This window comes from Faecalibacterium sp. Marseille-Q4137, from assembly GCF_017377535.1.
Taxonomy (GTDB): Bacteria; Bacillota; Clostridia; order Oscillospirales; family Ruminococcaceae; genus Faecalibacterium; species Faecalibacterium duncaniae.
The window spans coordinates 1-82591 of the sequence record NZ_JAFREK010000011.1; the positions used below are offsets into that span (position 1 = coordinate 1).

Annotated in this window: 72 protein-coding genes and 1 tRNA gene; 49 read left to right on the top strand and 24 right to left on the bottom strand. The window is 53.2% G+C overall.

The features are described from left to right. Positions 1 to 9 precede the first annotated feature (9 nt). From J3353_RS16575 to J3353_RS06245, 16 genes are all read left to right on the top strand, one after another. Entirely contained in the window at positions 10 to 246 is a 237-nt protein-coding gene (locus J3353_RS16575; protein ID WP_015536580.1) for an SHOCT domain-containing protein, read from the top strand. 65 nt (positions 247 to 311) lie between these two features. After that, positions 312 to 2111: a recombinase family protein gene (locus J3353_RS06175; protein WP_207684418.1), complete on the top strand. Its 1800-nt coding sequence runs from the start codon at positions 312 to 314 to the stop codon at positions 2109 to 2111. Next, positions 2092 to 2361, top strand: coding sequence for a 23S rRNA methyltransferase (locus J3353_RS06180; RefSeq protein ID WP_370569167.1), 270 nt, complete (start codon positions 2092 to 2094; stop codon positions 2359 to 2361). The genes J3353_RS06175 and J3353_RS06180 overlap by 20 nt, the downstream gene beginning before the upstream one ends. A 17-nt stretch (positions 2362 to 2378) precedes the next feature. Then, entirely contained in the window at positions 2379 to 3281 is a 903-nt protein-coding gene (locus J3353_RS06185; RefSeq protein WP_207684419.1) for a LysR family transcriptional regulator, read from the top strand. Positions 3282 to 3560: 279 nt separating this feature from the next. Beyond that, positions 3561 to 4364 carry an alpha/beta hydrolase gene (locus J3353_RS06190; RefSeq protein WP_370569168.1) on the top strand — a complete coding sequence of 268 codons (804 nt, stop codon included), beginning with the start codon at positions 3561 to 3563 and terminating at the stop codon, positions 4362 to 4364. Between the two features lie 22 nt (positions 4365 to 4386). Beyond that, a complete protein-coding gene (locus tag J3353_RS06195) occupies positions 4387 to 5544 on the top strand; it encodes an iron-containing alcohol dehydrogenase (RefSeq protein WP_207684421.1) in 1158 nt (385 codons plus the stop codon). Positions 5545 to 5576: 32 nt separating this feature from the next. Further along, on the top strand, positions 5577 to 6254 hold the full coding sequence (locus tag J3353_RS06200; protein WP_207684422.1) for a flavodoxin: 678 nt from the start codon (positions 5577 to 5579) through the stop codon (positions 6252 to 6254). Between the two features lie 26 nt (positions 6255 to 6280). Then, complete coding sequence (locus J3353_RS06205; protein ID WP_242700876.1) at positions 6281 to 7378, top strand: alpha/beta hydrolase; 1098 nt, start codon at positions 6281 to 6283, stop codon at positions 7376 to 7378. Positions 7379 to 7390: 12 nt separating this feature from the next. Further along, a complete protein-coding gene (locus J3353_RS06210) occupies positions 7391 to 8011 on the top strand; it encodes a flavodoxin family protein (protein ID WP_177530038.1) in 621 nt (206 codons plus the stop codon). A 13-nt stretch (positions 8012 to 8024) separates the two neighbouring features. Next, positions 8025 to 8774 (top strand): carboxymuconolactone decarboxylase family protein, encoded by a 750-nt coding sequence (locus J3353_RS06215; protein WP_207684424.1) that lies wholly within the window; start codon positions 8025 to 8027, stop codon positions 8772 to 8774. Positions 8775 to 8788: 14 nt separating this feature from the next. Next, positions 8789 to 9328, top strand: coding sequence for a flavodoxin family protein (locus tag J3353_RS06220; protein ID WP_207684425.1), 540 nt, complete (start codon positions 8789 to 8791; stop codon positions 9326 to 9328). Between the two features lie 12 nt (positions 9329 to 9340). Further along, complete coding sequence (locus J3353_RS06225; protein WP_177530035.1) at positions 9341 to 9790, top strand: flavodoxin family protein; 450 nt, start codon at positions 9341 to 9343, stop codon at positions 9788 to 9790. A 1-nt stretch (position 9791) separates the two neighbouring features. Then, entirely contained in the window at positions 9792 to 10793 is a 1002-nt protein-coding gene (locus J3353_RS06230) for an aldo/keto reductase (RefSeq protein WP_207684426.1), read from the top strand. A gap of 22 nt (positions 10794 to 10815) precedes the next feature. Beyond that, a complete protein-coding gene (locus tag J3353_RS06235; protein WP_207684427.1) occupies positions 10816 to 11661 on the top strand; it encodes an aldo/keto reductase in 846 nt (281 codons plus the stop codon). A 71-nt stretch (positions 11662 to 11732) separates the two neighbouring features. Next, the gene (locus J3353_RS06240; RefSeq protein ID WP_370569170.1) at positions 11733 to 12539 is read left to right on the top strand and encodes a prolyl oligopeptidase family serine peptidase; all 807 of its coding nucleotides are present in this window, start codon (positions 11733 to 11735) and stop codon (positions 12537 to 12539) included. A gap of 4 nt (positions 12540 to 12543) precedes the next feature. Further along, the gene (locus J3353_RS06245) at positions 12544 to 13221 is read left to right on the top strand and encodes a DUF4405 domain-containing protein (protein ID WP_207684428.1); all 678 of its coding nucleotides are present in this window, start codon (positions 12544 to 12546) and stop codon (positions 13219 to 13221) included. 429 nt (positions 13222 to 13650) lie between these two features. On the opposite strand, the gene J3353_RS06250 is transcribed toward J3353_RS06245, so the two are convergent. Then, on the bottom strand, positions 13651 to 14493 hold the full coding sequence (locus J3353_RS06250; RefSeq protein ID WP_207684429.1) for a helix-turn-helix domain-containing protein: 843 nt from the start codon (positions 14491 to 14493) through the stop codon (positions 13651 to 13653). 314 nt (positions 14494 to 14807) lie between these two features. Between J3353_RS06250 and J3353_RS06255 the strand changes: the two genes are divergently transcribed. The 12 genes from J3353_RS06255 (at position 14808) to J3353_RS06310 (ending at position 27944) form a co-directional block, all read left to right on the top strand. Next, the gene (locus tag J3353_RS06255) at positions 14808 to 15428 is read left to right on the top strand and encodes a CHC2 zinc finger domain-containing protein (protein ID WP_207684430.1); all 621 of its coding nucleotides are present in this window, start codon (positions 14808 to 14810) and stop codon (positions 15426 to 15428) included. Beyond that, complete coding sequence (locus J3353_RS06260) at positions 15400 to 16773, top strand: phage/plasmid primase, P4 family (RefSeq protein ID WP_207684431.1); 1374 nt, start codon at positions 15400 to 15402, stop codon at positions 16771 to 16773. The genes J3353_RS06255 and J3353_RS06260 overlap by 29 nt, the downstream gene beginning before the upstream one ends. A gap of 395 nt (positions 16774 to 17168) precedes the next feature. Further along, entirely contained in the window at positions 17169 to 17387 is a 219-nt protein-coding gene (locus J3353_RS06265; RefSeq protein WP_207684432.1) for an LLM class flavin-dependent oxidoreductase, read from the top strand. Continuing rightward, positions 17384 to 18340 (top strand): MobV family relaxase, encoded by a 957-nt coding sequence (gene mobV, locus J3353_RS06270; RefSeq protein ID WP_207684433.1) that lies wholly within the window; start codon positions 17384 to 17386, stop codon positions 18338 to 18340. The genes J3353_RS06265 and mobV overlap by 4 nt, the downstream gene beginning before the upstream one ends. Before the next feature lie 9 nt (positions 18341 to 18349). Next, positions 18350 to 18559, top strand: a complete 210-nt coding sequence (locus J3353_RS06275; RefSeq protein WP_207684434.1) for a hypothetical protein — start codon at positions 18350 to 18352, stop codon at positions 18557 to 18559. Positions 18560 to 18586: 27 nt separating this feature from the next. Beyond that, positions 18587 to 20359: a recombinase family protein gene (locus tag J3353_RS06280; RefSeq protein ID WP_207684435.1), complete on the top strand. Its 1773-nt coding sequence runs from the start codon at positions 18587 to 18589 to the stop codon at positions 20357 to 20359. Between the two features lie 211 nt (positions 20360 to 20570). After that, positions 20571 to 21263, top strand: a complete 693-nt coding sequence (locus tag J3353_RS06285; RefSeq protein ID WP_207684436.1) for a response regulator transcription factor — start codon at positions 20571 to 20573, stop codon at positions 21261 to 21263. Then, positions 21260 to 22291, top strand: coding sequence for a sensor histidine kinase KdpD (locus J3353_RS06290; RefSeq protein ID WP_173794037.1), 1032 nt, complete (start codon positions 21260 to 21262; stop codon positions 22289 to 22291). Before J3353_RS06285 ends, J3353_RS06290 begins: the two co-directional genes overlap by 4 nt. 165 nt (positions 22292 to 22456) lie before the next feature. Then, the gene (locus tag J3353_RS06295) at positions 22457 to 24490 is read left to right on the top strand and encodes an ABC transporter permease (protein ID WP_207684437.1); all 2034 of its coding nucleotides are present in this window, start codon (positions 22457 to 22459) and stop codon (positions 24488 to 24490) included. A gap of 129 nt (positions 24491 to 24619) precedes the next feature. Further along, complete coding sequence (locus J3353_RS06300) at positions 24620 to 24880, top strand: hypothetical protein (protein ID WP_005927561.1); 261 nt, start codon at positions 24620 to 24622, stop codon at positions 24878 to 24880. 5 nt (positions 24881 to 24885) lie between these two features. After that, positions 24886 to 25551, top strand: a complete 666-nt coding sequence (locus J3353_RS06305) for an ABC transporter ATP-binding protein (RefSeq protein WP_005927557.1) — start codon at positions 24886 to 24888, stop codon at positions 25549 to 25551. A gap of 14 nt (positions 25552 to 25565) precedes the next feature. Continuing rightward, positions 25566 to 27944, top strand: a complete 2379-nt coding sequence (locus J3353_RS06310) for an FtsX-like permease family protein (protein ID WP_207684438.1) — start codon at positions 25566 to 25568, stop codon at positions 27942 to 27944. Positions 27945 to 28168: 224 nt separating this feature from the next. On the opposite strand, the gene J3353_RS06315 is transcribed toward J3353_RS06310, so the two are convergent. Further along, on the bottom strand, positions 28169 to 29209 hold the full coding sequence (locus tag J3353_RS06315; RefSeq protein ID WP_207684439.1) for a DUF6076 domain-containing protein: 1041 nt from the start codon (positions 29207 to 29209) through the stop codon (positions 28169 to 28171). Between the two features lie 302 nt (positions 29210 to 29511). Here J3353_RS06315 and J3353_RS06320 point away from each other — a divergent pair, with 302 nt between their 5' ends. The 20 genes from J3353_RS06320 (at position 29512) to J3353_RS06415 (ending at position 55862) form a co-directional block, all read left to right on the top strand. Then, a complete protein-coding gene (locus J3353_RS06320) occupies positions 29512 to 29736 on the top strand; it encodes a helix-turn-helix domain-containing protein (protein ID WP_005362423.1) in 225 nt (74 codons plus the stop codon). A gap of 147 nt (positions 29737 to 29883) precedes the next feature. After that, positions 29884 to 30087 (top strand): hypothetical protein, encoded by a 204-nt coding sequence (locus J3353_RS06325; protein WP_004614949.1) that lies wholly within the window; start codon positions 29884 to 29886, stop codon positions 30085 to 30087. 284 nt (positions 30088 to 30371) lie between these two features. Further along, the gene (locus J3353_RS06330) at positions 30372 to 30689 is read left to right on the top strand and encodes a DUF3847 domain-containing protein (protein ID WP_019162597.1); all 318 of its coding nucleotides are present in this window, start codon (positions 30372 to 30374) and stop codon (positions 30687 to 30689) included. A gap of 2 nt (positions 30690 to 30691) precedes the next feature. After that, positions 30692 to 32164, top strand: coding sequence for a MobQ family relaxase (gene mobQ, locus J3353_RS06335; RefSeq protein WP_074104019.1), 1473 nt, complete (start codon positions 30692 to 30694; stop codon positions 32162 to 32164). A gap of 47 nt (positions 32165 to 32211) precedes the next feature. Next, positions 32212 to 32952, top strand: a complete 741-nt coding sequence (locus J3353_RS06340) for a CHC2 zinc finger domain-containing protein (RefSeq protein WP_014079457.1) — start codon at positions 32212 to 32214, stop codon at positions 32950 to 32952. Then, positions 32837 to 34177: a virulence-associated E family protein gene (locus J3353_RS06345; protein ID WP_009321442.1), complete on the top strand. Its 1341-nt coding sequence runs from the start codon at positions 32837 to 32839 to the stop codon at positions 34175 to 34177. The genes J3353_RS06340 and J3353_RS06345 overlap by 116 nt, the downstream gene beginning before the upstream one ends. A 270-nt stretch (positions 34178 to 34447) precedes the next feature. Beyond that, entirely contained in the window at positions 34448 to 34633 is a 186-nt protein-coding gene (locus J3353_RS06350) for a hypothetical protein (protein WP_004849804.1), read from the top strand. Positions 34634 to 34740: 107 nt separating this feature from the next. Beyond that, positions 34741 to 36363, top strand: a complete 1623-nt coding sequence (locus J3353_RS06355; protein ID WP_008791695.1) for a recombinase family protein — start codon at positions 34741 to 34743, stop codon at positions 36361 to 36363. Between the two features lie 336 nt (positions 36364 to 36699). Further along, positions 36700 to 37731 carry a DUF2971 domain-containing protein gene (locus J3353_RS06360; RefSeq protein WP_207684440.1) on the top strand — a complete coding sequence of 344 codons (1032 nt, stop codon included), beginning with the start codon at positions 36700 to 36702 and terminating at the stop codon, positions 37729 to 37731. A 175-nt stretch (positions 37732 to 37906) separates the two neighbouring features. Next, on the top strand, positions 37907 to 38509 hold the full coding sequence (locus J3353_RS06365) for a recombinase family protein (RefSeq protein WP_118552036.1): 603 nt from the start codon (positions 37907 to 37909) through the stop codon (positions 38507 to 38509). A 211-nt stretch (positions 38510 to 38720) separates the two neighbouring features. Next, complete coding sequence (locus tag J3353_RS06370; protein WP_207684441.1) at positions 38721 to 42221, top strand: helicase-related protein; 3501 nt, start codon at positions 38721 to 38723, stop codon at positions 42219 to 42221. A 7-nt stretch (positions 42222 to 42228) separates the two neighbouring features. Then, entirely contained in the window at positions 42229 to 42756 is a 528-nt protein-coding gene (locus tag J3353_RS06375) for a hypothetical protein (RefSeq protein ID WP_207684442.1), read from the top strand. A gap of 351 nt (positions 42757 to 43107) precedes the next feature. Further along, positions 43108 to 45879, top strand: coding sequence for a DUF1156 domain-containing protein (locus J3353_RS06380; protein ID WP_207684443.1), 2772 nt, complete (start codon positions 43108 to 43110; stop codon positions 45877 to 45879). A gap of 24 nt (positions 45880 to 45903) precedes the next feature. Further along, positions 45904 to 49293, top strand: coding sequence for a DUF499 domain-containing protein (locus J3353_RS06385; RefSeq protein WP_207684444.1), 3390 nt, complete (start codon positions 45904 to 45906; stop codon positions 49291 to 49293). A gap of 906 nt (positions 49294 to 50199) precedes the next feature. Next, on the top strand, positions 50200 to 51222 hold the full coding sequence (locus J3353_RS06390) for a hypothetical protein (protein ID WP_207684445.1): 1023 nt from the start codon (positions 50200 to 50202) through the stop codon (positions 51220 to 51222). Positions 51223 to 51241: 19 nt separating this feature from the next. Beyond that, positions 51242 to 51970: a replication initiator protein A gene (locus J3353_RS06395; RefSeq protein ID WP_207684446.1), complete on the top strand. Its 729-nt coding sequence runs from the start codon at positions 51242 to 51244 to the stop codon at positions 51968 to 51970. Next, a complete protein-coding gene (locus J3353_RS06400; RefSeq protein WP_156073992.1) occupies positions 51967 to 52803 on the top strand; it encodes an ATP-binding protein in 837 nt (278 codons plus the stop codon). Before J3353_RS06395 ends, J3353_RS06400 begins: the two co-directional genes overlap by 4 nt. Before the next feature lie 68 nt (positions 52804 to 52871). After that, a complete protein-coding gene (locus J3353_RS06405; protein WP_207684447.1) occupies positions 52872 to 53072 on the top strand; it encodes a hypothetical protein in 201 nt (66 codons plus the stop codon). Between the two features lie 85 nt (positions 53073 to 53157). Then, a complete protein-coding gene (rhuM, locus tag J3353_RS06410) occupies positions 53158 to 54159 on the top strand; it encodes a virulence RhuM family protein (RefSeq protein ID WP_207684448.1) in 1002 nt (333 codons plus the stop codon). A 20-nt stretch (positions 54160 to 54179) separates the two neighbouring features. Further along, complete coding sequence (locus tag J3353_RS06415; RefSeq protein WP_207684449.1) at positions 54180 to 55862, top strand: recombinase family protein; 1683 nt, start codon at positions 54180 to 54182, stop codon at positions 55860 to 55862. A 148-nt stretch (positions 55863 to 56010) separates the two neighbouring features. On the opposite strand, the gene J3353_RS06420 is transcribed toward J3353_RS06415, so the two are convergent. The 19 genes from J3353_RS06420 to J3353_RS06510 all read right to left on the bottom strand — a co-directional run bounded on the left by J3353_RS06420 (position 56011) and on the right by J3353_RS06510 (position 77361). Beyond that, positions 56011 to 56084, bottom strand: a tRNA-Ala gene (locus J3353_RS06420). A gap of 72 nt (positions 56085 to 56156) precedes the next feature. Continuing rightward, the gene (locus J3353_RS06425; RefSeq protein ID WP_207684450.1) at positions 56157 to 57392 is read right to left on the bottom strand and encodes a U32 family peptidase; all 1236 of its coding nucleotides are present in this window, start codon (positions 57390 to 57392) and stop codon (positions 56157 to 56159) included. 143 nt (positions 57393 to 57535) lie between these two features. Then, complete coding sequence (gene mltG / locus J3353_RS06430; RefSeq protein ID WP_207684451.1) at positions 57536 to 58672, bottom strand: endolytic transglycosylase MltG; 1137 nt, start codon at positions 58670 to 58672, stop codon at positions 57536 to 57538. A gap of 13 nt (positions 58673 to 58685) precedes the next feature. Further along, positions 58686 to 59498 (bottom strand): hypothetical protein, encoded by an 813-nt coding sequence (locus J3353_RS06435; protein ID WP_097773776.1) that lies wholly within the window; start codon positions 59496 to 59498, stop codon positions 58686 to 58688. 23 nt (positions 59499 to 59521) lie between these two features. Next, positions 59522 to 60190 carry a deoxynucleoside kinase gene (locus J3353_RS06440; protein ID WP_117504260.1) on the bottom strand — a complete coding sequence of 223 codons (669 nt, stop codon included), beginning with the start codon at positions 60188 to 60190 and terminating at the stop codon, positions 59522 to 59524. Continuing rightward, positions 60187 to 60966 (bottom strand): FAD-dependent thymidylate synthase, encoded by a 780-nt coding sequence (gene thyX / locus J3353_RS06445; RefSeq protein ID WP_005936154.1) that lies wholly within the window; start codon positions 60964 to 60966, stop codon positions 60187 to 60189. The genes J3353_RS06440 and thyX overlap by 4 nt, the downstream gene beginning before the upstream one ends. Positions 60967 to 60973: 7 nt before the next feature. Next, positions 60974 to 63622: an ATP-dependent helicase gene (locus J3353_RS06450; protein ID WP_154277186.1), complete on the bottom strand. Its 2649-nt coding sequence runs from the start codon at positions 63620 to 63622 to the stop codon at positions 60974 to 60976. 122 nt (positions 63623 to 63744) lie between these two features. Continuing rightward, positions 63745 to 64953 carry a sodium ion-translocating decarboxylase subunit beta gene (locus J3353_RS06455; RefSeq protein WP_097771766.1) on the bottom strand — a complete coding sequence of 403 codons (1209 nt, stop codon included), beginning with the start codon at positions 64951 to 64953 and terminating at the stop codon, positions 63745 to 63747. A gap of 15 nt (positions 64954 to 64968) precedes the next feature. Further along, a complete protein-coding gene (locus J3353_RS06460; RefSeq protein ID WP_097771767.1) occupies positions 64969 to 65325 on the bottom strand; it encodes an OadG family transporter subunit in 357 nt (118 codons plus the stop codon). Between the two features lie 165 nt (positions 65326 to 65490). Further along, the gene (locus J3353_RS06465) at positions 65491 to 66516 is read right to left on the bottom strand and encodes a rod shape-determining protein (RefSeq protein WP_005936170.1); all 1026 of its coding nucleotides are present in this window, start codon (positions 66514 to 66516) and stop codon (positions 65491 to 65493) included. Positions 66517 to 66702: 186 nt separating this feature from the next. After that, positions 66703 to 68916: an ATP-dependent RecD-like DNA helicase gene (locus J3353_RS06470; protein ID WP_097773770.1), complete on the bottom strand. Its 2214-nt coding sequence runs from the start codon at positions 68914 to 68916 to the stop codon at positions 66703 to 66705. Positions 68917 to 69113: 197 nt separating this feature from the next. Then, the gene (locus tag J3353_RS06475) at positions 69114 to 70469 is read right to left on the bottom strand and encodes an MATE family efflux transporter (protein WP_097773769.1); all 1356 of its coding nucleotides are present in this window, start codon (positions 70467 to 70469) and stop codon (positions 69114 to 69116) included. A gap of 151 nt (positions 70470 to 70620) precedes the next feature. After that, complete coding sequence (locus tag J3353_RS06480; RefSeq protein WP_207684452.1) at positions 70621 to 70761, bottom strand: hypothetical protein; 141 nt, start codon at positions 70759 to 70761, stop codon at positions 70621 to 70623. 85 nt (positions 70762 to 70846) lie between these two features. Further along, complete coding sequence (locus tag J3353_RS06485) at positions 70847 to 71629, bottom strand: amino acid ABC transporter ATP-binding protein (protein WP_242700877.1); 783 nt, start codon at positions 71627 to 71629, stop codon at positions 70847 to 70849. Positions 71630 to 71644: 15 nt separating this feature from the next. Further along, positions 71645 to 72283 carry an amino acid ABC transporter permease gene (locus tag J3353_RS06490; protein ID WP_005936193.1) on the bottom strand — a complete coding sequence of 213 codons (639 nt, stop codon included), beginning with the start codon at positions 72281 to 72283 and terminating at the stop codon, positions 71645 to 71647. A 175-nt stretch (positions 72284 to 72458) separates the two neighbouring features. Further along, positions 72459 to 73301 (bottom strand): transporter substrate-binding domain-containing protein, encoded by an 843-nt coding sequence (locus tag J3353_RS06495; protein ID WP_207684453.1) that lies wholly within the window; start codon positions 73299 to 73301, stop codon positions 72459 to 72461. 305 nt (positions 73302 to 73606) lie between these two features. After that, a complete protein-coding gene (locus tag J3353_RS06500) occupies positions 73607 to 74623 on the bottom strand; it encodes a hypothetical protein (protein ID WP_207684454.1) in 1017 nt (338 codons plus the stop codon). Positions 74624 to 74825: 202 nt separating this feature from the next. Further along, on the bottom strand, positions 74826 to 76355 hold the full coding sequence (gene cls, locus J3353_RS06505) for a cardiolipin synthase (RefSeq protein ID WP_207684455.1): 1530 nt from the start codon (positions 76353 to 76355) through the stop codon (positions 74826 to 74828). Positions 76356 to 76521: 166 nt separating this feature from the next. Beyond that, complete coding sequence (locus tag J3353_RS06510; protein WP_242700878.1) at positions 76522 to 77361, bottom strand: DegV family protein; 840 nt, start codon at positions 77359 to 77361, stop codon at positions 76522 to 76524. Between the two features lie 162 nt (positions 77362 to 77523). Between J3353_RS06510 and J3353_RS06515 the strand changes: the two genes are divergently transcribed. Beyond that, a complete protein-coding gene (locus J3353_RS06515; protein WP_098922126.1) occupies positions 77524 to 78072 on the top strand; it encodes a DUF1836 domain-containing protein in 549 nt (182 codons plus the stop codon). A gap of 61 nt (positions 78073 to 78133) precedes the next feature. On the opposite strand, the gene J3353_RS06520 is transcribed toward J3353_RS06515, so the two are convergent. The 3 genes from J3353_RS06520 to J3353_RS06530 form a co-directional block, all read right to left on the bottom strand. Further along, on the bottom strand, positions 78134 to 78922 hold the full coding sequence (locus tag J3353_RS06520) for an MBL fold metallo-hydrolase (protein ID WP_156060938.1): 789 nt from the start codon (positions 78920 to 78922) through the stop codon (positions 78134 to 78136). A gap of 94 nt (positions 78923 to 79016) precedes the next feature. After that, entirely contained in the window at positions 79017 to 80300 is a 1284-nt protein-coding gene (locus J3353_RS06525) for a UDP-N-acetylglucosamine 1-carboxyvinyltransferase (RefSeq protein ID WP_097773760.1), read from the bottom strand. A 238-nt stretch (positions 80301 to 80538) separates the two neighbouring features. Continuing rightward, positions 80539 to 82545 (bottom strand): fructose-1,6-bisphosphatase, encoded by a 2007-nt coding sequence (locus J3353_RS06530; protein WP_207684460.1) that lies wholly within the window; start codon positions 82543 to 82545, stop codon positions 80539 to 80541. Positions 82546 to 82591: the final 46 nt, after the last annotated feature.

Consider the following 82591-nt stretch of genomic DNA (forward strand, 5'->3'; position numbering starts at 1 on the left):
TAGGGCTGCATGAGGAATGCAGGGGTGAGATTCCCGTGGGTTGCTGCCAGCAGCCGTCCGTTGGCTCATTTTTTATTTTGTGAAAGGGGGATATTTTTGAAAGAACAAAATTTGATACGTTATAGCATTCAGCTTGCTTTTTTGAAGCAGCTGTTAGAAAGAAAGCTCATAACCGATAGAGAGTATTCCCTTATCAAGCAGCGCTTAATGAAAGATTATCGTGTGGTTTCCGAACTATCCTCTTGATTTTGTGTTGCATTGGCGTTATGATTAACGCAATGAAAGGAACACATTTAACAAGGAGGTCAAGCATGAAAGATGTTGAAGTCATTAAAGCGCGAAACACGCTCTCTCCACGAGCGCGCACAAACTTTGAAAAAAGGCTGCGCGTAGCCGCCTATTGTCGTGTCAGCACCGATACCGAAGATCAGCTGAACAGCTACAAGTCGCAGGTCGAATACTATACCGAACTTATAAAAAGTAAGCCGGAATGGTCTTTGGCAGGCATCTATGCTGATGAAGCTATCACAGGTACGCAGGTGAAAAAGCGCGAGGATTTCCAGCGGTTAATCAACGACTGTATGAACGGTGACGTGGACATGGTGATTACCAAATCCATTTCGCGGTTTGCACGAAACACGCTTGACACTCTGAAATATGTTCGGATGCTCAAAGATAAAGGTGTGGCTGTGTTTTTTGAAGAAGAAAACATCAACACCCTTACTATGGACGGCGAACTGCTCCTTGTGATTTTAAGTTCTGTTGCACAGCAGGAAGTCGAAAATATTTCTGCGAATGTCAAAAAGGGCTTGAAGATGAAAATGCAGCGCGGTGAGCTGGTCGGTTTTCAGGGCTGTTTAGGCTATGACTACAATCCAGAGGACAAAACCCTCACCGTCAACGAAGAAGAAGCGGCTGTTGTCCGTTACATTTTTCAGCGATACACGGAGGGTGCCGGTGGTTCGGTTATTGCCAAAGAACTTGAAAACTTAGGTTATAAAACCAAACGCGGCAGTCCCAAATGGGCGGACAGTACCGTAATCGGCATTATCAAAAACGAAAAATACAAAGGCGACATTTTGTTAGGAAAGACATTCACCGTTGACCCTATTTCAAAACGGCGTCTGTACAACTTCGGCGAGGAAGATCAATTTTATATTCGTGAGCACCACGAGCCCATTATTTCGGAAGAAGTCTTTGAAGCCGCCCAAGAAATTTTGCGGCGGCGTGCAAAGCCCCGCAGCCTTAATGTAGACGGCAAACGTGAAAAGTTCAGCCGGAAATACGCTTTTAGCTGCATGATAGAATGTGGTTTCTGTGGTGGCACCCTGACAAGGAGGAGTTGGCATAGCAGTTCACAGTATAATAAAGCTATCTGGCAATGTGTTGTTTCCACCAAAAAAGGAAAAAAGTTCTGCCCGGAGAGCAAGGGCGTTGACGAAAGAACGATTGAGCGGGCTTTTGTAGAATCTTATCGCCTCTTGTGCCAGAATAACAAGGATGTTCTGGACGAGTTTATGAAACGGACAGAAGAAACTCTTTCTGAAAGCAACGCGGGCAAGCGTCTTGCGAAAGCCGAAAGAGATATTCACGCTCTGGAAGTCAAGAAAAACAAGCTGGTTGATATGCGTCTTGAAGATACCATCGACAAGGAGACCTACGACCGAAAGTATTTGGACCTGTCCAGCCAGATTGAGCAGTTGCAGAAAGAGTGTGAAAGCCTGCAAGATGCAGCCGAAACCGAATCTACAATGCGCAAGCGTGTTGCCACGTTTCGGCAGACCCTTGAACAGAACGAGGTTCTGGACACTTTTGACCGACGTATTTTTGAAAGTATAGTTGAAAAAGTAATCGTAGGCGGTTATGATAGTAATGGGAACAAAGACCCCTACATGATTGTCTTTGTTTACAAGACCGGGTTCAAAAACAGTGTGGACGGCAAGAATTTCAAGCCGCTTCGCAAGAATAGCAAGGAGAACCACTCCCCTGCTGTTTTGTGTTCCCATGCTTCTAACGAGGCTGAATCCATGTGTTCCGATTCCAGCGACGACACACGTCGAGACGGTTTGTCTCTTAGTTCTGAGAAATCCTGTGACACATATCAATATTGATGTGGATGTGGAAGAAATGGTGCAGGATAAAAGAGGAATGGCAACCTATTGGCAAATCAAGGAGTATGTTCTGGAACACAGCGGATTGAAGGTTAGTAGTCTTTATATCGCGCAGGTAAAGCAGAAACACGGCATTATTGAGCGGGAGAATTACAACAAGCCCAAGTCTGACGATGCCAGGCAGCCACAATGCCCACTGGAAAAGGAAAGAGCCATTACGGAGGCATTGAAACATTTTGGAATGCTATAAAATAAAGGAGGTGCTTCATGTATAACCCACAGCTTGAAACTTTTCTGCGCGTGGCGGATGCAGGCAGTTTCAACAAAGCCGCCGAAGAAAGCTACATCACGCCCACGGCTGTCATCAAGCAAATCAATCTTTTAGAAGAATCCCTCGGCGTGAAGCTCTTCGACCGTAGCCACCGGGGGCTGCAACTCACAAAAGCTGGGCGTTCTATGTACCAGGATGCAAAATATATCATCCAGTATTGCCGGGACTCCGTGACTCGGGCAAAAAACGCCATGCAGGAGGATGAGAATATCATCCGCATCGGCTCGTCCCCCATGACGCCCGCACAGCTTTTGATGGATCTCTGGTCGAGAGTGCAAGCATTGCACCCCGATATTAAATTCCAGATCGTGCCCTTTGAGAACACGCCGGAAAATGCGCGGGAAATTCTTGCCAATCTCGGCAAAAACATTGATATTGTAGGCGGTATTTTTGATGAGACCATGCTGCACCTGCGGGGCTGTGCCGGGTTGGAGCTGACGCGGGGGCGCTTCTGCTGTGCAGTCTCCATCCACCACCGGCTGGCGGACAAAGACAAGCTGCAAGTTTCTGACCTCTATGGGGAGAATCTGCTGCTGATGCACCGCGGCTGGAGCCACTATGTCGATCAGCTTCGGGACGATCTGTGGCAGCACCACCCGCAAATTCACATTGTGGATTTTGATTTTTACAGCATGGACGTGTTCAACCGCTGCGAGAACACCAACGATGTGCTGCTGGCGATTCCCGGCTGGGCGAATGTCCATCCGCTTCTAAAGGTCATTCCTGTCGAATGGGAACACAACATCCCCTACGGCATCCTCCATTCCCCGGAGCCGACGCCTACGGTACGGCGGTTTCTGGATGCGGCGAAGGCCGTCAGAAAAGAACTGTACGGCTGATTATAACCCAAAGGTATATGCTGATGAACAAAGCGAGACTTCTCTTGAAGTCTCGCTTTGTTTATACTATAGGCAGAAGTTCAGGAAAAGGCAGATGATGATATGAAGCTTGGATGTTTCTCTGCGCTGCTGTTTTGTACGGCGCTTCTGCTGAGCGGTTGCGGCGCTCGTGAACCGCAGGAACCTACGGAAACCACTCTACCCCAAACAGCAGCATTTACAAGGGAAAGCAAAATCAAAGATGTGAAGAATGCTCCAATATTCGGTTCTTACGGACGGTTGCTGTTCCCTGTAGAGGATGCCTATTACAGCGGCGACACTCTGGAAGAACTTCAACTGACCTACTACAGCCATATTGATCCAGACGAAACGGTGGAGATCGTGAACACCCTGCGAGAGCGGGCAGCGGACGGACAAACCATCTTCTATGACATCTACACCGACGAGGAAAAGGCGGCTGACCCTGCCAAAGAAGATACAGGATTGTTTTTCTTCAAGGGAATCCCCGGCGAGAAGTTCGCCATCTGCAATGCAGGCGGTGCCTTTGCCTATGTGGGGGCCATGCAGGACAGCTTCCCTCATGCGCTGGAGCTTTCCAAAAAGGGCTACAACGCCTTCGCTCTCATTTATCGCCCCGGCGCACAGACCGCCTGCGAGGACTTGGCAAGAGCCATCCGCTTCATCTTTGACCATGCGGACGAACTGGAAGTGGAAACCGATTGCTACTCCCTATGGGGCGGCTCGGCAGGAGCGCGAATGGCGGCGTGGCTTGGGTCTTACGGTGCAGAAGCCTTTGGCGGCGGCGATCTGCCCCGTCCCGGTGCGGTCATCATGCAGTACACGGGACTGAGCGAGTATTTCGAAAGCGATCCGCCCACCTATGCCTGTGTCGGTGACAGGGACGGCATCGCCAACTGGCGGGTCATGCAGGCGCGACTCGAAGCCATGCAGCAGGCCGGGATCGATACGGAGTTTCATGTGTATTCCGGTCTGGGTCACGGCTTTGGACTTGGGACTGGAACCAGCGCCGAAGGCTGGATCAATGATGCCGTTTCCTTTTGGGAACAGCAAATGAAGAAATAACATTCAGAAAGGATGCGTTTTTATGAACAACTTTATTTTTGAAAACAAGACCAAGGTGTATTTCGGCAAGGGCGGTGTCAAGGAGTATCTTGGCTGTCTGCTGGGGAACTACGGCGAAACCGTCATGCTGGCCTACGGCGGCGGCTCCATCAAGCGCAATGGCGTGTATGATGAGATCATGGACATTCTGAACGCCGCCGGCAAGCGTGTCGTGGAGTTCGACCGCATCATGCCCAATCCCACCTATGCCAAGGCGCAGGAGGGCGCAAAGCTGGCGCGGGAAAATCATGTGGACCTCATCCTCGCCGTGGGCGGCGGCAGCGTGTCCGATTGCTGCAAGGTCATCTCCGCGCAGGCCAAACTGGACGAGGACATTTGGGAACTGGAGAACACCAAGCACACATTCCCAACGGAGTTTATCCCCCTCGGCACCATCGTCACGGTGTTCGGTACCGGCAGCGAGATGAATAACGGTGCCGTCATCACCCACGAGGAAAAGAAAATCAAGGGCGCTCTTTGGGGCGCACAGGCGGATTTTGCCTTCCTCGACCCCAGCTATACCCTGTCCGTTCCCATGAAGCAGATCATCTCCGGTGCCTTTGATACCCTGAGTCACGCCATGGAGACCTACTTTGGAAAGCCGGATGAAAACAATCTTTCCGATGACATCAGCGAAGCCGTCATGCGTAGCGTCATTCGCAACACCCGCGTGCTGCTGACCGACCCGGAGAATTACGATGCCCGCAGTGAGCTGGCGTGGGCGTCCGCGATGGCAGAGAACGGCGTTCTGAAGATCGGAAAAGTCACGGACTTCCAGTGCCATATGCTGGAGCACCAGTTGGGCGCGTACACCAACTGCAACCACGGTGCAGGTCTGGCGGTGATCCACCCCGTTCTGTACCGCCATATCTACAAGTCCGGCGCGGCGCGGTTTGCACGGTTTGCGCAGAATGTCTGGGGTGTCGCACCCAAGGGCAGCATTGAGGAGACGGCTGCTGCCGGTATCGACGCACTGGCTGCGTTCATCAAGGAAATTGGTCTGTCGACCAGCTTTGCAGAGCTGGGTATCCCCGATGACACCGATTTTCGCGCCATCGCGGATTCCACCGTTCTCACCCCCGGCTGCTGCAAAAAGTTGACCCACGATGAAATATATGACATTCTCTGCGAATGTAAATAAAACTAAAATTGAATTGAAAGGATGATTTTATCATGAAAAAACTGACTGCACTACTGCTGAGCGTCGTGCTCGTACTTAGCCTTGCCGCCTGCGGCTCTGTCAACAAGCCTGCATCTTCCACCACGCAGCCCGAAACCTCTGCGCCGACCGAACAGCCCGCCACGGAACCGTCCGAAAGCTCCTCGACCGCTCCCGCAGAATCCGAGCCGGCGACCCAGCCCGAGACCGGCAAGACACTGGTGGTCTACTACTCCGCTTCCGGTAACACCGAGCGGGTGGCCAAGGATATTGCAGAGGCCGCCGGTGCCAACCTCTTTGAGATTGTTCCCACCGAAGTCTACACCAGCGAGGACCTGAACTGGACGGACCCCGACAGCCGCGTCAGCCGTGAACATGACGACGAGTCCCTGCGGGATGTGCCCCTGACCACCACGGATGTTCCCGATTGGGATTCCTATGACACTGTGTTCATCGGTTATCCCATCTGGTGGGGTATTGCAGCGTGGCCCGTGGACACCTTTGTAAAAAACAATGATTTCACCGGCAAGACCGTCATCCCCTTTGCCACTTCTTCCTCATCCGGCATGGGTCAGAGCGGCAGTTTGCTGGCCGACATGGCCGGTACCGGCGAGTGGCAGGAAGGCCAGCGGTTCTCCTCCGGCGTTTCCAGTGATGATGTGCAGTCCTGGGTCAATGGACTGGGTCTGTAATGCGTAGGAACAGAGTTTTCGCCGCAATGCTTGCAGTTCTCATGGTCGTGTCGCTGACCGCCTGTGGCCGGGAGTCCGTCGGGACTCCCGGCGGTGAGCTGGAAAACGGCGTTGCGGCTATTGAGGATGCTATGACAACGAAACCAAACGAAAGCAGTTCTGCTTCCACCACCCCCATCGATGATCTGCGCGACGGATCTTCGACGGACACCGTAGCCACGCCGGACGATTTTCCTGATGCATATAACTACGGCAGCGGCAAGATTTCCGATTATTCCCGCACAGCCATGCTGCAAAAGATGCCGGAACCGGCAGGTAATAACACCGTGCTGAACACGGCAGCAGACCCTGCAAACATTCAAGTGCTCTATCTCTGGGAGGAAGGCAATGTCCCCGCCAGGACGAAATTTACGCAGGATATGACCGGATATTTCGATGACTGGAACTTCCGCCCCTATGTCACCGCTATCCCCGTCCGGGATGGCGTGAAGCCAAAAGGCGCGGTGGTGCTGATGGCGGGCGGCGCTTATCAGTTTCGGGGCAACTACACCGATTCGCTGCCCACCGCCGCAGCACTGCGAGAGCTGGGCTTTCAGACCTTCATCGTAGACTACCGCCTGTCTCCCTATACGCAGGAGGAAGGTGCGCTGGATGTGGCGAGAGCCGTCCGTTTTGTCCGCAAAAATGAGGAGATCTATGGTATTGACCCAGATGATATTGCCGTCATGGGCTTTTCGGCGGGCGGCATTCAGGCTGGTGAATTTCTGATGCACTATGACGAATATGTGACCGGCACGGCGCTGGACAGCACCTATGTGCCGGACGAGCTGGACGCCGTTCTCGCCTATGCCTCCGCCGCAGGCATGATCTATTCCTTCTATGGCCGCCTCAGCGTGGGAAATATGGATGCAAGCTGGTTGACCGAGGGCGATTTGCCGCCGACCTTCTATGTCTACGGCACCGAGGACCCTTTCTATCGTCAGTTCCAGCAGCAATATGATGTGATCTCTGGAATGGGCATTTCCACCGGGCGCATCGTGCTGAACGGCTGGCCTCACGGCTTCGGCTCCGATGGTGGTTGGGTTAAGGACTACGCCGCATGGCTGGAAACAATTTTCGCATAAGGAGTGATTTCGATGAAAGCACTGTTAGTAAACGGTAGTCCCCATCCAAGGGGCTGCACATATACCGCCCTGACCGAACTGAAAAACACCCTAGAGGCCGAGGACATCGAAGTGGAGCTGCTCCATGTGGGCAACAAGGACATTCGCGGTTGTATTGCCTGCCGCAAATGTGCTCAGACAGGCAAATGCGTGTTTGACGATGTGGTCAATGAAGTTGCACCAAAACTGGCAGAGGCGGACGCCTTTGTCATCGGCTGCCCGGTATACTTTGCCTCCCCCGCAGGCGGAGCCATCTCCTTCATGGACCGATTGTTTTTCAGCACCCTCGGCATCGACAAGACCATGAAGGTGGGGGCGGCGGTAGTCACCTGCCGCCGGGGCGGCAACACCGCCACCTTCGATGTGTTGAACAAGTATTTTACCATGACCGGGATGCCGGTAGCCTCCAGCCAGTACTGGAACATGGTCTACGGCGGCTCGGCCGAAGAAGTAGCGCAGGATGCTGAGGGCTTGCAGACCATGCGGACACTGGGGCGCAACATGGCGTTTATGATGAAGTCCTTTCAGTTGGGTAAGGAGCAGATCGGCTTGCCTCAGAAGGAACCACTGATTTTCACAAACTTTCACAGATAAGGGGTGTTGCTTTATGAGAAAAATTACAGCAGGCAGAGATGTGCTTGGTGAATTTGCGCCGAAGTTCGCACAGCTCAATGATGATGTTCTTTTCGGTGAGGTTTGGAGCCGGGAAAGCGAGCTTTCTGCACGCGACCGTTCCCTCATCACCGTGACAGCACTGATGGCGCAGGGGCTGACGGATACCTCCTTCGGTCATCATCTGGCAATGGCAAAAGAAAACGGTATCACCCGCAGCGAAATTGCGGAGATCCTGACACACGCCGCATTTTATGCGGGTTGGCCGAAGGCATGGGCAGCATTCCGCATGGCAAAGGACATCTGGGCAGACGAGGAAAGCACCGACGAAAAGCAGCGTCATCAAAACAGTATGATATTTCCCATCGGAGCGCCCAATGACGGTTTCGCACAGTATTTCAGCGGGCAGAGCTATCTTGCGCCGATTTCCACGGCACAGGTCAAAATATTCAATGTAACCTTTGAACCCGGCTGCCGTAACAACTGGCACATCCACGAGGCGGACAAAGGCGGCGGACAGATCCTTATCTGCGTGGCTGGGCGCGGTTACTATCAGGAATGGGGCAAAGAGCCGCAGGAGCTGCACCCCGGCGATGTGATCAACATTATGCCCGGTGTAAAGCACTGGCACGGCGCTGCGCCGGACAGCTGGTTTTCCCATCTGGCTGTGGAAGTACCTGGAGAAAACTGCCGCAGTCAGTGGTGTGAGCCGGTCAGTGAAGAAGAATATCGAAAACTGAAATGAGGAGACAGGTTACCATGAGCAAGAAAGTTTTGATCCTGTCCGGAAGTCCCCGCAAAGGCGGCAACTCGGACATTCTGTGTGACGAATTCGCACGGGGCGCACAGGAAGCGGGTAACGAGGTGGAAAAGATCCGTGTGGCAAGCAAGAAGATCCACCCCTGTTCCGCCTGCTACTACTGCCGTGACCACGGCGGAGCCTGCGTTTACAAGGATGACATGGCCGAAGTCCTGCAAAAGATGATCGATTCCGATGTGCTGGTGCTGGCCAGTCCGGTCTATTTCTACTCCATCGACGCCCAACTCAAAGCGGTCATTGACCGCACGGTTGCCCGCTGGCTGGAGGTCAAGAACAAGGAGTTTTACTACATCGTCACGATGGCAGACGAAGCCCATTCGTCCGCTGACACCACGCTGGCTTGCTTCCGAGGCTATGCCGACTGCGTGGAGAGTGCAGTAGAAAAGGGTGTTATCATCGGCAGTGGCGTCTATGAGCCGGGCAAGGTGAAAAATACCCTCGCTATGAAGCAGGCCTATGAAATGGGAAAGAATGTGTAAAGGAGCATTGCTATGAGCATTTTATTTATCAACGGCAGTCCCAACAAGAACGGCAACACCGCCGCGCTGGCAGCGGAGCTGCTGAAAGGCAAAGAATATGAAACCCTGAATCTGACTGACTACACCATCGGCGCTTACGGCCAGAACCTTCCCGGTGACGGACTGGATGCTGTTATCAACGCCATGAAGCAGGCGGATACCATCGTCATCGGCTCTCCTGTCTACTGGCACAATATCTGCGGCAGCGTCCGCAATGTGCTGGACCGGTTCTATGGTAAGGTGGAAAACGGTTCGCTGTCCGGCCGCAGGCTGTACTTTGTATTTCAGGGCGCTGCCCCTGAAAAATGGATGCTGGAGGCGGGCGAGTACACCATGAAGCGCTTCGCCGCGCTCTACGGCATGGCCTATGGCGGCATGGTGACCAACAAAGCCGAGGCTGTCCAGCTAAACAAGGAAGTGTAAAATGCAGTACCGTACTTTGGGGAGTGATTTGACCGTTTCCGCTGTTGGCCTTGGATGTATGGGCATGAGTCACGCCTATGGTGCACCGGCCGACAAAAAGGAAATGACGGAGCTGCTGGCACAGGCAGTGGATCTGGGCTATACCTTCTTTGATACTGCGGAGGTCTATGGTACACCGGAGCACCCACATGACAATGAGGAACTGGTGGGGGCGGCGCTGAAGCCCTATCGGGACAAAATCGTGCTTGCCACCAAGTTTGGCATTCACTTTGACATGAGCAGCACCGCCACCAATAAGCCGCTGGTACCGGATTCCCGTCCGGAGGTCATCCGTGCATCGGTGGAAGCGTCTCTGAAACGGCTGGGCACCGACCACATTGACCTGTATTACCAGCACCGGCTGGACCCGAAGATCCCCATTGAGGAAGTGGCGGGCGTAATGGCCGACCTCATCCGCGAGGGCAAGATCACCCACTGGGGGCTGTCCGAAGCCACGGAGGACACCATCCGCCGCGCCCATGCGGTCTGCCCGGTGACAGCCATCCAGAACCGCTATTCTATGATGGCACGTTGGCATGAAGATCTGTTTCCTGTGTTGGAAGAACTGCACATCGGCTATGTGGCGTTCTCGCCGCTGGCTAACGGTTTCCTCTCCGGCAAGTATGATAAGAGCTCACGGTTTGACGCCGGGACAGACTACCGCAGCGTCATGCCTCAGTTCCAGCCGGAGAATATTGACCGCAACCACGATCTTCTTACTTTGCTTCAAAAGCTGGCAGGGCAGAACAATGCCACGCCAGCACAAATCTCACTGGCATGGATGCTGTGCAAGAAGCCGTACCTCGTACCTATTCCCGGCACACGCCGGTTGAGCCGCCTGCTTGAAAACGCCGGCGCGGCAGATGTTATGCTGTCCGCCGAAGAAGTCAGCGTCATCGACGAGGCGCTGAACGACATGGAGATGTCAGAGGTGTTCGGCGGCAGCAAAATCGTAAGCAAATAATTTTTAGAAAGGATGTTGTTTTATGGAATATGCAAATCTCAATAACGGCGTGAAAATGCCCATGGCCGGTATCGGCACATTTCTTCTGACCCCGGACGAAGCGGAGGCCTCCTGCGTCAGCGCTTTGCAGAACGGCTATCGCCTGATCGACACGGCAAACGCCTATGTGAATGAAAAGGCCGTTGGCCGCGCCATGAAGAAGTCCGGCTTGCAGCGGGAGGAGATTTTCCTCGAAACGAAGCTGTGGCCCAGCTTCTATGAGCAACCGGACACAGTGTACAAGACTCTTGCCCGTTTGGATACTCCCTACATCGACCTGCTGCTGATCCACCAGCCCGCAGGCAACTATGTGGCGGGCTACCGCCAGATGGAAAAGGCGTACAAGGAGGGCAAGGTGCGTGCCATTGGCCTGTCCAACTTCAACAAGGAACAGATCGAGGAAATCCTCTCTATCTGCGAAGTGAAGCCCGCTGTCTTGCAGACAGAGCTGCACCCCTACCATCAGGAGCCGGAGCTGAAAGCCTTTCTGAAGGAGAACGGCATTGTGCCGCAGGCGTGGTATCCGCTGGGCCACGGCGACAAGGCACTGCTTCAGGAGCCGCTGTTTGCTCAGCTTGGCAAGAAGTACGGTAAGTCCGCGCCTCAGATCATTCTCCGCTGGCACATCCAGAGCGGCAACATCGTCATCCCCGGATCCAAGAACCCCGACCATATCAAGTCCAACTTTGACCTGTTCGACTTTGCTCTGACAGAGGACGAAATGGCGCAGGTCGCTGCCCTCAACAAGAACGTGCGCTACTACACCAGCACCCCGGAAATGCTCAAAAAGTACGCGGAAATGGTTCCGCCGGTGGACGAGCAGAAGTGAATCGATTTTTTTCGCTTTCGGTGACTCTTGTGTTGATACTGACTCTCGCGGGGTGCGGAGCCGGTACAGCAGTGCCGACCCAGCCGGAGACAACGCCTGCACCGAGTGCCGAACTGACGGAAGAACCGTTGGAAAGCACAGCATCGGCTGTCACATCGGAGCCGGTTCAGACTGGCCTGTTTGCAGAGCAAATCTTCTCCGGCGCGGACGGTGACATCCATTACAGCTATTATTTGCCAGACAGTTACGATGGCAGCCGCAAGTTTCCGATGATGGTCGTTATGCCAGGCTATAACATGATGTGGTTCGGTGAAGATTCTTCCGGCAGCAATCTGAATTGGAGTGGCTTTACCGCATGGACAAGGCTGGACACCGAGATGGTCGTGGTTTCTGCACAGCTCACTGACTGGGGTGAAAAATCCGCCCGGCAGGCCATTGAACTAACGGAATACTTTATCAATCGTTTTGCCGTGGATACCAGCCGGGTCTATGCCGCCGGGTATTCCGCAGGCGGCGAGACCATGTCCCGTGCGGTAGCCATGCGGCCCGACCTGTACGCCGCCTATCTCCACGGCGCTTCTCAGTGGGATGGCAGCTATGCACCCATTGCGGAGAATAGCGTGGCGATTTATATCTACATGGCCGACGGTGACGAGTATTACGGCAGCGCCAAGGCCCGCTCGGCTTACGAAAATCTCCACGATGCCTATGAAAATGCCGGTTGGAGCGATGCCGACATCGACCAGGTTCTTCGTATTGAAACGCCCAATAATTCCTTCTTCAACGAAAAGGGCATTTATAACTACCACGGTGGAGCTAATGTGGTCTTTGATGAACCAGACAATTTGAACTGGGTGATCTCTCACAGCAAAGGATGAGGACATGAAACCAACTCTCAAAATAAAAATCGCCGTAGATGCGGCCATGTCGGTGTCCATGCTGCTTCTGATGGCCTACGGTCTTGTGGGCGAGGCAGCCCACGAGTGGATCGGTATGGGAATGTTCGCTCTGTTCGTGGCACACCATATACTCAACCGAAAGTGGCTGTTGGCAGTCGGAAAGGGCAAATACACGCCCATCCGCATGGTTCAGACGGCGTTGGTCGGAATCATCTTTCTTTCTATGTCCGGTTCAATGATTAGCGGCGTTGTGCTGTCCCGTTATGTATTTGCGTTTTTTCCAAAGCACGGCGGCTATGAGCTTGCACAGCAGGTGCATATCCTCTGCGCCTACTGGGGCTTCGTCTGTATGAGCCTGCATCTGGGATTTCACTGGAGCATGATGCTGGCGATGGCGCGCAAGCACTTGCAGCCCTCGCCTTTGCGGACGTGGAGCCTGCGACTGATCGGCTGGCTCTGGGCAGTATATGGCGCGTTCGCTTTCCGACGCAGAGGCGTTAGTTTGTATCTGCTGCTCAGAAGCCACTTCATATTCTACGATTATACCGAGCCGGTGCTCATCTTTCTGATCGACTATCTCTCCGTAATGGTGATGTTCGTGCTGATTGGATATCTTATATCAATGCTGTTGAAAAGGCTGCCCACTTTTTATTTACATTGAGTGTGATAAAACGCTGCAATTTTCGCCCAATTATATGGCGAAGATTGCAGCGTTTTTTTATTTTCAAGCTGTTGCTTTTGCAGTTTGCATATGCGCCTGCGAAGAAAATGAGGGATTTCAAAGGGAACATCCCTTTGACGCTGGGTTTCCAATAGGGGTGCGAGCATCCCTGTTGGCACACGATTTTCCGCAGGAAAGTCTAGTGTGTTATACCTTTGCTTCCGGCTGACGCGGGAAAGGGGTTGACGGCGTACTCAGCAATGGGGCAGAGTGTGGCGGCAAACGCTTTTTCGCGGCAGTAGGACAGGCGGGTTTTGTGACGTGAGTTGCGGCACAAATGCAGGATTTTTGAGAAACAAAATCCGCCTGTCCGGAAAAGGAAGCAGAGGTATATAAAAGCCTTCGTCCCACCACAGCGCTGCCTTTGTTTCAGCGTTTCTTCCGCTTTCCCTTGCCGTGGGTCATGGTCGTTTTCCCACGCTGGCTGATGGGAGTTTTCAGGTGCTTGGACAGCTTTAGTACCTCGATCAAGTTGACAAATTGTTCCATTGTGATGGCATCGTAATCAATCCCCAATATGGAAAGCAATGCTTTCGCTTTCTTTTCCTCGGAGCTTCCCTCAAAGTTCATCGCATCCTGTAACTGATCCTGCATAGTTGCTGCAAGGGAGATTTCATCCGCCGTCATGGTGTCGGGGCGGTGTTCACTCCGAATGTCACGAAGGATACCTTTCAGATCATCCGCAATCAGGCTTCCGAAATATTCATCTTCCCGAATCTGCGCCACTTCTAATGTCCGCAGATGCAGGTCATTTTCTTCGCCGCCATTTTTCATCAATGCCATCTGCCGGACAGCTTCCAGCACGGCATTCATATCGTTGACCCGCATATCCGCGATCCGGTCAACGTAAATCTCAGCGTCCAGCATGAACCGCTGGAAATCCTTGTGGCAGATCAGCTCCGACAGCAGCCGGTGGTTGAACTTGCCTGTTCTTAATACATCAATCGAAGCATCACCCAAATGCAGCTCATGCAGAGCTGTGTTTGGGTGATTTTTTGTTTCCGTCCGCCCCATCAGATAGTCGCAGGAAACACCGTAATAGTCAGCCAGCACCAAAATGCTGTACGGGCTGATGTCCTTGCCGTTATCCGATTCATATTTGCCGAGTGCGGATTTTGAGATACCCACCTCGGCGGCAAGCTGCTCCAACGTCAGCTTTCGCTCTACTCGTAAATCTTTCAACCGCTCTCCGATTGTCAGCTTGACTTGCATACAGCAGTCTCCTTTTCCATTTTTCTGTATTATATCATGCTTTTCCGTTTTTGTCTCAAAGCGTGGAAAAATCCTACTTTCATCCGACTTTTCCTACCTCTTGGATATACGGGAAAGAGCCTGTTTTCTTACTAAAATTTAGACGTAAACCACGCAGCACCTTGAAAATTTCATGATCGTCCGATGAGGATATGCTTCCGGAGAAGTATCGCATTCCGCGTACCAAGGAAGAGGCAACGCCGGGGTAAGGACTCGGGCAGGAACGGCATCGGGTAGAACGGCGAAGTTCAATTATTTTACAGGAGGAAACAGGTATGGGTTTATTTACACAAATCAAGATGGCAGTTTCCGTGAAAGAGGCTGCCGAATACTACGGATTGGGAGTAAATCGTGGCAACATGGTCTGCTGTCCCTTCCACAATGACCGTACACCCAGTATGAAGCTGAATGAGGATTACTTCTATTGCTTCGGGTGCGGGGCAACTGGTGACGTGATCGACCTTGTGGCAAAGCTGTTCAATCTGAGCAACTATGACGCAGCGAAAAAGCTGGCGTATGACTTTGGGATTGACCCGGACAAGCCCCCGGCTGCGGCAGCGCTGCGGAAACCGAAATATCCGCTGGCAAAGGCGTTCCAGAATGAGACGCTGCATTGTCAGCGGATATTGTGCGATTATCTGCATCTTTTGGCGCATTGGAAGGTGCAATACGCGCCCAAAACGCCGGATGATACTCTTGATGACCACTTTGTGGAAGCCTGCCAGATGCTCGATTATATCGAGGATCTGACAGATATTTTAACCTTTGCGGAGTTGGAGGTTCGCGTGAAAACCGTGGATATACTTCAAAAGGACGGCATGATTGACCGGCTGGAAGAACGCCTGAAACGGACGGAAAAGGAGGTGGATGCCCGTGACGAAACGGAAATCGGCTAATTTAGACGCGCCCATATGGTTTGATGGCACAAATATCAATGAGGCGCTGTTCTGTGATGAATTTCTGAGCAGCAGGAAAATCATCTTTGCCAATGGCGCTTTCTTCACGCCGGATGGCAGGGTGACCGACGATCTGCCGCTTCGTGGCGAAATCTATGAGAAACTGAAATGCTGCGCCGTGAACAATATCCCCCGCAAAATCACCAACATTCTGGAGGTGATGAAGCTGGCGGCTCATGTGGAGGACTTTGCACCGGAAGCAGATAGAATCCATCTGGCAAACGGTACTTTGAAGCTGGACGGCAGCTTTACCGAGGGCAGACCGAACATTGTGCGGAGCAGACTGCCGGTGGCATACCGCCCTGACGCACCGGCTCCCGTCCGGTGGCTTTCTTTTCTGGATGGGCTTCTCTATACAGAGGACATTCCAACCTTACAGGAGTTTATTGGCTATTGCCTGATTCCCAGCAATAAGGGGCAACGCATGATGGTGATTAAGGGAAACGGTGGTGAAGGAAAATCACAGATCGGTGCTGTGCTGGTTGCGCTTCTCGGCAGCAACATGAAGGATGGCAGCATCGGCAAAATTTCTGAAAACCGCTTTGCCCGCGCCGACCTGGAACACATTCTGCTGTGCGTGGATGATGATATGCGGATGGAAGCACTGCGGCAGACCAACTATGTCAAGTCTATCGTGACCGCCCAAGGTAAGATGGATCTGGAACGCAAGGGCAAGCAGAGCTATCAAGGGTGGATGTTTGCCCGCCTGCTGGCGTTCTCCAATGGCGATCTGCAAGCGCTATATGACCGGAGCGATGGATTTTACCGCCGACAGCTTGTGCTGACTACCAAGGAAAAGCCTGCGGGACGGATAGATGATCCTGACCTTGCCGAAAAGATGAAAGCCGAAGCCGAGGGGATTTTCCTCTGGGCGTTTGAGGGCTTGAAGCGGCTTGCCGCCAACAACTTCAAATTCACGGAAAGCCAGCGCACACGGGATAACCGGGAGGCAGTGAAGCGAGATAACAATAACGTCTTTGATTTTCTGGAATCCGAGGGCTATATCCGGCTGAAGGCGGACTGCACCATCAGCTCTAAAGACTTGTACGAAATTTACCGGATGTGGTGTGAGGAAAATAATCTGACACCGTTAAAGCGCCGCAGCTTCAGCGAGAGTGTGATTGCGAACCAAAGCAAGTACAATCTTGAATACTGCAACAAGATCACCAATGCTGCCGGACGGCGTGTATGGGGCTTCTTCGGTATTGAAGCGATTGCCAGACCTAATATAAACGGGTTTTCTGATGTTTCAGAGTATACGTACGTACCGGAGGACTGGCGATGATTTTTCTGCGACTGCGCCGTGTACGTATGTACGTTTTACTTTCCTGAAACGCCGCTATATGAAAAACTCTGACCGGCAAAGCCTATATTTTCGGGCACGAAATCAAGCCAAGTGAAATCCGTAAATTATTTGCCTGATGGCAGAAATGGTTTCACGGAATCGCTCTTCTCGGAACAGCAAAGCGAGTACGTGGAAGCGTGGAGAATCACACGTTTTAGAGTAAAGTCACACAGAACAGAAAAGTCGATAGGTGCCACCTGTGAACAGGACATCATAACGGCGATTCTGAGCGGATTTGACGACAATAGAATTTTTCACGATACAGCGAAGCGGATGCGCCGAATGGCGTGCTGGCTTCGCTTTTTCATCATCTGAATTTTGGAGGAAATTTGAATATGAGTGTACGCAATGAGATCAAGGCGCAGATCGTTCGCGCCGGTTTTACCATGCAGGAAGTTGTTGACTTGTTACATGATGAATATGGCTGGTCGGACAGTGTTTCCAATCTGTCCGCAAAATTGCAAAGGGAGAGCATCCGCTACAAGGAGGTCGTGGAACTGGCCGACGTGCTGGACTGCGACATCGTGTGGGTGAAGCGAGGGGAGCGCCGATGAAAGCACAGTACGCCATTCTCCGCTTTGCCAAGTACAAGGGGCCGGAAATCGGCCACATCGAGTCCCACAACGAGCGTACCAAGGAGAAGTACGCCAGCAACCCCGACGTGGACACGGCGCGCAGCCACCTCAATTTCCATCTGGTGACGCCGCAGCGCAAATACCGCGCCGAGGCGGAAAAGCAGATCGCGGAGGCAGGCTGCCGCACGCGGTCGGACAGCGTGCGCGTGGTGGAGGCGCTGGTGACTGCCAGCCCGGAGTTCTTTAAGGGCAAGAAAAAGGGCGAAATCAAGGCCTATTTTCAGGAGGCGCTGGATTTTATCCGGGAACACCAGGATCCCAAAACCATTATATCCGCCGTGGTGCATATGGACGAGAAAACGCCCCATATGCACCTTTGCTTTGTCCCGCTGACAGCGGACAAGCGGCTCTCCGCCAAGGAAATCGTCGGCAACAAGAAGAAGCTGACGCAGTGGCAGGACAGGTTCTGGGAGCACATGGTCAAAAAATACCCCGATCTGGAGCGCGGCGAGAGTGCCGGTGAAACCGGACGCGACCATATCCCACCGCGGGTATTCAAGGAGGCTGTCCATCTGAACCGGATGAAGGAGCAGATACTGAAACTGATGACAGATATCAATCTTCTTAATAAAAAATCGAAAATGGAAGAACTGGAGGCATTGTTGGACAAATATGTTCCGGCAACAGAAGCTCTGCGGACGAAGCTCAGAAAGTATGATAAGGCGTACAAAGCGCTTTCTGATGAGAACAGCGCACTGGAAGCGGAATTACAAACAGCAAAAGATGCCAGCAAGGAAAAGATTGCGGACAGACTGAAATACGGAAAAACGGAGCAGGAGCTTTGTGAGCTTCATGCTCTGATAGACAACATACCACCGGAAATTGTAGCTGCTTATAGGAGAAAAACAACAGGATTGCAAAACGAACGTTGAGGATAGCTTATGAACAATGAATTGATGAGAGACGTAAACTTCATTCGTTGTTCTACGATGATCGCCGAACTGCTGATGAAGTATAAGTCTATGGAAACAGAAGAAGACCAAGAGGGCTGGATGCAAGAAGGGGCATCCAGCCCTCTTCTTTTTTTACTGCGGCTATTGAAAAGTTTTTTGTCATCGTTTATACTGTTTGAAGTAGATGTTTATTACTGACAAAACAGAATGAAGGAGGTACCGTCCATGGAAAATGCATACATATATACACGTGTTTCAACCTTGATACAGGTGGACGGTTTTTCTCTTGAGGCACAGGAAGCAGAAATTAGAGCTTTTGCGGAAGCGCGCAAGATCAATATTGTCGGGAAATATACGGATGAAGGGAAATCCGGAAAGAATGCCGAGCATCGTCCTGCCTTTACGCAGATGATGGAGGATATTCGGAGCAAGAAGGACAACATTCGTTATGTTCTTGTTTTTAAGCTTTCCCGTTTTGCCAGAAATACCAGTGACACCGCAAAGTACCTTCAGGAGCTTTCAAGCTATGGAATTGGTCTTTTGGGGATCAAGGACGGGATCGACACTTCAACCGTTACCGGCAAGATGATTGCAAATATTATGGGAGCTGTCGCGGAAGTCGAGCTTGAGAACATTCATGAACAGACGCTTGCCGGTAGACAGCAAAAAGCCAGAAACGGTCTCTGGAACGGAGCGCAGGCCCCGTTTGGATATTCTTTGAAGGATAAAAAACTAATGATATATCAGAAAGAAGCGGAAACGGTCAAGGAAATTTTCCGGCTCTACACAGAGGAAGGGCAGAGCATCAGCTACATTGCAAAGAAACTTAATGATGAAAACATCCAGCGTGAGCAGCGCGGAAATGTAAAAATCTCCGGCTTTACAGACAGAACCGTTCGTATCATTCTCAGTAATCCGGTTTATGCAGGCATGATTTCCTACGGTCGCCGCCATACGGTAAAGGTTGAGGGAAAGAACAACGAAACGAAGGTCGTGAAGCAAGACGATGAAAGCAAGATTATCCTTGTGGATGGCGTGCATGAACCGATTGTCAGCAAGGAGACTTTTGCAAAAGCAGCAGAGCGGCTGAAAAAGAATGTTGCCCATCGAAAAACCCGAAGTGACAGTACGACCGTTTATCCACTAACCGGCCTGATCAGATGTCCAGACTGCGGAAAAAACATCTTTGGTTATACTGCGCCGCCAAGGAAAAAGAAAAACGGAAAAGAAGGTTATTATCCGAGATATATTTCCTATCGGTGCATATCCGGAAGAGATAGAAACGGGATCAGCTGTTCTCTTGCCAACAAGTATTACAGCGGCACCAAACTGGAAACCGAGGTGAAAGAGGTTATATCCTCCATGGTGACAATCCCGGAGTTTGTAGAGCTTATTTCTCAAAAGATTGATATCCAGACAGATGTAAATTCTCTGCGGAAGAAGCAGACAGCAATCCGAAATGAGATCACCAAATATAGCGGCAATCTGCTCCAGACTGAAAAGAGACTGACGGAGCTTGACATTGCGGATAGGCACTATCAAAGTAAAGTAGACAGTCTGAATCGTATTCTGGATGACCTGTATGAAAAGATCGAGGATGCACAGACAAGACTTGATGAAGTAGATCAGAAAATCGCTATGGTTGAAAAATCTGCCATGACGAAGAAATCCATCTTTGAAATGCTGGAAGGCTTCAGCAAGTATTACGATGTCATGTCGCCGGAGGATAAAAAGGCATTGTTGCAGGCTATGGTTTCGTTTATAGAGCTGTATCCGGAAAAGCGGGATGACAAGCATCTGATAAAGACGATCCATTTCACCTTCCCTGTTACCTACGATGGTGAAAGCGGAGCATTATTTGTCAGAACTAATGAACAGCAAGTTGAATGTGTCATTGCACTTTCCAAGGGTGAGATCGACTCCAAAAAAGTCCGTGTAGAGTTCTCTTTGGAGGGCATGGACACTTCAGGATTGCAAAAGGGAGTTTCCCATAGTTAAAGATACCACACCAAATATGATGAACCCACGCTTATACACTACCAGCTATAATAAACCGCAAGGACAGCAATTTGATGATACTGCTGTCCTTTCTTTTATAAAATTGCAGTACACATAAAAAAGCTGTAAAATGATAAATATATTTGTCCTTGTAACAATTCTCGGACATTTGCCTGTTATACTATCTGCAAAAAGCAAAGGAAGTGAGAATATGGAGCAGATTTTAATTGTCGAGGACGACAGTTTTTTGAATAAGATGTTGGCCTATAACCTGACCGCAGACGGCTACGGCGTGACTTCTGCCCTAAATGCCAGAACCGCAGCCGAAGCCATCCGCCAGCGGGAATTTAATTTAGTGCTGCTGGACATCAACCTGCCGGACGGGAACGGTTTTGAACTGTGCAAGCTGATAAAGCCCCAGCACCCGGATACCATCGTGATTTTCCTGACCGCCAACGATCAGGAGAGCGACCAGATACGGGGCTATGAGGTGGGCGCGGTGGACTACATCACAAAGCCCTTTGTGATCGGGGCCTTGCAGCGGAAAATCAAAGCCATGTTCGCCATGCTGGAACACCACAAACCGGCTAAGGACATTTACGACGACGGGCGGCTGTTTCTGGACTTCTCGGAGCAGACGGCTTCCCTAAACGGCAAGCCCCTGACCCTATCCCCGATGGAGTACAAAATGCTGAACCTGTTCCGCAAAAATCCCCGGCAAGTGCTGACCCGTGGGCAGCTTTTGGAAAGGCTGTGGGATATAGACGAGCGGTTTGTAGACGAACACACCCTGACAACCTCCATCAGCCGGATTCGCAGCAAGATTGAATCCGACGGCGGCGCGCCCTACATCAAGACCGTTTACGGCATGGGCTATCAATGGACGGGAGGTGAGGCAAAATGAAGTTTCAAAATCTCTCGGTAAAGCGGCTGTTTAGCCGGGTGGCAATGGGGCTTGCCCTCTCCATGTCCGGGATCACCATAGCCCTGTTTCTTGTGACAAAACAGATTGCGGTGCTGCTGACAGGCGGGACGCTGCTGCTGTGCGCCCTTGTGGGGATTTTTGTACTGACGCAGGCGTTTGGAAAGCGGCTGTCGCAGTTTACCGCTGACCTGTGCCAGACCTTAGACCACATGATCGCCGGGAATGAAGCGCCCCAGCGGCCAGAGGACAGCGAAACCCAGCTTGCCAGAATCGGACACCGGCTGGCAAGGCTTTACCAGATCATGCAGGAGAACCGCCGCCGGGTGGACGAGGAACGGCAGGAGTTACAGACCCTTGTATCGGATATTTCCCATCAGGTGAAAACGCCGGTAAGCAATCTGAAAATGGCGACGGACACCCTGCTGGAAAAGCCCATGACCGAGGCGGAGCGCACCGACTTTATCCGGGGAATCCGCAGCCAGACGGATAAGCTGGACTTTCTCTTTCAGGCCCTTGTGAAAACCTCACGGCTGGAAACGGGCGTGATCCAGTTGGATAAGAAACCGGGTCGCCTCTTTGATACCGTGGCGCAGGCCATGAGTGGGATTGTGTATGCAGCGGAGAAAAAGGAAATCGCTGTGTCCGTGGACTGCCCGGAGGATTTGACCGTTTTCCATGACAGCAAGTGGACATCCGAAGCCCTCTTTAACCTGCTGGACAATGCAGTGAAGTACACCCCGGCAGGCGGGAAAATCGCCGTGTCAGTGGTGCTGTGGGAAATGTATGTGGAGGTCAAAGTGACCGACACCGGCAAGGGCATTTCCGAAAGCAATCAGGCTGCCATCTTCCGGCGCTTCTATCGTGAGGAAGAAGTACACGAACAGCAGGGCGTGGGCATTGGCCTGTATCTGGCCCGCGAGATCGTAACGCGGCAAGGCGGCTATATCAAAGTGGTTTCGGAGCCGGGCAAGGGTTCAGAATTTTCCATTATGCTGCCGACAAAATAGAACGCGGCGGACGGCCATTTCCGGCTGCCCGCCGTAAATTTTTTTGAAATGTCCAAGCGTTGTAACATTTCACCTCGATTTTCAATGAAATTTTTTGGCCGCTGTAACATTTCGCGGACATTTAGGTTTTACAATACCCTTATCAAATATGGAGGTGATACAACTATGACATGGCCTTTTGAAAATGACACCAGCGCCATTACAAAGAAGCTGGCGCAAAGAAGCTTCAAAGCCAACAAATTACGAAATATTGTTGCTGTAATAGCAATCGTTTTAACATCAATGCTTTTTACTTCTGTAACGACTTTATGTGTTGGAGCGATCCAGTCTATACAGACAACTATTTTGCAAATTAGGGGAACCAGCCCGTCCACTGGTACATCTGTAAATTGGATTGCCATAATAGCAGCCCTGTTTTTTATTATGATTTTTGTAATAACGGGCTATTTGCTCATTCGCAATATTTTTGAGATTTCTGTTGTTCAAGAAATAAAGAAATATGGCTTATTAAGAACAATCGGAACAACGGAGAAGCAAATCAAGCGAATTGTTTATAAGCAAGCATTTTGGCTGTCTATAATTGGTATATCTATTGGGTTGATTTTAGGATATATAGTAGGAATACTTATGCTTCCGTGGATTCTTAATTTTATGAAAGGCGAGTATCACAATCTTTCTGTGAACTTGAGTTTTAATCCTATTATTTTTGTCGTTGCCGGGATATTTAGTGCGATTACTGTTTGGGTGAGCATAAAGAAACCATTCAAAATTGCAGCTACGATTTCGCCCATTGAGGCAACTAGATACTATGAAAAAGACAATTATCATAGTGCCAACAAGAATCGTCTTTCGTTTAAGAATAGAATAACAGAAATGGCATGGAGAAATTTAATAAGAAATTCAAAGCGTACCATATTTATCGTCTTATCCATGATACTCTGCATTATTCTCCTAAACAGTGCAATCGCAATCGGAAATAGTGTTGATGTTAAAAAATATGTATCTTCTGTTACCTCATTTGATTTTGTTGTGGCAAGCCCAAACACATTTTCTAATGTGCAAGGTTTTCGATTTAAAGATGATTCTGTTAGTAATGAAATCATATCTGATATTGAAAATAATATTCCTGTGCTGAACGGAAGTCGAATTTATAAAAACACTTTGGATGATGTCAGTGTTACTTATGATTATGGTAGTTTGGTCACGGAAGTATTAGACGAATACACAGAAGATAATCACCTTATACGAAGTGGTATGGTTGATGGCAGAACTTATCCAGTAAAACTCGGTGTTGATTATCGACCTCTTTGCAATATTTACGGGGTAGAAAAATCAATACTTCCTAAATTGAATTTCATTGAGGGAGAAACAGATATACAGCAACTAACCTCATATTTGGAAAGTGGAAACTATGTTATAGAAATTTCAGCGATCAACCCAAATGAATCTCCTGAATTTCTTTGTCCGCTCAATCAGGAAGTTACCATTTACAAAGATGGATTGCCTTATAAAACGGTTTCGGTAATTGCGCGTGCAGTGGTTGATTTTTCATTGGTAGAATCTCCGGGTAAGAATGTTGGCTACACTGATGTTGGCGGCGATTGTCCTATTTTCTATATGAGTAATGAGATGTTTGTGGAATTGTATAACAATCCAGCCATAATGAGTTATGTGTTTGATGTGGAAAAAGAACACTTTTTGCCAGCGACCGAGTACATCAATTCTTTGCCTACCGTTGAATACGCATCGTCTGAAACATTGGCACAAACTATGAATGGATTAAAACAAACTATTTTTATCATAGGTGGCCTTATTGGGTTTCTATTAGGAAGTATCGGGCTTGTGAATTTTTCCAACATCATTATAACGGGCATTATAAACCGGCAACGGGAATTTGCTACATTAGAGAGCATCGGAATGACGAAAAAACAAATTAACAAATTGACCGTATTGGAGGGATTGTTTTACGCATTTCTGATTTGTGTAATGGGTTTACCTCTCTCTCTTATTGTTGCAAATACAATTCTTCCTACTTTCTTTAATCAACCTGACTTATGGCTGTTTACAATACAGCCTACGATTTTCCCGTTGATATTAGAGGGAATTGTTATTTGCGTTGTGGCGATTATAGTTCCTCATGTTTCGTTTCGCTATTTTAGAAAAACAAGTATTGTAGCTCGATTAAGGGTAGTTGAATAATAATTTTGAAATGTCCGAGCGTTGTAACATTTCACCCCGATTTTCGATGAAATTTTTTGGCCGCTGTAACATTTCGCGGACATTTGGGTTTTGCAATGACCTTATCAACAAAAGTGAGGAGGCGTTGCAATGGAACTGACCCCGACCATGATTTTGAATCTGGCGCTGCTGATCGTCCCGCCCGTTGCCCTTGTGCTGGCGTTCTGGCAAAGGCTGGCCCAGCACATCCGCTGGACGGTTGCCTTGACTGCCCTCTGTGATGTTCTCCTGTTTTGGGATGAACTGTTCTACTATGAGAGCTTCGGACTGTTCGCTGTGCTGATTCTGGTACAGTTGGCGGCCACCGGCGCAGCAGCGTTCCGCATTTACAACAAACAAAGAAAGGATTGAATTTTATGAGAATTTTACAGACTATCGACCTGAAAAAGTATTACGGTACAGAGCCGAATATCACCCGCGCCCTTGACGGCGTGAACTTCTCTGTAAATGACGGCGAATTTGTGGCCGTTGTGGGAACCTCCGGCAGCGGCAAGTCCACCCTGCTTCACATGATGGGCGGGCTGGACACCCCTACTTCCGGCAATGTGATTGTCCGGGACAAAGAACTGTCGAAAATGAACGACGAACAGCTTACCATCTTCCGCCGCCGCAACATCGGCTTTATCTTCCAGAACTATAACCTTGTTCCTATCCTGAATGTGTATGAGAACATCGTCCTGCCGGTGGAGCTGGACGGGGACACGGTGGATCAGAAGTTTTTGGACGAGATCGTTCACCTGCTGGGGCTGGAAGATAAACTGAAAAATATGCCGAACAATCTTTCCGGCGGCCAGCAGCAGCGTGTGGCTATCGCCCGCGCCTTGATTACCAAACCGGCTATTGTTCTGGCCGACGAGCCAACCGGCAACCTTGATAGCAAGACCAGCGCCGAGGTGCTGGGGCTTATCAAGCGCACCAGTGCAGAGTTCCGGCAAACTGTTGTGATGATTACCCACAACAACGACATTGCCCGCCTTGCAGATCGGATTGTCCGCATTGAGGACGGCAAGATTGTGGAGTAAGGAGATGGCAGGCTATGACATGGCCTTTTGAGAATGATACAAGCGCCATTACAAAGAAGCTGGCAAAGAAAAGTTTGCAAAGCGAGAAGCGCCGGAATCTGATGGTGGTGATTGCCGTTGCACTGGCGGCGTTTCTGATCTGCTTTACGGGAATTGTGTCTACTTCCCTGACACAAATGCAACGCAATCAGGTTGTCGATACTTATGAGGCGGTCTGGCTGGGCGTGGAGGAAAACGACATTGAAACCCTGAAAGGACTGCCGGAGTTTGAGCGCGTAGGCGGCTACTATATGCTGGGTGAGGAACTTTCGGAACAGGGCTATCATGCGTCTTATGTGTATTGCGACGCGCAAATGATGGAGATTACCAAGGCGCAGATGGAGTTGTTAGAGGGGAGGGTTCCTGAAAAAGCAAATGAAGTTGTCGTAAGCGAATACTTTCTTTCCACCTATGGAAACAATGCCAAAATTGGGGACACTGTGACCTTAGATACAGAGAGTTTTCATGGTGATTATGTCGTTACCGGCATTATGGACAGCGTAAATGAAAAAGAAGCGAATACCTGCGCTATCATTCTTTCCAACGCTGCCCTGACAGAATGGAAAGGGTTTGACCCGACTGGCTATCGCGCCTATGTCCATTTCAAAAACAGCGACCAGTTGGGCGAAGAACTGATGACCTCTTATTGCAGGGAGATTGCGGAGGAATATCAGCTTCCTATGCCCAAAATGAACAGTAAGTATTTTGCCTATGCTTCTAAATCCTTTGATTTTGCACTGATGGCAGGTGTGATTGCCCTTGTTCTGATTGGCGGCTATATTGTGATCCAGAGTATCTTCCGTATCTCCATCAATGACAAAATCCAAAGCTACGGGCAGCTTCGGACGATTGGTGCGACACCAAAGCAAATCAAGCGGATTGTAAAGAACGAGGGACGCAAACTCGGCAGTATCGGGATTCTGATTGGCACAGTGCTGGGCGTATGCGGCGGTTTCCTCCTGTTTTCCAAGGGTTTTAACGCTGTTTCCTATGTGGCAACGGTTATTTTAACGCTTATAAGCAGTTGGATCATGGTATCTGTTTCCATCCGTAAGCCGGTGAAAATTGCGGCAGGGATTTCCCCCATTGAAGCCGTCCGTTTTACCCCGGCGCAAAAGGACATCCGCAGCCGGAAAAAGAATATCAAGCTCAATCCTGTTTCAATGGGAATTGCAAATTTTAGGCGTGACCGAAAAAAGACCGTTGCTATTGTAGCCTCATTGAGTTTGGGCGGAATTATCCTGCTTGTGGTATCCTCCATTGTTTTGCTGCGCTCACCAGAGGCGCTTGCAAGACAGTTTTTCCCAGACGGCGACTATAAAATTTATTTGGATTCTGAAATGACAGAAGAAAAGGTTATGGCAGCGGGAAATCCATTGAATGAGGAATTAAAGCAGGAAATCTTATCTATTGATGGCGTTACAGATATAATTCCAAGCAGGCAATCTCTCCATGCAACTTATAAAACAGAGATTCATCAAGCTGGTGGTATGTGCGATATGCTGACCGACCAGAATTATGCGGCAGTTGAAGCGGCTCTGACAGAGGGAACCATGCCAACAGATTCCCGTAGTATTGTAATTGACTATAATGTGCTAAAGCAGAATGAGGATATGGGTGTTGGTTCAACGGTTGAGATTTCTTTGGGAGAAGAACAGCCATCCGTTTCTGTTACCATATCGGGGTTATACGCTCCTGCAAAGGTATATTCAGGACATGGCAGGATGCACTTAGATGGGGCAACTCTTTTTGCACCAGAAGCATTGTTCCACGAACTGCACCCGGAAATCACCTCTTTTGACTATTCATGGAGCATTGTAAATGACCCTAAAAAAACGAACTATGTGGGAGCTGAATTGAAAAATATTGTTGCCAGCCATAGTAATATTGCCTTAGATGAAATCAATACAGTGATTGAATATGAAGAAATGACAAATTCTTTTGCGTTTGGCAGTATGGAGATACTTTCATGGTTGGTATTTCTCTTTGGCGTTATCAACCTTATCAATACGACACTCTCTAACCAGATAGCCCGAAAGCAGGAAAACAGTATTCTGCGTTCTATCGGCCTAACACAAAAACAGCTATGTAAAATGAACATCTGTGAGGGGCTGTGCTATGCGCTCTTTGCAACATTGGCGACGCTGATCGTTGGGCTTCCGGCTTCCATCTTTGCTTGCAGAAAAATGAGTATAGGAGCTTTTGCCGGAAATGTAGTGCCTTACAAATTCCCGGTTTTGGAAATGGGACTGTTCATTCTGGTATTGTTCGGAATGGAACTGATCTTGTCTGTATGGACAATCCGCAGACAGAAAAAGCAATCCCTGATTGAACAAATGCGGGCGATGGAATAACCGTATGGGATCGGCGGGGCGGCGTGTGCTGCCCCGCTTTTTTCGCCATTTCTCAAAAAATTTTTGAAATGTCCGAGCTTTGTAACAATTCAGCCTGTTTTTTTGTCGAAATCAAAGGCACCTCGGACATTTATAGTTCTTCCAAAAGTTTGATGATAATATTACCATTCATGGAAGAAGCAATCTGTTATTGCAATAATGCGAAATTGACGATAGAAAGTTTTTCATATCTCGGTCAGCTCAACAATTACATTACTCTGCTGATACAGCCAGTCCGTAAATTCTTTCGGGCTGGCCGTTCCTGTTTTTACAGCCTTTTTTCTCTGTAAGGCTTCTTTCTTAAAGTCGGAAAAGGAAGCCTGTATTTTTTCCAGACGGTCAGCCGGAAAGCCTGCGGTATTTTTTACCCGGTTTATTTTGTTGCGCCAGTTCTGGCATTCATTTTTATAAAGCAGGTCATAGTTATTTTCTCTTGACCTCTCGTCAAATTCCCGCTTGTTTTGAAGCGCCTGTGCTTTTCGGCACTTGTCGCTGCACAGCTCATACCGCTGGCTCTTTGCCAGAAAATATTTTCCACAGACCTTGCACCGCCGGAAGCAAAGCCCCCAGTCATTCAGCCTGTTCAGATAATAGGTAATCAACGGGTAGAGGGACGCATAGGCAGACACACATTCTTCTGTGCGCCAGTTGTCCGGGAACCAGAGGTCAAGCCGGGTATCTTCTGACGGTGCGCCTTTGAAATAAAGGCTGCCAGCTTGAAATTGTTTCGGTTTTCCTGTCTCCCTGTCAAAGCTCATGGTTTCGTTTTGGAATACCCCGGTCAGTCTGCTCATTTTATCCATGAAGCGGTCACAGGCAGCGTTACGGTCACGGGGTTCTCTGGCAAGCAGATAGCTGTTCCAGATACGGAACGCCACATACATTTTCAGAGGGTCGTTGCTAAGATATTTCTCCCAAAGAAATTCGCTTGCCGCCTGCTCCAGCTCCGGCTGTTTCCATCGGTTGGAGTGGAGAGCTTGCCGCAGCGGAGAAAGCCCGTATAAGTTCCAGTCTCTGTCCGTGTCACGCTCAAAGTTTATCAAAAAAGTTCCCAGTGGGCGTGTCATATCACAAAGCACCTCTGCGTTTTGGCTCCCGTTCAGACGGAAGCGGATCTGCTGTTCTTCCCCAATCAAAATCCGCTCTTTCATTTTCTTCCTGTCCAGCGTCAGGACAAACAAAATCCTCTCAAAACATGGCTCATGCCGTATAAACTGATTCTCCATCCCTATCCCCTGCCTTTGTTTATGGTAATTATATAATTCAGTTATATCCGTTACACTCATGGTATCGCAGAATCATTGTTTTGTCAAGGATAGTACGCTATGATGATTGCGGTTGGTAATTTCGTACCGCACAGTACCTTGACAAGTGAATGACCGTCCAAAAGGGATATGACCGGCAGGAGAAGTGACGCATTCGGCGCACCAATGCAGGGAAACACCGCAGGAATGGGGCAGGAAAACGGCTTTTGGGGAGAACGGCAACAGGAAGCATTTTAACCTATTTGATTTATGGGAGGAACAGAATGAACGATAAAAAGAGATTGAACAGCTACGAGGATTTACCGCTGGTTCTGGATGTGGCGGACATTCAGCGGATTATGGGAATTTCAAGAGCGAGCGCCTATGAGCTGGTACACACACCCGGCTTTCCAGCGTTCCGCAGGGGCAGACTTATCAAGGTCAGCAAAATTGCTTTCTTTGAATGGATGGCAAAAGGCTCCGAAACCGTACCGGGAAGCGACAAATAAGCGTGAGGTATCATTCCCTGACTTGCAATACTGCCGCACTTTCCAAAGGGGCATACAGAGGGAAAAAAACTTAAAAATGATACCGAGACGCTACATCAAAACAGCCTATCTGCGTACATCAGATAGAAACGGAGAAAGGAGCCGGTTATGGCAAGAATGAGTAACAAGCGGCGGTTGGAATGGTCTTTCTTCTTAAATGACCGCAGCCGTATCACTTACAACGAACTGTGCCGGAAATGCCAGCACGAATGTAAACAGAGCTTCCGGGCGGTTGTGGTTGACTGCCCGAAGTATCTTTCCAAGCGTTCCAAGAAAAAGGACAAGACTGCCGGAAACGGCAAAATCCCTTAGGAACTAAGGGCGCACTTCTATACATAGTCTAAAGACCATGTATCGTGCGTCCTGCGGAGCTTACCTCTGCCGCTGATAAAATCAGCAATCCGAGGTCTGCGTTCGCTTCGCTCCGACAAGGTGGCTACACCCCCTTGCGCCGCTAAAGCGGCTATCCCCTGTGTACCCGCCGCAAAGAGAAATCCGCTCTGTGGTTTTCCCTTTTCATCGGGTTTTATAGAAGCACTGACACAGACTGTCTGCGGATGGTCTTTCTTTATCTTATAAGCAAAGGATGTGAGAACATGGAAAAATCTTTGGAACAGTTAAAGCAGGAATATGAAAAAACCACTGTCCTGCTGGAACGGGAAAAACGGAAAATGCAGCGTTTGAAAAACCGGCAGGCGTATCTGGAAAGCGGTTCCCGGAAACAGAGGACGCACCGGCTGATTACCCGTGGGGCAGCCGTTGAGAGCATTGTGCCACAGACAAAGGAGCTGACCGAAACGGAATTTTATTCCCTCATGGAAAGCATTTTGAATCTGCCGCAGGCGGAGCCTTTCATCCGGTCTGCCGCAGAAAACCACGCCCGTATTTCCGGGCAGGAGAAAGGCGGTGACTAAGGATAGCACTTTATCATTTTTCAATCGCACAGATCAAGCGCAGCGCCGGTCAGAGCGCCATTGCCAGCGCAGCCTATCGAGCCGGGGAGCGTCTTTACAGCAGCTACTATGGAGAAGTCAGCGACTACACCAAAAAGGGCGGCGTGATCGCTTCGGAAATCATGCTGCCGCCCCATGCGCCGGAAATATATCTTGACCGGGCGACCCTCTGGAATGCTGTGGAGAACTGCGAGAAACATCCAAAAGCACAGCTTGCCTATTCCTTTGATATTGCCATGCAGAATGAATTGACGCTGGAAGAAAACATGGAGCTGGCGAGGAAGTTCGTACAGGAGCAGTTTGTGACAAAAGGCATGATTGCCGACCTTGCTTTTCACAGCCCGGAGAAAGAGGACGGCGGCATCCCTAACCCGCATTTTCATGTGATGACAACCATGCGCCCTTTGAACCCGGATGGCACATGGGGACAAAAACAGCGTCGGGAATATCTTCTTGATGAAGATGGAAACCGAATCCGGGATAAAAACGGCGATTATATGTTTAACGCTGTCCATACAACAGACTGGCATGAGCCGGAAACGCTGGAACACTGGCGGGAGCAGTGGGCGGCTGCCGTTAATACAAAATTTGAGGAAAAAGGGCTGGATGTGCGTATCGACCACCGTTCCTATGTGCGGCAGGGGCTTGACCTGATACCTACTGTCCACGAGGGAGCTAATGTCCGGCAGATGGAAGCAAAGGGCATCCGCACCGAGAAAGGGGAACTGAACCGCTGGATTAAAGCCACCAACCGGCTCATGCAGGATGTGAGGAAGAAGATCAAAGCCCTGTTTGTCTGGATGGCAGAGGTAAAAGAAGAACTTTCCAAACCGCAGACACCGAGCCTTGCCGACCTGTTGATCGCTTATTACAACCAGCGCAACGCAGGGGCATGGAGCAATAAAGCCAGAACCGGAAACTTAAAGCAGTTTGCCGAAGCCGTCAATTATCTGACGGAAAACAAGCTGCTCACATTAGAGGATTTGCAGGAGCGTCTTTCCTCTGTCAACGAAGAATTTGAAGCGTTAAGCGACTCCATGAAAAAGAAATCTGCCCGGATAAAGGAATTGCAGGAATTGATACGGGAGGGCGAGAATTACCAGCGGCTAAAACCTGTTCATACGGAATTGAACAATATCAAGTTTAAGAAACAGAGGGAGAAATTTGAAACATCCCACGATGCGGAGTTACGGCTGTTTTATGCCGCCCGCCGTATTTTGAAAGAAAAACTGGACGGAAAACCCATTGCCCTGAAAGCATGGAAACAGGAATACGCACAGTTAAAAACAGAGTATGCCGAACTGTCTCCGCAGCACAAGCCACTCCGGGAGGAAGTCATACGGCTACGGCAGGTGCAGAACGCCGTAGATACCGCACTGCGCCGGAGGGAGCAGCCACAGGCAGTACAGAGAAAGAAACATGAGATGGAGCTATGATATAACCGGCAGCTTTACCGCTACCAGTATTTTTATGGAGGGAGCATTTGAATGTATTTGAAGCGGTGAAACAGTCTGTTACCACCCGGCAGGCTGCTTCATTCTATGGAATCCGGGTGGGGAGAAACGGCATGGTCTGCTGTCCATTCCACAATGACCGCACGCCCAGCATGAAAGTGGACAGCCGCTTTTACTGCTTCGGCTGCGGGGCTTCCGGGGATGTGATCGACTTTGCCGCTTTGCTGCATGGATTGGGGAAACGGGAAGCTGCGGTCAGGCTTGCGGAGGACTTCGGCGTTTCCTATGAGAAATCCGGCAATGCGCCGCCAGATAGGAAGCGTCACAACAGGTCACAGCCCCGACAAAAATCAGCGGAGCAGAGATTTCAGGAAACGGAACGGTATTGTTTCCGGGTGCTATGCGATTATCTGCGCCTGCTGGAGCATTGGAAAACAGCACACGCCCCACAGCCGCAGGATGCCATCTGGCATCCTCTTTTTGTGGAAGCGTTGCAGAGGATAAGCTACACAGAATACCTTTTGGATATTTTGTTATACGGAGAAATAGAAGAAAAAGCGGCATTGATCGCCGCACAGGGAAAGGAGGTGTTGCGGCTTGAACAGCGAATTTCAGAGCTTGCCGCCGGAAACGCAGGAAGCGGTCAAAAGGACGATGGACACAATGGAACCGGCGCAGACACCGGCAGAAATCCGGGAAACATTAGAGGGGACGCAGAAAGGCGGCGTGAAGAACAGCATCCGAAACTGCCTGACGGTGTTCCAGCGTGACCCTCTGTTTCGCGGGGCGCTGCGCCTGAACCTTTTGACGGAGCAGATTGACATTGTGAAGCCGCTGGGCTGGGAGCGCACCAGTACCACGCTGACCGACATGGACATGAACTACCTGCTTTTGTATCTGGAAGAAAATTACGGGCTTACCAGCGAGAAAAAGGTGCAGAGCGCCATCAAGATTGTTGCCAATGAAAACCGCTACCATCCAGTCAGGGATTACCTGAACAGCCTGCAATGGGACGGCACAGAGCGCATCCGTTACGCCCTGCATCACTTTCTGGGAGCCGATACGGACGAATACACCTATGAAGCCTTGAAACTGTTCCTGATGGGAGCCATCCGGCGGGTATTCAGACCGGGGAGCAAGTTTGAGGTCATGCTCTGTCTGGTTGGTGGTCAGGGAGCCGGGAAATCTACCTTTTTCCGGCTGCTGGCAGGCAGGGACGAATGGTTTTCAGACGATTTGAAAAAGCTGGACGATGAAAATGTGTACCGCAAGCTGCAAGGGCATTGGATTATCGAGATGTCGGAGATGATCGCCACAGCCAACGCCAAGAGTATTGAGGAAATCAAGTCATTCTTAAGCCGCCAGAAAGAAACCTACAAAGTGCCGTATGAGACACATCCGGCAGACCGGCTGCGGCAATGTGTATTTGGAGGGACGACCAACCGGCAGGACTTTTTACCCCGTGACCGCACCGGCAACCGGCGCTTTCTCCCCGTGACGGTGTACCCGGAACGGGCGGAGGTTCACATACTGGACGATGAAGCGGCGGCGAGGGCGTATATCGAACAGATGTGGGCGGAAGCCATGACGGTTTATCGCAGTGGGAAGTATAAGCTGTCATTCAGCATGGAAATGAACCGATACCTGAACGCCCACCAGCAGGACTTTATGCAGGAAGACACACAGGCCGGCATGATCTACGCCTATTTGGAGGACTACACCGGCGACAGGGTATGTTCCAAGCAGCTTTATGAGGAAGCGCTGGGGAACTTAAATTCCCCGGCAGACTGGGAGACACGGGCAATCTGCGAGATTATGAATACCGGCATTGCGGGCGGCATCATACAGGGCTGGGTAGCCTACAAAAGCCCGAAGCGGTATAAGAAATACGGTTCTCAAAAAGGCTGGGAGCGTGTCAACCAAGCTCCGCCGGAGGGGGACGGTTTTCAGGAAATCACGGAAGAAGAAGCCCGGCAAATGGAACTTCCATTCTGAAAAGCCACCGGTTGACAGTTTGGTTGACGCTTTGGTTGACAGCCGGTTGACGGGGAAAAGCCTGATATTTGGGGCATTTCTCTCCTTTGTCAACCATGTCAACCAAGAAATCAAAGAAAAAGTAAAAAGTAATAATAGAGCGCCTGTGGATTGTTTTCAAAGTCTTTTCTGCCGGTTGACACGGTTTGGTTGACACGGAGACAGTCTGCGGCTGTACACCTGTCTGACATTCCCTTGTCGGGCATATTTCATTTATGGAGGTAACTGCCTATGGCAAAAAGCAAAAACGAGAGCAATAACAAAAACAGCGGCACCCTGCTTACCGAAAAAGACGGCACCCAGTATTTTGTCATGGGGAAAGTCCGTATCAAGGTATCGGAGCATTTCGCACAGGATGGGAAGCCGCTTGACAGCCTGCTGGAAGATGTGATCCAGCACGCTGCCGCCGCTTCCTGAAAAAATACGGAATAACGACTGTCAATCAGCCCACGCTTATGATATACTTGTACCAGCGAGTATTGTATAAGCGTGGGTTGTTTCTTTTAGAAGGAGGATTTTTAACCGTGAAACAACCATACAATACAACGATTTATAACACTGCACTATATTTGAGATTGAGCCGTGACGATGAATTACAGGGGGAAAGCGGCAGTATCCAGACCCAGCGCATGATGCTTAGACAGTATGCCGCAGAGCATGGGCTGACCGTTGTAGACGAGTACATTGACGACGGATGGAGTGGGACAAATTTCGAGCGTCCAAGTTTCCAAAGGATGATTGATGACATCGAAGACGGGAAAATCAACTGCGTTGTCACAAAGGACTTATCCCGTCTGGGAAGAAACTATATCCTGACCGGTCAGTACACGGAAATCTATTTCCCCAGCAAGGGAGTACGCTACATTGCCATCAATGACAATGTGGACACCATCAACGGAGAAAGCGAGCTTGCACCGTTCTTAAACATCCTGAATGAAATGCACGCCCGACAGACCAGCAAAAAGGTCAAGGCTGCCATGCACACAAGATTTGCCAATGGCGCACACTATGGAGCCTATGCACCGCTGGGCTATGTAAAAGACCCGGACAAAAAAGGTCATCTTCTGATCGACCCGGAAACACGCTGGATTGTAGAGAAGATTTTTGACCTTGCTGTACACGGGCGTGGAGCCGCCAGCATTACACGGATTCTGGTGGAGGAAAAAGTACCTACCCCCGGCTGGCTGAACTATGAAAGATACGGGACTTTCGCCAATATCTACGCCGGTGCGCCCGCAGAAAAAGCCTATGCGTGGACGATAGCACAGGTCAAGAGCATTTTGAAAGAGGAAACCTACATCGGTCACAGCATTCACAACAAGCAGAGCAACATTTCATTCAAGAACAAGAAAAAGGTGCGGAAGCCGCAGGAAGAATGGTATCGTGTGGAAAATACCCACGAAGCCATCATTTCTGAAGAAGTGTTCCAAAAAGTTCAGGAGCTGATTGCAAGCAGACGCAGGAAACGCAGAAACGGTACGACACAGATTTTCGCAGGATTGATAAAATGTGCAGACTGCGGATGGTCTTTAGCCTATGGGGAAAACAAGCAGAATAAGAACCCATACGGGTACTACCATTGCAGCAAGAACGGGCAGGGATTACGCCAGTGTTCCATGCACTATATCCGCTATGATGTACTGTATGCCTATGTGCTTGCAAGACTGCAATACTGGTCTATGCTGGCACAGAAAGACGAGGACAAGCTGCTGAAACGCCTGCTCAATGCCAGCGACAGGGAAAGAAACTCTGCGAAGAAAAAGCAGGCTGCGGAGCTGAAAAAGGCAGAGAAGCGTAAAGCCGAGGTTGACGGGCTGTTTGCTAAAATGTATGAGGACTGGTCTGCCGGACGCATAACCGAGTATAACTTCAATATGCTGTCCGAGAAGTACCAGAACGAGCAAAAGGAGCTTGAAACAAAAATAAGACAGCTTCACGAAACGATGGAAGCCGCCGTACAGACCGCAGCGGATGCTGAAAAGTGGATTGCCCTGATGAAACAGTATGTCAACCCTGTGGAGCTGACCGCCGAACTTCTGAACACTCTAATTGAAAAAATAACCGTCCACGAAGCTGTCAAGGGCGAGGACGGAAGCCGTGAGCAGGAAGTAGAAATCTACTACCGCTTCATCGGCAAAATCGACTGACCTTTCTTTTTTACCCAACAATATCTTTAATTAAGGGAGACGGGTGCGACCTATCCTGAAATCAAGGCCCGTGTGTTGGAACAGACTGGGCCGAAGGTTTCTTCCCTGTATATCTCGCAGGTCAAGCAGAAATGCGGTCTGGAGGTGCGAGAGAACCACCATAAGGCGACGTCCGAAAATACAAAGCAGCCTCAGTGCCCACCGGAAAAGGAAGCGGCCATAAGGGATGCGCTGAAATATTTTAAGATGACTTAATTTATTTTAGGGTTTTGACAACTGATAAAGCAGCTCCTGATTTTGAAGTCAGAAGCTGCTTTATCAGTAGAAAGGACAAAGATGACAGAAGCCGAGGTATTTGCATCTTGTTTAGCACTCTCGCATTGCCACTTCTTGGATACGCCATATGAAGGTGACCCTTTTTCTGATGAGCTTAACAGTGGTGCATCAAACGTGTGTCATTACTGTACTATTGACACGCTTTTATCCATAATCGAAAAACAATGCCTTCGTTTTACTGATGTGAGATTTCTGAACGACTCTACTGAATTTCTCGAAATCATCCCATTGATAGAGCATGTACTTACCAACGGCAATTACTCGAGCTCATTCAAACAGTTCTTTTTGCAGCCATCTATAATAGAAGATTTGAAAAGTTATCGTCAATCATATTCTGCCATATCTAATGTTGATCAAACATACAAAGATATGCCTTACCGTACTTATACCTGCTCGCTTTCCAAAAACTGTGATTCTCTTAATATGTGGAACTATTATGCAACTTCATCGGCAGGCGTCAATATTGGTTTTGACTTTGCATGGAATATGTTTGAGGGTAGCAACTCATACAAAACCAACACAGGAAAAAGATTATCAGGTGATATCTGGCTTTCTCGTGGATTGGTAATTTATAATAATTTCGACAAAGAAAAGTGTGTCATCAAATTTTTAGATCATCTATTCAATGTTTATTCCAACCTTCTTCAGTTAAATTTACTAGACAAGTATCGTGCTTTACTGGTTCAGTCTTTTAAGGAGCCAATCAACAATATGCGCTGCTTTTTCAAAAACAGCCACTTTGACGGGGAACAAGAATACCGTATTGTTCTAAAAATTCCAGAAGAAACTTTACGTTCTCCAAAATCCAATTCGAATATCGCCGATGTATCTTTCTTCCGTCGCGGAAAAGTTTTGGTTCCCTATGTTGATTATAAATTCAAAAAATCTTCTATCAGTCAAATTGTCATGAACCCTTATAATTGTGAAGACAGCTCCATGATGGAATTGGGCATTCAAGAGCTTCTGACCATGAACAACCTTGACAATGTAAAGATCTACCATTCCAATATTCCTTTGAGAAGATACGACTAATCTATTATTCGCTATTCGATTTCGAGGCCAAGAAATGTATTTTTACAGTTCTTGGCTTTTTTCATACATACAGCCTGCCTGCCATTGTGCAGGCTTTTATTTTGCCACAAGGAGGTGTTAGATTGATGATTCACCAATCACATGGCAGAAATGCCGCAAACCAAAGGAGTAACATTTGGCTAATATCTATGGTTATATTCGTGTCAGCACCCGCGACCAGAACGAGGACCGGCAGTTGATTGCACTGCGAGAACTGAAGATTCCGGAGAAAAACATCTTCATGGATAAGCAGTCCGGCAAGGACTTCAACCGCCCGCAATACAAGCGGCTGGTGCGAAAACTGAAAAAAGACGATCTGCTCTATATCAAGAGTATCGACCGTCTTGGACGCAACTACGCAGAAATATTGGAGCAGTGGCGACTGCTCACCCAAACAAAAGGTATCGACATCGTAGTGCTGGATATGCCGTTGCTGGACACCCGCCGTGGCAAAGATCTGATGGGCACTTTTCTAAGCGACATCGTGCTGCAAGTGCTTTCCTTTGTTGCCGAAAACGAGCGCACTAACATCCGGCAGCGGCAGGCAGAAGGTATTGCCGCCGCTAAAGCCCGGGGCGTGAAATTCGGCAGGCCGCCTCGTCCCTTGCCGGATAACTTTTATGAAGTCCACAAAGCATGGCGTGCCAAACGGTTGAGCTTAAAGCAAGCCGCACAAGCCTGTGATCTCCCCGTTGGAACCTTTTACAGCAAGGCTTTGAAATTCGAAAATACCACTTAATAAAAGCCCCTGAGAATTCGGAAAAGCGTACTTTTTCAAATTGGTTAGAATACATGAAGCCTTTTGTGGAAGATGAATGGGATTTGGCTGAACTCTTGCCGGAAATTGTTGCGTTTGCCGGGGTTTCGCGGTATACTGTTGTTATATGTAAAAAGCCCTGAGAATCCGTAAAAGTACAGGTTCTCAGTGGGCAATTCGGAAAGGAGCTTCCATGGCACATCTGGAGGAGATCACAGTCGGCTGCCAGCTGAACGGCATTGCGGCAAGGGAAACTGTGACCGTTATTGCGGTGCAGTGGTATGGCAATGCAGCACTGGAAGTTACATTCAAGAACAGCCGAGGGCAGCTTGGCAGTCAGATCCTCTATCGTGGAGATGAGGCAACTGTGGATGTGCTGGGTGACAGTCTGCCGTGGAGTTTCGGCGCAGATGCTGATAAGATGCGCCTCGTATCCGAAGCGTACCGCATCCATCTGGCGCACCTATTTGATCCTTATCTGGCGGTCCACACTTCGGCTATTCAGCCCCTGCCACACCAGATCACGGCAGTTTATCAGGAGATGCTGCCACGCTTGCCGCTGCGGTACATCCTTGCGGACGACCCCGGTGCCGGCAAAACCATCATGACCGGTCTGTTCATCAAGGAGCTGATCGCCCGCGGCGATTTGAAGCGTTGTCTGATCGTGACGCCGGGCAATCTGGCGGAACAGTGGCAGGACGAGCTTTTTCGCAAATTTCATCTGCGGTTTGAGGTATTGACAAACGACCGCATTGAATCCGCCGTCAGCGGCAACATCTTCACCGAGATGCATTTCTGTATTGCACGGCTGGATAAGCTATCACGCAGCGAAGCTTTGCAGGAAAAGCTCCGCATCACCGACTGGGATCTGATCGTTTGCGATGAGGCGCACAAAATGTCTGCAACCGTCTGGGGCGGTGAGATCAAATACACCAAGCGGTTTAATCTGGGACGGCTGCTGTCGGAAATCACCCGCAACTTTCTGTTGCTGACAGCCACCCCGCACAACGGCAAAAATGAGGACTTCCAGCTATTTTTATCGCTGGTGGACCCCGACCGTTTTGAAGGTGCAGCTCGTTCTTCCAACCAGAGCATCGATGTTTCGGACGTGATGCGGCGGCTTGTGAAAGAGGAGCTGCTCAAATTCGACGGCACACCACTGTTCCCGGAGCGGCGTGCTTATACCGTCAACTATGACCTCTCCCCTGCCGAAGGGCAGCTTTATTCCGAGGTCACCAGCTATGTGCAGGAGGAGTTCAACCGGGCAGAGAATCTGAACAACGATCGCAAGGCAACCGTCGGCTTTGCGCTGACCATCCTGCAGCGGCGGCTGGCCTCCTCGCCGGAAGCCATCTACCAATCCCTGCACCGCAGGCGGGAACGGTTGGAGCATATTCTGGCGGAGGAAAAACTGGGCAAGCCGGATACCGGCACGCAGTTTACCATCGCAGATGATTTTGATGAGGACGATTTCAGCGCAGACGAGCTGGAGCAGACCGAGGAAAACGTCACCGACCGTGCATCCGCTGCCAGCACCATCCGGGAGATGGAGGCGGAAATTTCCACGCTGAAAAGGCTAGAGCAGATGGCCAATGCCGTGCGAGTCAGCGGCGTAGACCGCAAGTGGGACGAGCTTTCCAAGCTGCTGCAGGACGACAGCAAAATGTTTGCCGCCGATGGTCAGCGGGAAAAGCTCATTATCTTTACGGAGCACAGGGACACCCTGCGCTATCTGACCGATAAGATCCGCACCCTGTTCGGGCACGACGATGCCGTGGTGACCATCCACGGCGGCATGGTGCGGGACGAGCGGCGCAAGGTGGAGGAACTATTCAAGCAGGACCCGGAGGTGCGCATCCTCATTGCCACTGATGCTGCCGGTGAAGGCATCAATCTACAAAGAGCGCACCTAATGATAAACTACGACCTGCCGTGGAATCCAAACCGTTTGGAGCAGCGTTTCGGCCGCATTCACCGCATCGGGCAGACCGAGGTGTGCCACCTGTGGAATCTGGTTTCGGCGCAGACCCGTGAGGGCATGGTGTTCCAGCGGCTGTTCCAAAAGCTGGAAGAAGAACGGGGCGCACTGGGCGGCAAGGTGTTTGATATTCTGGGCAAGATGACCTTTGACAACAAACCCCTGCGGGAGCTGCTGATCGAGGCGGTTCGCTACGGCAACGACCCTGCCGTCCGTGCCCGGTTGCAACAGGTTGTGGACAACTCACTGGACCAGCAAAAGCTCCTGGAGCTGTTGGATGAGCGTGCCCTGACGGACGACACCATGGACGTACAGAAGGTTTCTGCCATCCGGGAAGAGATGGAGCGGATGGAGGCGCACAAGTTGCAGCCCCATTTTATCGAAGCATTCTTTCTGGAAGCCTTCCGCTCTGTGGGTGGCAAGATACGCCCTCGCGAGACCGGACGCTACGAGATCACCTTTGTGCCCGCGGCGGTGCGCAGCCGGGATATGCAGATCGGCTTTGGGGAGCCGGTGTTGCAACGATACGAACGGGTGTGCTTTGAAAAAGAGCGCTGCAATGTGCAGGGTATGATCCCAGCCGAGTTGCTTTGCCCCGGACATCCGCTGCTGGAAGCCGTCATTGATCTTGTGCGGGAGCGCAACGCTGAGGTACTCAAGCAGGGCACGATTTTTGTGGACGACAGCGATGACAGCACCGCCCCCCGGCTGCTGTTTTACATCGAGGATGCCATTCAGGATGGCGTTCTGCTGCCGGGCGGCACCAAGCGGATTATCTCTCAGCACGTCCACTTTGTGGAGCTGAAGGAGGATGGCACCGCCAGCAGCGCCGGTTACGCGCCCTATCTGGATTACCGTGCCCCCACCGAGACAGAGCGTATTACCGCCCTGCCCTACATTCAAGCACAGGACTGGCTGAAACACGATGTAGAAAACCGTGCCCGGAGCTATGCCATCGCGCAGCTATTGCCCCAGCATTTTGCCGAGGTGAAAGCCCGGAAGCAGAAGCTGCTGGATAAGACCGCCAAAGCCGTGAAAGAACGCCTGACCGCTGAGATCCAATACTGGGACTACCGGGCGGCAGACCTGAAGCAGAAGGAAGCCGCCGGTAGACCCAACGCCCGGCTCAACTCCCAGATGGCGGCCCGCCGGGCAGAAGAGCTTGCCTCCCGGATGCAGAAGCGGCTTGCGGAACTGGAAACGGAAAAGCTCATCTCCCCCGCCCCGCCGGTGGTGGTGGGCGGTGCGCTGGTGCTGCCCGGTGGGCTGCTCCGGCAGCTGATGGGCACTCCACAGCCCACACTGTTCAGCCAAGGTGACAAGTTTGCCATCGAGCTTGCCGCCATGAATGCGGTGATGCAGTTGGAGCAGGCGTTCGGTTACCTGCCGCAGGATGTGAGTGCCCAGAAGCTGGGCTACGATGTGGAATCCACCATCCCGCCCCGGCTGCGCAGCGGCGAAGCCTGCCTGCGGTTTATCGAGGTGAAGGGACGCGCCAAGGGTGCCCAGACCGTTACCGTCTCCAAAAACGAGATCCTGACGGGGCTGAACAAGCCGGAGGAGTTTCTGCTTGCCATTGTGGAGGTGGACGGTGCCCACACCCACACGGTCTACCTGAAACGCCCCTTCCGCAACCCGCCGGACTTTACCGCCACCAGTGTGAATTTTGATATCCGCGACCTTGTGCAGAACGCCGAGGTCGTTTACGAGAAATGAGAAGAAAATGGAAACTGAAATCAAAGACCCTGACCTCCTTCGCATGGAAAATGTAAGAGAATTTGGAAAATTTTCCTTTGATCTAGAGGAAAAAAGAGAACAGAGCATTTTGAATCAATCCAGCCAGATGCTAACAGCCTTTTCACTCTTTTCTGCGGCTATACTAATGGCTTTGCCGATTGTGACGGAGTATTCGGCTATTCCGGACTGGCAGATTATGTATTTAACTGAGGTTGCGTTTGCGCCGTTGATCGTTAGCCTTGTTTTAGCAATTATTGCCCAGTGGCGCTTTTCATACCAAACGATGCTTGATGCGGAAGGCTTTGAAAATATTCTTTACAGACAAAAGGAGGATTATCACGACCAGTCAGACTATGATTGGCAGTGGGTTTATCAGCTTTCTGCTGTGCAGAAAAGCAAAAAGAAGAATACAGATCTCCGTGTACGCCTTATAAAGGCATCAATGATTTGCTTTCTTTTATCGGTTGCAATTCTTGTTATAGGAAATCTGATGTTCTTTATCCTATACACATAAAAATGTTGCGTGATAGCTATGAAGAAACGATTCGGAAAAAAGATCAAGTTAATTCCGCTGACTCCATCTAGGAGATTTACACGGATTGAAAGAAAAGCTCCTTCGCATCGCCCTCGTCCAGTTCCGACAACTACTACAGCTTACCAACCAAAGTTCAAATCAACATGCAGAAAGAATAGTTCAAAGAAAATCATAGTGAGGAGAAAGAAAAATGGCTGATGAAAAAAACTCGAAAACTCCGATTTCATCTTCTAACCCTCCGCGGAATCGGCCACGGCCTATTACGACCGTATGCACCAATACCCTGAATAAAAAGCCGCTCCAGCCGTTCCCGAAAGGAGAAAAGCGATAATGTCAATGCCCAAAAAGCTGATCGAAGTTGCCCTTCCGCTGGAAGCGATCAATGCGGAGGCAGCGCGGGAAAAATCCATCCGGCACGGGCATCCGTCCACCTTGCATCTGTGGTGGGCACGGCGTCCGCTGGCGGCTGCAAGAGCCGTGATCTGGTCCAGCCTTGTGGACGACCCCTCTGCCCACCCGGAGCTGTACCCCACCGAGGAAGCCCAGAACACCGAGCGACAGCGGCTGTTTGGCATTCTGGAAAAGCTGGTCAAGTGGGAAAACTCCAACGACCCGGAGGTGCTAGCGGCTGCCAAGGCAGAGATCCTGCGCTCCAACAACAATAACCCGCCTGCCCTGCTGGACCCCTTTGCCGGCGGCGGTGCTATTCCGCTGGAAGCCCAGCGGCTGGGGCTGGAAGCCCACGCCCACGACCTGAACCCCGTGGCGGTGATGATCAACAAGGCAATGATCGAGATCCCGCCCCGGTTTGCCGGGCAGGCACCGGTCAACCCGGACAGCCGCACCCGGCTGGATGGCGCAGCCGGCTGGCAGGGGGCGCAGGGGCTTGCCGCCGATGTGCAGTATTACGGCGAGTGGATGAAGCGGGAGGCGTTCCGCCGCATCGGTCACCTGTACCCCAAGGTAAAAGTGCCCCATGAACTTGGCGGCGGCGAAGCCACCGTCATTGCATGGATCTGGGCGCGCACCGTCAAGTGCCCCAACCCCGCCTGCGGCTGTGAGATGCCGCTGGCAAGCACCTTTGTGCTTTCCAAAAAGAAAGGCAAGGAAGCATGGGTCAAGCCCATCACAGAGGGAACCAGCGTCCGTTTTGAGGTACAGTACGGCAAATGTCCTAAAGAATATGAATCGTTCAAAGTAGGTCGCAGTGCCGTTTTCAAATGCCCTTGTTGCGGCGAAATCACAACGGATGCCTATGTCAAACAGCATGGAAAAGCGCACGAAATGGGCAGTCAGTTAATGGCAGTTGTAGGCGAAGGCAAACATGGGCGCATTTATCTTTCTCCTGATGTGGAGCAGACCATTGCGGCTGATGTTCCTGCACCGGAAAGTTACCCCAGCGGTGCCATGCCGGAAAATCCGCGCTGGTTCAGCCCTCCTGCCTTTGGCATGACAGATTACAGTGACCTTTTTACCAACCGCCAGCTGACCGCTCTTACCACCTTTAGTTCACTGGTAGCAGAAGCGCAGGCAAAAGCGGAAGCCGATGCCGTTGCCGCAGGCGTTGTCAACGACCACATTGCCCTCAGCGCAGGCGGCTCCGGCGCAAGAGCATACGGTGAAGCTGTTGGAGTATATTTGTCATTTGGTGTCAGCCGATTAACTGATATTTGCAATGCACTTTGTCGGTGGGAAGTTAGCAAAACCCAAGTTCGAAACTTATTTGGTCGGCAAGCTATTCCCATGCTTTGGGATTACGCTGAAAACAACGTCTTTGCTGGGGCAGCTGGCGATTACACTACAAGTTTAGGAAGTATTATTAAAGTTCTTGAAAGATTCAATTCTAATATTCCTGGTGTTGCAAAACAATTTGATGCGCAAAGCGATTGTGGCCTGCGGAACATCATGGTTTCCACCGATCCTCCCTATTATGACAACATCGGCTACGCTGACCTATCCGACTTTTTCTATATTTGGTTACGGCAATCTTTACAAAATACTTATCCAAAATTATTTCGCACCATGCTGGTGCCCAAAGCCGAAGAACTGGTGGCGACCCCCTACCGCTTTGAGGGCAGCACCGAAAAAGCGCGGAATTTCTTTGAAGACGGAATGCTGCACACCTGCCAGCAAATTTACCAGTACGCCCGTGAGGACATTCCTGTAACCATCTACTACGCCTACAAGCAGAGCGACACAGACGAGGACTCCAAAACCGCCTCCACCGGCTGGGAGACCATGCTCAGTGCCATCATCCGGGCGGGCTTTGCCATCACCGGCACATGGCCGATGCGTACCGAACTTGCTAATCGACCTGTTAGTTCCGGCACCAATGCCCTTGCCTCCTCCATTGTGCTGGTGTGCCGCAAGCGCCCGGCAGATGCACCCCAGACCACCCGCCGGGGCTTTATTGCAGAGCTGAAGCGGGAGCTGCGCCCAGCGCTGCAAAAACTCCAGCGCAGCAACATTGCACCTGTGGATCTGGCGCAGTCCGCCATTGGCCCCGGCATGGGGGTGTACTCCCGCTATGGCCGGGTGCTGGAAGCCGACGGCAGCGCCATGACCGTGCGCAGTGCGCTGCAGATCATCAATCAGGAACTGGATGTGTACTTTAACGAGCAGGACGGCGAGTTGGACGCCAACAGCCGCTTCTGCGTAGACCTGTACACTCAGAACGCCTTCAACAACCTTAAATTTGGCGATGCAGATACGCTGGCACGCGCCAAGAATACCTCGGTGGCGGCACTGGCGGCAAAGGGCGTGCTGAGCGCCGAAAAAGGCATCGTCCGCCTGCTGACCCGCGAGGAATTGCCGGAAAAAGTAGACACGCGGGAGGAGAGCATCTGGCTGCTCTGCCAGCAGCTTACCCGTGCCATGGAGACCGGTGGCGTGGAAGCGTGTGCTCAGATCGTGGCACCCATGCTGGGCTCCAACGCCGAGCGTGCCAAGGACCTTGCCTACCGGCTGTACACCCTTGCCGAGCGCAAGGGCTGGACGCAGGAGGGCTACGCCTACAACGCCCTTGTGGTGGCATGGCGGGAGATCCAGTCCCGTGCCGCAGAGCTGCAGCAGGCAACGCCGGAGCAGACCTCTTTCTTTTGACGCAATACCGGGAGGAACGAGACAATGAGCGAGAATTACACCAAAGTACAGCAAGCGTTCCGGGTTCTGCACCCGCTGCTGGCAGGCTATATCTGTCAGGAAATGCGCCGGGAATATCAGGACAACTGGTGGCAGGAGGTGCTGATGACCCTTTCCGATCAGGTACGGGACCTGCCGGATGACAACGGCGATTACGCCGCCCTGATGGACTCGCTGGATATGGCAAACTGCCTGCGTCTGTTTGACCGCAAATGGAACGATTTGTTCAAGCGGAAGCTGTCCATCGACTACCGCACCTGGGCAAAAGAGCTGATGGGTGTGCGCAACAAGCTGGCGCACATCGGCGGCACAGATTTTTCAGAGGATGACACATGGCGTGCTCTGGACACCATGGCGCGCCTGTGCGAAGCCTTTGACGATGAAGCCGCTGAGGAGATCCGCAAGATCCTGCGCCAGCTCCGCTACGGCAGCGCCGAAGGCTCCACCAACGTGGTGGAGGTTGCCGCCCCGACGAAGCCCAAGGCTGCCCACACCGGTATTATGAGCAAGACCCTGTCCGGTCTGCCAAGCTGGCGGGACGTGATGGAACCCCACCCGGATGTGGCACAGGGACGCTACAAAAACGCAGAGTTTGCCGCCGATCTGGCGCAGGTAGCGAGGGGTGAGGGAGCCTTTGAATACCGTGACCCGGTGGAATTTTTTGCCCGAACCTACGTCACCGAGGGCATGACCGGTCTGCTGGTGCAGGCACTCAAGCGGGTCAGCGGAAAGGACGGCGAGCCGGTCATCCAGCTGAAAACCGCCTTTGGCGGCGGCAAGACCCACAGTATGCTGGCGCTTTACCACATGATGCGAGGCAAGGTATCGGCAGACCGCATCCCCAACATCAAACCGGTACTGGCGCAGGCAGGGGTATCTGCCCTGCCCAAGGCAAATGTGGCGGTACTGGTGGGCACCGCACTGGACCCCACCCGCACCAAGCGGCCCATCAACTTCCCCGGCATCACCATCAATACCCTGTGGGGCGAGATGGCAGCACAGCTGGCAGAATCCGCTGGGCGGCCGGAACTGTATGATTTTGTGAAGGAGGCCGACAAAAAGGGCGTTTCTCCCGGCAGCGAAGCACTGAAAAATCTCTTCGATGCCTGCGGTCCCTGTCTGGTGCTGATGGACGAGCTGGTGGCATACGCAAAGCGCATCTACGGTGTCAAGGGTCTGCCCGCTGGTTCTTTCGACAACTTCATCTCCTTTATTCAGGAGATCACCGAAGCCGCCCGCGCCAGCCGGAACAGCCTTGTGGTGGCTTCTATCCCGGAATCCGACATCGAAATCGGCGGCGAAGCGGGAAAGACCGCACTGGAGACCATCGAGCATACCTTCGGACGGATGGAATCCATCTGGAAGCCTGTTGCCGCCAACGAGGGCTTTGAAGTTGTGCGCCGCCGTCTGTTCCTTGACTGCAAGGACCCAGAAGCCCGCGACCGGGTCTGTACTCAGTTTAGCCAGCTGTACCAGACCAACCCCAGCGATTTTCCGCCGGAGGTCAAAGAGGTGGAATACCGCGACCGGATGATCTCCTGCTACCCCATCCACCCGGAGATCTTCGACCGCCTATACGATGACTGGTCCACACTGGAGCGGTTCCAGCGCACCCGCGGCGTGCTGCGGCTGATGGCTGCGGTCATCCATGAGCTGTGGATGGGCAGCGATGCCAGTGCCATGATCATGCCGGGTTCTCTTTCGCTGGATGTTCCCAACGTCCGGGATGAACTGATCCGCTATCTGCCGGAGGGCTGGAACTCCATCGTCAACACCGAGATCGACGGCAAGAATTCTGTCCCCTACCAGAAGGACCAGAGCAACCAGCGGTATGGGCGCATTATGGCATCCCGCCGGGTGGCACGCACCATCATGCTGGGCAGCGCTCCCACCGTGCGCTCGCAGGCAGTGCGGGGCATCGAAGCCTCCCGCATCCGGCTGGGTGTGGTCCAGCCCGGCGAAAACATCGCCGATTTCAACGATGCCCTGAACACTCTGCGGGGCTCGCTGGCATACCTTTACACCAACACCAACGGAGATCGTTACTGGTTCGACACCCGCCCTACCCTGCGCAAAACTGCGCAGGACCGTGCAACGCAGGTGGCCGAAGCCGACGTGATCGAGGAGATCGAATCCCGGCTGAAAAAGCTGCGCCGGGAGGAACCGTTTGCCGGTCTGCACGTCTGCCCCGCTTCCTCGCTGGATGTACCGGACGAGCAAGCGGCCCGGTTGGTCATTCTGCGCACCGAGGACACCCACCGTGCCAACGCAGGAGCGAGTGCCGCCATCACTGCTGCTGAAAACATCCTGAACAACCACGGCTCAAAGCCACGCACCTACCGCAATATGCTGGCTTTCGTGGCACCGGATCAGGAGGCAATGCTCTCTCTCCGGCAGGCCGTCCGGGACTTCCGTGCATGGCGCTCCATTCAGGATGACAAGGAAACATTGAATCTCGATGCCGCCCAGAACAAAGAGGTGGACGCAAACCTTCACCGCTGCAATGATACCGTAGAGGCCCGCATCAAGGAGACCTACTGCTGGCTGCTGACCCCGGAGATCGATTGTTTTGTGGACATGAAAACCATCCAGTGGGACGCCAGCCGCATTTCCGGTGGCACCGACAGCATCGTAGCAAAGGCTTCCCGCAAAATGCAGCAAAGCGAGACTCTCATCACCAAATGGGCACCTGCTCTGCTGCTGATGGAGCTGAACAACGTGCTGTGGAAGGACACCGACTGTATCCAGATTAAGAAGCTGTGGGAGTATCTGTGCACCTACTGCTATCTGCCCCGCCTTGCCAAGTACAGTGTGCTGGAAGATGCCATCCGTACCGGCCTGAACTCGCAGGAATATTTTGCCCTTGCGGTCGGTTACACGGGCGACCGCTATGTTGAACTACGGTATAACCAGTTTGTGGACTGCATCAATACCTCCGATCTTTTGGTCAAGCTGGACCCTGCCCGCAAGCAGCTTTTGGCTGAAAAAAGTGCTCCCGCAGTAGTTGTGCAACCTACGCAAACTGCTCAGGGCGGCGAACAGCCCACCCTTTTCAACCTTCCCCCGGACACTCCCATTGACCCCACTGTAACCTTGCATCAGCCGCCGACAGCGCAGCCTGCCGCTGTTCCCGCTCCTCCCAAAAACACCCGGTTCTACATGACTGCCGAGTTGGACACCACCCGCATCAACCGTGATGTGCAGCGGCTGGTGGAGGAAGTCATCACCCACCTGCTCAGCGCAGATGGCTGCAAAGTTTCGGTAACGCTGGATGTTACCGCCGATGCACCGGACGGTCTGTCCACCCCCATTGTGCGCACCGTGATGGAGAACTGTAAAACGCTGAAGGTAAAAGATTTTGGCGTAGATGAATAACGACAGCGGCGTTATTGACAAGGTGCTCCTATCCTGTATAGCAACGCTACTATTCAGCGATGCAATCGCACAGCCTGCATCGGCACGATGCAGTTCAAGGGTTTGGGTGCTCCCCAACAAGTATTTTGCAAAGCAAATGGTGTTTGTATAGACAGACACATTGCTTGCAGATGCAGACGTTGTATATACGTCTGCCCTGCTTGCGAATGCTATGAAACCTCTCAACGTGCTTCCCAAATTTGAAGATTATTTTGCAATCAGGACCGTCCGTTTTCAAGTTCAACTTGAAGCGGGCGGTTATTTTTCTGCACAAAAATTTTCGAGTTTGCAACCGCAGCAAACAGGGCGAGTTGGTACCGCCTTGCAATTTTTGAATCAGATTTTTCAAATCCAACTTCAAAAACGCTTGTTGAGCTTCGCCCAAACCCGATATTCAGCACATAAACTGTGCCGACTGCGTATCTTAACAGACACTGAATAAGCAAATTTCTTGTAGAAAAAATCGTTTCCGAAAAATCGTCGTTGATTCATTCAATATTGCACAAAACCGGAACTATTACTTCCGGTTTTGAAGGCAAAAAGCGGAAGTATCACTTCCTAAAAAATCGAGCAATTTTATGGTATGCTCTATCCAGAGCCGTTCACAAGAACCGGACCTCCCAAGTCCGGTTTTCTCCCTCAAAACCGGACCTGATACGTCCTAAAAACACTTATTTAATTGTGATTGGCTTTCTACAAGCCTTCATCGAACCTTGAGAACCGAATGACCGTCTGCATGGGATACTCGGCCATGACCCCGCAAGGGAGAGCCGGAAAACGCCGCTGGAAAGGGGCAGGAACACCATGCAGAGAGAACGGCGTAAGAACAATGATATTCTATTTCATTTCAGAAAGGATGGTTTGCCTATGACAAAACTGAGCCAGCTTAAAATCGATCCGGAGTTCCAGAATCAAATCAACCCTCCGTCGTTTGAGGAAACCCACCAACTGGAAATGAACATCCTAAAAGAAGAACGTGTACTGAATCCGATCATCACGTGGAACGGCTATATTGTGGATGGATATACACGCTATCAAATTCTTCGGAAATACCTGTTTATTCCATTTGAAGTCATCGAAAAAGAATTTTCCAGCCGTTATGAAGCACTCGCCTGGATCTGTAAAAATCAGCTTGGGCGGCGAAACCTGACCCCAGAACAGAAAAAGTTCCTGATTGGAAAGCAGGCAGAAGCGGAAAAGCAAATCAAATCGTTTCACGGCAATCAGTATACTTTGGCATCTGAAAGTGGTCTGGTTCAAAATGAACCAGACCGCACAAAGCACGGTTCACGGTCGAAGGTCGCTGCGGAACATGGAACATCCGAAAGTTATGTTTACCGTGCAGAGCAATTTGCAAAAGGTGTGGAAGCTGCGGAGGAGGCAGTACCCGGAGCGCAGAAAGAAATCCTGAGTGGAAAGATCCGGGCAACCGACCGTGAAATTTCCTCGATTGCAAAGGTTCCAAAGGAAAAGCGTCCCGAAGTTGTGGCAGAGCTTCGTAAGCCTAAAGGCGAACGGGATTCCAGTATCACGGATTCGTATTCTTCGCCTTCAAAGGGCAATGAGTTTATAACGACCTTCAAGCAAGACATTCAGGGGCATAAGAAAGGACTCAACAAGGAAGAAAAGCAGAATCTCAAGGATGCCGTCAAGAGCATCTATTCACCTCGCCGTTTGGCAGATGGCGAAGCCATGATGTGCGAGATTCAGGGAGCGCAGGAGGACTTTGTCCGGCGGTGGGAAATGTGCTTTCGTGAATACCCGGATATTCTTACTGAACCGAAGAACAATGAGAAACTGCTGATTTTTATCGACCGTGCCAGTCGGTATCTTCAGACGGTAAAAGATCGTCTGAACAATGATAGAAACCAAAACTCTCAAACGGTCTAGCACTAATTCGGATATAAAAATGGAGGTGAATGCCATTTCGGATTATTTGAGACCCAATATGCCACTGCCGCAGTATCTGCCCTATGCCCGATTTTTGTTGGATGCCGATTTAAGTCATACGGCAAAAATACTCTACACACTCTTGCTCGACCGTGCTACACTCTCCCAGAAAAACAACTGGGTGGACGATCGGGGACGCATTTATGTGATCTATCCGCTTTCCAATCTGGCGAAGGATTTAGGGTGCTGCGTTTCCAGCGTGACACGCGCCTTTACAGAATTGGAAAAAACTGACCTTGTCGAACGAGTGCGCTACGGCTTTTCTAAACCCAGCCACATTCTGCTCAAAGTTCCGCATACTGTGCAGAATTGCGCAGTCACAGTATGCACCAGCGCACAAGCTGACTGTGCAATTCTGCACAGTATGATTGCGCAAAAATGCACACCTAACCAACGTAATAAGAACAACCTGAATGATAACCACCTGATAAAATCAAACAATGCTTGTCTATCGTTGAGAGAATACCGGAATGTCTTTCTGACGGAAAAGGAGTATAAGCGGCTCAAGGCTGACTTTGCAGGGCTGGACAGTCTGATTGAGCAGTTGTCCGCTTATATCCAGTCCACCGGCAGAAAGTACGTCGACCATGCCGCCACCCTGCGCATCTGGGCAAAACGGCAAAAGTCAGAACAGAAGCAAGCACCGGGCATCCCGGACTACACATTCAAGGAAGGAGAAAGCCTATAGAGACGATTGAAAAAACTTTGGAACAGTCCATTTCCATTATTCCCGAAAACACTGAGGATTATTATGGCGAGGATGGCCTGCTTTATTGCGGAAAATGTCATACCCCAAAAGAAGCATTCTTTGCAAAGGGCATTGCCCTGATGGGCAAAAACAAGCACCCAATCGAATGCAGTTGCCAGCGCATCGAGAGGACAAAGCAGGAAGCCCTTATCAACCAGCAAAAGCACAACGACCTTGTGCGGCGGCTGAAAACCGATGGATTTTCCGACTCGGCAATGCTGGACTGGACCTTTGAAAACGACAATGGCCGCAGCCCTCAGATGCACTATGCACACCGCTATGTGGAGCAATGGCAGACCATGCGTTCAGAGAACCTTGGGCTTCTTCTCTGGGGCGGTGTGGGTACAGGCAAGAGTTTCCTTGCCGGGTGCATTGCGAACGCTCTGATGGAGCAGGAAGTGCCTGTGCGTATGACGAACTTTACCCGAATCCTAAACGAACTAAACGGCAGTTTTTCCGGGCGGAATGAAGCCATCGACAAGCTCTGTCGCTATCCCCTGCTTATTATTGATGACTTCGGTATGGAACGTGGCACCGAGTATGCGCTGGAACAGATCTACAACATCGTGGACAGCCGATACCGCAGCCGGAAGCCGTTGATTGTCACCACCAACCTGACGCTGGACGAGATACGGCACCCACAAGATACAGCCCATGCCCGCATCTATGACCGCCTGCTGGAAATGTGCATCCCTGTTTCCTGCATTGGGGTCAGCTTCCGGAAAGAGAATGCACAGGAAAAGCTGGAACGCTTAAAAATTTTAATCGGATAGATCAGAAACATTTCTGAAGGAATCCGCAGGACGTCCTAAGTTCTGCTACAAGAAAATGGAGTTGCCTATTGAATAATTTTCATCGTATAGAAAACAATCCCACCCCTTCGGAATGCTCTACGCCCACACTCGATGAATGGAGCGCATTCGCAACCTTTCTAGCCGATGTGATTGAGAAGTACGTATCGGTCTTGGAGATAGACAACGCAGTATCCTCAACCAACAACAAAAATCAACAAGATGCTGTTGATACCGCTCTTGCAGCATGATATAATATTCTTGTAATATTTGTCCCAACACAGTGGTAAGGTCTCCCCTTCCACTGTATTACATACACGGAACGAGGTGCTTAAAATGAATCGTCCAGATGACTCTCCTAAAAATTCCATCCTCATTTACACCACAGAAGATGGCCTGACCAAAATTGATACTACCTTTGACGGTGACACCGTCTGGCTTTCCATTGACCAGATGGCCGAGCTGTTCCAGCGTGATCGGAGTGTCATCGGAAAACACGTCCGGAACATCTTCAAGGAAGGCGAGCTCCAAAAGGAATCAGTGTGGGCAAAATTTGCCTACACTGCCGCTGATGGAAAGACATACGACGTGGATTACTATAATCTTGACGTTATCATTTCCGTCGGTTACCGCGTCAAATCCAAACGAGGCACACAGTTCCGTATCTGGGCAACTGGCATCCTGAAGGAATATATGCGCAAGGGATTTGCGCTGGATGACGAACGCCTGAAAAATCTGGGCGGCGGTGGATATTTCAAAGAGCTGTTAGAACGCATCCGTGACATCCGTTCTTCCGAAAAAGTGTTTTATCGTCAGGTTCTGGAAATCTATGCAACCAGCATTGACTACGACCCAAAAGCAGAAATCTCCGTCCAGTTTTTCAAAAAAGTCCAGAATAAAATTCATTATGCCATCCACGGTCAGACTGCCGCCGAGGTCATTTACAACCGTGCAGATGCCGAAAAGGAATTTATGGGTCTGACCACTTTTGCAGGAAACCAGCCCACTTTACGAGAAGCTACTATTGCCAAAAACTATCTGCACGAGAAAGAGCTTCGTGCTATGGGGCAGTTGGTTTCCGGTTATCTGGATTTTGCTGAGCGTCAGGCAGAACGTGAACAGCCCATGACAATGCAGGATTGGGCAAACCACCTTGACCGTATTCTGACTATGAGCGGCGAGCAGCTGCTTGTTGGCAATGGCAGTGTGACCCACAAGCAGGCAGTGGACAAAGCTACTACCGAATATCGGAAATACAAGGCTAAAACCCTCAGCGATGTGGAGCAGGATTATCTGGATTCCATTAAGTTTTTGGAGCAGAAAACAGGCAAGAAATAACCGTTTTATGAGGTTTTCTTATGTTGCAGGAAAAGACAAAGGTTTACATTTACACCCGTGTTTCAACTGCGATGCAGATCGATGGCTACTCGCTGGATGCACAGAAAGCTCGCATGAAAGCCTATGCAGACTTCAACGACTACCAGATCGTTGGTGAATATGAGGATGCTGGAAAATCCGGCAAATCCATCGAGGGTCGTGCATCTTTCTGCCGGATGATGGAGGACATCAAATCCGGCAAGGATGGCGTTGCCTATGTGCTGGTGTTCAAGCTCTCCCGTTTTGGCCGCAATGCTGCCGATGTACTGTCTACCCTGCAGGTAATGCAGGATTTTGGTGTGAACCTGATTTGCGTGGAGGACGGCATTGATTCTTCCAAAGACGCTGGCAAACTGATGATCTCCGTTCTGTCCGCTGTCGCTGAAATCGAGCGTGAGAACATCCGTGTCCAAACCATGGAAGGCCGCATCCAGAAGGCACGGGAAGGTCGCTGGAACGGCGGTTTTGCGCCTTATGGCTATCGTTTGGTTGACGGTGTGCTGCAAATCAATGAGGATGAAGCCCCTGCCATTCGCACGATTTTTGAGCAATATGTAAACACGGACACAGGTGCAAATGGTCTTTCCAAATATCTGGAGACCCACGGCTTTCAGAAACTTGCTCGTCAAAATGGCACCTCTCCCCTTTTCAGCGCAACATTGATTCGTGCCATCCTGAAGAACCCCGTCTACTGCGGAAAAATCGCCTTTGGCCGCCGCAAACTCGAAAAGATTCACGGCACCCGGAACGAATATCATCAGGTTCCACAGGAGAATTATTTGCTGGTGGACGGCCTGCACGAAGGCATCGTATCGGAAGAATTGTGGAACGCCGCACAGGTCAAGCTGTTGGCGCAGTCCAAACGATACGAACCAGTCAACCGCAGCAAGACGGAACAGGCGCACTTGTTATCCGCCCTTGTCAAGTGCCCCGTTTGCGGTGCTGGAATGTACAGCAACAAATGCACCAAGCGAAAGAAAGATGGCACACCCTATAAATCTTTCTCTTATTACAGTTGCAAGCATCGCAAGATGCAACGTGGGCAAAAATGCGATTTCAACAAGCAAATTCAGGAAGAAGTTCTGGACAACGCCGTGGTGGAGGTTATCATCAAACTGGTCAGCAATCCAAAGTTTGCCGCCATGATGCAGGAGAAGATCAACAGCAAAGTAGACACCACTGCCATTGAACAGGAAATTGCTTCCGCTGAAAAGCAGTTGCGGCAGTATTATTCCGTCAAGTCCAAAATCATGGAGGAGATCGACACACTTGACCCGGATGACCGTCATTACATCATCCGCAAATCTGACCTTGACGAGCGGCTTTACAGGATGTACGATAAAATCGAGGAAGCCGAAAACAGCCTGATGGATGCCCGTGCAAAGAAGCAGGCTATCGAAGCGGATAAAATTACCGGCGACAACATTTACAAGGTTCTCGTCTGCTTTGAAAAGCTTTACAATGTTATGAATCCCCTTGAACGTAAAAAGCTGATGGAACATCTGATTTCTGAAATTCAGATCTACCCGGAGCGTCAGCCAAACGGTCAGTGGCTCAAATCCATTAAATTCAGACTGCCCATCGTTGAAAACAACATTGATTTGTGTTTGGACAATGGAAGTCATATCGAATGTGTCACGGCATTAACCCGCATGAAGCCTTGATTTCTAGCACTTTCAAGGTTTGAAGAGCAGTAATTTTCCACCTTTGAACCGGCTCCAGATCAGCCAGAATAATCTTCACCGTCTCATAGAACTGCGAACAAGAAAACCGCCCTGCCGTATCGCTACGACAGAGCGGTTTTCTGCTGTATGGACTCGAAGGGAGTCGAACCCTCGACCTTTCGGATGCGAACCGAACGCTCATCCCAACTGAGCTACGAGCCCTCAACTGTCCTCTGACCACTAGAGCCAGAGGACATCGTTCATTTTGACTTTATTATTTTACTGCTTCTGGAATCATTTGTCAAGAGTTTCTACCTTCCGGCGAAGCAGACTCATGGGGGCCAGCTCCGGGGTGGGGATGGTGTACTTTTCCATGGCGTGGGGGGTGGATTCCACGCTCTCCCCTGCCTCGTTTCTGATCCACTCCGGGTGCAGCGGGATGCTGCGGCCATCCGGGCAGAGCACCTCCAGCGTGTCCCCAAGGCTCCATTTGCCGCGCTGCTGGCAGGAGGCAACACCATTCTCCCAGCTTTCCACAGTGCCCACAAACTCCCACTCACGGATATAAGTAGCGCTGTCGGTTGCCTGACGGGCCTGCTCGCGGCCAAAGTAGAAGCCCGGGGAGTAGTGCCGGTGGCTGGTACGGGTCAGCTCAGCCAGAGCGTCATCGCTCAGCTCAAAGTTATCGTTGAGAGGGTCGGCCAGATACTGATCCAGAGCCTTGCGGTAGGCGGCGGTGACACTGGCAACATAGTAGAACGTCTTGGCGCGGCCCTCGATCTTCAGGCTGTCCACACCTGCCTTGCAGATGAGGTCGATGAAGGGAGCGGTGCACAGATCGTTTGCATTGAGGATATAACTGCCGTTCTCATTTTCGCCGATCTCATACAGCTGGCCCGGGCGGGTCTCCTCGCTCAGGTAATACTTCCAGCGGCAGGGCTGGGCGCACTGGCCCCGGTTGGCATCCCGGCCTGCCATGTAATTGGAGAGCAGGCACCGGCCCGAAATGCTCATGCACATGGCTCCGTGGACAAACGCCTCGATCTCCAGCTCCGGCGGGGTCTTATCGCGCAGGGTGGCGATATCCTGCAGGCTCATCTCACGGGCCAGCACCACACGCTTTGCACCCATGTTGTAAGCGGCACGCGCAGCGGCCCAGTTGGTGATGCCGGTCTGGGTGGACATGTGAACATCGATCTCCGGGGCGAACTGCTTACAGGCTTCCAGCACGCCCAGATCGGCCACGATAAAGGCATCCACACCGGCGGCAGCAGCAGCCTTGATGGCTTCGGGCAGGCGGTCAGCTTCCTCATTGGTGGGCAGCGTGTTCATGGTCAGATAGACCTTGCGGCCGCGGGCATGGGCATAGATCACACCCTCGGCCAGCTGCTCCGGCGTAAAATTGGCAGGAGCCGACCGCATACCGAACTCCGGCAGGCTGCAATAAACAGCGTCTGCTCCATAGTTGATGGCATAACGCAGGCGTTCCAAGTCGCCTGCCGGGGCCAGCAGTTCCGGGATCTGTAACATAAAATCGTCCTCTCTTTTTAACACCCTCTCTGTCATCGCTGACGCGATACCGCCTCACCGGATCGGTTTCTGCAAACCTGACTCCGGAGCCGCAATTGGCTCGCCCCTTGGGAGAGCTGTCAGCGAAGCCGACTGAGAGGGACTTACTTCTTCAAACTCTGATTGACTTCAGCCGCTTTCCGGCAGTTGTCCTGATGTTCAGCATAGGTCTTGGCGTAATAGTAGTGACCGGAAAGGTCCGTAACAAAGAAATAGCAGTCCCTGACTTCCTCATCACACTGAGGTGCCAGAGCAGCCTGGATCGCGGCAAGGCCCGGATTCGAGATGGGCCCGGCGGGCAGGCCGGTGCAGGTGTAGGTATCGTAGGCATTCCGGATGTTCTCGGGGATATCCTCCCAGCCGCCATAATACGGAGCCACCCAGTTCCAGAGGTAGTTGTTGTCCTCATCGCTCTGGACATAGCTGGAGGTGTTGCTCTGGAGCTTGGGGTAGGGCGAACCCTCGGCCAGACGGTTGCGGAACACCTGCGCCACATTGGAATCCTGATCGTTGCCCGCTTCCTCCTGCACAAAAGAGGCCAGTGTGATGACCTCGGGCAGGGTCAGCTCCTGCTTTTCCAGTTCCCTGTACATCTCGTCCGTAAACTGCTTATCGAAGTGTGCATAGAACGTTGCAACATAATGATGCACGGTATCGTCCGTCAAAAACTCATAGGTGTCCGGAAAGAGGTAGCCCTCACACTTCATAAAGCGGTCGGGGGCATCGGCATCGTCCGGGACATACTGCCAGAAGGTGTACTCACTGAAATCTCCGGTGTTGGCTTCTTCCAAAAACTCCTCGGCAGTACACAGACCGGCTTCCTCCATTTTCCGGGCAATGGCAATGGCAGTGGTTCCCTCCGGGAAGGTCAGACGCACCGAATCCGCCTTGGCATACGTGGACAGCTCTGCGATCAGGCCATCGTAGGAATATCCGCCGGTTTGCAGCGTAAAATCACCGTACTGCAGTTTTCCGGCGGCACCCTTGTGCCCCACATACCAGCGGAACAGATAGGCCGAACGAATCACTCCAGCCTCCTTCAGCTCCTTTGCGATGGCAGCAACGCCGCTGCCCTGGGGGATGCTGACGGTCACCTCTGCACCGGGCTTTTCTCCATTGCCGTTGATCTCGTTATACGCAAACACGCCTGCCGCACCGACTGTCAGTACCAGCAGCAACAGCACGGCCAACAGGATCTTCAGCGCACTGCCTTTTTTCTTTTTCTGGTGTTTTTCTGCCATATCCACGTTCCTTTCAATCCATCATCAGGCGCATGTAGCTCTCCGAAACATCAAAAGGTTCTCCTTCAAAGCGGATGAGGCCATACTCCTGCCGGGTTCCCTCGCCCAGGAACAGATTCTGGGCAGCTCCCACCGTGATGACAGCCTTTTCCACAATGACCTCTTTCTCCCGGGCGGCTTCCATCAGCACCTCGGCAGCACGGTCATTTTCCGCCATCATCTCCACAAAGTAAAGGGTATCCTCCCTGCGGAAATAGATGCCGTAGCCCTGCTCACTGGATACGATGGTCGCGCCACGGGAATACAGGTCCCGCAGAACTTCCCCCATCTGCTCCGGCGGCAGCTGAACGGTGTCGGGCCAGTATTTTGCCCGCAGCTCGCAGAGTTTTTTCGCCGTCACGGAATCGAATTCCGCCTGGCTCCACAGGTTGCGCTCCACCTCCCGGGGCAGGCAGCGCAGGGCAAAGGCTTTCTGGAAGCCTTTATCCTGCAGCAGCGTTGATTGTTCTGGGCTGGCGGGCACTGCCACCACAAAGCCTGCGCCCCGCAGTTTCTGCTGGGCGCACAGGGTATCCACCAGGCCCGCAAGGAGCAGGCTGCCCTGCCCGCACAAACCGAACAGATAGCTGCCCGGGCGGCCCTGCAGGGTCACCGGCACAGCCAGTGCCACAGCCTCAATGTGGTCGTTTTCCTCCGCGACGTAGACATTCTGCACCCCGGCAAAGCGCTCCACAGCGCCACGGACAAACTCCTCCGTGTCGCCGCGCTGGGCCTGCCACAGGGCCAGCACCTCCGCCCAATCGGACGGCTGCATCAAACGGTACATGATATAGGATGCCTCCTTTTGTTTCAAATAACAGCGAGAGCAAGAGTTCTGACCTCTCCCTGAATATCCTCAATGCTTCGCATCTTCTCCCCTGCCGTGCAGTGGACGGTATCCCAGCCGAGGTGAGCGGCGCAGTATTCTGCCGCCCGGCGGCTGCGGGCCAGGTATTCGGTGTCCTTTTCATGGACATCCTTCCTGGTCTCGTCGCCATGGTAGCGGGCAGTCATCAGCCGCTGACTCACCGCCGGGTCAACCTGCAGATAGATCACCTTATCCGGTGCAGGCAGGCCCAGCAGGTGGTATTCATAGTCAAAGAGCCACTGCAGGAATGTGTCCCACTGCTCCGGCGGAAGCTTCGAGCACTGATGCACGGCATTGGAGGTGGTGTAGCGGTCAGCGATCAGGATGCCGCCTTCCTCGTAGAACTTGCCCCAGTCCGACTTATACCCCGCATAGCGGTCCACCGCATAAAAGCTGGATGCCGCGTAGGCGTTGACATCGTCAGGCTTGTCGCCGAACTGCCCGGCCAGATACATCTTGACCAGCGCACTGGAATCACTGTCATAATCCGGGAAGGTGATCTCTCTTACCAGATGATCCGTCACCGTCAGGTGCTTTGCAAGCAGTTTGGCCTGCGTGCCCTTGCCGCTGCCGTCCAGCCCTTCCAGAACGATCAGCTTGCCTTTGCTCATACACCAGCCTCCTGCTTGATGGCCTCATACTTTGCGCGGACTTCGGCAGTTCTGCCGCAGCACATCTTGCCCTCGGGGCAGGGGCCGCTGACACAGGCCGGGCCGGCCTTGGCAAAGATATGGGGTGCCACCGGGTAGACCAGCCGGAACATTTCCTCGGCCAGCTGACGGATCTCCCACTGGGCACGGGAGCAGCAGCGCAAATGGAAGAAATTCTGCAGACTGCGGGCGTTCATGGTCACGACCATCTTCGTCTCGCAGGCGTTGGGCAGCACGAAGCGGGCATCCTCGTTGGCCTGTTTGGAGGCCTTGGCGCGGGCCTGCTTTTCGGGCATTCCCTCCGCCATCAAGCGGGCAGTATGGCCGTCCTCCAGCTTTTTTGCAAGGTCCAGGTAGCGCTTCGCATCCTCATCCATGCTCTCAAGAAAGGCTGCCTTTGCCTCAGGGATGGCCTCGATCTCCGGCGGGATGACATAGTGGAAGTCGTCCAGCCGGACATACCGCTGGCTCTGGACACTGAAGGATGCGATGCGGTGCCGGGTGATCTGGGCCAGCAGGGTGCGGCTCACACCCTCAATGCCAAAGGTGAAGCTGGCATGTTCAATGGGGCTGGCATGGCCCAGGTCGCTGAGCATGGTCAGGAACTTGGCCGTTTTCTCCTCAGTCAGGCCGTCCAGCAGGTCGGTGATATGGGCATCGGAGTAGCAGAGCTTGGCCGCTGCCGCCACCACCTTTTCCGGTTCCGGGGTATGTGCGATCAATCGAACGGTCATCATAGTTTTCTCATTCCTCCGTAATTTTCGTCAGCGGCGCAAAATTTGCCATGGTTTTCTTCACGCCGACCTTTTCAAAGTTGATCTCCACGATCTGGTCTCCTGCAGCGGCCTTGACCGCCAGCACCTTGCCCCGGCCAAAGACCTTGTGCTCCACAATGTCGCCCACCTCGTAATGCTTTGGGCCGGTGGATGCCGGGCGGGAAGCTGCCGGGCTCCCCGGAAAGCTCACGGGTTTGGACGCTGCCTTGGGGGCCGCGGGACGACCATAGCCCACGCCAAAACCGGAGGAGCCGGACGTGCGCGGGGCGCTGCTTCCGCTGCCAAACCCGGAAGCACTGCTGCCGCGGCCTGCATAACCGGAGCCGAAACCGCCGCGCTCAGAGGCATTGTATTCCCGGTTGAGGTAGCTGCCGCCGGTGCGGCCGCCGAAGCTGCTGGAATTGCGGCCCCAGCCGGACGCGCCGGAGTAGCCCGAGGCCCCGCCGGGAACGGTATCACTGTAACTGGAACCCCAGCCCATGGAAGAACGGCGTTCCAACGCCGGGCTGCGGGTCTCTTCTATATACTCAGGCTCGATCTCCCGCAGGAAGCGGCTGGGCTCGTTGCGCTGGGTGCGGCCGTAGAGCATCCGGGAGACGCTGTTGGAGATATACAGCTCTTTCTTGGCGCGGGTGATGCCGACATAGGCCAGGCGGCGCTCTTCCTCCAGATCAGCCTCGGAGTATTTGCTCATCTCGCTGGGGAACACCCCCTCCTCCATGCCGATGAGGAACACATAGGGAAATTCCAGACCCTTTGCGGAGTGGATGGTCATCAGGACCACCTGGTCAGCGCTCTCGTTGTAGCTGTCAATGTCGCTGATGAGGGCGATATCCTCCAGGTAGCCTTCCAGTGAAGCATCCTCGCCGTGCTGGTCGCAGTAGTTTTTGACGTTGTTGACCAGCTGGCCCAGGTTCTGCAGGCGGTCTGCCGCATCCTCGTGGCCCTTGGCCGCATCGGCTTCCAGCATGGCCTTGTAGCCGGTCACCTCAATGACATCCTGGGCAAATTCGTCCAGTGTCCTGGTTTCCAGCGATTCCTGCAGTTTTTCGTAGATCTGCCAGAATTTCAGCAACGGCATAACGGCACGACTGAGTTTGGCGTATGCATCCGCGTGGGAGATGACTTCCAGCATACTGATTCCCTGCTGGGCGGCAAGGTCAGCGATCACGTCAACAGTGGTATTGCCGATCTTCCGGGCAGGCTCGTTGATGATGCGGCGCAGGCGCACATCATCCCGGGCGTTCGCCACGATGGACATATAGGAGTGGATGTCCTTGACCTCTTTGCGGTCATTGAAGCGCTGGCCGCCCACGATCTTATGGGGAATGCCCGCGCGGGTAAAGTAGCTTTCGATGGGGGCCGACTGGGCATTCATACGGTAGAGCACCGCATGGTCCGCCAGATGCCCGCCCTCTTTCAGGTGCTCACCGATGACATCCGCAATGTGCATGGCTTCGTCCTGCTCATTCTCGGCAGTATAGACCTGCACCTTGTCGCCCTCGTCGTTCCGGGTCCACAGGGTCTTGCCCTTGCGCTCGGTGTTGTGCTGGATGACGCAGTTGGCAGCATTCAGGATGTTGGAGGTGGAACGGTAATTCTGCTCCAGACGGATGGTCTTGGTGCCGGGGAAGATGCGCTCAAAGTTCAGAATGTTCTCAATGGTGGCACCGCGGAAACGGTAGATGCTCTGGTCATCGTCACCGACAACGCAGATATTCTTTTCCGGGCCGGTGAGCAGGCTGACCAGCCGGAACTGGGCCACGCTGGTATCCTGATACTCGTCCACCAGCAGGTAGCGGTACTTGTTCTGGTAGAACTCCCGCACATCCTCGTGCTCCGCCAGCAGCTGCACGGTCTGGTAGATCAGGTCGTCGAAGTCGAAGGCTCCTGCCTCCCTGAGCTTTTTCTCGTAGGCGGCGTAGACTTTGGCGGCAATGGCTCCCTTGGTGTCCCGGGCCGGGGTGCGCAGCGCCTCCTCCGGGCTGACCAGCTGATCCTTCCAGCGGCTCATCTGGTTGATGGCGCTCTTGATCGGGAAGAACTTATCGTCGATGCTCAGTTCCTTATAAACCGCCTTCATCACGCGCTGGGAGTCATCGGTATCATAGATGGTAAAGCTGCGGGGGTAGCCGATGGATTCTGCCCAGCGGCGCAGAATGCGCACACAGGCCGAGTGGAAGGTGGAGGCAAACACCTCGTCCCCCTCTTCGCCGCCCAGCATATTGCGCAGGCGCTCTTTCAGCTCCCCTGCCGCCTTGTTGGTAAAGGTGATGGCCATCACGTTCCAACTGCGGACAGCGTTCTGCCGCAGCATCCCGTCCAGCCAGGCGGGCGCATCGGTGCCGGTCATAATTGCCGTTTTCAGAGCCTTGACATCCTCCTCTGTCACCTCACGGGGGGTCCAGCTGGAACCGTGGGCCGAGCCAAACCGGATCAGGTTTGCGATGCGGTTGACCAGAACAGTGGTCTTGCCGCTGCCTGCACCGGCCAGAATGAGCAGCGGGCCGTCGGTGGTAAACACCGCCTGCCGCTGCATATCGTTCAGGCGGCCAAACTGCTTTTCAATATAGGTATCGCGCAGAGCGCAGAATTCCTGTTGGAGACTTGCTGCCATTGTTTCACCTGTTCTTCTATAAAATCACTTACTTTATAAGTATATCACAATTCAAGAGGGTTGTACATAAAAAACCGCCCTTCCTGTACAGCACAGGAGGGGCGGCAGTGTTCAGATAAAGCTTAGCCGAAGATGTTGATCAGGATACCGGCAGCAACTGCAGAACCGATAACGCCAGCCACGTTGGGGCCCATGGCGTGCATCAGCAGGAAGTTGGAGGGGTTCTCGCTCTGGCCGACCTTCTGAGAAACACGGGCGGCCATAGGAACAGCGGAAACACCAGCGGAGCCGATCAGGGGGTTGACCTGACCGCCGGTCAGGGCGTACATCACCTTGCCGCACAGAACGCCTGCAGCGGTACCAAAGGAGAAGGCGATCAGACCCAGCACAATGATGAACAGGGTGCGGCTGTTCAGGAAGGTGTTTGCCGAGGTGGTGCAGCCAACAGACAGAGCCAGGAAAATGGTGATGATGTTCATCAGTTCATTGCCGGCAGTCTTCTGGATACGATCCACAACACCGGACTCTTTCATCAGGTTGCCCAACATCAGCATACCGACCAGAACGGCAGCATCAGGAACGATCAGAGAAACAATGATGGTGACCATGATGGGGAAGATGATCCTCTCGGTCTTGGACACGGTGCGCAGCTGCTTCATTACGACCGTACGCTCTTTCTTGGTGGTGAGCGCCTTCATAATGGGCGGCTGGATCACGGGCACCAGAGCCATGTAGCTGTACGCCGCAACGGCAATGCTGCCCAGCAGCTCAGGTGCCAGACGGGAGGTAACGAAGATGGCGGTAGGGCCGTCTGCACCGCCGATGATGGAGATTGCAGCGGACTGCTTCTGGGTGAAGTCCACAATACCGGTAGCGGCCAGCAGACGAGCGCCCATGTAAGTGCCAAAGATACCGAACTGAGCGGCAGCGCCCAGCAGCAGGCTCTTGGGGTTGGAGATCAGGGGGGCGAAGTCGGTCATGGTGCCGATGCCCAGGAAGATCAGCGGGGGGTATATGCCCAGCTTGACACCCATGTAAAGCATATCGGCCAGACCACCGTTGTTCAGGATCTCGATCCACATCGGGTGCTCGAGACCATCACCAACGAAGTACTGCATGTGGATAATGCCGCTGCCGGGCAGGTTGGCAAGGATCATGCCAAATGCCATGGGCAGCAGGATCAGGGGCTCAAATTCCTTCACGATGGCCAGGTACAGCAGGAAGCAGCCCACGCAGATCATGATCGCGTAGAGGTAGCCGCCCGGCTCACCGAACCGTGCAAAGCCGGAACTCTGGAAAATACCGACCAGAGTATCGATAAACTGTGTCATGTTTTTCCTCCTGTGTTAAAAAGGTGCGGTGGTGTCGTTGACACCAGCCTTGCTCCAGCCATTTGCAGCACGGCGCACGGCCTTCAGGGTGTACTTGCCATTGCCCATGGCATGGATGGCAGCCATAATTGCGGCAACCACATCGCCGGGAATGCCTTCCTCCACCACAGGGGCGGGAGCAGCCTGCTGCACGGGGGCGGCAGGCTTTGCGGCAGCCTTGGGAGCAGCAGGCTCCTTGGCTGCCTTCTTCTTGGCGGCCATACCGTCGAAGATCTTGCCTTCCAGCATGATGATGAGCATCAGCAGGACGAGGATGGCAAACACCAGCACGATACCGGTAATGGTGATAACCACATCAGAACCCAGATTCATGGTCTTCCTCCTAATAATAATTTACTCCGCACTCCGGAGCAGACCCCGGCGCGCAAAAAGCGATTTGAAAACATTATACAATATTTCCCGACCTGATTCAACAAGTATGAACAAAATTTTGTTGCAACTTTTCCAATTTCTTAACAAGCCGGGTCAGGGCCCCGGTTAACGGCGGCCCATGCGGGGGGTCGCATCCAGGAAGCCGGTCTCCAGCTTATCGTTCAGGCCCAGGCTCATGGCAGTGCCCAATGCCACGCAGTTCACGGGATCGGGCGAGACGGTCACATCCACCTTGAGTTCCTGGCTCAGGTATTCGGGCAGGCCGTGCAGCTGTGCGCCGCCACCGGTCAGCACCACACCATTGCGGAAGATATCGCCTGCCAGTTCGGGCGGGGTCTTTTCCAGCACCTGATGGGCGGCAGTGCCGATCTGCTCACTCAACATCATCACAGGCTCGTAGAGGTCGCTGGTGGAAACATTCACCTTGATGGGCAGGCCGGTCAGCAGGCTGCGGCCCTTGACCTCCATCGTCTCGTCAAAATCAGCCTTCTGGGGGCAGCAGGCAACGTTCTTTTTCAGCTGCTCTGCGGTACGCTGGCCGATGGCAATGCTGAACTTGTTGCGGACATGCTTCAGGATCTCGTCATCATAGTGGTTGCCCGCCACACGGACACTGGTGGCCTTGACCTTGCCGCCCAGAGACAGGACAGCGATATCGGTGGTGCCGCCGCCGATGTCAATGATCATCCGGCCATCGGGCTGGGTGATGTCGATGCCGGAACCCAGTGCAGCGGCAATGGGCTCATCGATCAGGTAGACCTGACGGGCACCGGCGGCCATCACGGCCTCCACCACGGCATCGCTCTCAATGCCGGTGATGGCAGCGGGCACGCAGACAGCCACCCGGGGCTTGACCATGTGGGAGCTGTACACCTGATTCACAAACCGGCAGATCAGCTCCCGGGTCATGGTGTGGTCGCTGATAACACCGTCCTTCAGCGGGAAAATGGCGGAAATATAGTTGGGGGTACGGCCTACCATGGCCAGGGCCTTGTCGCCCACCTCCAGCACGGAGTTTTTGCGGGTATCCATTGCCACCACGCTGGGCTGGTTGAGCACGACCCCCTGCCCTGCCTGTGCAATGATAATGGTCGTTGTGCCCAAATCGATGCCGATGTCATTCTGTGCCATAATGAAACGTTCCTTTCTCTGCTCCCCTGTTTTCTATCGTAAATGCCCGTTCGGGCGGGAAATCAAATCAATTTATATTGTAGCATAAGCCAGTAAAAAAGTATAGACCAAACCTCTCCTAGTAGGAGAGGCAAGTCAGCAGCCTGGCTCCCCTATTAGGGGAGCTGGCGCAAAGCGCCTGAGAGGTTATTCTGCCGCCATCTGTTCCGGTGGCAGATTCTCTTTCAGCAATTCGCACAGGCCGCTGTACCGCAGGTTCTGCCGGACATTGGACATCATCCGGTTCACCACATCCCGCCGCCCGGCCACGATGCACAATTTGCGGGCGCGGGTCACGCCGGTGTAGAAGAGGTTGCGGTAGCAGAGCCTTGGCGGCACCTGCGCCACCGGCAGCACCACCGCCGGGAACTCGCTGCCCTGGCTCTTGTGCACCGTAATGGCGTAGGCGATCTCCAGCTCGTTCAGGTTTTCCGCCGGGTAGAGCAGGCGGCGGTCATCCATCCGCACCACCATGGAGCGGTCGCGCATGTTGATGGATTCCACAATGCCGATATCACCGTTATAGGCTCCAACGCCCTGCTCCCCGCCAATGCGGTTCCAGACGATCTCGTAGTTGTTCCGCACCTGCATCACCTTATCGCCCACCCGGAACACCCGGGAGGCGCTCTGGAGCTGAGGCTTGCCCTTTTGCTCCGGGTTGAGCAGGTTCTGCAGCTCTACATTCAGCGCCTGGGTGCCGGTGGGTCCCAGCTTGGTGGGGCAGAGCACCTGGATATCCCGGACAGGGTCAAAGCCATAGCTCCGGGGCAGACGGGTGGTGACAAGATCGCACACCAGTTTCTGCGCCGCATCGCCGTCCGATTCCAGAAAGAAGAAATCGTCTGTCTTGCCGCCCTTCTGCAGCGGCTCACTGCTGATAATGTGGTGGGCGTTCTCCACAATGAGGCTGCGTCTGGCCTGCCGGAAGATCTCGTTCAGGCAGACGGTGGGCACCAGTCCGGAGCGGATGACCTCGCCCAGAATGTTGCCAGGCCCCACGCTGGGCAGCTGGTCGGCATCGCCCACCATAATAATGCGGCAGCTGTACCGCAGGGCTGCAATGAGTGCCTGAAACAGCTTCACATCCACCATACTCATCTCATCCAGAATGACCACATCGCATTTGAGCAGGTTCTTGTCATTGTGGATGAAGCTGACCACACCGCCGGAGTAGTCCACCTCCAGCAGGCGGTGGATGGTAGAGGCCTTGCGGCCGGTCAGTTCACTCAGCCGTTTGGCCGCACGGCCCGTGGGGGCACAAAGCGCCACCCGGTCTGCCTGATGTTCCAGCAGCTGCAGGATGGCGTTGACCGTAGTGGTCTTACCGGTGCCGGGGCCGCCGGTCAGCACAAGGCAGTTTTCGGTCATGGCCTTGCGGATGGCTTCCCGCTGCAGGGGCGCATAGGCAAAGCCCTGGGTCAGCTCCAGCACCTGAATGTTTTTATCAAGGTCCCGCACCGTCTGCTTTTCCCGCTTTGCCAGCAGGGCCAGCCGGTCGGCAATGGCCTGTTCTGCTTCCAGCAGGTCAGGCAGATAGATATACGGCACCGCCTCCAGCATCTTTACGCCAAGCTGCCCGGTCTCAATGCAGTGGTCCAGCGCACGGGCCAGCTTTTCGGGCGGCTGCTGGATGAAGTGGGATGCCGTGTCCAGCAGCTGCGCACGGGGCAGGCAGGTGTGGCCGTTGCCCGCGTTGTGGCGCAGGGTGCGCAGAAGCGCTGCTTCCAGCCGCTGGGTGCAGTCCCCTTCCATGTGGTAATACTGTGCAATGCTGTCGGCATGGCGGAAATCCAGCTGCAGGGGTTCCCCACAGAGCAGATAAGGGTTCTGGGAGATGGCCTGCATGGCACTGGGGCCAAAGACGCGGAACACCTCCATAGCGCGGCGGGGGCTGATCTCGAACTGCGCCAGATAGGCGATCAGTTCCCGCATTCCGAACATCCGCTTGAACTCCTGCTGGATACGGTCAGCTTTGTCCGCCGAGATGCCGGGGATCAGGGTGAGCTGGGCGGGGTCGTTGGCAATCACCTCCAGCGCTGCCGCGCCGAATTTGTCGATGATCTTATTGGCCGTGCGCGCCCCGATATAAGGCAGGGAGCCGCTGGCAAGGAAGGCGTATACCGCTTCCAGATCCTTCGGCATATCGGTCTCGCACTCCTGGGCGTGGAACTGGCGGCCATAGGTAGCGTGGTTCTCATATTTACCGCGGCAGACCACGCTCTCGCCCGCATGGAGCTCGCCCACGATCCCGCACACCACGGTGACCGTGCCGCCGCCGGAAATTTCAAACACCGTGTAGCCGTTGTCCGGGTTCTCGTAGATAATGTCCTCCACCGTTCCCTCGATCTGTTCCAGCTCCATGCTCCTCACCCCCTTGTGACATAATTATTTATAGTATAATCGTTTTGGTGTTATTTGTAAAGGAATTGGGCAGGCCCTGCTCTATACAGCCTCTCAGCTTTGGCGTTGTGTGAGGCTTTCCCTCTTCGCCAAGGCCTCCCCTACTAGGCAACAAAAGAGCCGCCCTTCTGCGGTTTCGCAAAAGAGCGGCTCAATTTTTACAAGTTTGCGTGCGGTCTTGCTTTTTCCTGTTTCAGCTTCCGGAACACAACGATATACGCCGGGATCAGGAAGAAGCAGGCAAAGAACCAGGCCACCGGGTTTGCAATGCAGGCGGCAAAATAGCCCCACAGCGGCACGAACAGGAAGCCCACCAGAGCACGGGCGATCATCTCTGCCACACCGGCAAACATGGCCAGGCTGGAATAACCCAGACCCTGAATGGTGTAGCGGTAAATGATAAGGACCGCCAGCGGGATATAGAACACGCTGTTCCAGAAGATGAAGCTCTGGGCGTTGGCCATGATCTCGGTCTGGCTGCTCTCAAGGAACAGGCCGATCAAAGCCTTATCCAGCACGCGCAGGATCAGGAAGGATGCCACACTGTACACACAGCCGATGCCCAGAGCGGTGTTCACACCCTTGTTCACACGGTTCAGGTCGTGAGCACCCATGTTCTGGCTGGCGTAGGTGGTCATGGCCGTGCCAATGCTCTCCAGCGGGACGGACAGGAACTGTGCCGCCTTGCCGCCTGCAGTCTGTGCCGCCACGATGTCACTGCCCAGACCATTGACTGCACCCTGCAGCACAACGGAACCGATGGCCGTGATGCTGCACTGCAGACCCATGGGGATGCCCATGCCGCACAGCTTGACACAGTGCTGTCTGCTCAGGTGGCTTTCTTCTTTGTTCCAGCGCAGCTCATTATAATGCTTGAGGATGTACCACAGGCTGCCCAGACCGGCCACTGCCTGGCTGAACACGGTGGCGAACGCCGCACCGAACACGCCCATCTTGAAGACGATGATGCAGAGCAGATCCAGCCCGATGTTCAGAAAGCTTGCCACCAGCAGGAAGTACAGGGGCCGCTTGCTGTCGCCCAGAGCGCGCATCAGGGCGCTGGTCATGTTATACAGCAGCGTAAACGGGATGCCGATAAAGATGGTACGGATGTAGATGTCCGCCAGATCGATGATGTTGTCCGGGGTATTGGTCCAGACCAGAATGGAACGGGTCATGGCCACTGTGACCACGGTAAGCACTGCGGCAAAAAAGACACTCAGCCAGACGGCATTGGCGGTGTAGCGGCGCATCTCCACATAGTCTTTTGCCCCGAATGTCCACGAGATGGGGATGGAGAAGCCGCAGGCAATGCCATTGACAAAGCCCAGCACCAGATAGTTCAGACCGCCCACACTGCCGACTGCCGCCAGCGCTTCCACGCCCACAAAGCGGCCCACGATGATGGTATCTGCCAGATTATAGAACTGCTGGAACAGGCTGCCCAGCATCAGCGGCACCGCAAAGGCAAGGATCAGCTTGAGTGGGCTGCCCTGCGTCATATCTTTCGTCATACGCACGTTCCTCCTTGGGAAAGCATCACAGACCTTATCACACGAATTTTTTCCGACAAAAACGCCCTGCCGCGCAATGGGCAGGACGTTTTTGTTCATGTGGGTATTATATCAGGTTGCGATGAATTTTCAAGAGGTTTTTTCAAATTTTTCAGTGCTTCCCGGCCAGATACTTCAGCAGCTGGAACAGAGTGCTCCAGAAACCCGTTCCGGCATTGCCCGAAGGCGGGGTCTCCTCATCCGGAATGCTCAACGGCGTATCATCCTCCGTGATGCACATAGCGACCGACACACCAGATTCGTCCTGAGCAGCCCAAACCTGCTCTGTACAGCAAAACCGCCCCGGCGTGCATCTCTGCATTCCGGGGCGGTTCGGGTCATTCTGAATAATGTGCGAGGAAGTGTCTGGTACGCTCCTCCCGGGGGTGGTCGATGAGCTGTTTGGCCGGGCCTTCTTCCACGACCACGCCGCCATCCATGAACAGGATGCGGTCGGCCACATCGCGGGCAAAGTGCATCTCATGGGTGACAATGATCATCGTGGTCTTGCGGTCAGCAAGATCACGCAGGACCTTCAGCACCTCGCCGGTCAGCTCCGGGTCAAGGGCGCTGGTGGGCTCATCAAAGCAGAGGATATCCGGGTGAAGCGCCAGCGCGCGGGCAATGGCCACACGCTGCTGCTGGCCGCCGGAGAGCTGATGCGGGTAATGGCCGGCCCGCTCCGAAAGGCCCATCTGCGCCAGCAGTTCTCTTGCCTGCTGTTCCAGCTCCGCGTGGATGGCCTTTTTATTTGCCTGATACTCCGGGCGTTCCTTTGCCAGCAGTTCCCCTGCCAGCATCACGTTCTGTAAAGCCGTGTACTGCGGGAACAGGTTGAAGTTCTGGAACACTAGACCAAAATGGAGCCGCTTTTTGCGGATCTCACTTTCCTTCTGGGTGGCAGGGTCGGCGGCATCCCACATGGTCTCGCCGTTCACCTTGATAACACCCGTGTCAGGCCGTTCCAGAAAGTTCAGGCAGCGCAGCAGAGTTGTTTTGCCGGAACCGGACGAGCCGATGATCGCCAGCGCTTCCCCCTGCTCCAGATCCAGGGAGATGTCCTTCAACACATGGGTCTCGCCAAAATTTTTCCCGATACCGGAAGCTTCGAGCAACGCCATAATCTATCTGCCTCCTTAGCAGCGGAAATAATCGAGCTTTTTTTCAGCCCAGTTGAACAGGATGGTCAGTGCGCCCACAAACACCAGGAAGAAGAGCGCAGTAGAGAACAGCGGCCAGATCAGGCCCTTTGCGCTGTACTCCTTGGCCATCATAATGATTTCCTTGTTGGCAATGGTGTTTGCCAGCGAGGTATCCTTGACCAGCGTGATGATCTCGTTGCCCATGGGGGGCAGGATGCGCTTGACGACCTGAAGCAAGGTCACCTTGAAAAAGATCTGTGTTTTGGTCATGCCAAGCACCTGCCCGGCCTCAGTCTGCCCCTTGGGCACTGCTTCAATGCCGCCGCGGTAGATCTCAGAAAAATAACAGGCATAGTTGATGGCAAAAGCCACCACCGCCGCCACCATCCGTCCGCCGGAGCCGGAGGGCCAGGGGTTGTTCATGCCCAGCAGGCCGGGGCCCAGATAGATCACAATAATCTGCAGCATCAGCGGGGTGCCGCGGATGATCCAGACAAAGGTCTTGACCAGCCCGGCCAGCGGCTTGCAGCGGCTCATGGAGCCAAACGAGACCACCAGCCCCAGCGGCAGTGCAAACAACAGTGTCAGGGCAAAGAGCTCACAATTGAGCAGGAACGCGCCGGACAGGCGCATAAGAATCACAGACACAAAAACACACCTTTTTTATTCAGAATCCAAATTCCCCTTCCATCACAGCCGGTGAAAGTTCCCTCTGCTCAGGAGCCTTTCACGCATCGGCAACAAAAAGCCTCCCTCACTGAGGGAGGTTGCATCGCATCGCGATGACGGAAGGAGTTTTTCAACAAATTCAGTCAGCCAGTGCCAGATCGTACTGATCGGCCAGTGCCTGCATGGTGCCATCGGCCTTCAGTGCATCAAAGGCCTCATCCACAGCGGCGGCAGCATCACTGCCCTTGCGGAATGCCACGCCGTACTCCTCGGCGTTCAGCTCGTCCACGATCTTCAGGTCGGCATAGTCAGTGCCCTCACCGATCATGGCGTTGGCCAGGGTCAGGTCAAGTACAGCGGCATCGGCAGTGCCTGCGGCAACTTCCATCAGGCAGTCGGTCTGAACGCTCTTGGAAACGTAATCAGCCTGTGCCAGGTTCTCGTCTCCCTCAATGGCGGCCTCACCGGCGGAACCAGCCTCGGCGACCACGGTCTTACCCACCAGGTCAGCGGTAGAGGTATAATCGATGCCATCTTTCACAACGACCACCTGTGCATTCTTTGCATAAGCCTTGGTGGTAGCGGTGTTCTGCATGATGTCATCGGTCAGGGTCATACCGTTCCAGATGCAGTCGATGCTCTTGGCATCCAGCTCCACGACCTTGGTGTCCCAGTTGATCTCCACAAACTCCGGCTCCACGCCCAGCTTTTCGCAGACAGCGGTAGCCAGCTCGGTATCAAAACCGGTGAAGTTGCCATCGGCATCGGTGTAGTTCATGGGCTCGTAAACAGTGTAGCCAATGACCAGCTTGCCCTTGCCCTTGATGTAATCCAGGTCGCTGCCTGCAGCCTGGGATGCGGCAGCGCTGCCGGAAGCAGAGGCCGAGGCAGATGCGGCAGTGGAAGTGGAAGCGGCACCGCCGCAGGCGGCAAGGCTCAGTGCCATGGCACCGGCCAGGAATGCAGATACAAGACGTTTCATATACGGTTCCTCCCTCAGTGGCAAGCAGCTTCGTTTTATTGCTTTACCATGCTAAATTGCTAAACTGTGGTTATAGAATAGCGCGTTTTCAGCCATTTGGCAAGGGGGAAAACTGATTTTTCGCAGTTTGCTCAAATCTTTACTGCTTTACCACGGCAAAGCGGTCATTTTGACAAAACAAAAACGCCGCGTCGGCAGCTGCCAGACGCGGCGAGAGGTTTCTCTCTGAAAACGCAGCGGAATGCCACCGCCCTCCTATCCGGGAGAGCCGGTGCGCGATTGCGAGACCGAAAAGGGTTTCCTCCTCAGCTCAGGGCATCCAGCGCCGCCTTTTGCAGATCGGTGATGTCGATGGTACACAGAGCCTTCAGGTCGGCATCGTCTCCGGAAAGCCCGGCGATCTCGGTGCGGGTCTTGCCCTTGAGGGCATCACAGAAGCCTTCGCTGTGCTCATACCACTCCTTGCCCAGCGCCGATGCGCCGCGCATCCCGTAGTCCTCACCCAGCTCCAGTTTGGTCTTGACGAGGTCCGGGGCTGTCACACCGCCGTCCGACACCACTGTCAGGGCCGGCTCGGCCATATCCGCAATGGCGCTGGTCACACGGCGGTCCGCATCGGTGGTCAGTGCCACGATGCTCACATCCACCTGCGCATTCACATCCTTGTCATCGGTGGCGGTGATGTCCGAAGTCCCGTTCACCGCTTCGATGCCCAGCGCGGCCCTGTCGCCCTTGGCGGCACCCAGTGCCCTGGCATTGGCGCAGGCCCGGGTCACGGCATCCCGGTAACGGTCCACTGCAATGGTGCACCCGCTCAGCAGGTCGGCATCCGTGGGCTTGCCATCCTTATCCACTTTGAGCATGGAGACCTGTTCCGGGGTCATGCCGATCAGGTAACTGGCAAAGGCATCCGCCTGTTCCGCCCATCCCTTTTTCAGGGAAGAGACCTCGGCCAGCGGGTAATCGTCCCCCTTCTGCCGCTTGGTGCGCCAGTCGGTGGGCAGGGTCACATGGCCGGTGCTGTCCGCCGAAACAGACACCTCCAGCTCGTCCAGCAGAACACTCTCCAGTTTCCCCTCGTCATCCAGCAGGACAGCGGCCGCTGCCAGTTCAATTTTCCCTGCCCTGTCCTGATCGGTGGCCTCTGTCACCACACCCAGACCGGTTTTCCATGCCGCTGTCTGGGTCTGTGCGGAGGATGTGCCGCTGCTTCCGCTCATGCTGCCGGAGCTGCCCGACCCGGCGTTCGTTTTGCCACAGGCGGTCAGCAGCAGCGCCGCCGCCATGGCACAGCTCCAAAGAGCCCGATGGTTCTGATTCATAGATACGCTCCCTTTCCACACGGCCCGTTGGGCCTTTGCCCCATAGTATGTCCAGAAGAGCGTAAGATTACGCAGCCGACGGGAGTTTTCCAAAGCAAGTGTCCGCTGGGGTGGGACCCTGTTGCCACAGGCAATAGGGCGGGCGATGGAATGGCCCGTTTCACTTGCGCGGAAAAGTTCCCCGAGTGCTGCGCGCAGCCGCTTACATCAACGGACTCAGCAGCCGCAGCACGCTGTCCAGTGCTGTGCCCGGCAGATTGGTGCGGCAGTCGGAGCGCATGATTTCCCGGCACTGCGGCAGGGTGCGCTCCACATCCTTCCGCAGAGCGGCGATCTGGCTGTTATGGAAGAGCAGTGTTCCGCACTCAAAATGGAGAAACAGGCTCCGATAATCCATATTGATGCTGCCCACCGCGGCCACACGGTCATCACTGACATAGCACTTGGCGTGGAGGAAACCGGGCGTGAATTCATAAATGCGCACACCCGCCCTGAGCAGGGGCAGATAGTAGGAACGGCTGAGCCGGAACACCAGCTTCTTATCCGGGATCCCGGGCAGGATGAGACGCACGTCCACCCCGCGCTTGGCCGCACTTTTCAGAGCATCCAGCATCTCCTCGCCCACGGCCAGGTAGGGCGTGTAGATATAAACATATCTCTGGGCCTGAGAGAGGATGTCCAGATAGACCGTCTCGGCCAGCGGTTCCTCATCCAGCGGGCTGTCCGCGTAGGGCTGCACCACGCCATCCTGCACTGCGGGCAGGCGGGTGGGCGCAAAGGCGGTGTAATCGGTCTCCTGCGGGCGGAAGGCGTTCCATACATTGAGGAACATCACGGTAAAGTTCCAGACAGCGGCTCCTTCCAACCGGATGGCCGCATCCTTCCAGTAGCCAAAGCGCTGCTCTGCATTGATATACTCATCCGCCAGATTCACGCCGCCGGTGTAGGCCACATTGCCGTCAACCACCACGATCTTGCGGTGGTCGCGGTGGTTCATCACCAGCGAGACCAGCGGCACCACCGGGTTGAAAGGGATGCAGCGGATATGCGCCTTCTCCATGCGGATGACAAAATCACTGGGCAGGCCCAGCAGGCTGCCAAAATCATCGTAGATCAGCCGCACATCCACGCCCTGGGCGGCCTTGCGGCGGAGGATCTGCTCCACACCGTCCCACATTTTGCCGGAACGGAGGATAAAGAATTCCAGAAAGATGAACTTTTCCGCCTTTTCCAGATCTGCCAGCAACTGGGGATACATCTCCTCCCCGCAGGAAAAGTAGTGAGCAGCGGTATCCCTCCAGGCCGGATACGGCCCGAACTTTGCCACGTAGCGGCTCAGGTTCCGGCTGGAGATATCCAGCGCATCGGTCTGGCCCTCGGGCTGGGCAAGCTCAGTCTGATGGGCCTGTTCCACCTTCTGCATCCGCTCCCGCAGATACTTGGCGGGGGCCTTGTTGCCAAAAGCCAGATAAAGCGCGCCGCCCAGCAGGGGCAAAAGACCGATCAGAACGATCCAGCCGATCTTATAAGCGCTGTTTTCATCCTTGCGCACCAGATACAGCACGATCAGGATGCTCAGCGCCTTCAGGGCACCGTTCAGCCAGACCCGCCCCGCCGTGAACGACCAGAACGCCCAGAGCAGCCAGAGCACCTGTAAAGCCACCAGCACCACTGTGATCGTGACACGGTTGAAGATGCGGTTGAAAAACTTGACGATGGGCAATCTGAACATGTGGTATCCCTCCCCTGCCGCCCACGGCGATTTTTGATGCTGTTAGTATAGCGCAGAGCGGAAGATTTTGCAAACAAAAAAGCGCCCACAACGGCTTTCCCCGCTATGAGCGCCTATTCAATCGTGGCAGAATTTCGTGGCAGATTTTTTTCCGAGGGTTGTCCGCTTATGCTTCCGCGTCCTCATAACCAACCAGCAGGCCGCCCAGCTCTGCATAATAGCTGCACAGACCGCCGCACTCGCTGATGTCCACCTTTGCTCCATCGAACACAGCCTTTACCATGTGCTTCAGGCGCTCAGCGGCGGCGGGATTGCCGCAGTGAGAGATATGGAGCCTGCCGTTGGTGTAGCCGTGCTCCTTGAGTTCCAGCACGATGCGCTCCAGCGCACCATGCTCACCACGGGTCTTGCAGAGAACATCCAGCTCTCCGGCCTCACTTGCCTGTCCGATGACCCGGATGCCCAGCATCCGCGCCATAGCAGCAACAGCAGGCTTCACGCGGCCATTGCGGGCCAGATTGGCCAGCGACTCCAGCGAGAAGAGCAGATGGGTGTGCTTGTGGTAGCGGAGCATCTCTTCACAGATCTCGTCAAACTCCTTCCCCTCAGCCAGCAGATCCCGCAGATGCTCGGCCAGCAGGCGCTGCTCCGGGCCGGTGGAAAGGCTGTCCAGCACGAACACCCGCTTGCCGGGGTTCTCCTGCTGGTATTCCTCGGCGGCCAGCTGGGCGGCATTGTAGCTGCCGGACAGGGTACCCGTGATGGTGATGGCATACACCTCGTCGGCTCCCTCGTAGGCGGCCAGCCAATCGCTGACGTTGGGGCAGGAAGTCGAGGTCTTGCCCTTATAGGTGCGCAGGGTCTGGGCCATGCCCACGGCATCCATCGTGCCGTTGTCCAGATATTCGGCATCGTCGGTGATGATCTTCAGGGGAACGCATTCAAAATCCACGCCCTGCAAGGTGTACAGGCTGGCGGAGGAATCCACAACGATCTTGGTGTTCATAAGCATTTATCTCCATTCCGGCGGCAGAGGATGCCGCAGTTTTTCCTGTTGTTTGAATCACTATATCAGTTTTTCAAAAACCTGTCAACTGTTTTCTTGAATTATTTCAAAAGTTTTTAATTTCCTGTTGACCATATTTCCAAAACATGGTATACTGTCCGCATGAAATTAGAATCAAACCGCCGCGTTGCGGCCTGCGCCGCAGGGTTTGCCCTGCCCCGGTATGCAGAACTCCCCACCGTAGGGCTTTATCTGGATCAGAGTGTACAGTTTGTCAACGGGTGTTTCCGCACATTTCAGGGGGTGGAGCTCACCGCTTCCATGGTGAGCAACTACGTTAAGAAAGGGATCATCAGCCACCCCATCAAAAAGAAGTATACCCGGGATCAGCTGGCCTGCCTGATCTACATCGTGGTTTCTAAAAATGTCCTGTCCATGGAAAACATCGACAGTCTGTTCAAGATGCAGCAGGCGCATTATACCTCCGCGCAGGCGTATGATACCTTTTGCGATGAGCTGGAGAACTACCTGCCCTATGTGTTCGGCCTGACCAAAAGCTTTTCCGAGCTGGAGCCGGATGTTGATGATGCACGCAAGCTCCTGCGCAGCACCATCATCTCGGCTGTAAACAAGATCTATCTGGACTGCGTTTTCACCGACCTGCGGCAGGAGCAGGCCCTCTGGCCCGATATCCTGCCGGATCTGGCATAACAACAAAAATAGCCCTCTCCGTCATGCTTTGTAAAGCAATGATGAAGAGGGCCATTTTTTCTTAAAATGTAAGCGTGGGGCTGATCTCATTGCGGCGTTGGGCCTGCACGATGCAGTCCTTTTCCGGCACGACACCCGCCGCACCCAGGGTGTTGAACATGGTCTGCAAAGCAAGTGCCGGGGTGTTATTCTCCTGCGAGAGATGGCAGAGGGCAAACTTCTTGCATCCCTCCTGGATCAGCTCCAGCAGCTTCGCCGAGCACTCATCGTTGGAGAGGTGGCCCCGGTTGGACTCGATGCGGGAGCGCAGGTAGTAGGGATACCGCCCGCTGCGGAGCATGTGGAGGTCGTAGTTGCTTTCCAATGCCACCAGGTCACAGCCGCTCAGGGCCTGATGCACCGGCGGGGTCAGGACTCCCAGGTCGGTGGCAATGGTCATGGTCTTGTTGTCCGGGGTGTGGATGCGGTAGCCCACGCAGGGCACGTCGTGGCTGGTGGGGAACATCGTCACGCCGAAATCTCCCACATCCTCTTCCCCGCCGGACAGGGTGCGCAGCTCACAGGTGGCGGGCACAATGCCGTTTGCATCCAGAAAATCCAGCGTATCGTCTGCGCCGTATACCGGCAGCGGATTCTTTTTGAGGAAGGTAGCCAGCCCCTTGACGTGGTCAGAGTGCTCGTGGGTGACCAGAATGCCCGCACAATCGCTGATGTTCAGGCCCAGCTCCTTGAGTGCCGCCGAGGTAGTGCGCACACCCTTTCCCATATCAATGATGATGTACTTTTCCCCCGTGCGCACCACGCTGCAGTTGCCGGAGGAGCCAGAGTATAACGAGATGAATTCAGACATTTCAAACCTCAAGAAACGAACCTCTCCGTCGTTGCTTCACAAAAGCTCCCTGTCAGGGGAACTTCTGCAAAACAGACTGAGAGGTTCTGAATGATCACATTGCCGATTCCAGTGCGGCGGGCATCCGCTCCACCTTGCTGATCTCAGCGCCCAGGCCGCGCAGCTTTTCCACGATGTTCTCATAGCCGCGCTCAATGTGGCCGATCTCCTCGATCTCGCTGGTGCCGTCTGCCATCAGGGCAGCAACGACCATGGCCGCACCGGCACGCAGGTCAGAAGCGCGCAGGGGGGCGGGGTTCAGTTTGTCCACACCCTCAAACACGGCCACCTGACCGTCCACCTGCACCACTGCGCCCATCTTGCGCAGCTCGTCCACATAGCGGAAGCGGTTATCCCACACGCTCTCGGTGATGGTGGAGGTACCCTTTGCCACGCTGAGCAGCACACCCATCAGGGGCTGCATATCGGTGGGGAAGCCCGGGTGAGGCATGGTGTTGATCTTCAGCGGCAGGATATCGCCCTTGCGGGAGACGCGGACGGAATCATCGAATTCCTCCACATCCACACCGGCACGGCGGAGCTTTGCCGTGATGGGTTCCAGATGCTTGGGGGTGACATTTTTGATCAGAACGTCGCCGCCGGTGGCAGCAGCGGCAACCATGTAGCTGCCCGCCTCGATCTGGTCAGGGATGATGCTGTAAGTGCAGCCGTGCATCTTTTCCACGCCGCGCACCTTGATCACATCGGTGCCGGCACCGCGCACATCCGCGCCGCACATATTCAAAAAGTTTGCCAGATCAACAACATGGGGCTCCTTGGCGCAGTTTTCCAGAATGGTCTGGCCCTGTGCCATCACAGCGGAGAGCATACCGTTCATGGTAGCGCCCACGCTGACCTTATCAAAGAAGATATGGGCACCGTTCAGTTCCTTGGCACGCACGGTGATCATGCCGTAGTCCACGCTGTCCTCTGCACCCAGTGCGCTGAACACCTTGAGGTGCTGGTCGATGGGGCGGGGGCCCAGATTGCAGCCGCCGGGCATGGCCACCTGTGCCTTGCCAAAGCGGGAGAGCAGCGCACCCAGGAAGTAGTAGCTGGCACGCATCTGGCGGGACAGATCGTCCGGGACGTTGGTGCTGTTCAGGTGGGTGGTGTCGATCTCGTAGGTATTGCGGTTCAGCATCTTGATGCTGGCACCCAGGGTGCTCAGGATCTTCAGGCTGACTGCCACATCACTGATGTCCGGCAGGTTTTCGATCACACAGACATCTGCCGCCAGAATGGTGGCAGGCAGAATGCCCACAGCCGCATTTTTTGCACCGGAAATGGTAACTTCGCCATGCAGGGGCTTGCCGCCCGTAATAACAAACTTTTCCAATTTTATAATCTCCTTGTCGCAGGCCCGCCAGCGGCAGGGCCACTCAGGGTTCTTGCTTGATCTCTCCGCGCACCGCTGGGTACACACCCTCACGATACAACTATCTTATTATACACAACTTCGGGCAAAAAGCAAAGCCCCCTTTTCCCCTGCCGGATTATTTTCTGTTTTGCCCAGAATCTGCGGAGATATTCGACATTTTTGTTTCTTATTTCAAAAATTTTACAATCAGCGCCCCTTACCAGACGCAATCCTCGCTGCAGGTCTCCTTGATCCAACCCAGCTGATAGGCCTTGACCAGCTGCTTCAGGTCGTGCACCCGCTCCCGCAGGGTCTCTCCCTCGTCCGTCTCTTCCACCAGAATGCGGTGGTTCTCCGTTTCCAGTATGTTCTTCTGCGACACGATGTCGATGTTTTCGTTCACGGCCTTTTCGGCGCTGACAAAGGGCTGATGGGTCCGCAGGGACATGGTGCGGCTGGAGTACACCAGCGTGTACCCTGCAATGCCGGTCTTTTCATGGTAGGCGCGGCAGAACCCGCCGTCAATGACGACCAGACGGCCCCCGCCCTTGATGGGGCTCTCGCCGCTCTTCTCCCGCACCGGCACATGGCCGTTGACGATGTGGCTGGTGCCGGGCAGACCGAATTCCGCCAGGATGCGGCGGCAGGCGGCCTCTTCATTGTACCATGTATAATAGGGGTCCTTGACTTCCTCGTGGGTGGCAGGGTCGGCAATATACAGCCGCTCAAAGGTGGTCATGGCGCTGCGGCCGAACAACGGCGACAGCTTGCCGCACCACAGATACCACAAAAAGTCCTGACCGCTCCGCCGGGCCGCGCTGCCCTCGGGGGCAAAGTAGCCGCAGCGTGCCCGCTCGTCACAGTAGTCCATCAAGCCGCGGCCCGAGTAGTTGTGTCCCTCGAACCGCTCCACGGCAAAGCTGCCGTTTTTGGTCATAGGCACCACGCCGTGGTAGAGCAGGTTGCCGTTCTCGATGTGGTAAACGCTGCCCTTGGCATACAAAAATTCCACATGCTGCTGCAAACGCTCGCTCTGCCGGAAGGATTCCACCAGCTTGCGGAGCACCAGCCGCTCATCATCATTCAGGGCGGCGGGGTCTGCCGGATCCACGGTGGGGAAGCTGGTGTCCCGCAGGGGGTATGCCTGCCCGTTCAGGGTCACTGTTCCCTTTTTCCAATCGATGTGCCGCAGGAAATCCCTTCCCTGCATCTTGAAATCCGGGTTGCGGTCGATGACCTTGCACTCCATCTTGAGCATCAGAATGGTCACGGCCTTGTGCATCACGGCACAGCGGTGGAGCATTCCCTCGGTGTAAGGGCCGCGCGCCGCGTCGGTGTGGGGCATCCAGAGGGTCAGGTCGTCATTTCCGTAGAACTGCTCGGCCATCCGCTGCAGGTGCCGCAGGTTGATGCCGTAGCAGTCCTCAAGCATGGCATGGTTGTGGTAGGCCAGTGTCGTTTTGAGCACAGTGCAGACGCAGATGGGACTTCCGGCGGCGGCACCCATCCAGACCACGTCATGGTTACCCCACTGGATATCCACATGGTGGTGGCGCATGAGCCGGTCCAGTATGATATCAGGCCGGGGGCCGCGGTCAAACAGGTCACCCACGATGTGCAGCTTGTCCACAGCCAGCCGCTTGATGAGCTCACACAGCCGGACAATGAACCGGTCAGCGCGGCCATTTTCGATGATGCTGCCCACGATCTGCCCGTAATAAAGGTCCTTGTCGTGGTCCTCAAAGTGGGCATGGAGCAGCTCATCCAGAATATACCCGCAGCTGGACGGCAGGCAGGAGCGCACATGCTCCCGGGTATGCTTGGAGGACACCAACCGGCAGATATCAATGAGCTGAAGCAGGGTCTCCGTGTACCAGTGGTCAAGCGCTTCTTCATCCGCGCACCCAGCTTTGAGCTGGGGCAGCTTCTCGTTGGGGTAATAGATGAGCGTTGCCAGCCCGGCACGGGTCTGCTCCGGCACACTGTCCCCCAGCACAATATCCACCTTTTCCCGGATGACACCCGAAGCCGAGTTCAGGATGTGGACAAAGGCCTCGTTTTCACCGTGCAGGTCGCTCATAAAATGTTCGGTGCCCTTGGGCAGCTTGAGCAGGGCCTGGGTGCTGATGATCTCACTGGCGGCGGCTGCCTGCGAGGGGTAATCCCGTGCCAGCAGGGAGAGATATTTCAAATGATCCCGGATCTCCTCGTTTTCGGTGCGCATGACATCCTCCGTCTGATATGTAGTATTTTTGCATGATATATAATAT

What these genes read in the sequence shown, in the direction of transcription:
- J3353_RS16575 (WP_015536580.1), top strand. Translation starts at nt 10, where the DNA reads ATGAGGAATGCAGGGGTGAGATTCCCGTGGGTTGCTGCCAGCAGCCGT.
- J3353_RS06175 (WP_207684418.1), top strand. Translation starts at nt 312, where the DNA reads ATGAAAGATGTTGAAGTCATTAAAGCGCGAAACACGCTCTCTCCACGA.
- J3353_RS06185 (WP_207684419.1), top strand. Translation starts at nt 2,379, where the DNA reads ATGTATAACCCACAGCTTGAAACTTTTCTGCGCGTGGCGGATGCAGGC.
- J3353_RS06195 (WP_207684421.1), top strand. Translation starts at nt 4,387, where the DNA reads ATGAACAACTTTATTTTTGAAAACAAGACCAAGGTGTATTTCGGCAAG.
- J3353_RS06200 (WP_207684422.1), top strand. Translation starts at nt 5,577, where the DNA reads ATGAAAAAACTGACTGCACTACTGCTGAGCGTCGTGCTCGTACTTAGC.
- J3353_RS06205 (WP_242700876.1), top strand. Translation starts at nt 6,281, where the DNA reads ATGCTTGCAGTTCTCATGGTCGTGTCGCTGACCGCCTGTGGCCGGGAG.
- J3353_RS06210 (WP_177530038.1), top strand. Translation starts at nt 7,391, where the DNA reads ATGAAAGCACTGTTAGTAAACGGTAGTCCCCATCCAAGGGGCTGCACA.
- J3353_RS06215 (WP_207684424.1), top strand. Translation starts at nt 8,025, where the DNA reads ATGAGAAAAATTACAGCAGGCAGAGATGTGCTTGGTGAATTTGCGCCG.
- J3353_RS06220 (WP_207684425.1), top strand. Translation starts at nt 8,789, where the DNA reads ATGAGCAAGAAAGTTTTGATCCTGTCCGGAAGTCCCCGCAAAGGCGGC.
- J3353_RS06225 (WP_177530035.1), top strand. Translation starts at nt 9,341, where the DNA reads ATGAGCATTTTATTTATCAACGGCAGTCCCAACAAGAACGGCAACACC.
- J3353_RS06230 (WP_207684426.1), top strand. Translation starts at nt 9,792, where the DNA reads ATGCAGTACCGTACTTTGGGGAGTGATTTGACCGTTTCCGCTGTTGGC.
- J3353_RS06235 (WP_207684427.1), top strand. Translation starts at nt 10,816, where the DNA reads ATGGAATATGCAAATCTCAATAACGGCGTGAAAATGCCCATGGCCGGT.
- J3353_RS06245 (WP_207684428.1), top strand. Translation starts at nt 12,544, where the DNA reads ATGAAACCAACTCTCAAAATAAAAATCGCCGTAGATGCGGCCATGTCG.
- J3353_RS06250 (WP_207684429.1), bottom strand. Translation starts at nt 14,493, where the DNA reads ATGCAAGTCAAGCTGACAATCGGAGAGCGGTTGAAAGATTTACGAGTA.
- J3353_RS06255 (WP_207684430.1), top strand. Translation starts at nt 14,808, where the DNA reads ATGGGTTTATTTACACAAATCAAGATGGCAGTTTCCGTGAAAGAGGCT.
- J3353_RS06260 (WP_207684431.1), top strand. Translation starts at nt 15,400, where the DNA reads ATGCCCGTGACGAAACGGAAATCGGCTAATTTAGACGCGCCCATATGG.
- J3353_RS06265 (WP_207684432.1), top strand. Translation starts at nt 17,169, where the DNA reads ATGAGTGTACGCAATGAGATCAAGGCGCAGATCGTTCGCGCCGGTTTT.
- mobV (WP_207684433.1), top strand. Translation starts at nt 17,384, where the DNA reads ATGAAAGCACAGTACGCCATTCTCCGCTTTGCCAAGTACAAGGGGCCG.
- J3353_RS06275 (WP_207684434.1), top strand. Translation starts at nt 18,350, where the DNA reads ATGAACAATGAATTGATGAGAGACGTAAACTTCATTCGTTGTTCTACG.
- J3353_RS06280 (WP_207684435.1), top strand. Translation starts at nt 18,587, where the DNA reads ATGGAAAATGCATACATATATACACGTGTTTCAACCTTGATACAGGTG.
- J3353_RS06285 (WP_207684436.1), top strand. Translation starts at nt 20,571, where the DNA reads ATGGAGCAGATTTTAATTGTCGAGGACGACAGTTTTTTGAATAAGATG.
- J3353_RS06290 (WP_173794037.1), top strand. Translation starts at nt 21,260, where the DNA reads ATGAAGTTTCAAAATCTCTCGGTAAAGCGGCTGTTTAGCCGGGTGGCA.
- J3353_RS06295 (WP_207684437.1), top strand. Translation starts at nt 22,457, where the DNA reads ATGACATGGCCTTTTGAAAATGACACCAGCGCCATTACAAAGAAGCTG.
- J3353_RS06300 (WP_005927561.1), top strand. Translation starts at nt 24,620, where the DNA reads ATGGAACTGACCCCGACCATGATTTTGAATCTGGCGCTGCTGATCGTC.
- J3353_RS06305 (WP_005927557.1), top strand. Translation starts at nt 24,886, where the DNA reads ATGAGAATTTTACAGACTATCGACCTGAAAAAGTATTACGGTACAGAG.
- J3353_RS06310 (WP_207684438.1), top strand. Translation starts at nt 25,566, where the DNA reads ATGACATGGCCTTTTGAGAATGATACAAGCGCCATTACAAAGAAGCTG.
- J3353_RS06315 (WP_207684439.1), bottom strand. Translation starts at nt 29,209, where the DNA reads ATGGAGAATCAGTTTATACGGCATGAGCCATGTTTTGAGAGGATTTTG.
- J3353_RS06320 (WP_005362423.1), top strand. Translation starts at nt 29,512, where the DNA reads ATGAACGATAAAAAGAGATTGAACAGCTACGAGGATTTACCGCTGGTT.
- J3353_RS06325 (WP_004614949.1), top strand. Translation starts at nt 29,884, where the DNA reads ATGGCAAGAATGAGTAACAAGCGGCGGTTGGAATGGTCTTTCTTCTTA.
- J3353_RS06330 (WP_019162597.1), top strand. Translation starts at nt 30,372, where the DNA reads ATGGAAAAATCTTTGGAACAGTTAAAGCAGGAATATGAAAAAACCACT.
- J3353_RS06345 (WP_009321442.1), top strand. Translation starts at nt 32,837, where the DNA reads ATGGACACAATGGAACCGGCGCAGACACCGGCAGAAATCCGGGAAACA.
- J3353_RS06350 (WP_004849804.1), top strand. Translation starts at nt 34,448, where the DNA reads ATGGCAAAAAGCAAAAACGAGAGCAATAACAAAAACAGCGGCACCCTG.
- J3353_RS06360 (WP_207684440.1), top strand. Translation starts at nt 36,700, where the DNA reads ATGACAGAAGCCGAGGTATTTGCATCTTGTTTAGCACTCTCGCATTGC.
- J3353_RS06370 (WP_207684441.1), top strand. Translation starts at nt 38,721, where the DNA reads ATGGCACATCTGGAGGAGATCACAGTCGGCTGCCAGCTGAACGGCATT.
- J3353_RS06375 (WP_207684442.1), top strand. Translation starts at nt 42,229, where the DNA reads ATGGAAACTGAAATCAAAGACCCTGACCTCCTTCGCATGGAAAATGTA.
- J3353_RS06380 (WP_207684443.1), top strand. Translation starts at nt 43,108, where the DNA reads ATGTCAATGCCCAAAAAGCTGATCGAAGTTGCCCTTCCGCTGGAAGCG.
- J3353_RS06385 (WP_207684444.1), top strand. Translation starts at nt 45,904, where the DNA reads ATGAGCGAGAATTACACCAAAGTACAGCAAGCGTTCCGGGTTCTGCAC.
- J3353_RS06390 (WP_207684445.1), top strand. Translation starts at nt 50,200, where the DNA reads ATGACAAAACTGAGCCAGCTTAAAATCGATCCGGAGTTCCAGAATCAA.
- J3353_RS06395 (WP_207684446.1), top strand. Translation starts at nt 51,242, where the DNA reads ATGGAGGTGAATGCCATTTCGGATTATTTGAGACCCAATATGCCACTG.
- rhuM (WP_207684448.1), top strand. Translation starts at nt 53,158, where the DNA reads ATGAATCGTCCAGATGACTCTCCTAAAAATTCCATCCTCATTTACACC.
- J3353_RS06415 (WP_207684449.1), top strand. Translation starts at nt 54,180, where the DNA reads ATGTTGCAGGAAAAGACAAAGGTTTACATTTACACCCGTGTTTCAACT.
- J3353_RS06425 (WP_207684450.1), bottom strand. Translation starts at nt 57,392, where the DNA reads ATGTTACAGATCCCGGAACTGCTGGCCCCGGCAGGCGACTTGGAACGC.
- mltG (WP_207684451.1), bottom strand. Translation starts at nt 58,672, where the DNA reads ATGGCAGAAAAACACCAGAAAAAGAAAAAAGGCAGTGCGCTGAAGATC.
- J3353_RS06435 (WP_097773776.1), bottom strand. Translation starts at nt 59,498, where the DNA reads ATGTACCGTTTGATGCAGCCGTCCGATTGGGCGGAGGTGCTGGCCCTG.
- J3353_RS06440 (WP_117504260.1), bottom strand. Translation starts at nt 60,190, where the DNA reads ATGAGCAAAGGCAAGCTGATCGTTCTGGAAGGGCTGGACGGCAGCGGC.
- thyX (WP_005936154.1), bottom strand. Translation starts at nt 60,966, where the DNA reads ATGATGACCGTTCGATTGATCGCACATACCCCGGAACCGGAAAAGGTG.
- J3353_RS06450 (WP_154277186.1), bottom strand. Translation starts at nt 63,622, where the DNA reads ATGGCAGCAAGTCTCCAACAGGAATTCTGCGCTCTGCGCGATACCTAT.
- J3353_RS06455 (WP_097771766.1), bottom strand. Translation starts at nt 64,953, where the DNA reads ATGACACAGTTTATCGATACTCTGGTCGGTATTTTCCAGAGTTCCGGC.
- J3353_RS06460 (WP_097771767.1), bottom strand. Translation starts at nt 65,325, where the DNA reads ATGAATCTGGGTTCTGATGTGGTTATCACCATTACCGGTATCGTGCTG.
- J3353_RS06465 (WP_005936170.1), bottom strand. Translation starts at nt 66,516, where the DNA reads ATGGCACAGAATGACATCGGCATCGATTTGGGCACAACGACCATTATC.
- J3353_RS06470 (WP_097773770.1), bottom strand. Translation starts at nt 68,916, where the DNA reads ATGGAGCTGGAACAGATCGAGGGAACGGTGGAGGACATTATCTACGAG.
- J3353_RS06475 (WP_097773769.1), bottom strand. Translation starts at nt 70,469, where the DNA reads ATGACGAAAGATATGACGCAGGGCAGCCCACTCAAGCTGATCCTTGCC.
- J3353_RS06485 (WP_242700877.1), bottom strand. Translation starts at nt 71,629, where the DNA reads ATGGCGTTGCTCGAAGCTTCCGGTATCGGGAAAAATTTTGGCGAGACC.
- J3353_RS06490 (WP_005936193.1), bottom strand. Translation starts at nt 72,283, where the DNA reads ATGCGCCTGTCCGGCGCGTTCCTGCTCAATTGTGAGCTCTTTGCCCTG.
- J3353_RS06495 (WP_207684453.1), bottom strand. Translation starts at nt 73,301, where the DNA reads ATGAAACGTCTTGTATCTGCATTCCTGGCCGGTGCCATGGCACTGAGC.
- J3353_RS06500 (WP_207684454.1), bottom strand. Translation starts at nt 74,623, where the DNA reads ATGAATCAGAACCATCGGGCTCTTTGGAGCTGTGCCATGGCGGCGGCG.
- cls (WP_207684455.1), bottom strand. Translation starts at nt 76,355, where the DNA reads ATGTTCAGATTGCCCATCGTCAAGTTTTTCAACCGCATCTTCAACCGT.
- J3353_RS06510 (WP_242700878.1), bottom strand. Translation starts at nt 77,361, where the DNA reads ATGAACACCAAGATCGTTGTGGATTCCTCCGCCAGCCTGTACACCTTG.
- J3353_RS06515 (WP_098922126.1), top strand. Translation starts at nt 77,524, where the DNA reads ATGAAATTAGAATCAAACCGCCGCGTTGCGGCCTGCGCCGCAGGGTTT.
- J3353_RS06520 (WP_156060938.1), bottom strand. Translation starts at nt 78,922, where the DNA reads ATGTCTGAATTCATCTCGTTATACTCTGGCTCCTCCGGCAACTGCAGC.
- J3353_RS06530 (WP_207684460.1), bottom strand. Translation starts at nt 82,545, where the DNA reads ATGCGCACCGAAAACGAGGAGATCCGGGATCATTTGAAATATCTCTCC.